This is a genomic window from Njordella aestuarii (assembly GCF_056494165.1).
This window is the reverse complement of sequence record NZ_CM151397.1, coordinates 2,364,525-2,479,867: the sequence shown is the minus strand read 5'-3', so window position 1 is coordinate 2,479,867 and position 115,343 is coordinate 2,364,525. Positions and strand designations below refer to the sequence as shown.

104 protein-coding genes, 1 tRNA gene and 1 riboswitch (2 of these 106 cut by a window edge) are annotated in these 115,343 nt (G+C 51.2%); of the genes, 56 read left to right on the top strand and 49 right to left on the bottom strand.

Annotation, left to right across the window (positions count from 1 at the left end; translation table 11 throughout):
- Window positions 1-239, bottom strand: the beginning of a protein-coding gene (locus SH451x_RS09660) for an esterase/lipase family protein (RefSeq protein WP_479362249.1). It extends 769 nt beyond the left edge of the window; 239 of the gene's 1,008 nt are visible here — the first part of the coding sequence; the start codon lies at window positions 237-239; its stop codon lies off the left edge, out of view.
- 671 nt (window positions 240-910) lie between these two features.
- Between SH451x_RS09660 and SH451x_RS09655 the strand changes: the two genes are divergently transcribed.
- The 3 genes from SH451x_RS09655 to SH451x_RS09645 all read left to right on the top strand — a co-directional run bounded on the left by SH451x_RS09655 (window position 911) and on the right by SH451x_RS09645 (window position 6,886).
- Window positions 911-1,957 carry a M28 family peptidase gene (locus SH451x_RS09655; protein ID WP_479362248.1) on the top strand — a complete coding sequence of 349 codons (1,047 nt, stop codon included), beginning with the start codon at window positions 911-913 and terminating at the stop codon, window positions 1,955-1,957.
- A gap of 93 nt (window positions 1,958-2,050) precedes the next feature.
- A complete protein-coding gene (locus SH451x_RS09650; protein WP_479362247.1) occupies window positions 2,051-3,553 on the top strand; it encodes a rhamnulokinase in 1,503 nt (500 codons plus the stop codon).
- 90 nt (window positions 3,554-3,643) lie between these two features.
- The gene (locus SH451x_RS09645; protein WP_479362246.1) at window positions 3,644-6,886 is read left to right on the top strand and encodes an error-prone DNA polymerase; all 3,243 of its coding nucleotides are present in this window, start codon (window positions 3,644-3,646) and stop codon (window positions 6,884-6,886) included.
- Between the two features lie 305 nt (window positions 6,887-7,191).
- On the opposite strand, the gene tkt is transcribed toward SH451x_RS09645, so the two are convergent.
- The gene (gene tkt / locus SH451x_RS09640) at window positions 7,192-9,240 is read right to left on the bottom strand and encodes a transketolase (RefSeq protein WP_479362245.1); all 2,049 of its coding nucleotides are present in this window, start codon (window positions 9,238-9,240) and stop codon (window positions 7,192-7,194) included.
- A 312-nt stretch (window positions 9,241-9,552) separates the two neighbouring features.
- Between tkt and SH451x_RS09635 the strand changes: the two genes are divergently transcribed.
- The 4 genes from SH451x_RS09635 (at window position 9,553) to SH451x_RS09620 (ending at window position 14,746) form a co-directional block, all read left to right on the top strand.
- Window positions 9,553-9,996 (top strand): GntR family transcriptional regulator, encoded by a 444-nt coding sequence (locus SH451x_RS09635; RefSeq protein ID WP_479362244.1) that lies wholly within the window; start codon window positions 9,553-9,555, stop codon window positions 9,994-9,996.
- 85 nt (window positions 9,997-10,081) lie between these two features.
- Entirely contained in the window at window positions 10,082-11,026 is a 945-nt protein-coding gene (locus SH451x_RS09630; protein ID WP_479362243.1) for an ABC transporter ATP-binding protein, read from the top strand.
- Window positions 11,027-11,108: 82 nt separating this feature from the next.
- Window positions 11,109-13,505: a hypothetical protein gene (locus SH451x_RS09625; RefSeq protein WP_479362242.1), complete on the top strand. Its 2,397-nt coding sequence runs from the start codon at window positions 11,109-11,111 to the stop codon at window positions 13,503-13,505.
- Window positions 13,502-14,746 carry a hypothetical protein gene (locus tag SH451x_RS09620; protein ID WP_479362241.1) on the top strand — a complete coding sequence of 415 codons (1,245 nt, stop codon included), beginning with the start codon at window positions 13,502-13,504 and terminating at the stop codon, window positions 14,744-14,746. The genes SH451x_RS09625 and SH451x_RS09620 overlap by 4 nt, the downstream gene beginning before the upstream one ends.
- Before the next feature lie 169 nt (window positions 14,747-14,915).
- Here the strand turns inward: SH451x_RS09620 and SH451x_RS09615 are convergent, their stop codons facing one another.
- On the bottom strand, window positions 14,916-16,574 hold the full coding sequence (locus SH451x_RS09615; protein ID WP_479362240.1) for a sigma-70 family RNA polymerase sigma factor: 1,659 nt from the start codon (window positions 16,572-16,574) through the stop codon (window positions 14,916-14,918).
- A gap of 228 nt (window positions 16,575-16,802) precedes the next feature.
- On the bottom strand, window positions 16,803-18,725 hold the full coding sequence (gene dnaG / locus SH451x_RS09610) for a DNA primase (RefSeq protein WP_479362239.1): 1,923 nt from the start codon (window positions 18,723-18,725) through the stop codon (window positions 16,803-16,805).
- Between the two features lie 629 nt (window positions 18,726-19,354).
- On the opposite strand from dnaG, the gene SH451x_RS09605 reads away from it, so the two are divergent.
- Both SH451x_RS09605 and SH451x_RS09600 read left to right on the top strand, forming a co-directional pair.
- Complete coding sequence (locus tag SH451x_RS09605; RefSeq protein WP_479362238.1) at window positions 19,355-21,913, top strand: DUF1592 domain-containing protein; 2,559 nt, start codon at window positions 19,355-19,357, stop codon at window positions 21,911-21,913.
- Window positions 21,914-21,939: 26 nt separating this feature from the next.
- Window positions 21,940-23,295 carry a DUF1552 domain-containing protein gene (locus tag SH451x_RS09600; RefSeq protein ID WP_479362237.1) on the top strand — a complete coding sequence of 452 codons (1,356 nt, stop codon included), beginning with the start codon at window positions 21,940-21,942 and terminating at the stop codon, window positions 23,293-23,295.
- Window positions 23,296-23,395: 100 nt separating this feature from the next.
- Here the strand turns inward: SH451x_RS09600 and SH451x_RS09595 are convergent, their stop codons facing one another.
- Window positions 23,396-24,844 (bottom strand): DUF6513 domain-containing protein, encoded by a 1,449-nt coding sequence (locus SH451x_RS09595; protein WP_479362236.1) that lies wholly within the window; start codon window positions 24,842-24,844, stop codon window positions 23,396-23,398.
- 396 nt (window positions 24,845-25,240) lie between these two features.
- Between SH451x_RS09595 and SH451x_RS09590 the strand changes: the two genes are divergently transcribed.
- From SH451x_RS09590 to SH451x_RS09580, 3 genes are all read left to right on the top strand, one after another.
- On the top strand, window positions 25,241-25,942 hold the full coding sequence (locus SH451x_RS09590; protein WP_479362235.1) for an RluA family pseudouridine synthase: 702 nt from the start codon (window positions 25,241-25,243) through the stop codon (window positions 25,940-25,942).
- Between the two features lie 10 nt (window positions 25,943-25,952).
- On the top strand, window positions 25,953-26,729 hold the full coding sequence (locus SH451x_RS09585; RefSeq protein ID WP_479362234.1) for an alpha/beta hydrolase: 777 nt from the start codon (window positions 25,953-25,955) through the stop codon (window positions 26,727-26,729).
- A gap of 145 nt (window positions 26,730-26,874) precedes the next feature.
- A tRNA-Met gene (locus SH451x_RS09580) sits at window positions 26,875-26,948 on the top strand.
- Between the two features lie 237 nt (window positions 26,949-27,185).
- On the opposite strand, the gene SH451x_RS09575 is transcribed toward SH451x_RS09580, so the two are convergent.
- The 5 genes from SH451x_RS09575 to nth form a co-directional block, all read right to left on the bottom strand.
- Entirely contained in the window at window positions 27,186-27,881 is a 696-nt protein-coding gene (locus SH451x_RS09575) for a hypothetical protein (protein ID WP_479362233.1), read from the bottom strand.
- A gap of 271 nt (window positions 27,882-28,152) precedes the next feature.
- Window positions 28,153-29,715, bottom strand: a complete 1,563-nt coding sequence (gene malQ, locus SH451x_RS09570) for a 4-alpha-glucanotransferase (protein WP_479362232.1) — start codon at window positions 29,713-29,715, stop codon at window positions 28,153-28,155.
- Window positions 29,716-29,901: 186 nt separating this feature from the next.
- Window positions 29,902-30,816, bottom strand: a complete 915-nt coding sequence (locus SH451x_RS09565; protein ID WP_479362231.1) for a hypothetical protein — start codon at window positions 30,814-30,816, stop codon at window positions 29,902-29,904.
- Window positions 30,813-31,331, bottom strand: a complete 519-nt coding sequence (locus SH451x_RS09560; protein WP_479362230.1) for a hypothetical protein — start codon at window positions 31,329-31,331, stop codon at window positions 30,813-30,815. Before SH451x_RS09560 ends, SH451x_RS09565 begins: the two co-directional genes overlap by 4 nt.
- 441 nt (window positions 31,332-31,772) lie before the next feature.
- On the bottom strand, window positions 31,773-32,414 hold the full coding sequence (gene nth / locus SH451x_RS09555; protein ID WP_479362229.1) for an endonuclease III: 642 nt from the start codon (window positions 32,412-32,414) through the stop codon (window positions 31,773-31,775).
- A 183-nt stretch (window positions 32,415-32,597) separates the two neighbouring features.
- Between nth and SH451x_RS09550 the strand changes: the two genes are divergently transcribed.
- The 5 genes from SH451x_RS09550 to SH451x_RS09530 all read left to right on the top strand — a co-directional run bounded on the left by SH451x_RS09550 (window position 32,598) and on the right by SH451x_RS09530 (window position 38,965).
- The gene (locus tag SH451x_RS09550) at window positions 32,598-34,268 is read left to right on the top strand and encodes a C25 family cysteine peptidase (protein WP_479362228.1); all 1,671 of its coding nucleotides are present in this window, start codon (window positions 32,598-32,600) and stop codon (window positions 34,266-34,268) included.
- A 553-nt stretch (window positions 34,269-34,821) separates the two neighbouring features.
- The gene (gene rph, locus SH451x_RS09545; RefSeq protein ID WP_479362227.1) at window positions 34,822-35,523 is read left to right on the top strand and encodes a ribonuclease PH; all 702 of its coding nucleotides are present in this window, start codon (window positions 34,822-34,824) and stop codon (window positions 35,521-35,523) included.
- 85 nt (window positions 35,524-35,608) lie between these two features.
- A complete protein-coding gene (locus SH451x_RS09540) occupies window positions 35,609-36,271 on the top strand; it encodes an RNA polymerase sigma factor (RefSeq protein WP_479362226.1) in 663 nt (220 codons plus the stop codon).
- Entirely contained in the window at window positions 36,268-37,863 is a 1,596-nt protein-coding gene (locus tag SH451x_RS09535) for a serine/threonine-protein kinase (RefSeq protein WP_479362225.1), read from the top strand. Before SH451x_RS09540 ends, SH451x_RS09535 begins: the two co-directional genes overlap by 4 nt.
- Window positions 37,856-38,965 (top strand): RING finger protein, encoded by a 1,110-nt coding sequence (locus SH451x_RS09530; protein WP_479362224.1) that lies wholly within the window; start codon window positions 37,856-37,858, stop codon window positions 38,963-38,965. The genes SH451x_RS09535 and SH451x_RS09530 overlap by 8 nt, the downstream gene beginning before the upstream one ends.
- 68 nt (window positions 38,966-39,033) lie before the next feature.
- Here the strand turns inward: SH451x_RS09530 and SH451x_RS09525 are convergent, their stop codons facing one another.
- A complete protein-coding gene (locus tag SH451x_RS09525) occupies window positions 39,034-39,258 on the bottom strand; it encodes a hypothetical protein (RefSeq protein WP_479362223.1) in 225 nt (74 codons plus the stop codon).
- A 432-nt stretch (window positions 39,259-39,690) separates the two neighbouring features.
- On the opposite strand from SH451x_RS09525, the gene SH451x_RS09520 reads away from it, so the two are divergent.
- A complete protein-coding gene (locus tag SH451x_RS09520) occupies window positions 39,691-40,797 on the top strand; it encodes an NADH:flavin oxidoreductase/NADH oxidase (RefSeq protein ID WP_479362222.1) in 1,107 nt (368 codons plus the stop codon).
- A gap of 112 nt (window positions 40,798-40,909) precedes the next feature.
- Here SH451x_RS09520 and SH451x_RS09515 read toward each other — a convergent pair whose 3' ends face one another.
- Window positions 40,910-41,584, bottom strand: a complete 675-nt coding sequence (locus SH451x_RS09515) for a DUF937 domain-containing protein (RefSeq protein ID WP_479362221.1) — start codon at window positions 41,582-41,584, stop codon at window positions 40,910-40,912.
- Window positions 41,585-41,759: 175 nt separating this feature from the next.
- Here SH451x_RS09515 and SH451x_RS09510 point away from each other — a divergent pair, with 175 nt between their 5' ends.
- Entirely contained in the window at window positions 41,760-42,206 is a 447-nt protein-coding gene (locus SH451x_RS09510) for a gamma-glutamylcyclotransferase family protein (protein ID WP_479362220.1), read from the top strand.
- 55 nt (window positions 42,207-42,261) lie between these two features.
- Here SH451x_RS09510 and SH451x_RS09505 read toward each other — a convergent pair whose 3' ends face one another.
- Window positions 42,262-46,752, bottom strand: a complete 4,491-nt coding sequence (locus SH451x_RS09505) for a PVC-type heme-binding CxxCH protein (protein WP_479362219.1) — start codon at window positions 46,750-46,752, stop codon at window positions 42,262-42,264.
- A 440-nt stretch (window positions 46,753-47,192) separates the two neighbouring features.
- On the opposite strand from SH451x_RS09505, the gene SH451x_RS09500 reads away from it, so the two are divergent.
- Window positions 47,193-47,678 (top strand): hypothetical protein, encoded by a 486-nt coding sequence (locus SH451x_RS09500; protein ID WP_479362218.1) that lies wholly within the window; start codon window positions 47,193-47,195, stop codon window positions 47,676-47,678.
- Between the two features lie 87 nt (window positions 47,679-47,765).
- A complete protein-coding gene (locus tag SH451x_RS09495; RefSeq protein WP_479362217.1) occupies window positions 47,766-48,206 on the top strand; it encodes a hypothetical protein in 441 nt (146 codons plus the stop codon).
- A 73-nt stretch (window positions 48,207-48,279) separates the two neighbouring features.
- On the opposite strand, the gene gcvP is transcribed toward SH451x_RS09495, so the two are convergent.
- Entirely contained in the window at window positions 48,280-51,126 is a 2,847-nt protein-coding gene (gene gcvP, locus SH451x_RS09490) for an aminomethyl-transferring glycine dehydrogenase (RefSeq protein ID WP_479362216.1), read from the bottom strand.
- A 91-nt stretch (window positions 51,127-51,217) separates the two neighbouring features.
- Window positions 51,218-51,318: riboswitch (glycine riboswitch) on the bottom strand.
- 270 nt (window positions 51,319-51,588) lie between these two features.
- On the opposite strand from gcvP, the gene SH451x_RS09485 reads away from it, so the two are divergent.
- The 9 genes from SH451x_RS09485 to SH451x_RS09445 all read left to right on the top strand — a co-directional run bounded on the left by SH451x_RS09485 (window position 51,589) and on the right by SH451x_RS09445 (window position 59,403).
- Window positions 51,589-53,259, top strand: coding sequence for a formylmethanofuran dehydrogenase subunit A (locus tag SH451x_RS09485; RefSeq protein ID WP_479362215.1), 1,671 nt, complete (start codon window positions 51,589-51,591; stop codon window positions 53,257-53,259).
- 30 nt (window positions 53,260-53,289) lie between these two features.
- Window positions 53,290-54,186, top strand: a complete 897-nt coding sequence (gene fhcD / locus SH451x_RS09480; RefSeq protein WP_479362214.1) for a formylmethanofuran--tetrahydromethanopterin N-formyltransferase — start codon at window positions 53,290-53,292, stop codon at window positions 54,184-54,186.
- 302 nt (window positions 54,187-54,488) lie between these two features.
- Window positions 54,489-55,112: a transposase gene (locus SH451x_RS09475; RefSeq protein WP_479362213.1), complete on the top strand. Its 624-nt coding sequence runs from the start codon at window positions 54,489-54,491 to the stop codon at window positions 55,110-55,112.
- 538 nt (window positions 55,113-55,650) lie between these two features.
- Complete coding sequence (locus tag SH451x_RS09470; RefSeq protein WP_479362212.1) at window positions 55,651-55,956, top strand: hypothetical protein; 306 nt, start codon at window positions 55,651-55,653, stop codon at window positions 55,954-55,956.
- 163 nt (window positions 55,957-56,119) lie between these two features.
- The gene (locus SH451x_RS09465) at window positions 56,120-56,506 is read left to right on the top strand and encodes a hypothetical protein (RefSeq protein WP_479362211.1); all 387 of its coding nucleotides are present in this window, start codon (window positions 56,120-56,122) and stop codon (window positions 56,504-56,506) included.
- Window positions 56,496-57,215 (top strand): SMI1/KNR4 family protein, encoded by a 720-nt coding sequence (locus SH451x_RS09460; RefSeq protein WP_479362210.1) that lies wholly within the window; start codon window positions 56,496-56,498, stop codon window positions 57,213-57,215. Before SH451x_RS09465 ends, SH451x_RS09460 begins: the two co-directional genes overlap by 11 nt.
- Window positions 57,216-57,322: 107 nt before the next feature.
- Window positions 57,323-57,811 (top strand): hypothetical protein, encoded by a 489-nt coding sequence (locus SH451x_RS09455; protein WP_479362209.1) that lies wholly within the window; start codon window positions 57,323-57,325, stop codon window positions 57,809-57,811.
- 657 nt (window positions 57,812-58,468) lie between these two features.
- Window positions 58,469-58,891 (top strand): DUF7919 family protein, encoded by a 423-nt coding sequence (locus SH451x_RS09450; RefSeq protein ID WP_479362208.1) that lies wholly within the window; start codon window positions 58,469-58,471, stop codon window positions 58,889-58,891.
- Window positions 58,892-59,016: 125 nt separating this feature from the next.
- Window positions 59,017-59,403, top strand: coding sequence for a hypothetical protein (locus SH451x_RS09445; RefSeq protein WP_479362207.1), 387 nt, complete (start codon window positions 59,017-59,019; stop codon window positions 59,401-59,403).
- A gap of 353 nt (window positions 59,404-59,756) precedes the next feature.
- Here SH451x_RS09445 and SH451x_RS09440 read toward each other — a convergent pair whose 3' ends face one another.
- Window positions 59,757-59,948, bottom strand: a complete 192-nt coding sequence (locus SH451x_RS09440) for a hypothetical protein (protein WP_479362206.1) — start codon at window positions 59,946-59,948, stop codon at window positions 59,757-59,759.
- Window positions 59,949-60,269: 321 nt separating this feature from the next.
- Between SH451x_RS09440 and SH451x_RS09435 the strand changes: the two genes are divergently transcribed.
- From SH451x_RS09435 to SH451x_RS09410, 6 genes are all read left to right on the top strand, one after another.
- Window positions 60,270-61,430 (top strand): IS256 family transposase, encoded by a 1,161-nt coding sequence (locus SH451x_RS09435; RefSeq protein WP_479357360.1) that lies wholly within the window; start codon window positions 60,270-60,272, stop codon window positions 61,428-61,430.
- Between the two features lie 1,418 nt (window positions 61,431-62,848).
- Window positions 62,849-63,562 (top strand): hypothetical protein, encoded by a 714-nt coding sequence (locus SH451x_RS09430; protein WP_479362205.1) that lies wholly within the window; start codon window positions 62,849-62,851, stop codon window positions 63,560-63,562.
- 189 nt (window positions 63,563-63,751) lie between these two features.
- A complete protein-coding gene (locus SH451x_RS09425) occupies window positions 63,752-64,270 on the top strand; it encodes a macro domain-containing protein (RefSeq protein WP_479362204.1) in 519 nt (172 codons plus the stop codon).
- A gap of 670 nt (window positions 64,271-64,940) precedes the next feature.
- Complete coding sequence (locus tag SH451x_RS09420; RefSeq protein WP_479362203.1) at window positions 64,941-65,663, top strand: hypothetical protein; 723 nt, start codon at window positions 64,941-64,943, stop codon at window positions 65,661-65,663.
- A gap of 94 nt (window positions 65,664-65,757) precedes the next feature.
- Complete coding sequence (locus tag SH451x_RS09415; protein WP_479362202.1) at window positions 65,758-66,255, top strand: GspE/PulE/PilB domain-containing protein; 498 nt, start codon at window positions 65,758-65,760, stop codon at window positions 66,253-66,255.
- Between the two features lie 521 nt (window positions 66,256-66,776).
- On the top strand, window positions 66,777-67,511 hold the full coding sequence (locus tag SH451x_RS09410; RefSeq protein ID WP_479362201.1) for a hypothetical protein: 735 nt from the start codon (window positions 66,777-66,779) through the stop codon (window positions 67,509-67,511).
- 410 nt (window positions 67,512-67,921) lie between these two features.
- On the opposite strand, the gene SH451x_RS09405 is transcribed toward SH451x_RS09410, so the two are convergent.
- Entirely contained in the window at window positions 67,922-69,151 is a 1,230-nt protein-coding gene (locus SH451x_RS09405; RefSeq protein ID WP_479362200.1) for an ISL3 family transposase, read from the bottom strand.
- Between the two features lie 48 nt (window positions 69,152-69,199).
- Between SH451x_RS09405 and SH451x_RS09400 the strand changes: the two genes are divergently transcribed.
- The 5 genes from SH451x_RS09400 to SH451x_RS09380 all read left to right on the top strand — a co-directional run bounded on the left by SH451x_RS09400 (window position 69,200) and on the right by SH451x_RS09380 (window position 73,696).
- A complete protein-coding gene (locus tag SH451x_RS09400) occupies window positions 69,200-69,574 on the top strand; it encodes a hypothetical protein (protein ID WP_479362199.1) in 375 nt (124 codons plus the stop codon).
- A 753-nt stretch (window positions 69,575-70,327) separates the two neighbouring features.
- Window positions 70,328-71,350 carry a signal peptidase I gene (gene lepB / locus SH451x_RS09395; RefSeq protein WP_479362198.1) on the top strand — a complete coding sequence of 341 codons (1,023 nt, stop codon included), beginning with the start codon at window positions 70,328-70,330 and terminating at the stop codon, window positions 71,348-71,350.
- A 422-nt stretch (window positions 71,351-71,772) separates the two neighbouring features.
- On the top strand, window positions 71,773-72,708 hold the full coding sequence (locus tag SH451x_RS09390; protein WP_479362197.1) for a hypothetical protein: 936 nt from the start codon (window positions 71,773-71,775) through the stop codon (window positions 72,706-72,708).
- Between the two features lie 98 nt (window positions 72,709-72,806).
- Window positions 72,807-73,004 carry a hypothetical protein gene (locus SH451x_RS09385; protein ID WP_479362196.1) on the top strand — a complete coding sequence of 66 codons (198 nt, stop codon included), beginning with the start codon at window positions 72,807-72,809 and terminating at the stop codon, window positions 73,002-73,004.
- Window positions 73,005-73,156: 152 nt separating this feature from the next.
- A complete protein-coding gene (locus tag SH451x_RS09380) occupies window positions 73,157-73,696 on the top strand; it encodes a DUF1697 domain-containing protein (RefSeq protein ID WP_479362195.1) in 540 nt (179 codons plus the stop codon).
- A gap of 174 nt (window positions 73,697-73,870) precedes the next feature.
- On the opposite strand, the gene SH451x_RS09375 is transcribed toward SH451x_RS09380, so the two are convergent.
- Together SH451x_RS09375 and SH451x_RS09370 are read right to left on the bottom strand one after the other, a co-directional pair.
- Window positions 73,871-75,058, bottom strand: a complete 1,188-nt coding sequence (locus SH451x_RS09375) for a phosphoglycerate kinase (protein ID WP_479362193.1) — start codon at window positions 75,056-75,058, stop codon at window positions 73,871-73,873.
- Window positions 75,059-75,336: 278 nt separating this feature from the next.
- Entirely contained in the window at window positions 75,337-77,298 is a 1,962-nt protein-coding gene (locus SH451x_RS09370; protein WP_479362192.1) for a polymorphic toxin-type HINT domain-containing protein, read from the bottom strand.
- A gap of 215 nt (window positions 77,299-77,513) precedes the next feature.
- Between SH451x_RS09370 and SH451x_RS09365 the strand changes: the two genes are divergently transcribed.
- The 5 genes from SH451x_RS09365 to SH451x_RS09345 all read left to right on the top strand — a co-directional run bounded on the left by SH451x_RS09365 (window position 77,514) and on the right by SH451x_RS09345 (window position 82,529).
- The gene (locus tag SH451x_RS09365) at window positions 77,514-78,791 is read left to right on the top strand and encodes a tetratricopeptide repeat protein (protein WP_479362191.1); all 1,278 of its coding nucleotides are present in this window, start codon (window positions 77,514-77,516) and stop codon (window positions 78,789-78,791) included.
- A gap of 202 nt (window positions 78,792-78,993) precedes the next feature.
- Window positions 78,994-79,839, top strand: a complete 846-nt coding sequence (gene panC / locus SH451x_RS09360) for a pantoate--beta-alanine ligase (RefSeq protein ID WP_479362190.1) — start codon at window positions 78,994-78,996, stop codon at window positions 79,837-79,839.
- Between the two features lie 57 nt (window positions 79,840-79,896).
- Window positions 79,897-80,499 (top strand): formaldehyde-activating enzyme, encoded by a 603-nt coding sequence (fae, locus tag SH451x_RS09355; RefSeq protein ID WP_479362189.1) that lies wholly within the window; start codon window positions 79,897-79,899, stop codon window positions 80,497-80,499.
- A 52-nt stretch (window positions 80,500-80,551) separates the two neighbouring features.
- Window positions 80,552-81,979: a RecQ family ATP-dependent DNA helicase gene (locus SH451x_RS09350; protein ID WP_479362188.1), complete on the top strand. Its 1,428-nt coding sequence runs from the start codon at window positions 80,552-80,554 to the stop codon at window positions 81,977-81,979.
- 400 nt (window positions 81,980-82,379) lie between these two features.
- Window positions 82,380-82,529, top strand: coding sequence for a hypothetical protein (locus SH451x_RS09345; RefSeq protein ID WP_479362187.1), 150 nt, complete (start codon window positions 82,380-82,382; stop codon window positions 82,527-82,529).
- 564 nt (window positions 82,530-83,093) lie between these two features.
- On the opposite strand, the gene SH451x_RS09340 is transcribed toward SH451x_RS09345, so the two are convergent.
- From SH451x_RS09340 to SH451x_RS09330, 3 genes are all read right to left on the bottom strand, one after another.
- Complete coding sequence (locus SH451x_RS09340) at window positions 83,094-83,309, bottom strand: hypothetical protein (protein ID WP_479362186.1); 216 nt, start codon at window positions 83,307-83,309, stop codon at window positions 83,094-83,096.
- On the bottom strand, window positions 83,299-83,784 hold the full coding sequence (locus tag SH451x_RS09335; protein WP_479362185.1) for a type II toxin-antitoxin system VapC family toxin: 486 nt from the start codon (window positions 83,782-83,784) through the stop codon (window positions 83,299-83,301). Before SH451x_RS09335 ends, SH451x_RS09340 begins: the two co-directional genes overlap by 11 nt.
- 300 nt (window positions 83,785-84,084) lie before the next feature.
- On the bottom strand, window positions 84,085-84,648 hold the full coding sequence (locus tag SH451x_RS09330; protein ID WP_479362184.1) for an SMI1/KNR4 family protein: 564 nt from the start codon (window positions 84,646-84,648) through the stop codon (window positions 84,085-84,087).
- A gap of 349 nt (window positions 84,649-84,997) precedes the next feature.
- Between SH451x_RS09330 and SH451x_RS09325 the strand changes: the two genes are divergently transcribed.
- A complete protein-coding gene (locus tag SH451x_RS09325; RefSeq protein WP_479362183.1) occupies window positions 84,998-85,147 on the top strand; it encodes a hypothetical protein in 150 nt (49 codons plus the stop codon).
- 250 nt (window positions 85,148-85,397) lie between these two features.
- Here the strand turns inward: SH451x_RS09325 and SH451x_RS09320 are convergent, their stop codons facing one another.
- Window positions 85,398-85,931 carry a hypothetical protein gene (locus tag SH451x_RS09320; protein WP_479362182.1) on the bottom strand — a complete coding sequence of 178 codons (534 nt, stop codon included), beginning with the start codon at window positions 85,929-85,931 and terminating at the stop codon, window positions 85,398-85,400.
- Window positions 85,932-86,067: 136 nt separating this feature from the next.
- Here SH451x_RS09320 and SH451x_RS09315 point away from each other — a divergent pair, with 136 nt between their 5' ends.
- Window positions 86,068-87,183 carry an IS110 family RNA-guided transposase gene (locus tag SH451x_RS09315; protein WP_479362181.1) on the top strand — a complete coding sequence of 372 codons (1,116 nt, stop codon included), beginning with the start codon at window positions 86,068-86,070 and terminating at the stop codon, window positions 87,181-87,183.
- A 432-nt stretch (window positions 87,184-87,615) separates the two neighbouring features.
- On the top strand, window positions 87,616-87,894 hold the full coding sequence (locus SH451x_RS09310; RefSeq protein WP_479362180.1) for a hypothetical protein: 279 nt from the start codon (window positions 87,616-87,618) through the stop codon (window positions 87,892-87,894).
- Window positions 87,895-88,154: 260 nt separating this feature from the next.
- On the opposite strand, the gene SH451x_RS09305 is transcribed toward SH451x_RS09310, so the two are convergent.
- The 6 genes from SH451x_RS09305 to SH451x_RS09280 all read right to left on the bottom strand — a co-directional run bounded on the left by SH451x_RS09305 (window position 88,155) and on the right by SH451x_RS09280 (window position 91,654).
- Window positions 88,155-88,454 (bottom strand): hypothetical protein, encoded by a 300-nt coding sequence (locus SH451x_RS09305; protein WP_479362179.1) that lies wholly within the window; start codon window positions 88,452-88,454, stop codon window positions 88,155-88,157.
- Window positions 88,455-88,648: 194 nt separating this feature from the next.
- Complete coding sequence (locus tag SH451x_RS09300; protein WP_479362178.1) at window positions 88,649-89,263, bottom strand: hypothetical protein; 615 nt, start codon at window positions 89,261-89,263, stop codon at window positions 88,649-88,651.
- A gap of 25 nt (window positions 89,264-89,288) precedes the next feature.
- A complete protein-coding gene (locus SH451x_RS09295; RefSeq protein ID WP_479362177.1) occupies window positions 89,289-89,843 on the bottom strand; it encodes a hypothetical protein in 555 nt (184 codons plus the stop codon).
- Window positions 89,825-90,301: a tetratricopeptide repeat protein gene (locus tag SH451x_RS09290; RefSeq protein WP_479362176.1), complete on the bottom strand. Its 477-nt coding sequence runs from the start codon at window positions 90,299-90,301 to the stop codon at window positions 89,825-89,827. Before SH451x_RS09290 ends, SH451x_RS09295 begins: the two co-directional genes overlap by 19 nt.
- Window positions 90,302-90,409: 108 nt before the next feature.
- On the bottom strand, window positions 90,410-91,045 hold the full coding sequence (locus tag SH451x_RS09285) for an ankyrin repeat domain-containing protein (RefSeq protein WP_479362175.1): 636 nt from the start codon (window positions 91,043-91,045) through the stop codon (window positions 90,410-90,412).
- Window positions 91,046-91,153: 108 nt separating this feature from the next.
- The gene (locus tag SH451x_RS09280; protein ID WP_479362174.1) at window positions 91,154-91,654 is read right to left on the bottom strand and encodes a hypothetical protein; all 501 of its coding nucleotides are present in this window, start codon (window positions 91,652-91,654) and stop codon (window positions 91,154-91,156) included.
- A gap of 64 nt (window positions 91,655-91,718) precedes the next feature.
- On the opposite strand from SH451x_RS09280, the gene SH451x_RS09275 reads away from it, so the two are divergent.
- Window positions 91,719-91,982, top strand: coding sequence for a hypothetical protein (locus SH451x_RS09275; protein WP_479362163.1), 264 nt, complete (start codon window positions 91,719-91,721; stop codon window positions 91,980-91,982).
- 105 nt (window positions 91,983-92,087) lie between these two features.
- Here SH451x_RS09275 and SH451x_RS09270 read toward each other — a convergent pair whose 3' ends face one another.
- From SH451x_RS09270 to SH451x_RS09245, 6 genes are all read right to left on the bottom strand, one after another.
- Entirely contained in the window at window positions 92,088-92,312 is a 225-nt protein-coding gene (locus tag SH451x_RS09270; RefSeq protein WP_479362173.1) for a hypothetical protein, read from the bottom strand.
- Between the two features lie 136 nt (window positions 92,313-92,448).
- On the bottom strand, window positions 92,449-92,955 hold the full coding sequence (locus SH451x_RS09265) for a hypothetical protein (RefSeq protein ID WP_479362172.1): 507 nt from the start codon (window positions 92,953-92,955) through the stop codon (window positions 92,449-92,451).
- Window positions 92,956-93,067: 112 nt separating this feature from the next.
- Window positions 93,068-93,607: a hypothetical protein gene (locus tag SH451x_RS09260; RefSeq protein WP_479362171.1), complete on the bottom strand. Its 540-nt coding sequence runs from the start codon at window positions 93,605-93,607 to the stop codon at window positions 93,068-93,070.
- 627 nt (window positions 93,608-94,234) lie between these two features.
- Window positions 94,235-94,810 (bottom strand): hypothetical protein, encoded by a 576-nt coding sequence (locus tag SH451x_RS09255; RefSeq protein WP_479362170.1) that lies wholly within the window; start codon window positions 94,808-94,810, stop codon window positions 94,235-94,237.
- 117 nt (window positions 94,811-94,927) lie between these two features.
- Window positions 94,928-95,731, bottom strand: a complete 804-nt coding sequence (locus tag SH451x_RS09250) for an ATP-grasp domain-containing protein (protein ID WP_479362169.1) — start codon at window positions 95,729-95,731, stop codon at window positions 94,928-94,930.
- A 131-nt stretch (window positions 95,732-95,862) separates the two neighbouring features.
- A complete protein-coding gene (locus SH451x_RS09245) occupies window positions 95,863-96,546 on the bottom strand; it encodes a hypothetical protein (RefSeq protein ID WP_479362168.1) in 684 nt (227 codons plus the stop codon).
- 142 nt (window positions 96,547-96,688) lie between these two features.
- On the opposite strand from SH451x_RS09245, the gene SH451x_RS09240 reads away from it, so the two are divergent.
- Complete coding sequence (locus SH451x_RS09240) at window positions 96,689-97,804, top strand: IS110 family RNA-guided transposase (protein ID WP_479362167.1); 1,116 nt, start codon at window positions 96,689-96,691, stop codon at window positions 97,802-97,804.
- Window positions 97,805-99,249: 1,445 nt separating this feature from the next.
- Here the strand turns inward: SH451x_RS09240 and SH451x_RS09235 are convergent.
- The 3 genes from SH451x_RS09235 to SH451x_RS09225 form a co-directional block, all read right to left on the bottom strand.
- Complete coding sequence (locus SH451x_RS09235; RefSeq protein ID WP_479362166.1) at window positions 99,250-99,936, bottom strand: hypothetical protein; 687 nt, start codon at window positions 99,934-99,936, stop codon at window positions 99,250-99,252.
- 107 nt (window positions 99,937-100,043) lie between these two features.
- Window positions 100,044-100,463 (bottom strand): hypothetical protein, encoded by a 420-nt coding sequence (locus SH451x_RS09230; RefSeq protein ID WP_479362165.1) that lies wholly within the window; start codon window positions 100,461-100,463, stop codon window positions 100,044-100,046.
- Between the two features lie 54 nt (window positions 100,464-100,517).
- Window positions 100,518-101,030: a hypothetical protein gene (locus SH451x_RS09225; protein WP_479362164.1), complete on the bottom strand. Its 513-nt coding sequence runs from the start codon at window positions 101,028-101,030 to the stop codon at window positions 100,518-100,520.
- Window positions 101,031-101,088: 58 nt separating this feature from the next.
- Here SH451x_RS09225 and SH451x_RS09220 point away from each other — a divergent pair, with 58 nt between their 5' ends.
- On the top strand, window positions 101,089-101,352 hold the full coding sequence (locus tag SH451x_RS09220; RefSeq protein ID WP_479362163.1) for a hypothetical protein: 264 nt from the start codon (window positions 101,089-101,091) through the stop codon (window positions 101,350-101,352).
- Window positions 101,353-101,482: 130 nt separating this feature from the next.
- On the opposite strand, the gene SH451x_RS09215 is transcribed toward SH451x_RS09220, so the two are convergent.
- The 5 genes from SH451x_RS09215 to SH451x_RS09195 all read right to left on the bottom strand — a co-directional run bounded on the left by SH451x_RS09215 (window position 101,483) and on the right by SH451x_RS09195 (window position 105,685).
- Entirely contained in the window at window positions 101,483-101,698 is a 216-nt protein-coding gene (locus tag SH451x_RS09215; RefSeq protein ID WP_479362162.1) for a DUF4177 domain-containing protein, read from the bottom strand.
- Between the two features lie 578 nt (window positions 101,699-102,276).
- Entirely contained in the window at window positions 102,277-102,642 is a 366-nt protein-coding gene (locus SH451x_RS09210; RefSeq protein ID WP_479362161.1) for a hypothetical protein, read from the bottom strand.
- Window positions 102,643-102,725: 83 nt separating this feature from the next.
- A complete protein-coding gene (locus tag SH451x_RS09205; protein WP_479362160.1) occupies window positions 102,726-103,160 on the bottom strand; it encodes a hypothetical protein in 435 nt (144 codons plus the stop codon).
- A 52-nt stretch (window positions 103,161-103,212) separates the two neighbouring features.
- On the bottom strand, window positions 103,213-104,130 hold the full coding sequence (locus SH451x_RS09200; protein WP_479362159.1) for a DUF1444 family protein: 918 nt from the start codon (window positions 104,128-104,130) through the stop codon (window positions 103,213-103,215).
- A 91-nt stretch (window positions 104,131-104,221) separates the two neighbouring features.
- The gene (locus tag SH451x_RS09195) at window positions 104,222-105,685 is read right to left on the bottom strand and encodes a nitrilase-related carbon-nitrogen hydrolase (RefSeq protein ID WP_479362158.1); all 1,464 of its coding nucleotides are present in this window, start codon (window positions 105,683-105,685) and stop codon (window positions 104,222-104,224) included.
- Window positions 105,686-106,052: 367 nt separating this feature from the next.
- On the opposite strand from SH451x_RS09195, the gene SH451x_RS09190 reads away from it, so the two are divergent.
- Window positions 106,053-106,202 carry a hypothetical protein gene (locus tag SH451x_RS09190; protein WP_479362157.1) on the top strand — a complete coding sequence of 50 codons (150 nt, stop codon included), beginning with the start codon at window positions 106,053-106,055 and terminating at the stop codon, window positions 106,200-106,202.
- Window positions 106,203-106,865: 663 nt separating this feature from the next.
- On the opposite strand, the gene SH451x_RS09185 is transcribed toward SH451x_RS09190, so the two are convergent.
- From SH451x_RS09185 to SH451x_RS09160, 6 genes are all read right to left on the bottom strand, one after another.
- Complete coding sequence (locus SH451x_RS09185) at window positions 106,866-107,249, bottom strand: hypothetical protein (RefSeq protein WP_479362156.1); 384 nt, start codon at window positions 107,247-107,249, stop codon at window positions 106,866-106,868.
- 47 nt (window positions 107,250-107,296) lie between these two features.
- Entirely contained in the window at window positions 107,297-107,707 is a 411-nt protein-coding gene (locus tag SH451x_RS09180) for a hypothetical protein (RefSeq protein WP_479362155.1), read from the bottom strand.
- Window positions 107,708-107,828: 121 nt separating this feature from the next.
- Complete coding sequence (locus SH451x_RS09175) at window positions 107,829-108,257, bottom strand: hypothetical protein (RefSeq protein ID WP_479362154.1); 429 nt, start codon at window positions 108,255-108,257, stop codon at window positions 107,829-107,831.
- Window positions 108,258-108,334: 77 nt separating this feature from the next.
- Window positions 108,335-108,880, bottom strand: coding sequence for a hypothetical protein (locus SH451x_RS09170; protein ID WP_479362153.1), 546 nt, complete (start codon window positions 108,878-108,880; stop codon window positions 108,335-108,337).
- Between the two features lie 228 nt (window positions 108,881-109,108).
- Window positions 109,109-109,357, bottom strand: coding sequence for a hypothetical protein (locus SH451x_RS09165; RefSeq protein ID WP_479362152.1), 249 nt, complete (start codon window positions 109,355-109,357; stop codon window positions 109,109-109,111).
- Between the two features lie 236 nt (window positions 109,358-109,593).
- On the bottom strand, window positions 109,594-110,397 hold the full coding sequence (locus SH451x_RS09160; protein WP_479362151.1) for a PEP-CTERM sorting domain-containing protein: 804 nt from the start codon (window positions 110,395-110,397) through the stop codon (window positions 109,594-109,596).
- A gap of 669 nt (window positions 110,398-111,066) precedes the next feature.
- Here SH451x_RS09160 and SH451x_RS09155 point away from each other — a divergent pair.
- The gene (locus SH451x_RS09155) at window positions 111,067-111,666 is read left to right on the top strand and encodes an REP-associated tyrosine transposase (protein WP_479362150.1); all 600 of its coding nucleotides are present in this window, start codon (window positions 111,067-111,069) and stop codon (window positions 111,664-111,666) included.
- A gap of 273 nt (window positions 111,667-111,939) precedes the next feature.
- On the opposite strand, the gene SH451x_RS09150 is transcribed toward SH451x_RS09155, so the two are convergent.
- Complete coding sequence (locus tag SH451x_RS09150) at window positions 111,940-112,641, bottom strand: hypothetical protein (RefSeq protein WP_479362149.1); 702 nt, start codon at window positions 112,639-112,641, stop codon at window positions 111,940-111,942.
- 312 nt (window positions 112,642-112,953) lie between these two features.
- Between SH451x_RS09150 and SH451x_RS09145 the strand changes: the two genes are divergently transcribed.
- Window positions 112,954-113,211: a hypothetical protein gene (locus SH451x_RS09145; protein ID WP_479362148.1), complete on the top strand. Its 258-nt coding sequence runs from the start codon at window positions 112,954-112,956 to the stop codon at window positions 113,209-113,211.
- A gap of 394 nt (window positions 113,212-113,605) precedes the next feature.
- Window positions 113,606-115,343: the 5' portion of an anti-phage protein gene (locus tag SH451x_RS09140; RefSeq protein WP_479362147.1), read on the top strand. The gene runs 1,445 nt beyond the window's last position; 1,738 of the gene's 3,183 nt are visible here — the first part of the coding sequence; the start codon lies at window positions 113,606-113,608; the stop codon falls past the right edge of the window.

The following is a 115,343-nucleotide window of genomic DNA, read 5'->3' as shown; positions in this document are numbered from 1 at the left end:
CGCCAGTGCCCGGTAACTTCGTTTTGTTGAATTCGCCAATCGTTCCGCCAAACATGATCGGTCCAGAATTGCTTGCCGCCAAACGTCGGAAACGGAACGTTGGGAAGAGATTTGCTAGAATCGAATGTAGTGGCAGACTTGCCGATATCGTTCAACTGAGCGAATAGGCGGCATGGTGACACGGCCGCAAAGCATATCTGGAATGCTGCGATTATTGCGAAGAGGTTGCGGTTTGGCATGGTATCCGGCTTGGTATTGAGAGGTTTAAGCTCATCCATGCATGCAGCATAGCTGATTCGCTGGATTGTAAACAATGCAAATACCGGCTTTCTAGTACGCCACCGGCTTCTGGGCGAAGCCAGCTACGATGCGTTTGGTCTGCGCGTTTGCCACATCTTCCCGTAGCTGCGTTCGCCTAGAACGCGGTCGCATCTGAGTGCGATTCCTGTAATAAGTGATATGAACTTGTCCTGAAAACGGGTGCCACTGCTGGCTCGTCCAGCAGTGCTCGTCGCGTAACAGCAAAACTTCCCAGTACGTCACCGGCTTCTAGGCGAACCCAGCTACGATGCGCTTGGTCTGCGCGTTTGCCACATCTTCCCGTAGCTGCGTTCGCCTAGAACGCGGTCGCATCTGAGTGCGATTCCTGAGATAAGTAACAAGTCCATTTCCTGAAAACGGGTGCCACTGCTGGCTCGTCCAGCAGTGCTCGTCGCGTAACAGCAAAACTTCCCAGTACGTCACCGGCTTCTGGCGAAGTCAGCTACGGATAGGCAGCTCAAACAGGAATCTCGGCCAAGTGTCATCGATAAACCGAGCCGTATCTTTTATGATGACGTAGACGAGTATCTTCGGAAAAAGCTCGTTGCGTTTCCTCGCTTGCCGTTCGACTGCCTTATCTTTGAAAAACATGGACGAAAATACTACTGAAGCGGGCGAGCCGATGTCTCAGCCTTACACGTTCCCGACTCGCAAACGTCGCGGTTGGCTCGCTCTGGCTGGCATTGCAACGGGGCTGCTGGTAGCCGCAGGTTTCCTGGTGCTTCGCATGTCGAGCAACGGGGCGGCCGCAGAATGGAAACCGCAGCAACCGTTGGATGCGAAACGGGCGATCGGAACGATCGAAAAATTATGTAGCTTGGGCCCACGTGTTAGTGGTACTCGCGGCATGGAAGCTCAACAAGACTGGTTGCGTCAAGAGTTCTCAAAGCTTGGCGGCAAGATTGAATTTCAAGAGTTTGCCAGACGACACCCGTTAGACGGCACTACGGTAAACATGAAAAACATGATCGTTCGTTTTGGCCCTGAGACAGGCGAACGCTTATTGATTTGCGCCCATTATGACACACGGCCCTTCCCTGACAATGATCGCATCAATCCGCGGGGCCGCTTCTTGGGTGCAAATGATGGTGCTAGCGGCCCATCTTTGATGATCGAACTGGCGAGTTCGTTCGCCGTTTCTCCGCCAAAGATCGGAGTCGATTTGGTGTTGTTTGATGCTGAAGAGTTAGTTTATGGCCCGCAAGACGAATATTTTATCGGCTCGTCCTATTTCGCTCGCGACTATCGTGCGAATACCGAAAAGGGCATCAAGTATCGCAAGGGCGTTCTCGCCGACATGATTGCCGACAAGCAACTCGAACTTTACTACGAAGTAAACTCGTTTCGATTTGCACGCGAGTTGACGGAACAGATCTGGCGCATCGCGGCCGAAGAAAAAATCCCCAACCTTATCGCGAAGCTTGGCCATGAAGTTCGAGACGACCACCTTCCGTTAAATGAAATCGCGAACATTCCAACGTGCGACATTATCGATTTCGACTATCCCGCTCGAGGCCGACGCGGCATCAACTATTGGCATACAACCGAGGACCTGCCAAACAAATGTAGTGGTGTGTCCGTTTGTAAGGTCGCCACAGTACTGTTAGCCTGGATTCGCGAAGAACAAGGCAACTGACCAACGCTGTCAAATCGTGCTAAGCTTCCTGCCCCCTTGCCCAGCGTCGATCAAACCATCTTTCCCACCTGATAAAGCTATTATAGAGTCTGAATGAGCACTTCCAACGAACCAGTTCACCTTGCCATTGACTTGGGAGCATCCAGCGGACGCGTTTTAGGAATCGCATGCAGTGGGGAAGAACTGGACATTCAAGTCTTGCACCGGTTCGACAATCGTCCGCTGCCGATCGGCAACAGTCTTTACTGGAATCATTTGTTGTTATGGGAAGAAATCCAGCAAGGCATGCGGGCCGCCGCGTCCCGTTTCAAGGAACTGATCAAGAGCGTCGGGGTCGATACCTGGGGCGTCGACTATGTGATGCTCGACCGGAAACAGATGCCTATTGGACCGGGTTATTGCTATCGCGACAATCGTAACTCGGGCATGATGGATCAAGCTTTTCAAAGACTTTCAAAGGCGGAGATCTTTGAGGAAACGGGCATCCAATTCATGCAAATCAATACGTTGTATCAACTGCTAGCCCAGAGGATTGAGCAGCCGCAACTGTTGGATTGTACGAAGTCATTTTTGATGGTGCCAGATTTTCTTCACTGGCTACTGAGCGGGCAGATTGTTAACGAAGCAACGAACGCTTCGACGACTCAGATTCTGCAGCCTGTTACGCAGCAATGGTCGACGAAGATCTGCGAAGCCATGCAGTTCGATTCGAATTGGTTCTGCCAGACAACTCAGCCTGGTACAAACCTTGGCACCCTTTCAGGAATCGTACGCGAACAGACGGACCTGCCAGACATCGATGTGATTTGTCCAGCGACGCACGATACGGCCTCGGCGGTGATTGCGATTCCCGTGGACCGGTTTAAAGAGTCTGCTCCTAATTGGGGATATATCAGCAGTGGAACATGGTCACTCATGGGCGTTGAAATCGATCGTCCGAATCTTAGCGACCGTTGCCTCGAATTGAATTTTACCAATGAAGCTGGCCCGGACGGATCGGTTCGCTTGCTCAAGAATATCGCTGGGTTATGGCCACTCCAGCAAGTTCGCGAGGACTTACTGCGAAAGGGGCACAATACGACTTGGCAAGCGATGATGGAGCAGGCGACGGATGCGGCTAGCTTGTCGCGATTCATCAATCTTGACGATCCGCGACTGATCAACCCAGGGAATATGACGAATGCGATCCTGGCAATCTTGACGGAAACGAGTCAGACTGCGCCGGATAGCGAGGGGGAACTTACGCGATTGATTCTCGAATCTTTAGCCATGCGCTATCGCGTTTGCCTTGGCTGGCTGGAACAATTGCTAGGCTACGAGCTCGAGACGCTTTACATCATCGGGGGCGGCGTACAAAACACGTTGCTGTGCCAAATGACGGCGGATGCCACCCGACGTAAAGTCATTACCGCTCATGCCGAATCGACCGCGGTAGGCAATGCAATCATGCAAGCGATCGGAACGGGCCAATATAGTTCGATCGTAGAAGCTAGAACTTGGTTGCGAAACGCCATCCCGCTATGCGAATACGAACCGAAGAACGCAGACCGCTGGGATGAAGCTTGGGGCTCGTTTGCAAAGTGCATCACCAAATAACAACATTCGACGCGCCGACCTGTGTGCAAAACGGGCCAGCAACGCTGTGCGCTCTAGGCAGCAGCAGATCGTGACGACTAAAATTTGGTTATGCAATATGTCGAACTCTACTGCAAAAGCAACTTCTCGTTTCTCGAGGGGGCGGCACATGCAGACGAATTAGTTGAACGAGCAGCGGAGCTTGGCTATGCAGGGCTCGCCGTTACAGACCGCAACTCGCTGGCTGGAATTGTTCGAGCTCATACGGCTGCGAAAGATGCCGGTCTACGATTTATCGTAGGTAGCGAAGTTCGTCCCGTCGACGGACCGCCGCTTGTCGTCTGGCCCGAAGATCGAGCCGCTTATGGGAGACTCTGCCGGCTCCTAACTCTGGGAAGGTCACGCGCCAAGAAAGGTGAGTGCTTGATCTACTGGAGTGACGTTGCATCGTACGCGCAAGGCATGCAAGCGGCTATGGTTCTCGAACAACCTCGCCGCGCTACGGCAACCCAAGCGACCGACCTTGCCCAAGGCCAATGGTACGGCGACGAACACTTCGAACTCAAACGTACATTGCCACCAGCACAGTTCTATCCACGCGACGATTCAATATGGCTGCAGTGGCTCAACGAATTTCAAAACATCTTCAACACAAACGGTTCAGTTGCCGCTTCCATGCATCAAGGCGCTGACGACCGCGAATACCTCGCACGCATTGCATGGCTATGTCAGCAGTCGAAACTGCCGATGCTCGCCGTCGGGAACGCTCAGTATCATATCGCCGAGCGGATGATTCTGCATGATGTTCTGTGCGCAATTCGACATCGCTGCACCGTCGCCGATGTTGCTACAAAGCGACCTTCTAATTCAACCTACCATCTTCGTCGGCTCGAAACGATCGCACGAATCTATCAGGACCATCCGGCGGCCATCAATCGAACGGTTGAAGTTGCCGATCGGTGCCGCTTCTCACTGGAAGACCTTCGATACGAATACCCGACTGAATGGGCTCCTGATGGTCAAAAACCAATTGATTACCTACGGAAGTTGACTTGGTCTGGTGCAAAGCAGCGGTACCCGCAAGGAGTGCCCGACCGCGTCATCGAAATGTTGCGGCATGAATTCGAATTGATTGAGGAACTACATTACGAAGCTTATTTCCTCACCGTCTGGGATTTGGTTCGATTTGCCAGGTCCAAAAACATTTTGTGCCAAGGCCGAGGTTCTGCCGCCAACAGCATTACATGCTACTGTCTCGGAGTGACAAGCGTTGACCCCAACGAGCTTGACTTGTTGTTCGAACGATTCATCAGTCGCGAACGCAACGAAGCTCCCGATATTGACATTGATTTCGAACACCAACGTCGCGAAGAAGTCTTGCAGTATATATACGAAAAGTATGGCCGGGACCGAGCTGGCATGACCGCAGCCATCGTCACTTACCGGACTCGATCTGCCGCTCGCGAGTGTGGCAAAGCGCTCGGCATATCGCTGGATCGGATCGACGCTCTTTCAAAAATCATCGATGGTCGTTCTTCGGAAGATTCGCTTGGCGATCGAATGAGGCAAGTCGGCATCGATCCCAACTCTGAAGTTGGAAAGCGATATATCTATACGATCGAAAATCTTATCGGCTTCCCGCGTCATCTGTCGCAGCATGTTGGCGGGATGGTGATGACTCAAGGTCCGTTGTGCGAGCTCTGCCCGATTGAGAACGCTTCAATGGATGGGAGGACGGTCATTCAGTGGGACAAGGACGATCTTGATACGCTCGGTATCCTCAAAGTCGACTGCCTTGCGTTGGGGATGTTGTCCGCAATTCATCGAAGCTTTGACCTGCTGCACGTTCATTACAAAAAGAATCTGTCGATGGCGACGATTCCGCAAGCTGATACCGAAGTCTACGACATGATCTGCAAAGCAGACACTGTCGGCGTCTTTCAGATCGAAAGCCGAGCTCAGATGAGCATGTTGCCCAGATTGAAGCCACGATGCTATTACGATTTGGTAGTGGAAGTCGCGATTGTGCGTCCTGGTCCAATTCAAGGTCAAATGGTGCATCCGTATCTGCTTGCACGCGAGTCGGGAATTCAGCCTGAATACCCAACGGAAGCCATACGACAGACTCTGGCCAAGACGCTAGGTGTGCCGATCTTCCAAGAACAGGCGATGAAACTGGCGGTCGTTGCGGCGGGATTTACACCCGGCGAAGCAGATCAACTGCGAAGAGCGATGGCGGCTTGGCGACGTCCGGGCATTATCGACCGCTTTCATCGCAAACTTATCGATGGTATGCTCGCCAACGGTCTTTCGCAAGAGTTCGCCGAACATGTGTTTACGCAGATTCGCGGCTTTGGCGAGTACGGATTCCCAGAATCGCATGCCGCTAGCTTCGCACTGCTCGTTTATGTGTCGTGTTGGATCAAGCATCATTATCCCGACATCTTTCTCGCAGCTCTCCTCAACAGTCAACCACTTGGCTTTTACGCTCCGGCGCAACTTGTCCAAGACGCTCAGCGGCACGGCGTCACAGTTCATCCCGTCGATGTTAACCATAGCGACTGGGAATGTTCACTGGAATCGATTCGTCATGGGTTTGCGCGTAAGCCAGGCGGACGACGAATGGCCGAGCAGTTTGCGGTCCGCATGGGAATGCGCATGGTACGTGGACTTGGCCAACAAGAAGCAATGCGGATCGTGCAAGAGCGAAATGCGCGAGGTCCTTACAGCGATCTAAACAACTTGGTTCAACGTTCGCAGTGCAATCAAGGCACCGTGACGCAACTGGCTGACGCTGGTGCACTCGACAACATTGTTGGCCACCGCCGCGCAGCGTACTGGCAATCTCTTGCACAGGAGCAACACGGAAGTACGCCGCCATTGTTGGCCGAGGTGGATAGTGAGGAGAATGTGCCGCCGGAGCTTCAGAAGATGCGACGAATCGAAGAAGTATACGCCGATTACAATTCCACGGGCGTGTCACTGAAGGGCCATCCGATCCAGTTTATTCGAGCGGAACTTGGCAAGTTACGGGTGACGGTCGCGGCCGAGCTGCCGCAGCTGCATCACGGCAAGTTTGTGCGAGTCGCAGGTCTGATACTGCTGCGGCAACGACCGGGTACAGCCAAGGGTATCACGTTCGTAACGATCGAAGACGAGACCGGAACCGTTAATCTGGTCTTCCATACGGAGACTTGGAAGAATCATTACAACGTGGCAAGAACGTCCAATGCGTGGATCGTTCATGGCGTCCTTGAGAATCGAAATGGAGTGATTCACGTAGTCGTCGGCCGCATTGAGGACATCACCGACAAGATCACCGGCCTGCTTACGCGCTCACGCGATTTCCAATAAATCTGGTTACTAGGCTCTGCCTGGTAACCCACTGCACTGCAGGCTCTGCCTGCGCATTTGATTAGTCAACCGCTGCGAGAGAAGAGAGGCGGAGCCTCTGGGGCAGCGCGTTCCCAGGCGGAGCCTGGGAACGAGAATGTGGCTGGGCTGGGAGCGAGAGAGTTACTGGTTACTAGGCTCTGCCTAGTAACCCACTGCGCTGCAGGCTCCGCCTGCGCTTTTGCTCAGTCAACCGTTGCGAGAGAAGAGAGGCGGAGCCTCAGAGGCAGCGCGTTCCCAGGCGGAGCCTGGGAACGAGAAGAAGCTTACTTCATTGCTGCTTTTGCTTGCGCAACGATCTCTTGCGGTGTAATCTTAAAGTGATCGTACAGTTTGTTGAAAGGTCCGGATGCTCCGAAGCCGGTCATACCAACAAACTTGCCATCGACGCCAATAAAGGTATCCCAGCCTTGGCGGATACCAGCTTCGCAAGCGACGCGGGCCGTGACGCTCGGTGGCAACACCTTGTCACGATAAGACTTGTCCTGATCGGCAAACAGTTCAAAGCATGGAATCGAAACGACCCGAACTTTTACACCCGAGTCCGATAGCAACTTGTGCGCATCGACGCAAATCGGCAACTCGCTACCAGTTCCCATCAGAATTACGTCCGGCGTACCGTCGCAGTCAATCAATACATAGCCGCCTTTTTCAGCACCCGACGCAGCGCCCATGTTCGTGCGATCGAAGGTCGGCAGGTTCTGACGCGACAAAACCATGACCGCTGGATGATCCGACATCTGCATGGCAGCACGATATGAGTAGAGCACTTCGTTCGCATCGCCGGGACGATAAACGTAGACTCCAGGAATCGCACGGCACGCAGCCAAGTGCTCGACAGGTTGATGCGTTGGACCGTCTTCACCCAAGCCGATGGAATCGTGCGTCATCACATAGATAACGCCTTGATGCATAATACTGCTCAACCGGATCGCTGGTCGGCAGTAGTCGGTAAAGACAAAGAAGGTCGCACCGTAGGCTCGCAGTCCGCACAACGACATACCGTTGAGTGCCGAGGCCATGCCATGTTCTCGAATACCGAAATGCATGTTGCGACCGGCATAGTTGCCTGGTCCAAAACTCGCCTCGGTGTTGATAGTCGTCATCGTCGAAGGAGCCAAGTCGGCAGAACCACCCATCAACGCTGGCACGTGAGCAGCCAGCATGTTCAGCACTTTGCCAGAGGATACTCGAGTGGCCAGCCCCTTTGGATCGGCAGGAAATTCGGCAAGCCCTGCGTCCCAGTCTTTTGGCAGTTTAGCGTCGATGATCGTCTCGACATCGGCAGCTTCTTCGGCAAACTTCTTCTTGTAGTCCGCCCAAACTTGGTCCCAAGCCTTCGACGCTTCCGCGCCACGCTTGCCCATCGTCGAGGCGAAATGCTCAGGCACTTCCTTTGGTACGAGGAACTTTTCATTCTCAGGCCAGCCATAAGCAGCTTTGGTTAACTTGATTTCGTCTTCACCAAGCGGAGCACCGTGAGCGCCGTGCGTATTCGCTTTGTTGGGTGAGCCGAACCCGATGATGCTCTTGAGCACGATCAACGTTGGCTTGTCATCGGTGGCCAAAAAGTTCTCGAATGCCGCTCGCATCGCTTCTAAATCGTTAGCGTCGGAGACAGAAACGACGTTCCAACCCAGGCCTTCAAATCGCAGTGGTACCTTCTCAGTAAATGCCAGTTCTGTGTGGCCTTCGATGGTGATACCGTTATCGTCATAAATCCAGCAGAGGTTGCTCAGCTTTAGATGCCCAGCGATCGATGCCGCTTCGCATGCGACGCCTTCCATCAAATCGCCGTCGCTGCATAGAGCGTAGACGTTATAATCAAACAGCGTGGAACTTGGCTTGTTATATTTGGCTGCCAAATGCTTGCTGGCGATCGCCATTCCGACAGAATTACCAACGCCCTGCCCTAATGGCCCAGTCGTTGTTTCGATTCCAGTCGCGTATTTGTATTCAGGGTGACCAGCACAGGGGCTGTCGATCTGGCGGAACTTCTTGAGGTTATCAAGTGTTAGGGATGGTTGACTGGTAACCTTGCCGTTCTTATCAACGGCCTTGATGCCGCTCAGGTGAATCAGCGAGTACAGCAGCATCGACGCGTGACCGCATGACAAAATGAACCGGTCACGGTTAGGCCACAACGGATTGTTTGGATCGTACCGCAGGAATTCACTCCAAATCTGGTAAGCGACCGGTGCCAGTGCCATTGGAGTTCCGGGATGACCGCTATTAGCGGCCTGAACCCCGTCCATGCTCAGGGTTCGGATCGTGTCGATGGCAAGCTGTTCAATGCTAGCAGTCTGAAGATTCATATGTTCTGCTTGTTAAAAAGTAGATGGCTGAAAAGTAGCGTTGTGACGATTTCTGCGGCAAAAATAGCCAAGCAACATTGGTTGGATTTTTGACGCAAAGGATACACGCCGAAGTCAAAATTGACAATCCGCCGCGGTCAATCGAAGGGTTTTCGCTGTAAATTGCCCGCAGATCGACGCGATTCTCGCAGTTGCAGAAAGCCGGAATCGCAACCTGGCAAAAGTTTTTATTCTACCTCTTGCCGCCGCCACGACAGCAGTGTACTATTCAACCAGCACACTAGCTCAGCTCGTTCGTTATGAGGAGACGCAATGTTCTTTTCGATTGAGCCCAATAACGGCGTGGCGATCTATGAACAGATCATCCGCCAAGTCAAATTTGCGATCGCCGAAGGCACTCTGCGGCCGGGTCAGCTTCTGCCCAGCGTCCGCGTGCTTAGCCAACAGTTGGCGATCAATCCGAACACCATCGCCCGCGCATTTCAGCAACTGCAAGCGGATGGAGCGGTTGAAACGCTTCGCGGTCGCGGACTCGCTGTCCGGTCCGATTCGCAGGACGACTGCATTGCGGCGCGGCGGTCCATGATCGCCGAGCGGCTTAAATCAGCACTCTCGGAAGCTCTGCACGCAGGCCTGAGTGAAAACGAGATCCGCGACATCGTCTCTTCTCAATTCCAGCTTCTGGCCGGAAACGTTCTGACGGTTTCTTCTAATCATTCAGTTCCGCTTGAAGAACCGCCGAAGCCGAATTCTTAGCTTAGCCGTCCCCATTAATTTAGAACCACAGCGTTACGCTTGAGTCAACCGAACACAAAAAACTCATCGACATAAGGCCGCCTCTATGACAAACGTGATCGAAGCAAAAGGGATTGAGGTTCATTTCCGAGGATGTGACGCTCTTCGAGGCGTTGATCTTGCGATTCCGCAAGGCACTGTCTTTGCGTTATTGGGTGAGAATGGAGCTGGCAAGACGACGCTGATACGCGTTCTGACTGGCTTTTTAAAACCAAGTGCAGGCAGTTGTTCGGTGCTGGGAATGGACCCGGCGCAAGACGCGCTTGAGATACGTCGACGTGTGGGCTATGTTTCTGACGCACCGGCCTTATATGATTGGATGCGCGTTGGCGAAATCGGTTGGTTCGCAGCTTCGTTTTACGGCGATGGCTTCCAAGACAGGTATCGCGACGCTATCGCGCACTACGAACTGCCTGCTAATCGCAAAATCAAACACCTGAGCAAAGGGCAACGTGCAAAAGTCGCCCTTGCGTTAGCTCTGGCCCACGATCCAGAATTGCTGATCATGGACGAACCTACCAGTGGGCTCGATCCTCTGGTTCGTCGGGAGTTTATGGAGAGCATGATCGACCGTGTAGCAACGGGGCGAACGGTGCTGCTGTCCAGCCATCAGATTTCTGAAGTAGAGCGCGTGGCCGACAGCGTTGCCATTCTACACGGTGGCAAATTTCGGCTCGTCGATTCTCTCGGCAATCTCCGCGACAATGTGATGGAGATACTGATTACCGTCGAAGATCCGCTCTTTGCACTACCGCAACTGGACGGTCCGGCGGATACGATCAGCGAAACAACGGACGGGCGGCAACGCAAAATAATTGTGCGAGGTGCAACGGAAGAACAAATTGCTGCACTCGAGCAATGGCCGGGTGTAAAATCGGTTCGAGTCCGGCCGGCAACATTGGACGAGATTTTCACCGCTTGCATTCGTGGTGGATCGCCGCGACCAGCTCTGCGAATCGGCGGCCATGCGAGTTCCTCTGAAGTCGCTTAGCTCAAAAGGCTGATCACGCTCGCTAGCCGTGAGAGCCACACAGTACCATCCAAAGTTCGATTGCTCCTGTCAAGTCAAAGCCATGAACCATTTCATTATGAATCGCCAGCTTTACTGGAAAGAGTTCCGTCAAGTCTTGCCGCTGGCACTTGTGATCTTGATCGGCGGAACGGTGATGCAGCTGATTGCACTCGGGTACAAGCAAACCAGCTACTCGATAAACTGGCACATTTATATATTCGCAGGCATGCCGCTTGTCTTCGCTATCGGCGTGGGAGCACTTCTGGTTGGTCAAGAGAAAGAACAGAAAACGCTTGACTGGTTGCGTTCAATGCCGATCCCGAATCGATCGCTGTTGACCGTGAAAATTCTGATAAGCTTGGTAAGCCTGCTTGCGATTTGGCTAATCAGTCTGTTGCTACTTCTCGTCACTCAGGCAATAAAAGACACTTCTATTCTCAAAGCTTGGTTATTCGATTCTTATGGTTTGCAGTACATCTGGCCGCTGCATTCCGTCTTTCTGGTCTTGGCTGGAATTGCGTTCGCATGGCTGTCGAAGTCTTCGTTGAGAAGCGTTCTGTATGTTGCCGTCGCGTCGACTTTACCTGCGGTACTAACTCCGCTCACGCAATCGATATTTGGAATGAGTCGGCTGGGATACCAAATCGGACCGACGTCTATCGACATGTTGTTCGTCGCATATCAAGTCTTATTCATTATTGTGTTTGGTGTCCTCGCGTGGCGTTCGGGGATGGCATCGTTACGTGCTGAAGTACCAAAGGAGCGGACGTTTTTGCCATGGGCAGCGCCAGAGATGGCAACTTCTCGCCACGAAAGAGACGCAAAGAATATTCAAAATGTTCCATCGGCGTTGATATGGCAGTTTGTCAAACAGAACCAAATCCTGCTAGTCGGCATTTTGGCATCGTACGCGCTCGTTTTATTACTATTGTTCCTCGCTCAAATCTTTGGAGATACAGAACTTGGTGCTTTGATTGTCCTGTTCCCGCCGTTCATCGTCGCAGGGACGATCTTGTGTTTAGGCGCATCCGTATTCTATGGTGATCGACAACGCGAACGAATTCGATTCTTGGCAGACCGTGGGCTGTCGCCGCTGGTGGTGTGGGTAACACGTCAAGTGGTGCCGCTGAGTCTCCTAGTGCTTTTCCTGTTGGTCGCTGTAACTATCGGCCTTCTATCGAACCACGGACTTGACCTGTTTGAGTACCTACTCTCTGTCTTGCCGCTCACATTTGTTGCGTTTGCAGTGTTTGCCTTCGCGCAATGGATCGGGCAAATTTTTCGCAGCCCGATTGTTACCGCATTTGCCGTCCTGACGTTCGCTCCGATCTTTATCAGCTATGGCGCATTTCATCGCGAGTACATTGGGACATCGGATTGGTTGCTTGGCGTCTGTATGGCGATACCCTTCATCGCAACGGCGCTAACTATGCGTTCTTGGATGGATGGTGATTTTAAGTTCAGTTATTGGGCTACTCACGCGTTATGCTTTGTTCTGATCTTCATCGTTCCGCTCGTGCCTTGGCTGTGGGGAACTATGACGTACCCCAAGATTTCAGCGCCCATTCTTGCTGAAATCAAAAAGTTGGAAACGACGCCTGTTCCGTATGTATCCTTGGTCCACTACTATCGAGTAGAACCAAATACGCACACGGAAGTCACTGAGGAAGAAGACATACCGCTGCAAGAAGCAATCGACCGTTCCATTGAAACCGTAAGAAACGAAACTTATCGGTTGCAAGGCCCTCTGTGGGTGAATTGGAGTGTTGTTCAGTTTATTCAGGGAACAGCGATGCGAGCACGCGAGAAGTACGCCATGGATAATGATCAAGATGAGCTAAATAGATATCGCAACCTAATAAAAATGCAGAGCGATTTGATTTTGCGGATGAGAGGCGTAGCCGATCTTGAGCAGCATGAGAATACTGACTATGCGGAAATCTGGCTGTTGCGTGAAATTGAGCTTCACGGAGCAGGCGAACTTCTCGAACCTCAAGTGTTCGAAACGATTGCCGAGCGTCTGGCCGCACGTGAGACAAGGCGGCAAGCCAGAAATGCGGCAATTGCCCATGCTTGGCATATTTACAGCGACGACAATCCCGCAAATGACCACTTGCTCCCTCTAATTTACCGAAAGACGGAACCGTTCCTCACGTGGATGCACCAGCGAGACAATCGCGCTAGCTTTATTTTATTGATCGAAGAACTCTGGAGGCTGAACAACTCAACGGACTCGTCAGGTGTACAAACTGAAACATTGCAGAACTTAGCCCGTTTGACTGGTGTCGATCCGCGTTTCTATGGTGTCGGAGAAGATGGTGACTATTTTCGGGCCGGTAGCACGCCAGTTTTCATTAAAGACTTTGATACGCAACGAGTCTATGCGGGTGGACGGCAATGGCAAGCCGGTTGGGAAGATCGTGCAGAGAATCTACTAAGCGGAGAACCTAACAAATGAATACCGTAAACGCAAAGAGTATGCGAAGTCGGCTATCAAAACTGATTGTATTAGTCGCGATTCCATTCCTGATTGCAATCATTTTCAGCCTAACGGTCGGAGGAGTTGTTCTATCGCGAATCCAGGCCCTGAACAATTCAATTGATCGTTTAAGAGCCCAAGGCGCTGTCATTGAATCAAGTGATATAAAAGAATGGTTTGAAGCAGAGACTCATAAGGAAGGGACGGAAAGTTGGGCGGAAGTTTTCGAGCTGTGCACTGTCGAATTGCCGCTTAACCAACGACGCTTGATACCATACTTTCTTACCGAAAGTATACCCTATGGTGACTCTCCAAAGCTTTCGCCCTTAGCCGTAGAAAAAGGGAGGGAGTTTATTAGAGAAATAACGCCACTGCTAAACCGCATCCATGATGCTGGAGAATTCCCGAAGCCAGTCTGGTTGCCGACAATCGGAGTAAATGATCACCGAAGTGACAGAGACGGCGCTCTTTCATTCATTACTCGATCTTTGTCTCTCGAATTCGACATAGCGATGCTCGACGGAGATAAAGACCGGGCGATTCGTGTTCTGAGCGATCTCCGAAATTGTGCTGCATCGTTCGACTGGCCAATTTCTAATCCCGCAACAATTCGCTATTATCGAATCCGAGGCGAGATTCATGACTTGATTGCGAAGTCAGTATCCGCAGGTCAATGGTCACCAGACGAACTCCCAGCACTACACACGTACGTAGATGAACCCATTAATTTCGAAAAGCGTTGGCAACAACTGATAGCCCACGAGTTGTCAAGACATCTTGAATCCGAAATTTCGGCAAATCTCTCCGAGAAACGAAAATTAGTCGACATCTATGAAAAACTGTATATTGCACACCCCCAATCCCTTCAATCTGCAAGCAGCGTTTTCTCGCCGCAGCCAGTCTCTTATGCAGGCATCCACGATTCTGGGTATTTGCATTTCGCGCTTTCCGGAAGTAGCCTCTTCGATGCCGTCCTTGCGGAAAACAAACGGAAGGTTGCGAGGCTCGCGATCGGCGTTCGATCTTACCACCAGCAATTTGGTCACTGGCCTGAACGTTTGTCGGAACTTGAACCGCAGGGTTACAAGCCTGAAGATCTGCACCTGCTAGCGCCGATGGAATTGAAGTATGACTTAAAAGGCTCCAGCGCTCAGATTACGATCAAATCGACTGATATCTATTCCAGGTCGATAACCTCGAGCACGTATACATTCAAGTAAAGGCTGTCGCGATTCCGCTCTCCACAACCATGAATAGTAGTATCATGAAATAACAATTCCTCGCAGCTTAAGCTTAACTCAAACTGCGAGGATGGTTCGATCGATTGCCGTTCTCTATTGTGGCTGCGGTCGCGTTGAACGCCGCCACTATAAAGTGACTGAACGGATCCTATGCGGCATTGTTCAAGAAAGGTTCCAATCGCGATGATCGAGTAGGGCTCTGCAGCTTGGCTACTGCTTTAGCTTCGATCTGACGGACGCGTTCGCGAGTTACCTTGAAGATACGACCGACTTCTTCCAACGTGTACGAATATCCGTCGGTTAATCCGTATCGCAATCGAATGATTTCTCGTTCGCGGAACGTCAGCGACTTCAGAAGTGATTCGATCCGCTCTCGCAAAATACCGTTGGCGGCATTGCGAGTCGGGCTATCGCTTTCCGATCCCTCAAGGAATTCGCCGAATGCATTGTCTTCGCCATCTCCCACAGGACGATCAAGCGAAATGGGGTGACGCCCAATGTCCATCACGCGTTGCACTTCTTCAATCGGCAAGTTCGCTTCGGCAGCGATCTCCTCGGTCGATGGCTCTCGCTTTAGCGTTTGATTCAAGTTCTTTTGAATGTTACGCAACTTGCTCAACACATCGATCATATGCACAGGTATGCGAATCGTACGAGCTTGGTCCGCAATTGCCCGAGTGATAGCTTGGCGAATCCACCACGTGGCGTATGTCGAAAACTTAAAGCCGCGACGATACTCATACTTATCGACGGCGCGCATCAATCCGGTGTTGCCTTCTTGGATCAGATCCAAGAAACTCATGCCACGATTTCGATACTTCTTGGCAATCGAAACAACCAAACGCAAGTTACCGCTTGAGAGTTCACGCTTAACGCCTTCGTACTGGCGGTATGCTTTTTGGAAGCGTTCGACTCGGCGCTTCAACGCGGTCGGACCTTCTTGAACCAAGAAAACCAACTGGCGATATTCGTCTTGGAGGCGTTTGATTTCCAGACGCGATCCCTCGGTTCGTTGAAGCAACGCGATGCGTCCCTTGAGCCAGTCCATGCGATTGGATTTTTCTTCCAAGAACTTCATCATTGGAATTACGCGTCGTGAGCGAAGTGAAAGCTCTTCGACTAGAGAAATGCACTTGAGTCGACGGCGTTGGTACTCAATAATCGCCCCCTTCTTTTCCTCGGCCGTGATCGACTTGGAGGTAATCTGGCAGAACAGTCGGCGATTCTTTTCCATCAGCCGATCGAGCGTCGCCAAGTTCTTTGGCATCCGGGCGGTGACGTTTTCTTTGGTCAACTGTTCCGTCAACGACACTTTGATTGTGCGGTCGAACGGCAAGACACCTTGATGGACCTTCTTCAAGATTTCAACAGTGTTGCGAAGCGCAAAGTCGTTACCGAGAACCGCGCGACGCCATTGGCGACGAGTGATTTCGATCTTCTTGGCAAACAGGATTTCTTGATGGCGAGTCAACAAAGGAATCTCGCACATCTGCGACAAGTACAGGCGAATTGGGTCGTTCGTCAGCCGAGCTTTCTCGCCGGTAATCGTTGGTTCGGCGTGGGCTGGGACTTCAACGGAACCAAATTTGATCGCTCCGGTTTGAGCGTTCTTGCCAAAGTGTTGGCGAATGTTCGTTTCGTCGATAATCGGAATTCGCAATCGCTCGGCGGCGATTACAAGATGATCTAAACGATCAGCATTATTGGCTTCGTCGGGCAGAAAACCATCGACTTGTTGAAAGGTCAGATAGCCTTGCTCTTTGGCAAGTGAGACGAGCTGGGTCAATCCAATGAGTTGTCGTTCCACGTACAAATTCCCTTTTATACGAAGGTTTATAAAATCATCTTGGCAATGTGCGGGCGACTTCGTCAATGAAGTCTACATCGCAAGCGATCGAAAAAATTATGGTTTTGTCTGGCTGCTTTGAAGTTACCTCAAAGCATATTTCTGCAACGCAAGTATAAACACCGGTCGCAGTTTGGAAACGCCATAAACGGCGCGGTTCAGATTTCGTCTCCTTACGATTGATTGAACTTAGAACTCAGGCATTTTCCACGATTTGTTTTCGCGTGCAGATTGCAATACATCCTGTAAAACTTGCAACTGCTCTGTTTCGTCCAGTGTGGATGATTCCAACATCTTCAAGCGACGGTGCTGCTGCGCAACCAAGTCCGCTTGACCTACAAGGTCACACAAAGCCAACAGTCGCTCACGAGCATCAATCTTCAGTCGAGCGTTCTTGGCCGCTGACAATTGTTCAATGCTAACGAGCAACGATTTGATCTGTGCATCTTCTACTACAGCCATGATCGAATCAAAATCCAAATCATGTCCAGCGAAGTCGCAATCAACATACACGCGCATCAAAGCTTTACCAGGGGCACTTTCCAAAATTCGCCCATCAAATTGCTCTAATGCTAGCGGAACGAGATCTTCGCGTTGCACAAGTATCTCGAACAACTCTCGTTCAACCGCTGTAAGTTCGCTGTAATTTAGCTTTGCAACTGCAGATTTTGGCTCTTGCGGCAAAGCGCTGTCGTACGACTCACGAATGAAAATTTCACTCCCAACATCGCTGTTTGGTCCATTCAGCACCTTCCGCGCTTGAGCCCTGCTCTCGTTGCGTTGGCGATGTTCAGCCAAGCGGCTACGTAACAAGTTTGCTTCAATGCCGAATCGCTTGGACAACCTCAATACGACTTGGTCTTGCCGCAATTTATAACCGTCTTTAGCTTGCCCCGAACGCGTATCGGTCTTGGCCAAAAGTGCAAGTACTTGCTCAAGTGCCGCGTTCGCTCGATGCGTATCTTTGTATGGATCAACATCACCCAGCACTTCAACGATTTTGAACTCCAGCGCATCGACTGCATTCGAGATCAGAGTCCGAAGTTCGTCGCCGCCACGCTTTATCAAAAAGTCGCACGGATCAAGTTCTTCAGGGAGAGTAACAATCCGTAAATCGATCGAATGGCCAAGGAAAAGCTCCAAAATCTCAGTCGCTCGCCGCCGTCCAGCAGCATCGCCATCCAACACCAACACGACTTGTTCACAGTATCGCTTGAGCAATCGTAAATGATTTTCGCCCAACGCAGTACCACAGACTGCCACCGTGTTGGGAATGCCGAACTGGTTGGCCATAATGACGTCAGTGTAGCCTTCCATCACAACCGCCGTACGGCTTTGTGCAATCGATGTCCGAGCAAGATCGAGCCCGTATAGCAATTGATTCTTTTGATACAGCCGCGTCTCACTGCAGTTCACATACTTGGCTTGGTTCTCAGGTTCGCCCGGCATTAAGCGACCGCCTAGTGACACGAACCTTCCCTGCGGATCGGAGATCGGAAAAATCACGCGACCTCGAAAGCGATCATAGACCGAACCTCGCTCCGACTTCGCCGCCACTCCGACGCTTTCCAACAACGCCGTCGACTTACCGGCCGCTTTGAACCGATCGGTCAACCAGTTCCAATCGCTCGGAGCAAATCCCAGCTGAAAACGGTCGCTGCTTTCTTCGTCGATGCCGCGGCTAGCGAGATACGCTCGAGCATCAGCCGCGCTGGTGTCTTCGATTAGATATTTGCGATACTGAGCGACGACCCACTTCATCGTTTCGAACAGCTCGCGCTTGTTGTCGGGGCTGATCGCTTTTGGTCCGCCGACCTTCGGTAGCTCGATCCCTGCACGTTCGGCAAGCATCGCTAGAGTTTCCGGAAAGCTCAGTTGCTCTTTCTGCATCAAGAAGCTAAATACATCACCGCCCAGGTCACAAACCCAGCATTTCCAAATTTGGCGGCTGACATTAATCTGCAGCGACGGACGACGATCATCATGGAATGGACAAAGCCCGACATAATTCGCACCTTGCCGCCGCAACTGCATGTAGCTGCCCAGCAAGTCAACGATATCGGTCGCTGATCGCACGCGATCTTTGATCTCGTTATCCACGGCGAAATTCACGGCATCTCCTGGAAGTACTCGCAATCGACTTTGTTAATCCGCTCGGCCAACGATGTGACCAAGCGAACCGAACAATGTACAATATTCGCAGTACTATGCCATCATTTTCTGGAGGGTCGTTCCAGTCCTTGCGGCTTTGCGAACGTTTGCGGGCATTCGCATAGCATCAAGGGAGCAGTCCATTACACGGCGGAAGACTCTCTCACATTGCACAACCCGACGTCAACATCGATTTTCGGAAATTTTTCCGATTAGACTAAAGTCGCTCGATTTTCGGCTGCCCGTTTTCGTAACAGGTCAAGCGCATCGTAGCTGGCTTCGCCTAGAAGCCGGTGAAGTGTTGGGAAGCTCACCTAGATTCGACCGCGTTCTAGGCGAACGCAACTACGGAAGAGGATTTCATGCGAATCGTTCAAACGCATCGTAGCTGGCTTCGCCTGGAAGCCGGGGAATTGTTGGGAAGATTTGCTGTTTCGCCACGAGCACTGCTGGACAAGCCAGCAGTGGCACCCTTTTTCCGGAGCAGTAGGCAATAGCAACCGCACTCAGCCTCGACCGCGTTCTAGGCGAACGCAGCTACGAAGAATTTTCTCGCAAGCGAAACGCACCTACCTTAAATCTATTCACCAATGCCCAAATCTGTTTCATCGCTGTTCTATTGCCTAGCGTTTGCCGTAACGTTCCTCGCGATCGATATCAAACGCGCCGACGCACAAAACGCCTTCGAAGCCGACACCACGGGCTTTGAGAAAATCGCAACCGGCTTCCTTCAAACACATTGTGTCAGTTGCCATGGTCCAGACGATGCACAAGCGGAACTGCGGATGGACCGCGACTTGAGCGGCGACTTTAGTGACCTAGCGATCAAAGCACGATGGTCCGAAATAGTCAATGTACTGAACAGCCATGAAATGCCGCCAGAAGACCAACCGCAGCCTTCTCCACAAGAAGTGGCCGCTGTGGTCGACTGGATCACAAACCAAATGATTGCTGTCGAGGATTCCCGGAAAGATGCGGCGATCGTCCTCAGGCGACTGAACCGAGCGGAATATCGAAATACGATCCGCGATTTGGTCGGTATCGATTACGAGGTCAAGCATTTTCCCCAAGACCCACCCGCTGGCGGATTCGACAACAATGGCAGTGCTCTAACACTCTCGCCAATTCAAATGGAAATCTACTACGATGCGGCGAGAGCAATTTTAGACAAAGCCCTTGTTAAGGGACCGCAACCCGAAAAAATCATATGGCGTGTCGAACCCGAAACAGGCGATGGCGATCACAATCGCGTAAAGTTTGGCAAGTATCGACCAATCGTCAACGGCGGACAAAATGCGGTAGCAGACGGTTGTAAGGTTCTGCATCACAACAACTGGGATCGTTCAATCAACGTTCGCGATTTCCACCTTCAATCCGAGGGGGAATATATTCTTCGGATCCATGCCGGAAGTAAGGTGCCAGATCGAGCCCAGGTCATTGAGTCGGCGAAAAAGTATCTCGCACAACGCCGCGATCGCGAACTCGCCGAAACGCCGGCTAACCGCAAAAAGTATGTTGAAGAGCAATACGAGCGCGATCTACGTCATTTTGAAACCGATCGGATGTACGACTATGGATCGCCTCGCATTAAGGTGACTCGCACTCTAGCTGGCCAGCCAGTGGTCATCGCCGAGCTTGACATTGATGCACCGCTCGACGCGAAACAGCCGTACGAAATCCGAACGAAATTTACGACAGAGGATGCCGGCTACACACTTGAGTATGCGTATGACATTCCAGCCGAACTCGAAAACTTTTGGATGCAGACGGCTGACGATTTTGCACGGCCCGAAGCGTGGATCGATTGGATTGAACTCGAAGGCCCGATCTACGAAGCTTGGCCGCCTGCGAGCCACTCTCGTATCCTAGTCGAATCACCTAACAAAAATGTGGATGAAACAAAATATGCTTTCGAAGTCGTTCAGCGATTCATGCAACGTGCGTATCGCCGACCGGTAACTACTGATGAGGTCGCTATCAAATTAGAACTGTACGCGGCGGCCCGTGAGCGCGGCGACGAATTCTTGGAAGCAATCATACTTCCGCTGACAGCGATTTTGATCTCGCCTCAATTTCTTTGCATTACCGAAACGACCGAGCCAGGCGAACTGCTTAATGGATTCGAATTGGCGAATCGTATGTCCTACTTTTTGTGGAGCAGTTGCCCTGATCGAGAGCTATTGAGTCTCGCTTTTGAAAAGAAGCTCCATGGTTCAGATACGCTCGACGCACAAATCGATCGGATGTTGGTAGATAGTCGATCGGAAGCGTTCGTAGAAAACTTTGCTGGCCAGTGGTTGGGACTGCGTGACGTCGGTGCGAATCCACCTGCTACAGATCTTTACCGACACTATGATCGGCATTTAGAAACGTCCATCGTCGGCGAATCGAAAGCATTCTTTCGCGAGATCTTGAAGAACGATCTCGCCGTTACCAACTTTATCGATTCCGATTTTGTCGTCATCAATGAACGCCTCGCGCGATTCTACGGCATCTCTGGCGTCAAAGGAGATGACTTTCGCAAGGTCGCCGTGCCCAGCGGGGTGAAACGCGGCGGCATTCTCACGCAAGCTTCAATCCTTTCGACGACCTCCAACGGCACACGCACTTCTCCTGTAAAACGCGGCGTTTGGATTATGAAGAATGTACTGGGTATCGATCCAGGCTTGCCCGTAGCCAATGCCGGCGAGATTGCTCCCAAGGTACCGGGAATCGATAAAGCCACGGTGCGGCAACGTCTGGAAATCCATCGTGAACTTCCACAATGTGCTCGCTGCCATAACAAGATCGATCCGCTGGGTTTTGCGCTCGAGAACTACGACGCGTCTGGATTCTGGCGAGACCGTGAAGGCTTTGGGTACAAAGGCCGCATCAACGACGACGATCCGCCGATCGATGCGTCTAGCCGCATGCTTGATGGAACAGAGATTATCGGCATCGAAGGTCTGCAAGCAGCTTTGATGGACCAGCAAGAACTCTTCCTGACCTGTCTGGTAGGCAAGCTGTATACTTACGCGTTAGGCCGTGAGCTTCGCATAGCCGATCGTCCGTACGTTGCTGCAACCGTCCAACATATGCAAGACACCGAACTTACTTTGAGAAATGCGATTAAGCACATCGCCCAGTCCAAAATTTTCCAGACACGATAATTTGTCGCTTGATGCCGGATTCGATTATGACTTCAAAACGCCAGCTTGATCGTCGCACCATACTCCGTGGATTAGGAGCCGCGATCAGCCTACCGCTGCTCGATGCTATGCTTCCCGGCATTACACACTCTCGCGCAAACGCTGCAACGTCGCAATTCAAACCGTCCGCAGCGTCGCTTGCCAAGCAACCTCGCTTGATATGCTGTTACGTACCCAATGGCGTCAACATCATGCAATGGGTTCCGCAACAAACCGGTGTTGGATACGAACTGTCGCCTACGTTACGAGCTCTTGAAGAGCATCGGCAAGAATTCTCCGTTATCTCGGGGCTCGGCCATCAACAATCCGAAGGCGGTCACAGTGGTGCAGATACTTGGTTGACAGGCGCAAATTTGAAGGCGGTTCCAGGCAGTGACTATAGCAATACGATATCGGCCGACCAGATCGTCGCGGCCAAGCATGGCGTGCAGACGCGTTTCAGTTCGCTGCAGCTTTCCGATCAAAGCGGTACTGGTTCGGCTGGGCATTCGCATACTCTGTCGTTTAACGCTTCGGGCACACCAATTCCATCCGAAGATTCTCCGAAACGGCTTTTCGAACGCTTGTTTGTGCCCGAGTCGTCGAAAGATCGAAGTGCGACGCTGCAACGCTACGCAGAGAAGAAATCGGTGCTCGACAGCGTGCTGGGAGAAGCCAACCGGCTTCGCGGCAAACTGCATGGAGCTGACCAGCAGAAGCTTGAGCAATATTTGAGCAGCGTTCGCGAGACAGAACAACGCGTTGAGCGGCTGGAGCAATGGATCGACGTCGCTAAACCACAAATTGACGCTAAAGATTTACAGCTGGCAAGCCAGCCTGGGAATGCGCATGATCGTCCGATGTGGATCGATGTCATGCTGGAGCTTTCCTATTTGGCATTTCAAACCGACACGACGCGCGTCATCACGTACGAGTGGTCGCGTGAAGCTGGCGGCTACGGTGGAGGAGGCGAGAATCATCATGAACTCTCACATCACGGCGGCGATGCTGGGATGCTTGAGAAACTGGCCCAAATAGATCGTTTTCACGTGGAGCGGCTAGCGCGTTTCATGTCGTTGCTTAAGGAAACGACGGATGGAGATTCGAACATGCTGGCTCAAACAATGATCGTCTTTGGTTCCGGTATGAATTCGGGCGAAGGCGGCGAGCACTCCCCCAAGAATCTTCCGCTCTTGGTAGCCGGTGGTTCATCCTTCGGGCTTAAACATGGTCAGCACCTAGCGTTTGACGAGAACAACCATCCTCCCCTGAGCAACGTACTGCTGACTTTGATTCAAAAGATGGGAATTGAGACGCACGAGTTCAGTGATGCAACAAGCACACTCACGGGCCTCGGTTCGTAGTACCGCCTTCAGGCGGCTCGGCGTTTGGGAAATTAGAAATAAAGCCGCCTAAAGGCGGTACTACGAACAAAGTCTTAACAAGTGAGAACTCATTCTGGGCTCACTTAGTCTCATCGGCTTGACGACGATACGTGCGTTTCAAGCGATGCGTTTTCGTGTCTTGCGTTAAATGCCCCCACTGCAGAGATTCGTCTTGTTCGTAACGCTTGCCAAGCTGCAGGGCGGTCGCAGCTTTGGATAGTTCGTAACCCAGATAGAATGCGTGAGAAGGATCGACATTCGCCGACTGCGGTAAAGCCATAAGTTCGTCCATCATCGCAAATGGATCTGTCCCGCTGATGTGAGTTTGCGAAGACACAAGATGGATTTGTGCGTTGTCGATTAAAATTCGATAGTTGTTGTCACGGATCGTCGCGGAAAGCTGCATGAGATATTCAGCGGGGTAGTTCGTAAGCTTTGGATCGCGCAACATCACTAACCGCGGATCGATTCGCTTTGGTGGCAAGTTGCGAGACTGTGCGAAATGAACTAGTCGACGCGCGATGTTGCATTCTGCAACACTCGATCGAGCCCAGTTGATAACTTGCGTTGTAAGAACCGAAGATATCCCCAGCTCTTGGCAGATCGCCAACAAGATTACGTTCACGCCGGCAGAATCGACATCTGTCAGCTCGGTAATGTTCCCGATCCCCATCAGTGTTCGCTGTTCGGGAAACTCTTTTCGAACTGCAGCATATCGATCAAGCGAGTTCACAAAACCACACCCGATTGGCTCCAGGATTGGATCGATTCGAAATGGTACGTTTTTATCAGTCAGAAAATTAACTGTTCTTGAAACTGATTGCATCCAATCGTCATCAGCGTCGGGCACAACAACCACTTCCGCATTCCAATCAACACAGGCGTTGCGGTTGGTAGCGTTTACAGAAAGCACTAGTTCTGCGCCGTGGGAAGTTGCTTCATTTGCCTCCCAAATGTCGAACGTATCGATAGAGCAACGGAAATTTTTTTCGCGCAAACAGCGGACAGCGATTCCCACATCTTTCCACTGTGAATTTGGATCGCAACCAAGGTCGATTATGTCCGCTCCGTCTTGGACTAACCTCGATGCTTCGCTGATCAGTTCATCGATCGTTAAGCGATGTGCATAGTTGATCTCGGCAATGATCTCGATGCTGTAGTCGCCATAGCCTTCGCGTTGCACCTTGCGGCCAAACATTTCAGGCAAGTCGCGAATATCGCGTGGTCCGACGATAAGTTTTGCAGCAAATTTTTTTTGCAAAAGTTCGACGTCATCCGTGAGGTAACCTGGTACAAAAACGAAGTCGACATCGTTTGGGATTTCCAGTTTTTTTGCAATCCATTTCGCTGTCATCAACGCTGCTACAGTGATAGGCATCACCGTAATCTCGTAAGCGAATGAAAACTCCTTCGACAACTTTTCAACAATAGTCTGGACGGCTGGGCTTGCGATTTTGCCTGTCACAAAAAGCAATCTTTTCCCACGGATTTGCGAAGTATCAAGCGATTGTTGGGGGATCGATTGCATGCTGATTTGCGTAAGCAACAATTAACTGCGAAGGTACTGTGATGAACATGGGACATTGTACTTGAGATTCGCAAAACGCGTTGCTGCGATTCGCGCGAAAACGTTTTCTTTGCGTTACGCGCAGACATAAATTCGACTGATCGGCATGTTCCGAGTGGATGATAACGGGTTGCCCGGCAGTCAAAATTCTTCGTTGCAAATCAAAATCCCTCTTGACCTGAATTGCTTCATGTATAGAACATTGCAAACGAGAAGTCTTTTTTCGAAGTGATTGACCTACTGCTTAATGTCGATTGCTTCACGTGGCCGAGACTTCTCGTTTTTTTATGCGCAGTTCCAAAGACAAACGTCATCACTAAATGCAGCGACTTCGAATAAGTTTGTCACGTTGATTTCATGTCACTTGCAATTAGTGTTATTCACGACGACCCATGGTTTATCGCACTCAACAAGCCAGTTGGGATTTTTACGCAAGCGCCGCACGGTGTCCCTTCATTGCAAGATGAATTGGTGGCGTATTTGGAGCTGCAAAAGGAAGGTGGTGCAAAACCTTTCGTTGGCATTGTGCATCGACTGGATCGTCCTACCAGCGGCATAGTGATCTTTGCAAGAAACGCTCGTGCGCTGGCACGTTTGAATGAACAATTCCGACTGCGGACGGTCAGCAAAGAATACTTAGCAGTTGTACACAACGAGCCGCCGTGCGAAGGTGTAGCGAACGATTGGATGCGTAAAATTGATGACGTTGCCAAAGGAGAAATTTGCGACGAGACGGTCGATGGCGCAAAGCTTGCAACGTTATCATGGAATGTTTTGGCATCGATGCATGGAAGATCGTTGGTACGAGTCTGCTTGATGACAGGTCGCATGCACCAAATTCGTTTGCAGTTTGCCTCTCGGGGTTGGCCGATTGTCGGCGATAAGATCTATGATGAAGAATTCGCGGCGCGAGAGGACCAGTTTGACTTGTTTGGTTTGCATTCTGCATCGCTCTCGTTCCGGCATCCCAAAACGGCCAAGCAGATGAAGCTAGCCGCGACGGTTCCCGACAGTTGGAAGTTAGCGTTTCCAGAGTTTGCAACTTATTTAGAATCGTAAGTTTGAACGCATGAGTATCGAAGAAAAGTATCTGCAAAAGCTGCGCGGGTATGCTCGCCAAGTCGAAATGGTGGGGCAGTTGGAAACGTGCATTGTTCAGCCGAGCGAGAGTGGTCGCTCTAGTAATGAAGGCGGGCCCGATAGCTTGGTGGTGTTGATGCATGGCTACGGAGCTCCGCGCGATGATCTGGTGGGACTGGCTGCACCGTTGTTGGTCGAGTGCTTTAAGTTGGGGCTGCAGCCGATTCTCGCTTTTCCAGGTGCGCCTCATATGCCACCAGAGTTGGGTGGTGGTTCTGCTTGGTGGCCGATTAACATGGCACGGCTCATGGAAGCTGCGGCGAAGCATTCTTTTGACCAGATGCGTAATGAAGTCCCGCCTGGGATAGACGAAGCGCGCGAAGCGGTGGCCGAGACGACCGAGTTGTTGATGGCGCGTTTTGGGATGGATTCGAGCCGACTAACATTGGGCGGTTTTTCGCAAGGAGCGATGTTGGCAGTCGACACAGCGGCCCGCGGTTTGAAGGAGGCACCTGCGAAGCTGATCGCATTCTCCGGCGCGTGTATTTGCGAGAAGCAATGGCGGGCGTCAGGCGACAGGCTCGGCAAGACGCTTGCCTTTCAAAGCCATGGGAGTGCCGACCAGATACTGCCGCTGGAGACGGGTGGATTTTTAAATGAAGTGCTGACCGACTTATGTGCGTCGGTCGAATATGAAAAATTCAGCGGTTACCATGAAATCCCAGAGGCGGCCATCGAAGCTGCCGCGAAATTGATTGCCCGCTAGTGCAGACAACATTTCACCAGCGAGCGAACTGGGGTTAAAGCCTGTCAAGAAACGGACAAAGTTCGGGAAGCGAAGAGCTGGTTTAAGCGAAATGTAGGGCTTGCTGAGATCGGAATGAAGTAGTATTTTATTGCAGATCGTATTTGGCGAAGTAGCTCAGTCGGTTAGAGCACTGGCTTCATAAGCCAGGTGTCGCCGGTTCAAGTCCGGCCTTCGCTATTTTGACTTTACCCGGGTATCTCGGGTCGGAAGTGAGGGTTTTTCCGGCCTGTTGCGGTCCTGATGAATTTTGCCTCGCTGTGGGAGTACCGAGAAGAGGGTACAACACTCGCCGCTATGCAAGATTTGCACGGCGTTCTACCGGCAGGCTTTTTAGTAGCCGTCGGTTCTTTGCTCAATCGAATGTCTCTTTTTTCGTTCGATGAATCTCAGGAATCTGGGCGCAACAAAAACAGACTACCAACCGTGGTCGCAGGCGATTTCTGCGTCACGGAAAAGGACGAAATACGCAATCGGTACTCTTCGACCGGCGACCGATATATTGGCGCGACCCAAGAGCAAGTCGGCGTCGATCAAGACTAGCTCGTCGACTAACAATCGCGAAGGATCGTACCAAGGATTGTCCGCAATCGTGTAGTCCAGCAGCAAAGGTGCAGCGGCGCTGTGCTGCGAAATCGCGACGAAATTGCCGATGGTCTTTTTCTCGCCCGATAATATCTCTCGCTTGGCAATCCATCCACGGCAATCAAGTCTGCAAATGGGCACTTGGTTCACCATGATGTTATGCCCGATCGTTTCACATCCATCGAAGCGAAAGGTCTTAACGTCTTGGGTCATCCCAATCAGCGCTGGACCTATTCCCTTGTTGATTCCGCGCCATTCTCCGGCTAGAGACTCTTTGTCAGGCGCAGGGCATTGGGCTAGCAGAAAGTCGAGCTCCCTTTTCGAAAGCTTCGCAAGACTCAGTGCTCGCGCTGTCGACTCGTTGACGCTTGGACTGGCGTCGCGATCAAGATTCCAGCGAATAAACGAAGCTCGTGAAAGCGAGTGGTCGATCCGGCGCTGCATAAAACCAGGAAGCGAAGAGCAGCCGGAAGAACTTGCTAACATGCAAGCTACAGCAATCAGTAGTATGCGGCTTCTTGCCAACATTCGTACGCCGCCTTAAAAGATTGACTCATGATTGCGTTCAGTCCGGTGGCACAAAACCGGAGGGCTTGCGCCCTACCGCTAAAACTGATTTGCGAAAGCTGTTTCTGGACAATCCTTAAAACTTTCGGCAACCGGACTGCACGAAATTAGAGTTTCGATCCGCTTCGCAGCAATACACCTGATTGTTCAGTCCCATGTTAGACTGCGCGGAGTTTGACGCGGGCGTCGCAAAGGCTAGCTTACGAGAAAACACTCTCCAAGCAGCCGCGTGTTATCGCCTCTGATAAAGGTCAACGAGCTTTGCAAGTCGCTCGGCCGTGCCAGTTGAAGCATAATCTGCGGGCAAGCGCCACGACCAGTTGCCGCTGGACGTCGAAGGTTGATTCATTCGTGATTCAGAACCCAGCTCAAGCACATCTTGCATCGGGAAGATCGCCGTACGTCCAACGGAGCTCATTGCCATGCGAATAAAATCCCAAGCAGGATTCTCGACTTCGCAGCCAAAATACTCTTTAATTCGTTCCTTCGTCTCGTCCGAACACTTGGTGAACCAGCCAACCGTTGTGTCGTTGTCGTGGGTACCTGTGTAGACGACGCTAGTCAATTCGTGGTTATGTGGCAGAAAATTGCGGCATCCATCGTCCAGCGAATCGAATGCGAACTGCAGCACTTTCATGCCCGGGAAATTATTGTCTTTGCGTAACTGTTCGACAGCAGGGGTGATCATGCCCAAGTCTTCGGCGATAATCGGCAGTTCACCTAGCTGTCGGCGTACTTCACGGAAAAGTTCTGCTCCCGGCGCTGGCACCCACGTGCCGTTAATCGCGGTCTCCTCTTCCGCAGGGATTGACCAACACGCTTCGAAACCACGGAAGTGGTCGACGCGAATTATGTCAACCAGCGTTCGAGTTCCTTCAAAACGACGGACCCACCATGCAAACTGGTCGAATCGCATCTGTTCCCAATTGTAGACCGGGTTACCCCATCGCTGTCCAGTTTCGCTAAAGTAATCTGGGGGAACTCCCGCAACAAGCGTGGCATTACAATCCTCGTCGACAACAAATTGTTTAGGCGCACTCCATGCATCGACACTATCCAAGGCGACAAAGATTGGAAGATCGCCAATGATGCGAACACCACGATCATTCGCATAGTGCTTGAGCTCTAACCACTGAACAAAGAAATGGAATTGAAAGACTTTACGGATTGCGATCTCACCTGCCAGCTTTGCACGCCAACGTTCAATGGCGGCGGGTTCACGCAGCTTGATGTCGCGATCCCAATAGTTGTTCCACATTGCTCCATGCCGCTGTTCCGCGACTGCTTTGGCATCAAAATGAGTCTTTAAAGCCATATACAATGCGTAGTCGTCGAGCCACTGAGCGTGTTGACGACAGAAGTTTTCGAAGGTCGTCTTGCGACTCAAGCTGGCCGAACGAAGAAAGTTTTCCGCCGCTTTACGGAGCAACGGATACTTCCATTCAATAAGCGGCCCGAACATAACCTGATCATCGCGGAAGCTTGAAGGCGGATTCAAGTCGGACCACTCGAGGTCACCTTCTTCGACCAAACGCTCCAAGCTGATGAGGATCGGGTTCCCCGCAAAACTTGAAAAGGATGCGTACGGGGAATCGCCGTAACCAGTCGGACCTAGCGGCAGGACTTGCCAACACGATTGGCCAGCTGCGACCAAGTAGTCGACAAACTGAAATGCGGAGGTACCGAGATCGCCGATGCCGTATGGTCCGGGCAAACATGTCGGGTGTAGCAGGATACCCGAAGTGCGTCGTTGCAACATGTTGTCATATATTTGTTGTGCGTTGATAACCGTCACGCGACTTCGCTGGCGGATGCTACGAGAATAACGCCAAAGTAGAATTCTTACGAGTCGCAATTGACGTACATTGAGCGACAATTCATTGCATAATTGCTCGCCGCACGCGGTTTAAATCGCCGATTTGGCAGAGTTTAACAAATGCGCAAAACCTGCCGACGCTAAACTCTGCAGCGTTTCGCCAGCTCACTGTCCGGCGGCTTTGCGTTGCAGGTGATCCATGATTTCAACATTGAGCTTGTTTGCGTCAGCATACGCCTTTTCGAAGTCAAGCTTCGATGTGCGAATCGTAGCACTCTGCGAAGACCAGGATTCAAGCTTGCGCACGAGGGCGTCTCGGTCTGCCTTGGGAAACTCGGGTGTGAGTCGCGCGGCCAGCGTCCGACAGCCTTGCTCTAGTTCGTCCAGCCTGGTGTTCAGCTCCGTTCGATCTGCAGGTACGTCGGCATACCACTGTTTTGCTAAGAGTGCGAGTTCGGCATAATATTCCTCTGGCTCTAAGTCGCTTGAGATCTGGTCGACGTTCTGCCAACCCCAACGATGCGGATCGACTGATGTCTGTGAGTCTGCGGTAAAGGTCCTCATTAACGTCGGTCCAACAAAGGCAAAGATCAATCCAATGCCGATCCCTGCGACTACCGCAATGGTTATCAATTTCTTGAACGAACTTCGCGCGGCGGCCTTACCATCGCGTGCTCCCAAAAGTTGAGCCGCTTCGGGGCCCAAGAACAGAGCCAGGTGCGTGCGATTTGACTGGGACATCTCCGACGAGTCTAACGTCAAGAATCGCTCTTGCCAAAACTTGCCACCACTTGAAAAGACATACGCTTGCAGTTCCAACAGCAACTCGGGACGTTGCAACAGACGGCGAATTTGGATTCGATCAAGTGCCGCACAGCCGGACTTCAGAAGTTCCGCGTTCCGATCTGCCAAAACGTCGTCCAAAGTCAGGATCGCAATCACTTCATTTGCTTCACGCAAGCGACCGATTCCCTGCAGCTCTACGACTAACTGTTGCAGCGCTTTGCCGCAAAGCATTCGATCCAGCCACAGTGCGAGCTGATCGTCCGGTCTCGGAATGTCGAAACTGACTAGCTTCATGATCTCTTCATCCCGAGGCAACGCTGCAGTTGCTCTTGAGCAGCCTTCAGCCATCTATCGGCGCGTTCGGAATCGATCGCTTGATCACGGCACAGTTCTTCCCAAGGCGTTGCTACGACGAAGGCTCGGGCAAGCGTGCGGTGCTGTGTCGTCAACGTTGCGAGGCAGGCTTCCAAGTCGGCCTTGAAGGCTTGTTGCGACGACGTACTGGCGACATTAGGATTTCGGGCAATTTCCGAATGGTGAACCGCGATCACTTCATCGGCGAGCGTCAGGAGCCACGCGACATATGATTGGGACGTCTGGAATTCGGCACTGCGCGACCAAGCTGCTTGCCATAATTTTAGATGCACTTCGGACAGCGACGCTTCTGCTGTGCGAGCGGCAATGTACGAGTCACTCATACCGCATAGCCGTTCGTACAGCACCAGGAATGGCGCATACGCTGACGACCGCGGCGCATTCTTTGCGACCCATTCGCCAATCGCTTCGTTTGCTGAGTGATGCCAAGCCATAGATGTCTGTTGTGATACTTTGTGTAGCTGTACGTTGCAAGCCGATCGGTCGTTTTTCGTAGCTGGCCTCGCCAAGAAGCCGGGGGATGTGTTGGGAAGCTCACCTGTTACGCCGCGAGCACTGCTGGACGAGCCAGCAGTGGCAACCGTTTTCAGGAAACGGTCCGAGATTCGTTTCGGGAAATGCACCGAGATTCGACCGCGTTCTTGGCGAACGCAGCTACGGAAAAGATTTCAAGCGCATCGTCCAAGCGCATCGTAGCTGGCTTCGCCTAGAAGCCGGGGGATGTGTTGGGAAGCTCACCTGTTACGCCACGAGCACTGCTGGACGAGCCAGCAGTGGCACCCGTTTTCAGGAAACGGCCTAAGTTTCATTTCAGGGAACGCACCCAGATTCAACCGCGTTCTAGGCGAACGCAGCTACGGGAAGAGATCCAATCGCTATTTCGCTGAGGGCTTTCGTTTAGGGTATAAGGTGCGACAGATTTCGCATACAGTGCCGTCACAGGCTCGAGCTGAACAATGTTCACGGCCATAGTAAATGATCTGCAGGTGAAGCTTGTTCCAGCTCTCTTCCGGGAATAACTTCTTGAGATCGCGTTCAGTCTGAACCACATTCTTGCCGCTCGAAAGACCCCAACGCGCCGCTAGCCGATGAATGTGCGTGTCGACGGGAAATGCCGGTACGCCAAACGCTTGACAAATCACGACACTGGCCGTCTTGTGCCCAACGCCTGGTAAGGTTTCCAGCTCTTCCAAAGTACGAGGAATTTGCCCCGAGTACTTTTCAATCAGGATCTTCGAAAGCCCAGCGATCGCTTTGGCCTTCTGAGGGCTAAGACCACACGGGCGGATTATCTCTCGAATTCGCTCTTCGCCCAACTCGACAAGTTCGGCGGGCGTTTTGGCCACAGCCCACAAGTTCGGCGTCACGCGGTTAACCATTTTGTCCGTGCACTGCGCGCTCAGCAAAACTGCAACTAACAACGAAAACTCGTCGTGATGATCCAGCGGAATTGGCGGATCGGGATAAAGTCGGCTCAGTTCTTGGGCAACATGAGCCGCTCGCTCGCTTTTTCGCATAGCAATATTCAGAGCAAAAACCTCGATTCTAAGTCACTTTAGGGAGTAAATCGAGCCCGATCCAATCGAATCGGAAAACCCTGCCTGAACGAAAAACTCTATCGATCCGTAAACGCTAATTCGTTACGATTATTGAAGTGGTATCGAAACCATGTTTACTCAGCATTGCAAAGCGAACGAAGTATGTATTCGGCACGACAGCTAAACAGCCAGCTAGCGATCATTGCGATGTGGGCTGTGTGCGTGGGCTTGCCGGATTCTCTGATGGCCGATCAGGTCAATTTTGAGCCAGCGAAACGACGAGCTGTAGTCGCCGTTGTGCCTCCCGGCTGGGAAGACTCGTTGGCGGATTGGTCAGCTTACCGTCGCTCGCAAGGCTACGAGGTTCTGCTGTCGAATCCTGGACACGATGCCGAGGAAACGAAGTCTGCGATTGCCAAGCTGGCTGAATTCGGCCAGTACGACCAACTGTTCATTTTACTGGCGGCAGACTCGACGCCAATCAATCAACGGCAGCTTTCCCAAGTCGACTCTGGGTTCGTCCCAACATTCTATGCGGTCTCTTCTGCGGTAGTGAATTTCGGCGGCGATACAATGATTGCGACCGATTACGTTTACGGCGACTTGAACCAAGACGGCATTGCAGAATGTCCCGTTGGTCGGATTCCGGCACAATCGCCGGAGCAACTGCGGTTCTTTGCACAACGAGCTATTGACTACGAGCGAGAAATTAAGCCCGGCGACTGGCAATACGAGATGAATATGACAGCCGGCATTGGCGGATTTTCGATGCTGACTGATCTGGCAATATCGGGATTCGCCAAGGCCCTGCTGACCGAAGCGTTACCGCCAGAGTTCGTATTGCAGCTAACCCATGCCAGCGAGAATAGCCCCTACTATCCTTCCGCGGCAAAATTTCGAGACGCTGTTGTCGATCGTATCAACCGCGGCAGTCTGCTCTGGGTTTACGTCGGACATGGAAACGTAATGCAGCTCGACCAAATCCGCGAGCAGGAACGGTTCTATCCGATTTTGAGCGTTGAGGACGCTGCTGAACTAAAAACGAACAACGCCGGAAGTATCGCCATTTTGCTTGCTTGTTACTCCGGCGCAACGGATGCAACGCAGGGTTGTTTGGCGGAGGAGATGGTGCGTCAGCCGCAAGGGCCGATCGCTGCAATAGCGGCTTCCCGCGTTTCAATGCCGTATGGGATGAGTGTTCTGGCGAAGGAAATGTTGCACCAAATGTTCGTCAATCGCTCCGAGACGCTGGGCGAAATCCTTTTTAACGCAAAAACCGCAGTAGCCCATCATGTCGATGCCGGTGAACAAGAATCGCCAGCGAATCTCGATCTACTGATGGATTCGATGGCCGCGGCGCTTAGTCCTGCGGGCCACGATCTAGCTCAAGAGCGTCGCGAACATCTTTGGTTGATGAACTTGATTGGCGATCCCACGTTGCGGATGCGATACAGCGAGCCACTTGAATTCGAATGCAGTCCGGAGCTAACCAAGACTCGTAAAGTGCAGATCCGAGGGCAAGCTGCATTTGCTGGCGAGCTAACGGCCAACTGCCAATATGAACGGGGCAGGATTCCACGGCCTGCGTTGCGCATGATGTCGGAAACGGCGAAAGCTAAACGAACGAATGGAGTTGTGAACGACGACGATCTGTTGGCTCTGTACAACGCAGCGAACGCGATCGTTGTCAGCGAATCGAACAAGGCGGTGGCGGCGGGCGATTTCGTTATCGAGCTTGAACTTCCCGAGGAGGCCACTGGCAGGCTTGTTGTTCGAACTGCGTTGTCCAATCGCGATCAGTCGGCTGTCGGCGTTCAAGTCATCGATCTCTAGGTAGATTTTGCTTGTCCATCCGTGCTTGTGGTGCGCCTTCTCTCAACGGGCAATTTCCTGAAAAATGGTGCCACTGCTGGCTTGTCCAGCAGTGCTCGTTGCGTAACGGCAAAGCTTTCCAGTACATCCCCGGCTTGTACTTCTTCCCGTAGCTGCGTTCGCCAAGAACGCGGTTGCAGTTGGGTGAGGTTTCTGAAACGGATCTAGAGCCGATTCCTGAAAACGGGTGCCACTGCTGGCTTGTCCAGCAGTGCTCGTTGCGTAACGGCAAAGCTTCCCAATGCTTAACCGGCTTGTACTTCTTCCGTAGCTGCGTTCGCCTAGAACGCGGGTGCAGTTGGGTGAGCTTTCCATTGTGCCCCCGGCTTCTAGGCGAAGCCAGCTACGATGCACTTGTACGATGCGATGTGTGATGGGTTTTCACGTTACTCTTCCACCATGGGCTTCTAGGCAAAGCTGGCTTCCTACGTCAAACTAGGTGATTCAACCGAATTTCCTTTCGAACCGGCAATAAAGAAGCAGCGGTTCGATTCCTTAACGATCAATGTAGGCTATGCAAACTCGACCGATTTCAATCCAACGTCACTTTACTAAACATTCGGCTGGATCTGTGCTCTACCGTTGTGGAGACACTGTCGTTTTGTGCACTGCGAGCGTTGCGGACCAAGTTCCACCGTGGATGGTTGGGAAAGGGCGTGGATGGATCACAGCCGAGTACAACATGCTCCCTCATAGCACAAACCCGCGTAAAGGACGCGAGCGTGCTGGCAAGACCGACGGCCGAACAGTTGAAATCCAACGTTTGATTGGACGATCGATGCGGGCGGTCGCTGATTTGGAACTGCTTGGCGAGCGAAGCATAACCGTCGATTGCGATGTGTTGCAAGCCGACGGTGGGACGCGAACGGCAAGCATCTGCGGCGGGCTGATCGCTATGGTCGACGCGTTAAAGCCATTCTTTGGTCAAGGAGCTCGTGAAGCATATCCGCTGCGAGACACCGTGGCTGCCATCAGCGTTGGCGTCGTAAATCAAGAAGTTCTGCTCGATCTCAATTACGACCAGGATTTCGCAGCCGATGTCGACATGAACGTTGTGATGACGGGCGGCGGTCGGTTTATCGAGATTCAAGGAACGGGAGAAGAAGCGACCTTCGACGATTCTCAACTCGCCCAACTTTTGTCCGCCGCAAAGCTAGGGATTCGCGAGATTATCGCTGCCCAGCGCGACGCCCTTGGCGACGATTGGCCGTTTTAGCTAATCATCAAACGACGGTCATCGCGGCGTTTGTGAAAAATCTGGCTTTTTCGTGTAAGATTCGACGTTGAGCTGTGTTCCTCCAATGTTCACAGACAGAATCTACTCCAGTTCCATGCACGAATCGGACGAGCGCTTGGCACTTCAACCGCACACTCGAGCAAGTTTATTGTTGCGATTAAAAGATCGTGATGATGAATCAGCGTGGGAAGAATTTGCCGCAATCTACCAGCCGATTTTGTACCGGATGGCTCGTTCTCGTGGACATCAGGATGCGGATGCACGCGAAATCGTTCAAGAAGTCATGGTTGCAATCACTCGCCATATCGAAAAATTTCAACCGCAAAAGGAACATGGCTCCTTTCGAGCTTGGTTGTCGACCATTGTACGCACGAAAGCGATCAATCATTTTGTGCGGCACTCCGACCAACGAAGCGTCGGCGGAACGGCTTTCGCACAGAGGTTAGAGCAGCATGTTGATCCACGTTGCAATGCAGAACAATCTTTTGAGCAGGAGTTCCGCAAGCAAATGTTTCTGTGGGCGGCCGACAAGGTGCGTGATACCGTAAGCGATTCGACTTGGCAAGCGTTTTGGCTGAGCTGTGTTCAAGATTTCTCGGTTAACGAAGTCGCAAGCCGTTTGAAGTTGTCGGTCGGCTCGGTTTATGTTGCGCGAACGCGTGTCATTGCCAAGATGCGTCGCACTATTGAAGCTTACCAAAGGCTCGACGAAGGAGCAGGCTCATGATTCGTCGCATCTGTGATTTCGATGACCTTGCATGGACAACACTGCTCGAAGACAGTGCGAGTGACCAACAAACACGTACGCTTTCCCAGCATCTTGAAATCTGTGACGAGTGCCGGCATCGATTCGAACAGCTCGCTGCTCCCGACGAGTGGTGGCGGGAGACGGCGAGCGTGCTGACGCGCGAGCCAACATTGTTCACGCTGGACGAGCCTGCGCAAGCCATAGAAGTCGACGAAGGTTTTCGCTGGCTTCACTATCTGCAACCAGATGAAAATGCCGAATCGCTCGGGTCGATCGACGTTTACTCGGTGCGTCGGCTATTGGGTGCTGGCGGGATGGGGGTCGTATTTGAAGCGTTTGATCCTTCGCTTCATCGAACCGTCGCGATCAAAGTCATGCATCCTCATTTCGCCATTTCGGGGGCAGCCAGGCAACGGTTTGCACGCGAGGCGAAAGCTGCCGCAGCGGTTGTGCATCCGAATGTAGTGCCGATTCATGCCGTTGTGGCTGATGCAACGTTACCTTATCTGGTGATGACTTACATTCCAGGCGAATCGTTGCAAGAGCGGCTTGATCGCGAAGGCAGCTTGGCATTTGACGATTGTTTAAGCATCGCGGCGCAGGTTGCAGATGGGCTTGCGGCCGCTCATGCGCAAGGACTTGTTCATCGAGATATCAAACCGGCGAACATTCTACTGGAGCGAGGAACGGCACGAGTTTGGCTAACCGATTTTGGTTTAGCCAGAACGCTAGACGATGCGACGGTCACGGCCAGCGGTGTCATTGCGGGCACGCCTCAATACATGTCACCGGAACAAGCCAGTGGCGAGCCCGTAGATTCTCGCAGCGATCTATTTTCGCTCGGAAGCGTACTGTATACGATGCTCGCAGGTCGCCCGCCGTTCCGAGCTGAAACGAGCTTGGCCGTTTTACGTCGCATCTCGGACCATGAGCCACGTGAGCTCAACGAAATCCGTTCCGAGATACCGCTCTGGTTAGAAGCGATCGTCGGTAAGCTTCAAAGTAAATCGATCCGCGACCGGTTCGATGACGCCAGCACCGTACGGGACCTGCTGCGACAATGCGCGGTGCACTTGAGTAACCCGCAACGAGTTTCCTTGCCCGAGACCGCCATCCAACTGCAAAAGAGTCTCAAGCATCAGCGAAAGCAAAGTTTAGCTAGTCGTCGTTCGCGTCTGAAGCATTGGACGGCTGAGAGCCGGAAAATCGCAATGGTGCTTGGGTGCCTCGCCGTGTTATTCTGTATAAGCGCCGGTGTTTATTTGCTCTCGCAGCCGTCTCAAAAACCAGAAACGAGTGCGCAGATTTCGGAAACTAAGGCCGGCGTAAACGTCAATTCAGCTCAGGTTGGATCGGTTTCAGAGCCTGCGCTGCCGGAACTTTCGAGAACACCAAAATCGCCACCAGTGCAACCATCGGCTGAGTTTCGTCCGACCTATACTGCCCGTGTGGACTCGGGCCTGGATGAAACTTTTTTTCGGTCGATCGATATGCGAATTTACGAGATACGTCAACGGATTGAACAGCTTCCTTATCCTATTTTTGATGGAGTTCGAGTGAGTCATGAATAAGCGAAAAATCACGAAGTGGGTTGCGGCATCGATAGCGACAACGACCCTCGTTGCCATCGTCTCGCAGTTCCTTCCGTCGCCTAGAAACGCAGCAGCGGATGAAACGGATCATGTGTTTACTACTCCTCCGGTCGGGCCAAGTGGGGCCGTCTACGAGACTTCTAAACCGCCTCAGCAAGTCAGTATTGAAGTGGCTCCAGGCGTGTACGCTCCGCCGAATCACCTTCCCCGCTTCAATGATGGCAGCGTGAGAACCCTAAGTTTTCCAGTCACGTCTACTGTTTTGGGGGCTGATGGGAGGCCTACTCAGGTAACAAAGCTAAGTACCATACACGCCACGTCCGATGGAAAAAGATTCGACGATATCGAAACTGCAAATATCCATGAAGAAACGCTGACGCTCACTGCCCGCTATCGACAAGAAAAAGATGCCGATGCTAAGGCTACCATTCGAGAATCGTTGTTCGAAGCGATTACGAAAGAATACGACGCACTGCGATCGGTGCGGTTGAAGGAAATCGACGAACTGGAGAAGAAATTGGCTGATGTTAAAGCCAACCTTGCCAAACGAGATGAAGTGAAGGACAAAATTATCGAAAGGCATGTCGAGCAGTTACTTGGAGTTGACCCATTATACCAATGGGATGCCACTCCTGTGCAAACGGAGTATGCCCAACCGGCAAATCAAGTCCAATTCAATGGTCAAACTGATTCAGCTCTACGTGAAGTTCCAAGTCAGCCCAATTCGTACGGATACAGGCCACTAGCGCATCAGGGGGTGCCGCCATGGAACGTTGCATATCCGTCCGGTGATGAACCACCGGCTTTACAACCTAGTCTGTCATCTCCCAATACTTGGTACGCGCCGAGCTCGAATCCTGCTCTGTCAAACCGATCGCCAGCATCTACGTTTGAACCCGAGGCGATGAAAATGCCTTCCTTTCGCGCTCCTGAGCAAAGATTAACGGTCGATCAATTAAATTCTCTCCAGCCTGTTCTCGAGTATCTAGAAAGTCAGCTTGAAAATTCAAAAGTTGAAAAAGAAAAGGAATTGCTCCGGAGCAAGATACAAACGCTAAGAAAACTTGTTCCAAAGGCGTAACCGGCGACTGAAACCTTTACCCAGGCTTAGTAAATACACCGGAGGGCTTGCGCCCTGCCGCTTGAGTTTTAGCTGGCTGGGTCGTCGTTACTCTTAGCTTGCTGGGCTTGCCAGTCTTCTACGAGCTTGCAGAGCATCTCTTGCTCGGCAAGCCTCGCCTTGATCGTGCACTTTTCTTGATAAGCCAACGAATCGGGCAGGCGAGCAAGCAGATCGTCTGCCCAAGCTCTCCGTTGCTCTTCGGAAATTCGCTTCTCCCGCTTACGATGCTCTTCGAAAAATTCATTTGTCATTCTGGTTGAGCAGCCTCGTTAGAAAATTTACACGATCGATCCGTCGCTGTTCCGGCGGAAGAACCATCATCAAGTCCATTTGAAATCCGATTCATCAACAAGCCTCCAAGCAGTCGTGCCGTTGGCCCACTTCTTTTTGCGGCTATTTTCCCAGCCCTACAGTCCGAGCTGGGTAAGTGGATTGATGACCCGACAGGTGCAATAGGATCATCGTTCGACTGGGGCGAGCCCAGTCGGGACGCAGGGGCAGCGAATACTACGCTGTTATTGATCCCATATCGACCGAGACAAGCTCAGTCGCGTTACATCTTGCATGTGTCATTGAAAGTCGTTTTAGCACGTGCTTTATAGCCGCCCCTTGAACGTAGTGCAAAATGTAAGGTTGCGATAAGATGGGAAAAGTTCATTTCGTTCCTTGGAGAAAAGAAGATCGTGCCGCATTTATTCAGTGAATTTCAGCTTAAGGATGTCCGCCTCAAGAATCGAATTGGCGTTTCCCCGATGTGCCAATATTCATCGATCGATGGCATGCCTAACGACTGGCACCGCGTCCATCTAGGAACGCTGGCCGTCGGTGGATCTGGTTTGGTCATCGTGGAAGCTTCCGCGGTTTCGCCCGAAGGCCGCATTTCGCCGCAAGATTCTGGCATTTGGAATGACGCACAAGCTGCCGCCTTTGAGCCTATCAATCGGTTTATCGAAAGCGTCGGAGCTGTGCCTGGCATTCAGATCGCGCACGCTGGCCGCAAAGCCAGCGCGTATCGGCCTTGGGATGGCGATCAACATATACCGGAGACTGAGCCTGAGGCGTGGGAGATTATTGGGCCATCGGCGAACGCCTTCGGTGGTATCCTCAACCGCGTTCCCAAAGAAATGTCGGTCGAGGACATCGCTCGCGTTACACAGGACTTCGTAGCGGCCGCCAAACGTGCGCTTGAGTCGGGGTTTAAGTGGCTAGAGCTCCATTTTGCGCATGGCTATCTGGCTCAAAGCTTCTTTTCACCGCTCGCAAACATGCGAACGGATCAATACGGCGGGAGCTTTGAAAACCGAGCACGATTCTTGCTAGAAACATTGACGGCCGTTCGCAAAGTCTGGCCTGAGCGTTTGCCGCTTACTGCGAGGCTGGGTGTGATCGATTTCGTCGACGGACAGCAACCGCTGGAAGAATCGATTGAACTCGTTCGCTTGATGAAGACAAATGGGCTTGATCTCATCGATGTGAGCATGGGATTCAATACTACCGATGTCTCGAATGTCCCCTGGGGCAAGCACGGTTTTATGGTGCCGATTGCGGAAAGAGTCCGACGCGAAGTCGCTATCCCGACGACGACCTCCTGGAATATCTCGGAACCAAAATTGGCGAATGAGTATATCGTCAACGAGCAAGTCGATCTGGTTTTCATCGGGCGTGCATTGCTTGACAACTCACATTGGCCGTATGTAGCGGCCCAAGAGTTGGGCATCGACAAGCCAGCGAGCGTTTTGCCAGCACCTTACGGAAGCTGGCTAGCGAAATGGCGTCCCGCTACAGAGTAGCGGCGAACAGATAGCGAAACTTTGAAGCCGCAAGTGCCAACAGCAAGCAATTCGACCGAGCTCGCCTCGGTCGAAACAGATCTAAACTAGCCTGAGGCGTCGATGCACTCGCTTACTTGCGACCGAACAATTTGCTCATGCCGAACTTCATAACGTCGGACATATCGAAGTCGCCATCGCCATCTTGATCGAACATTGAACCAAGAAACGACGATCCACCTTCGGACTTGCGAATGTTCTCTCGCTCTTCTTGCAGCACGTCGTGCGTCGTGGCTTCCTTGCTCGCACTCGCTTTACTAGCAACTGCGCCTAAGACCAAAGGGCCGAGCATTGCTATGAGCGGACCGATTTGATCGGAATTCAAACCGCTTGTCTTACCGATAGACTTTTCGACGCGTTCTTTCTTTTGGCCAAATAGCCCGCCCAATACATCCGATATCGATCCCGCACTCTCGCCGAATGGGTTGGCTGGGGCTTGCGCCTGGGCGGCATGCGACGGAGTTGGTTGCGATTGGGCAGGCCGCATGCCTGGCGGCAAAACATCACCAAACGAACTGGCAGCGGAACGTGCTGACGCTGAATTTGCCGCTCCCATACCTAACTTCTTGTAAAGATCTTCCACCGATGTCTTCTTGTCGGTCGACCTTCCCAGAGCTTCGATCATCGTTGGAAGTGCGGCCGAAATCGCGCTTTCCGTCTGCTTGCGATCCGCTCCGATCTTTTGGGCAATTTGATCAACGCCGCCCTGTCCCATCTGTCCAAGTATCAGATCCAGTACACTTGCCATCTTGAAAATGCCTTCCCAATGTCTCGATTAGCCGGTCCAATGCCATTGCTGAATGGTGCCGGTAGCTTAAAAATGCAACGCTCTCGCGGTCGCCCGCGATACTGCACAAAATTATACCGAGCTGACCACCGACGGGCAGCGGCGTGGGGAAAGAAAGTTGGGACTGGGAGCTAAGATGGCTGACGACAAGAAGATTTTTGTTTACGGAACATTGCTCGGCGGAATTGCAGCGTGCAAAGTTTGGCCGCATGCGTCATCGACTATCGAAAAAGGTTGCGTCCAAGCAGAAATGTATAGCTTGGGCCCTTACCCCGCGATCATTCCCGGCACTACTTGGATAATAGGCGAACTTCACACGCTCTCCGACGAAGTCTGGGACGAGACGCTCAAAACGCTCGACGCGTTCGAGGAATATGATCCGTATGATCTGGCCAAAAGCCTTTACCTTCGCAAATTGATCTCGGTCGAAACAGAGAACGGAAGGCACCAGGCTTGGGCCTACTTTCTCCATAGCCCAAAAATTTTGCAAGACCTCGATACTCGTTACCAGTCGATCTTACCAAGCGTACTATTTATGAATCGCCGCTGTGCGGCATGGCGGGCCGATTCGCATCAAACGTGAAGATGCGGATTCAAGCCTCGCCAAATGATTTACGTGATTCAAACCAGTACGTTGATTACTCAGCAAGCTTCTTCAAGGTCGTCATATATTCGACGACGTCGACCAACCCTTGCTGCTTAATCAAATCCTGTAAGTTGTTAGGCATCAACGATACTTCCAACTTCTTGAATTCTTCCACATCAGTCATCGGCATCTTACGTTCGATTCCGTCTTTGTCCCGCAAGATTATCTCACTATCGTTCTTGCTGACAAGCAATCCGGTAACTACGTTGCCGTCTTCGGTCAGCGCAGAATACGCTTCATAGTTATGCGAGATGCCCGCACTTGGATTCAGGATTGCGACATACATCGCTTCACGAGTCAGTTTATCGCCGATTTCCGAGAGATCAGGCCCGACGTTCTTGCCAACGCCTTTCACGATATGACACTGTGCACATGTTGCCACGGTTGTGAACACTCGCTGGCCTTCCTCTGCATTACCCTGCATTTTCGCAAGTTCGTCGATTCCAGGCAACGGCGTTCCAGAAACCGCGATCGGTGGAAACAACTTCGCAGCCTCTTCTGCGACACGTGGATTGCGAGCGTTGCGTAACGTCGAAGCAATCATCGTGGCCGCATCTGCTGGCAGCCGATTCTCTTGAGCAAGCGTTATTAGGTAGCGCTGACCATTCGGTTTACGCGACAAACCCGTAGCCGCAATCAGGCGAACACTGGAAGCAGAATCGATCGATTCGAGAAGGCCCTGCAGAATCTCAAACGCATCACCTCGATTGCTCAGCGAAAGTATCTGAGCAACGCGTTGCGCCTGAGCGATAGCTTGCGTATCGGTTGCATCTTCCTTAATCTTGACCATCGCTTCAATTGCCGATCGACCACCATTTTCAAGCGCTAGGTCAACAGCTTTAACGCCGTCTGAACTCGCCCCAAGAGCCATCGCAAGTTCAATAAGTCGATCGGATATGCCTTCGATCTTCAAGCGTTCAATGATCGCCAACTGGGTTGGGTCCGAACCAAGACTTGCCAGATAACGTTTAACCGCCGCTGCGATGTCTTCATTGCTCATCGCCTTCAGTTGATCATTCACGCGCATTGCGGCTTGCGTGACAAGCCGATCTCGCAGCCCTTGATCAATCTTCGAGTCTGACTTGGTCGCCAGTTCCATTAGTTCTTGCAACGCCTTTTGTTTCGCATCTTCTGGCTGAAAGTCCAGGCCACGCAGCAGACGCTCAATGTCGCTTTCGGGGGTCGCATCATTAACAAGCAGATTCACAATCCAGCTACTGGACTGCGTCGAACGGCTTCGCCAAATGATGTCGCGAACAGCCGCGTTACCAAGATCGTCTTGATGTTCGGCCATATACAGTTTCATGCATTCATCCCAACGGTCCATAGCAGCGATGCCAAGTGCTTCGAGCATCCAGCGATCCTTACCGTCGTATTGATTCGCAAGTTTCAACCAACGCTGCGGCATTTCCGCCGATTTGTCTTCGCGAAGAGCAAGTGCTACTTCACGACGCACTTGAGCTTCATTGTCATCCAGCAGTGGGTCGACAATTTTATCTAAAGACAATCCGGCCAATCGGCCAGCGCGAATCGCTGCAATCCTAAGGTCAGGATTTTTGTGCGATAAAGTCCGAGTGACATATTTCTCTGCTATAGCGGCATTGCTCGCAAGCATCCACAGCGCTCGAGCCGCTTGGCGAGGATCGTCTGAAGTGAGCACGGTCGCGAGTTGCGATTCGGCTTGAGCACCAAATTTGATAAGTGCCTGCATCGCCAAATAACGAGCAGAATTGGACGGACTACTTAGCGCTACTACTGCGCCTTCGATCGATTCAAAATCGTATTTGGGGATATTGTAAGGAGTGTTCTCAGGAGCAATACGGAACAAACGACCTCGTTCGGTGTCCTGCATCAAGTGTCCACCAACTCCCGGATCGTACCAATCACTCACGAACAAGCTTCCATCGGGAGCCACACAAATGTCCGCAGGCCGAAACCACTTATCTCGAGTGCCTTCGATCAAGTTCAAAATCGTCGCATTGTAGCCAGCCCCGTAATTGGATACTGGATATGCACGTACTACGTTCGGTCCAGCGTCGCAATGAATAACTTGGTTCTGGAATTCCTTTGGCAGCAAGTCCCCTTCGTAAACGGTGATTCCGGTCGGCGAACCGGCTCCGGTGATCAACATTGTTGGAACAACGCCCGGGTCATTCAAGTGCCAATGTCGCTCAGGGATTTCCATTTCCATATTGGTTCGCGGTTTCTGCCACGAATCACCGGTCACTTCATCGGTGTAGCCAAACTGTCCATACTCCATCACATAATTGATGCGGGTCGCACGGTTGCCGTCGTCGTCATTATCCGACTGCCAGACCGTGCCGAATGAGTCTACAGCCAGTTCATAGTTGTTACGGAAATTGTGGCCCAAGACTTCCATGTTGCTGAAATCCAAGTCACAGCGAAACGCCATCCCCTGACGATAAGGTGCGCCCGAATCGTTGATAGGACGCCCCCACTTGTCCTTGATAGGATTTCCATCCTTGTCACACAGTCGATGACCGGTGTTACCAAAATTAAAGTACAACTTGTTGTCCGGCCCAATCACAAAACTGTGAACCGAGTGATCGTGTTGTGGTTCGCCGGTATTTGTGAAGACATATTCTTTGGAATCGGGCACGTCGTCACCGTCCTTATCGATGAACTCGATAACATAAGGAGCAGCGCTGACGAGGACGCGATTGCCTAACACACAAATGCCCAATGCCGAATCGATGTCACGACCTTGATAGAAGACCTTCGAGGTATCCATGACTCCATCTTGGTTCGTATCTTCCAAAATCAGAATGCGGTCACCTTCAGGTCGGTCATTGCGATGTTGGCGGTAGTTGACGACTTCGCAAGCCCAGACGCGACCGCGATGATCGATGTCAATATTCGTCAAGCTCAACAGTTCAGGCTCCGACGCAGCCAGTTCAGCGGTCAAGCTAGGATGGACATCTAGCCCCGCGACTGCGTTTTCGGGCTCGCGCTGTTCGGAATTGCCGCGCGCTGGCGAACCAATATTCGCGGGAGCCTCATCCAGGAATACCAGGAATTGTACCGAAGTAACACTACCACCATTCTGACTGGTGCCACCATTGTCCAAGCCTGCGATCGCTTCGAACGTTTTCGCGTTTGGCGGTAGATCGTATTCGATGATACTGTCGGTGTGAGTGCCAATGCCTTTGTCGTAGCGCGTCGATTGAATCATTAGCGGACCACCCGACACGTTGCGATTCTTTCGCACTTCACCGAATCCAGCTTTGGCCTTTACCCATTGCAGGTCAGTTAAACTGGTGCGTTTGCCATCTGCATCGATCAGCGTCGGATTGATCCAATCGGCCCAGTCGCAGCTAATTCCATCTCCAGCGTTGTCAGCAACCAAGAACAGTTTCTTTGCGCCTTCCACGTTGACCGACACGTTCACTTGATGCCCCGGAGTAGCGCTGGTGACAATGGGAGAACGAAATGCCGGTTCGATCTTCTTGCCCAATTGAGCAGCAACTAAGCGAGCTTTCGTCGGTGCTGTGCCCAGTTGCGCTGTCGTAAGCGGAACATCGAACGACTCTTGAATCGATTTCGGATCAAACGTATTCGGCTTGTCTTCGTCCTGTCCTTCGCTCAAAACTTCCACAGAGCGAGGCTTCGATGTGAGCTGCGCCTGAGCTGGATCAATGCCTGCCGTCCAAGCAATCGCATTGGAGATGAGTTGCGTATACTCAGGGCGTCCCCAATTCCAATGGTAGTGGCCACCCGTGAAGCCGAATGAACGACCTCCCTCGGGCCGCTCGAATGCCCACGCCATATGTTGTGGTATGCCGTTAGCCACGGCCGTGCGAACGAACTGGTTCCCTTCGTGCGGACCGTCTGGACGACGCATCGTCGACTCCGGCGCAACCGCAGTCAAAATTGGAGTCAGCCGCGATGCATCTTCATTGAAACGCATGTGGAAGTACCATTCATCATTGGATGAAAAAGGCTTGACCCCTGCCGTGACTGGATGACTGGGCAGCTCTTTGTAATTGGCGATCCAATGCGGATTAACCGACCAATTGGTTTCGAAGTATCCCCCCAACCAAGCTTTGAACTCGGGGCCGCCCTTATCTTTAGGCACTTCGACCGCGTAGTGTAGGCAGACGAGCCCCACACCGCGATCCATCAACTTCTTCATCTCAGCAAGATGCGGAAGTGCAGGGTGACCGCCACCGCCATCGCTGTAGATGACGATTGAGTCAGCTTTATCAAGCACGCTAGAGTCTTTCGGCCAACCGTTTTGAACAACCTCGGTCGTAATGTCGAAACCACGCTGGGTCAATGTTTCGGCAAGGATGCGGCAGCCGGCATAGTGCTCATGTGAGCCATATCCGTGGCTGGGATTGCCAGCCACAAACAGAATGTGTTTACTTCCCGAAGCTTCGGCTGCTTGATCTTGAGCCCATGTAGAACGGGCGGCAGCGCTGATACCAAGAACGGCAATCGCGATCAGTATTTGATGTTTCATTAGTAGTCAATCGAAGTAAAAAGTCGAGTTGTTGTCACGGAACGTTTGACTGTGCGCATTTCAGCGAGGATTGGTCCGGTGAGTGCTCATGCGGCGAGTGGTCAAGCGAAGTGATAGAGTGGCGGCTAGAATTGCCTTGGTGGGGAATAACGTCTCGGTAGATTGTGCTCGAAACAACGCAGAATCGCAAGTATTGAATCGCAATACACCACTTCAATTGAGCCCAGCGTACAGGTCGGAGCATTGGCACAAGCGTATTGATCCGAAAACTTTCCCAGTTTAGAACACTTTTCTCACTCCGCACGCGCCACAGAGAACTATGTTGAATTGTGGTCGAGCTAGCATTTTTCAAGCGGAATCGGTCCTTTGACGGTCGATGTCGAATCATGGCGTAATAAGCCTGACAATTTGCAGCATATTTTCTCAAAGGGGGTCCGCCGATGAAGCGGGACAAACTAATCCTGAAATCTTTCGCGTGCCTCGCGGTTGGTATTGCTGCGAGCGTCGCAAGCTCCAACGCACACGCTCAATGTGCCGACGGTTCATGCGGTGGCGTATCCTACGCTGACGGTGAAGGCGGCTATGTTTCCGGCGGCTTCGGCGGCCAATCTGCTGCTAGCGGAAGCCAGTGGGGCTACCGACACGCTCAGCCATTGTTCGATAACTACCTGACTCAAGGATACGCAAACCAAGCAACCGCTGGAATGTATATCTCTCCGGTGGGAGTTCCTGGTTGGGTTGGGCACACCTACATAACGAACCAAACGTTATACCCACATCAGTTTCTGTACGCTCACCACGATCGTTATCATTCGTATTACGATAATGGCCAAGGCTTGAATCGAACGAGCGCACATTACTATTCGCCTCCCGCACGGACCGGGTTGAAGTATATGTATCGCCAAATTAGCTTGCCACGCTACTAACCAAAGTATCGCAGCAGCAGACGAGCCAAGGCATGGATGGATTGGCAAGTTGATTGTTTTTAACTACGACTTGAAAGGGAACTATCCATGCAGAAAATCACGAAGCTATTCCTAATGCTGGGCGTAATAGCCACAGCATTCATCGCAACTGAACAGCAGTCTCAGGCTCAACTTCGCGGCCGAAACTTTGTCAGTGGAAACACCTACGGTGCAGGTGAAGCAGCCTTCTGGGCTTCGCGCAGCACTTGGGGAGACTACTGGGCTCGCAACCAAGCGAACTCAACTCCATGGCACGGCGATTACTACTACTTGAAAACTGGACAGCCGACTGCGTTGGTTGTTCCGCCTACCGTCCGGATGCAGCAAAACTACTCGTGGGGCGTATCTCAAAACACGATTAGTCCAGTGTACCATCAATTTGGCCCAGGCCCAGCAGCTTCCGGCGGCGGCGGTATGTTCCACGCAACTCCTTACTGGCCAAGTCACACTAACCAGTTTGGTGTCTATCCAGTTCGAGGCCCTTGGTAATCGAGAATACCAAACCTGAAATTGAAACGTTAAACGGCCTGCACACCTGCAGGCCGTTTTTCTTTTACCGCCGCTATTCCGGCAGCGCATAACTCTCGAGCGGCGGGCACGCACAAACCAGATTGCGATCCCCATAGACATTGTCGACGCGACCAACCGGCGGCCAATATTTCACGCCATAGTCCATTTCCGTGTCAGGGCAAACTGCCTCACGTCGCGAATATGGCGATTGATCATCGCCTAGTATTGCATCGAGCGTATGAGGTGCATTGTGCAATGGATTGTTATCTGCTGGCCAAACGCCATCACGAACTTTTTCATACTCGACGTAGATCAAGTTCATCGCCCGACAAAACCGATCAAGCTCCTGCAGCGACTCGCTTTCGGTCGGCTCAATCATCAACGTCCCTGCGACAGGAAATGACATGGTCGGAGCGTGAAAACCATAGTCGATTAACCGTTTCGCAATGTCTTCTACACTTACGTGATGCTCCCCCATCGGTCGAGTGTCGATGATGCACTCGTGCGCGACCAGATCTCGATGCCCTGTATAAAGTATCGGGAAGTCATCCTTCAAGCGATGTGCAACGTAGTTCGCGTTCAGGATCGCAACTTGTGTCGCCCGCCGCAGCCCCTCGGCCCCCATCATGCGAATATACATCCAAGATATCGGCAGGATGCTGCCACTGCCAAATGGAGCTGAACTAACAAGCGGACCAGAGCGATCGGCATTGACGTTATCTTTGGGCAAGTACGGAGCAAGATGGCTTCGCACGGCAACTGGACCGACGCCAGGACCTCCGCCGCCATGAGGAATACAAAACGTCTTGTGAAGATTTAAATGCGAAACGTCGCCGCCAAACTTTCCAGGCTTTGCGACGCCGACCAAAGCATTCAAGTTTGCACCATCAATGTAAATTTGACCTCCGGCGTCATGAACCTTCGCGCATACTTCCGTGACAACTTCCTCGAACACGCCGTGCGTAGATGGATAAGTGATCATGATCGCCGCAATCCGATTCGGATAAGCAGCAATTTTCGCTTCCAAGTCACTTACATCAACGTTCCCATACTGATCGCACTTCGTAACGACAACCTGCATGTTTGCCATTTGAGCACTGGCCGGGTTTGTTCCATGCGCACTACTCGGGATCAAACAGATGTCGCGGGCGTGATCGCCACGGGACTCATGGAATTGTTTAATCGCCAGAAGTCCGGCATATTCACCCTGAGAACCCGCGTTCGGTTGCAACGACACCGCATCATAACCAGTTATTTCGCACAACATCGCCTCCAGTGAAGCGATCATTTCGTGGTAGCCTTTGCATTGATCGGCAGGCGCAAATGGATGGATGTTGCTGAACTCTGGCCAAGTAACCGGCGTCATCTCCGTCGCCGCATTCAACTTCATAGTGCACGATCCCAACGGAATCATCGCTCGATCCAACGCGATGTCCATTTCAGAAAGCCGTCGCAAGTACCGCATCATCTCCGTCTCGCTGCGGTATCGATGGAACACACTCTGGCTCATGTAAGCGTCCGTGCGGAAGCTAGCTTGTGCCAGCGAAGTCTTTTCCGATTCAGTTTGTGCGTCGATCAGCGAAGCGCCGAAAAGTGTCGCAATAGCCTGCAGGTCTTCAACGGACGTTGTCTCGTCGAGCGCTACGCTCAGATGTTCGCTATCGTAGACGCGAAGATTGTAGCCCGCCTCAGCCGCCGACTTGAGAATCGTCGCCGTCTGTGCGCCAGTCTTGATTGTGAGCGTATCGAAAACTTTCTCCGACACTAGCTCAGCACCTGCAGCTTGCAACGATCGTGCGAGACGCATTGTCAAGCCGTGCGTGCGACTTGCAATCGCTTGCAACCCCTGGGGACCATGGTAGCAAGCGTACAAAGTCGACATGATCGCCAGTAGAGCTTGAGCGGTGCAGATATTCGAAGTCGCTTTCTCGCGGCGTATGTGTTGCTCTCGAGTTTGAAGTGCGAGCCGGAATGCGGGCTTGCCATGCGAGTCGATCGATTGGCCGACCAACCGACCGGGCATCGTGCGCTTAAACGCGTCTTTTGTTGCAAGAAAGGCCGCATGCGGACCGCCGAATCCCAAAGGAACACCAAATCGCTGTGCATTACCAACAACGACGTCCGCTCCAAATTCGCTGGGCGGCTTGAGAAGCGTCAAAGCGAGCAAGTCGCTGGCGACAACCACGTGACACTGCTTCTCCTTTGCTGCGGCCGCAAACAGCGCTAGGTCTTCGACTGTACCATCGGTGGCTGGGTACTGCAGCAGCACTCCAAAGGCGTCTTGGAAATTGGCGTTCGTTGCGCTTTGATCGATTACTTGAACTTCAATACCAAGTGGTCTCGCTCGAGTTTTAATCAATTCGATCGTTTGGGGATGGCATTGCTTTGCGACCAGAAACACAGTCGACTTTTTCTTGGTTGATCGCAAGCACAGCGTCATCGCTTCCGCCGCCGCAGTGCCTTCGTCTAAGAGCGATGCACCGCAGATTTCCATCCCTGTCAATTCGCAAACCATCGTTTGGAAATAAAAGAGGACTTCGAGTCGCCCTTGCGAAATCTCTGGTTGGTATGGAGTATAAGCGGTGTACCACGCCGGGTTCTCGAGCACGTTTCGCAGCAATACCTTCGGCGTAAATGTGCCGTAGTAACCTTGACCGATCATACTCTTGAGAACTTTGTTCTTGCTGGCAATCGCACACAGTTCGGCCAATGCCGCCTCTTCGCTAACGCCAGTGGCAAGCTCGAGACGTTCGCGCAGGGCGATTGAATTCGGAATGACCGCATCTGTTAGATGGTCTAACGAGTCATAACCCAACAACGAAAGCATCTCGCGAATTTCGTGATCGCGCGGGCCAATATGACGAGCAACAAAAGGCGATAGCGGCGCAGCTTTGGACATGCAATACCTCAGGTCAATTTGAGAAAGAACAATAGGGACTGCGATCTCTAAAATTACTTCGGGTTCAACCGCTAGTAATTGGAAAATCACATTTAGCCCCTCTGTCCATTTACCTGAGAGATCTCGGCTGACGTACATCAACCTTTCCCCTTCGGTGGATCCGTTGTCGGATCGCTCTCCAGAGATGAATGTAGGATCGTACAGTTCTTGTTACCTGAGCGGTTCCGGGCTTTCACTTGCGCCTTCGGTGGCCGTTAAAGCGATTCGCTTGACGACTCTCTCCCGCACAATCCGATTCATACCTAAATTGTAGTTACCCGCCAAGCAACCAGCAATCGCAAAGTTCAATTGTGTCTTTCGCTTCGCAGCCGCAATTCAACCGTCTTCTTGCTTCGCAGTCGGCGAGTTAAGATACTCTGCGTAGACCTGACCTTTTCCAGCGATTTAACCTGCCGAACACCGTTGCGAATTATCATCCACAATGCGAAGAAGATTTATCAGCCCACTACGGCGATTTCTTCCACCACGCCTGATGACCCAGCGATCTACATTGACGGCGACCGCATCAGCTCTCCATTTGACAAATCGCTAGCCGACCGAGTGATCGACGCGAGCGGTTGCATCGCGATGACGGGTGGAGTTGATCTGCATACCCACATCGGCGGTGGCAAAGCGAATCTGGCGAGGCTTTTGCTATACGAACGCGAGCGGCCGATTCGACCGAAGTTCGCATCGGACGCCATCCCATCGCTCAGCAGTCCCGTTCCCAGCACAGTGGAAGCAGGCTTGCGATACCTGCAATTGGGCTATTCGACGTGCATTGAACCCGCCGTTGTGGCCAGTGGAGCCCGACAGGCGCATTGCGAGATGGTGGATACGCCTTTTGTTAACACAGGAGGCTATCTTGTGTTAGGCAACGAAGAGCTCTTGCTGCATCGGCTTTCGGAAAATCTAAACGACTCGGAACTTGAGCACTACATCGCGTGGATGTTACGGGCTACGCAATGCATGGCAGTTAAGGTCGTCAATGCGGGCGGTATCAGTGCATTCAAATACAATCAACGCGCCATGGACGTCGACACACCCCATGCACATTGGCATATCACGCCGCGACTGATTCTTCGACGATTGGCCGAGGCAATCGACAACCTTCGACTGCCACATCCGCTACATGTGCATTGCAGCAACCTGGGCACACGGGGAAATATCACTACGACGCTAGCGACCATCGACGCCGTTGAAGGCCATCGACTGCATATCACCCATGCCCAGTTTCATGCTTACGGCAGCGAAGGCCCTTTCCGCTATTCTTCTGCAGCGCGGCAACTAGCAGACCGAGTCAATCGCCAACCGGAGCTGTCGATCGATGTTGGCCAAGTGCTTTTCGGACAAACCGTCACGCTCTCGGCCGATACGATGCATCAGTTCGAGAATCGCAAACATGCGAGACCGCGCAAGACGGTCTTTCAGGATGCCGAGTGCCAAGCTGGTTGTGGCGTGCTGCCCTTCAAGTATCGCGAAAGCCAGTACGTCAACGCGTTGCAATGGGCAATTGGGCTCGAACTTTTTTTGCTCGTGCGTAATCCTTGGCAAGTCTTCTTGACGACCGATCATCCTAATGGAGCGCCTTTTACGGCGTACCCACATTTGATCAAACTGCTGATGAACTATGACTTTCGGATGGAGATTTTTGACAAGCTGCATCCGGAGGTTCGCAAGTGGAGTTGCTTGGCGGAACTGAAACGCGAATATACCATGGAGGAAATCGCGGTTATCACGCGGGCTGGCCCCGCAAAATCGCTCGGCTTGCTTGACCGTGTCGACTTGAATCAAGGTAGCCGTGCTGACGTGGTTTTGTTTCGGGAAAGCGCAAACATAGAACGCATGTTCTCGCACGCTGAATTGGTTTTGCGGAACGGAGAGATTGCTTGGGAGGCTGGTAACGTCAAAGAAGTGCGTGCGATGAAGTCCATCTTGCGCAGCGACGTGCAGTGCGAGCGGGAATTGCCAAGTTCCTTTTTAAATCTATGGAATCGCTATAGTAGCGTACCTACAGCATCTTTTTCGATCAGCGATGACGAACTGCAATCGCAAAACGTTGCGCTCGAGGTTACAGCAACGCGTCAAGTGTAAATGTACAAGCAAACTTAGTTAGAGACTATTGTGCAAATCCATGGTATAGAAATCGTCGATACGTTTGCGGAAGCTTTCGATATGAAAGCGACCAAGATCATTATCACCGCTGCCGAACCCACCTGGGCGCGACGCGCAGCCGACTCGTTGATTGGATTCGCGACCAGCGTGATCGGTTGTGGAGTTGAAGCCGGAATTGAGAAGATGCTGATCGGATCGGAGACGCCGGACGGTCGCCCTGGTGTTGCAGTGCTGCTGTTTGCAGTGAGCGGCAGCGAATTAGAAAAGCAGTTGGTACGTCGCGTCGGTCAATGCGTATTGACTTGTCCGAGCACTTCTGTGTTTGGGGCAATTGATAGCGACAAAACGATTGCGATGGGTTCGCATGTCCGCTACTTTGGCGACGGTCATCAGATTTCTAAAAAGTTTGGTGACAAGCGTTACTGGCGAATTCCGGTCATGGATGGTGAGTTTGTATGTGAAGACCGCGTCGGGCGTGTCGACGCAGTTGGCGGCGGCAATTTCCTAGTCCTTGCCGACTCGATCCATGGTGCGTTACATGCCTGCGACGCTGCCGTACGAGCAATGAAGAAGGTACCCGACGTCATCACTCCGTTTCCTGGCGGAGTAGCTCGCAGCGGCTCTAAAGTCGGTTCGAAGTACAAAGCCTTGCGGGCGTCGACTAACGAAGCATTTTGTCCAACGCTGCGTTATATCCCACGATCGCTAATCGGCGAGCAGCCGAGCGCCGCGTTGGAGCTAGTCATCGACGGCTTAACGCCAGAGGGAGTTCGAGAAGCGATGCGGGCGGGAATTATAGCAGCTTGTGAAGTTGGCCCTGCATTCGGCGTCCGCCAAATCACCGGCGGCAACTACGGCGGCAAACTAGGCCGTCACCACTTTCATCTACACGAACTGCTTGAGTAGAGAAGTCTAATTCGTTTAACTGTTATCAAAATTCGTTTAACAGTCAGCCGAAGGCGTACTCGAACTTACAGAGTGAGAATGTCGGTACGCTCCATCTAACAACTCGTTTAACAACAATCCAAACTCGTTTAACAGTCAGCCGAAGGCGTACTCGCGTGGACGAATCGAAATTCCAGGCACCTTGGGCTAACATATTCCCAAGAAAGTCAACCGTAGACGCTGAGGAACTCGCGACGCGAAAGTACGACTACGCATACGGCTAACTGGTAAACGAGCGAGCTATTTGATCGAGGGAGACAGCGATGATTCACGGGTATCACGTCATCCTGCCGCACTACGGATTCTGGTTGCCTAACGATCCACTTGGCTCATGGTCTGAGTTTGTTGGGAGCTGGGAGCTAGCTCGATTCGGCAGCACCACACGCTTTTTGGAGCAACGAACACTGGCCCAACTCACCGCTCAAGAACATGCTCAACTTAGCGCCATGCTTGCTGCACTGCGATACCCTCCGGTGGCATTAACAGGACTGCAGGCATTGTGCGTCGGACGCGGTTTTAAGAAACAATCGAACAAATCAGGCTATGAAATCTGGGCCTGTGCAATATTGCCGGAGCATACGCATCTAGTGCTCGCGAGACATTGCTACAAAGTCGAACGGATCGCGAACCTACTCAAGGGCGCAGCCACAAGTGAATTGATGGTAGAGAAGCTACATCCTCAAGCCGAACATGCGAAAAGAAACGGGCGTCCACCCGGAATTTGGGCAAGGGGGTTGTGGAAGGTCTTCTTGGACAGCGACGAACAGATCGAAAACGCGATTAGCTATGTTAGAGAAAATCCTTTGAAAGAAGAAAAGCCCGAGCAGAATTGGAAATGGATCACGCCGTATCGCGGTTTGCCCCCTGGCTGGGTAACCTATCTGTAAAAAACGACCATTTAGTTACGAGCTTGCCGTAAGTGTACAAACGAGTGTATCGGAGGAGCACAAACCCGTCCTTTACCAACAGAATCGTTTAACAGTCTTGATGTGGAATTCAGACCAGAAACTGATACTGGATTTTGAATGGACCGATAATGTGCCCTAGGATTATTCTCGAGACAGCGGCCACGGAGTGGTCGAACTTCCGATGGATTGACCCAGCGTTAGATCCACGTCGCTGGATACCCAACTGCTGCACACTTTGTCTCGGATCGCGAGACTTCTCGAATTTCGCCGCGTCTCTGTAAACACGGCCAACAGTAGAGTTTCGGAGTCAAAAATGCAGCACGATATTTTGAACTTACCGAGGTCGAGAGCGAACGCTTCGTCGTGTATAATTCTATGCTTTGGGTTGTGAGAATGTATGCGAGCATGTTTTTGCGCCACTCGCCATCACGGGCAGGAGTCGCCAATTTTCTAAATCCAATGACTCCTACTCTGAACCCAGGGCTTAGATCGATTCTATCTTCAAAGGAGTGTATCAATGCAAAGACCAATACAAGCGATTACTGGTGTAGTGCTCGCTTCGATGTTAGCGATCTGTGTCTTTTCTCTTGGAGCAAGACACGTTGACGAATCCGGAACTTGCAAATGGGAATACAAATTGTTGTCTCTAGTTCAAATTGGCACTGCCGTAGAGCGTGCCAACCGAGACACAAATAATCCGATCGACTTTGCCAGTTCCGTGAATGAACGCATGGAAGCAGAATTCAATAGCTTTGGTACAGAGGGCTGGGAACTCATCGCTATAGAGAACAGCACTGCATTTTTCAAACGGCCTAACAGGTAAGTGGAACTGTTCGGACTTTAACATCATACTGGTCTAGACAACTCAATAATTGAAGAACAAAAGGTTACAGCAAAGAGCGCGCTCGGGCGTTCTGACTTGCCGAGTGGTTACTGCTTACACTGGCTTTACCTAAACGTTCTTCGATTCAAGGAGCCGCCTCTCAGTGGAAGACTCGTTTCGTGAACTACTATTTTCCGCGTGCCAGCGGCCTGCCATGTACGTGGGTCGAAACTCACTGTGGGATCTTTCGAATTACTTTGCAGGCTACTGCCACGGAGCAAAGGATGCGGGAAAAGGACTCGGCTTTGAGTGCCGATTTTATCTTTGGGTCGGAAGCAAATTCGGAATCTTCAGTGCCGGATGGAACTGGGTTCGGATTCTCCAGCATGAATATGGTGAGGATCAGGCGGCGATCCACGCACTCCCAGGTCTCTACGATGATTTCTTAACCGAGACTGCAGGGATGTCTGACTCGCAATTGTGGGATATGATGGAACAGCGATTGATTGAGAAACGGGGGACCAGGAACTGGGCGCCCGATGACGCCTAGACGTGGACAAAGCCGCATTCAATATCGTGAACACAATGGCAGGACACTCGATGAACCAGGCGATCAACTGAAGTCGCGGAACCATCGTTTCGGCGATGCAAAATCGAACGCTGTGACTCGGTTATCGCGGCCCGTACGTCTTCGCATCCCAAGTAAACTTGAAGTTGATACTCGCATGAAACCGTTTCACGAATTTGACCTTTCCGATTTCTGGATGCCGGGGGACTACGCCAATGAGCAATACGTTGGGGAGCCGTTTACCGAAGCGGTTGTTGATAGCGTCGAAGCTGAACTCGGGTTCAAAATACCCACATCTTATCTTGCATTAATGCGCACTCAGAATGGTGGGATTTCACGACACTCGTGTTATCGCACGTCTGAACCAACGTCAGGGGCAAAAGACCACATAGCGATTGAAGGGATTCATGGAGTCGGACGTGAAAAAGACTGCTCGCTGTGCGGTGTGACAGGAAGCAAATTCTGGACGGAAGAATGGGGCTATCCGGAAATCGGTATATACTTCGGTGATTGTCCTTCTGCGGGCCACGACATGATTTGTCTGGATTACCGAGAATGCGGACCGGAGGGTGAACCGACAGTCGTTCATGTGGACCAGGAATCAGACTACAAGATCACTTTCGTCGCGAAGGACTTTGAAACTTTCATCCGTGGTCTTGAACCAGAAGATGCATTCGACGACGAGACTTAACATTGCGCTGCACAGGGGCCTCCGATGGCACGGTTTTTGAAACCAAAGTCTTTTGGCGGAGGCACCGTCACCGCTGCCGTTACCCCCAGGGAACGACCCGATCTCGAATGACACCGTTTCAAGAATATGCACACTTACGTTGGATCGCCGACTTCCCACAATGGGCGCATCTTAGAGAAGACATCAATGGTGAAGGACATCCGTTCGATGCCCACAAACCAATGCCGCTCGAAATTCGGTATCAAATACCTTCGCCAGCAAATCCCCGCAGCATGATGTGGGTTGTCTTCACGCCCCACGATATCATGGTCAAATTTGCCGTCCAAGGGTCGCACGAACACTACGCCCCAGATGATGACAGCGGTCCGGATTTCGACGGCGACATATCGGATTTCTGGCCGCAGGCGTACGAAAATGCGATCAGCGAATATGTTCGGCCAGTGATCGAGGACCGAATGTATGCTTTGCATTACGATAATAATTCGGTTCTTGTTGACAACGTCGAGGAATTCCTAAGGGTGAATCAGATAGCCTGCTGTCATTATGAATCGTGGTCTTTCCCCCCCAAAGAATTCAAGGTCGCGTACCTGGATTAGCAAAATCATGCGGTTGCGTTTGCATCTGTCGCGTCATCACTAAACATGTCGACCGCGCAACCGGCTGATCACGGTCGACTATGAAGTCCTGGGTTTGCAAGTGGCGGACGTAATCGTAATTTTGACTTTTATGGTTTACACAATACTGCATCCCGGTAGGTTCCGACGCCTGCGTCGTCAGCGTCAGTTTCTCACACTTGATGGCAACCGACGTGCGACGCAGAGGAATGGCGCCTGTGCCTTTGTTGGCGAGCTTTTAAGGTGCAGGCCCAACGCAAGGGTTAACGGTTTATATCAAGGATGTTTGATAGATCGCTAATTTACCCGGAATGTCCACGAGCTTCCACGAAAACGAGGTCGACTTTGTGTTTTTTCAAGAGAGTGAAATTGGAAGTTCACTCGGTGGCCGCGCCTGAGAAACTGGTGTTTCCAAGTTTCGGAGTCAAAGAAGCAGCGCGATATTTTGAACTTACCGAGGTCGAGAGCGAACGCTTCGTCGTGTATAATTCTATGCTTTGGATTGTGAGAATGTATGCGAGAATGTTTTTGCGCGACTCGCCATCACGGGCAGGAGTCGCCAGATTTTAAATCCAATGACTCCTACTCTGAACACAGGACTTATATCGATTCTTTGTTACCCCCTTCAAATAAATTGCCGTGGCGCACTTTGTAGACCTTAACGAATGCGACTACTTTGGCGAGGAACGCGCCGCAGCTCTCACTGCAGTCGGATGGCTTGATGCCGAAAACGAGTTCCGAACCGGCCCGACGGATGCACTGCTTTACGCCAAACTGAAAACACTTTTGAATGAGCCTTGGCAACCTCTGGTCTTCGGCGGCTGCCACAAATGCGAACTATGTCAATTTGACCCGCCACTCGGGAATGCAAATCTTTTTGTCCCCAATGGATCTACCATTTTCGTCTGTCCCGAACTAATCACGCACTACATCGCCGCACATTTTTATCAACCGCCAGGTGCATTTTGGACTGCGGTGACGAATTGTCCCGACACTCGCACAATCCAATACAAGAAGCTGCTACTCGATAGTGGCGGGCGATTGTTGACCTCAAAAACCTGATGACCATCGAGTGCACCTGAGTCGCAGGTCGGCCATTTTTGCAAAACTGCATCGCTTGGAGCGACCACGCTGATGCGTGGCGTTCGTCGTACCCGGACCGCAAACCTCAATATCGCAGATCACTCATGCAACTAAGATACTGGATACTTAGAAGAACGTTCTCTATTCACGGCGTTCTCTTCCTGATCACGTTCGTGGCTGTAGCACTGACGATCATTCCGTATGCATATAAATCGCTGAAATGGCATGATACGCGAGCACGACTAATCGAGTGGTCGCTCACGGTAAAGCGATCTCCACATGAATGCGAGTCCTTCACAACTCAAGCCGCAAATGGACAATGGCTAACAGTTTCTACCGCAGTTTTAAAAGTTGAAAAGAACTTCGCGAATCGTATATACGATGGTGCTTTGCCAGATCCAAGTCGATTCTTTGTCGTGCCACCGGGAAAATGGGTTGATACAATTGATCAAGTTCTTGAAACATGGGAAGATTACGACGGAGATTTTTAAATCGTTGCAATGGTCAAACAACATAGGCGCGGCGAACATTTTCATGGCCTTTAGAGTTTAGTCGTTCGTGCCGGTTGCCGAGGACATACGTTATACTGAACTTGTCGAGGTCAATTGCGGGCACTTCATAGCGTAAAATCCGTGAGCTTGGAGTTAGGAAGTGCGTGAGCGAGAATTTCTCAAGCAATTCCACACAAGGGGCCGGGTTGTCAGACTTAGTCAAATGCCTCGCTCAAAATTCAGGACTTTTGTAGATTCTTTCGGCGTAGCGATTCTCGTTCGTCCTCACGCAGGTCGCTTAAAAATCAATGACACCTCTTGCCAACTCAAACGTTACTCCAACTTCTGATCCACTAATTAAGGATACTTGTCGATTTGGTTGGCGGACTTCGATGTGCGTCGCCCTTTTGCTGGCGTCTCTCGCGAACCTTGCTCGCATCGGCCAATTTCCCGACGGTTACAGGATTTTCGTGCGACATGAGGCACCACCATTTCCTTACCCATGGAAAGCTGTGCTTATTCTCGGTTGTTTTATGATCGTTCATTCTGTGACTTTTTATGCGATCATTCGCCCAGAAAGCTATTCGAACAATTGGTGTCGGGCAATCATTGCATTTTGCCTTCAAATTCCCCTTGTCCTCTTTTTAACATTTGGGTCCATGCACCAGCCACCATTCTATTATTGGTTTTGGCTCTGGATGGTTAGTGTAACTTTGTTTCTGTAAATTCAAGTTATCAGCTATGGCTCGTTTGAGTTCGTGAGCGCAGCGAACGAATGAAAACGAGCCATAGCTGGGTGGCCCTCTTGTAAGAGTGGGCCAGGATTGGTTTCTTTTTAGTTACCAGACTGAAAGGATCCCAACACCATGACCCACGCGTTCCAATCTAACAATACTCACGAAGCTGTCCAGTTGCTCGCCGAGCACGGCTTCGATTCCATGGCACAAGCGATCCAAATCCTCATGAATGAAGCGATGAAGATCGAAAGGACCGAATACCTCAACGCGGCCCCCTACGAGCGTACCGACCAGCGTAGAACCTACGCGAACGGGTTTAAGCCAAAGACCGTCGATAGCCGACTCGGGAAGCTCCAGCTCCAAGTCCCCCAATCCCGCGACTCCCAGTTCTACCCGTCGGCTCTCGAACGTGGTGAACGAAGCGAAAGGGCTCTCAAACTGGCAATCGCTGAAATGTACGTCCAAGGTGTCTCCACTCGCAAAGTCGCTGCTATCACGGAACAACTTTGTGGACTTGAGGTGACTAGCACTCAAGTCAGCCGCGCTGCTGCCTTGCTCGACGAAGAGCTCGAGGCCTGGCGGAACAGGCCCATCGGGCAAGTCGAATACTTGATCGTCGATGCTAGATATGAAAAGGTACGCGTTGATGGAACTGTCAGAGACTGCGCTATTCTGGTCGCTATCGCCATCTTGCCTGATGGTCATCGAAGCGTCGTCGGAGTTAGTTGTTCGCTCAGCGAAGCCGAAGTGCACTGGAGAGAGTTCTTCGAGAACCTCTTGGCTCGCGGAATGACCGGAGTAAAACTCATTGTTAGCGATGATCATTCCGGATTGAAAGCGGCGCGCAAAGCGGTCATGCCCTCGGTGCCGTGGCAGCGATGTCAGTTCCATCTCATGCAAAACGCTATGCATCATGTCCCCAAAGTCTCGATGCGCAAAGAAGTTGCTGATGACCTGCGGGCCGTGTTCGGTGCCAAAGATGCTGTTGCCGCTAGCCAAGAACTAAAGCGAATGGTCACAAAATATCAAACCGATGCGCCCAAGCTGGCTACATGGGCCGATAACAATGTCCCCGAAGCGTTCGCCATCTTTCAACTGCCAAATGAACATCAAAAGCGAATGAGAACCACCAACATGCTTGAACGTCAGAACAAAGAACTCAAGCGTCGAACTCGCGTTGCTACGCTCTTTCCCAATGAAGCCTCCGTCCTCCGACTCGTTACTGCCGTCCTCGTCGAACTATCCGACGAGTGGGAAACCGGAATGAAATACCTTACCTTTAACCCCTGAAATCAATCCGACTTTTACAGAAAACATGTTGCTTTATCTCTGGATGCTAATGTTGGGCATAGGCTTTTTGGTACTAGGCATAGTCTCAATAATGTTTCACGATCGTCAACACATACCGTGTCGTGCGGCAGTTGGTGCCACACCTGCAAATGTCGACGGCACACCTGCGCCGACTGATGCAAACGCCAAGAATTTGCGTAATGCGTACTGCTCTACATGCAAGGCACAAATTACAATTGACGAAGACGAGCGATGCCAGATATGTGGCTGGCCGATCTGAAACAACCATGAATGTGTTCCGTAATGGTTTCTTGTATGGCCTGATTCTAATATTGATGGTTGACTCGCACTTTGACCTCCGTATCAATACGCGTCACAGGCGCATCCCTTCTTAGAGACATCCCAAGAGAGCCAGCTTGATCACGCCACGAGGAATACAACACAATGTAGCGCTTGAACTTGTGCGTAATAACAATCTGGCGACTTCCCGATCTCCGTTGTTTTCCCATATGACACGAATGCGTTTCCGTCTTTCAGTCCTGTTTTTCGTCGTCTTAGTATCCGCTGCTCTTGCCGCGTACTATGCGGAACTGAATCGCGGAATTGCGGTTGAGTATCAGGTGGCACGAAATAAATTACCCCGAAGTATTGCTCACTTGGCATCTTCGATTGAGTCGTTGCCTAAACCCATCAATTGATGAATTCGGAGTTCAGATCAATAAGCATGGACTGAACGCAAACCCTGACCATTGGAAAGCTTTCAATTTCTTTTGGCGAATTCCCGGGTCGGTTGAAATTGGAAAGGAATTTGTTTTGACCGCAGACTTTAGACCTCTCAAAGGGCACGACGGAGCTCTATTTCTTGAATCTGCAGCTATCAGGATCAAGGCACAGGGAGCGATACTATCCTGGCCAAAGGTCTTTCAGATCACTCACTCAAACTGATTGGCCAGGATTTCCACGTGGATCGGCATAGGGACTTGAGTTGCTCCGGCTGCCCTGCCACACCACCTAGCATTCGTGGACGCACTAGGAGTTTCGTCGCAAGGATGCAAGCTGACACCAACGCTGATCTATAATAGCCAAACACTTGGCGGTAACTAATTCAATCGATCGAGCCCTCTGGACTCGGTACGACCTGAAGAGAAGCTAAGCAGCTCACCTAATTTGACAGAGCCATACCAAAGACGTTGGCTATCCATCAGCCGTTGCTTTCGCCACGTACTCTTCCTTCTCTAGTGATTCATTTGGTAGACTCAGTCCTTAAAAGTCACCAAAACTATGCACAGGGGACTAGCTCGACGCAAGATCACGTCCACCGTTGCGCATATTACTGCACCCGAGTTGCCGATCGGGCGTTTCCTCGAATTAAAGTCTCTTGGCGGCGACCGGGGGATTTTAGGCCGTCTGCTAATGATATGAGATTTGTCCTCCACCCAGCACACTTCCTGCTGGCAGCCAGTGTCATTACGACTGCGCTGTTTCTAGCATCCCAATTCAATTCTATTTCGATTAAACCCAATCGAATACACCAGAAAACAGAAACTGGCAACAAGGCGTTTTTAACGGGATCGGGAGGTGGGTGGGAATATGCAACCGCTAACTCGGCCAACGCATTTTACGCTCCGGATGGTCCGACGATAATTCTTGGCCGTGCACAATCAAAAGCGATTGCTGAACTCGATGGCGAGCACCTGCCCTTTGTTATCGTCATCAAACACTCTCGAAATTGCGACTTTACCTTTGAATCCAAGTTAAGGATCGACGAAAAGAATTCTGACTTATTTGTCGAGACAATGGCAAAGGTCGACGGCAATAATGCACAGATCGTTTACTCGCTTTACTCCGAAACGTACCGAGAGATCAAGGAAAGACTGGAGATAAATGCAGTAGGCTTTGATCTAAAAGCTGGGAGAGTATTCCTTGTTGACATGTCAACAAGAAGTGCTCAACCTGAGTGTGAACAATTACCCATTTTATCCGTTCCCGATACGATTTTGCCAGCTCGGTTCAGCAAAGCTAGTGAGCTGGTTCTTCCTGTTCAATTGTGGTGGAGGAGAACGCTCGACGAGCACCTCAGTCAACACCGCGGAACAAATAAAAGCTTAGATGTTGGTTTGCCAAACAATTGAGGATTGAAGTGAGGTAAGATTGGCTAAGAGAGTGGGGCGTGACACGCGAGTGTTAGCCAAAATTTATGCTCCTACACTTGAAGTGCCGCAAGCAACGCGCTATCACAGGCTTGAGGCGTAAGATTTTAATCAGATGGCTCAAATTCCAAACCCAGGACCTAAACAGATTCTTCCATCAGCAAACCATATATGACGCGATGGCTTGTTCAGAATGTTGACATCCTTGATGCCACGGGTGATGGCGTGATCTGCTCCGCAAATCCAAGCCTCAACCTTTCTGGCGGCGTCGGTGGTGCATTCTTGCTTCGATATGGCAGTGAAATGCAGGAACGATTGCACCGGCACCTAAACACGCTGGGTCGAAAATTTGTTGAGCCGGGAACTGTGGTAATTACACCTTCGTGCGGTTCGCGTTTTACAGCTATCGCCCATGCTGTAGCGATCGACGGGTTCTATGATACGAACGCCGAATTGATTGCGCGAACTTATCGATCCGCAATCGAAAAACTCGCTGAACACAATTGCCGAAACTTGATTGCTGCTTGCTTGGGATGCGGATATGGACGATGCTCTACAGATGAATTCATGAAATCAATCTTCGCACTTATTACGGAACCGTTTGATTTGATCGATACCTTTACGTTTGTAACAACAAACATTGATCTCGCAACGACTATCGCGACGGGACTCGGCAACGCAAAACTCTGACGAACCAAGCGATGCACCTAAGTCGCTAAATCAGCAGTTGTTACGATGGAAAATATTCGGCAACAACTAGGTGATAGCGAACGTTATCGCAGTGGGTAGTGATGCGACGGAACAATGCCGTGATACCGACCAAAACGAAAGATAAACTGCCTACGTCTGCCGCTCACCCGGTTGGCACAAAACTAGTTACCGATGAGCTGACTTCCGCAGATTGCCGACTTGGCGTTGTGGTTTACGGCTAATCGATACGGCAAGTCAGAGGAGGATGGAATTCGCCTTGTTTTTGCCGCTCGCTACCTAAAGTACAATCTCGGAATATCTGCCTACAATTCGATACAACGATCTGGTTTCTACGGTCCGAATTGGGATGTATTGGTCTACGTCGTGCCGAGACCAATCAATTCTCAAATTCGCTTTTCCCTATTGGAAAAGGGATTTAAAATTATCCGCGACTGGTTTTCTTGTCCACGAACAGACCTCTGGCTCAGCTCTTCGCATGAGTGTAAACTGTGGTATCGGTCCGACGTCAAGCGTTTGGTCGCGATTACAGACGAATGAAAAAGCGATAACAATGTGTGGTAGAAGTAGCCCTTTATCATGCGTTTTGACTTGTAATGTGTCAACTGCTCGGGCTCGCTGAACTTTGCCGGAATCCCCCTAAAGCGAATCCATGGATCCAATCACTTGGTTCGAACGCGGCCAGTTTTTTGCGATCGTCGAATCACGTCCTCGACCCGTGCGTGAATGGCCGCACTTCGCGTTTAACATTGACCAAATCTCCATCTACTCAGACATTCCGGCACCGTATATAGAGAACCCCGATGACGAATCGTTCCCGTCGTCGGTGCGGCGTTGGTATGGGCAGATCGACGATCGGCTTTTCGTAGTTGATGTCTTTTACGACCTCTACCCGAACGAATGCCACCTTCAAATTCCGTACTCGGATTCACATGAATTCGCCTGGCAGACGCTTCTCGATCTACAATCGCTCCCCCCCTCTATTCAAACGAACCAGACGGTTGGGATATCGAATGATGCTGACTCACGAATACGCACTGTTTTGCGTTATGATATTCGAGGTTATTACTACCCGATTTACGATGGAAAATCCAATGAAGACTCCGAGTCGTTGATTGCCTTTCTTCGGTCACTTGATCCATCAATTGATTATTCGGTCGGTGAACCTGAGCCTGATATCGACTGGGTCGCAACCGAGTTGGTTGGTAATTCTCGCGTCCATCGTGCTCGCTATAATTGCCGTACTTCCGCACTCCGCTTCGTGTGTGGAATGTCGCGGCATTCCAACAACGAGTTCATCGTATACTCTGAATCACCTAACATTGATACGCGACGCTATTCGATAAGGAACGGCATCGTCAAAACCGGACTTTAACAACGTAGTGTCCCGGAGCCTCCGGCCGCGATGGCTTTGAAATCATCCTTTTTGGCGGCGGACCTATTGCCGCAGCCGTTATCGGGGAAGAGCAATGAACGAATCTGACCTGCCGAAGATTGAAGAATCGTCGCTTGCATTGGTCCCCGAAAAGGTTGTTCGCACATTTTGCGTTCTTCCACAATCAGTCCATGGAAATTCCATCACGCTTTACTGTCCAGATGACGCTCAGTTTCGGATAGAGCATGAGGAAACACTAAGATTCGCGTTGAATCGAACAATCGATTGGATTCCTGTTCCTCGCGACGTGCTTGAACTTGAGATCGAGAGATACTTCCCCGGATCAAAAGCCGAGATTTGGAATTGCAGTATTCGCTTCCGATTCAATTGTCCGCAAAAATGGGCTTCGCTGACTCCGACTCGTGTTCCGAATCAACGAAGCTGCTCCGAATGTGATAGAATCGTGTACCGATGTAACAACGAGCATGAAGCAAAATGGCTTGGAAAGCAGGGCAAGTGCGTAGCCTTAATCACTTCAGACGACTCAGAGTTCCTTGGCGAGGTTGATGATACTGACTGGAGAAATCGATAACAAAACCATGCACCTTTTGCGGCCACTCCGTGCTGGTTGCCGTTCGTGCATTGGGCAAAACACATTAGTGAAATGTTCGAAAACCGACACACGAAATCGACGCGTCAATTTTCGCTTAGCGATCTACTTTTTTTCACTGCAACTTTTGCTTGCACGGTTTCTGCACTATCTGGACGCCCTATCGGTCTTGGTCTTTCATTTGCGTTTTTTCTGTATTGGACGCCTCGTCCGTTCCGAGCAATGGCTTTGGCGCGAATTTCGTTTGGAGCATTGGCTGGATATTGTATAGCCCATACATTTTTTTCCGGTTCCTTTCCATTCGGACCGAGTCCTTCCACGCAGAATCTTTGTATCATGATTGGGGCGGTAGCAACGTTTAAAGTAACAATGTATTGGGTGTCAATCACTTGAACCGAATCTCGCGAGTCGGGTGGGCTTGAATTTTAGAATCATTTGCGAGTATCCGGGGACGCGCACGGTTTTTCCTCACCGAGACTCCCAATCGCTACGGAAAGTCGTTCATGCGTACACTCGTTGTAACAATCTGCGTTATCACTGCTTCAGCAATACTATTTTTGTTGGCGCATACAGCTTCAAAACATGATGATGGGATAGGTCATTCGCTTGGTATAACTCTCTACCGAGATGACATTCGAACCCACTCGGGCAGAGAACTCGCGGATGTGCTTTACTTGCGTTTTGCGACTCCAGTAATGAACGAATACTTCGAACAACACTTGAGCGATATAGAACCAACGGAGCAGGAGCTTGACATGTTCGTTGCAAGACTTGCGACAACGTACCGAGATCAGCTTGGTGATAGAGAGGAAGAAATAAGGCGAAAACTACAATCCGTACAAGAACAGTTGCGAAATGAAGATCTTTCCGAAGATAAATTGACACAACTTAGAATCGAGGAAATTGAATATCGCAGTGAACTTGATCCACCGGGCCGCCAAATTGCAAAGGTATTTTTGAAGAACTGGAAAATTCAGAAGCATTTGTACGAGAACTATGGCGGAGGGAGAATCCTATTTCAGCAGGCTGGACATGAGGCCTTTGATGCAAAGCTAAAGTGGTTAAAGGCTCAAGAGCGAGAAGGAAAATTCGCCATTTTCGACAAGATGCTTCGACGTGAATTCTACAAGTACTGGACTGAAATGGACCACGGGTCTTTTTTAGAATCCGATGAGGACGCAATTCGTGATCAATTCTTAGAACCCGTATGGCTCCGCCAACCTGCCGTATTACACTAGGATCAGGACGAAAGCGTTGGAAGAATGTAAGCGAGCTTGTTTTACTCAACTCGCCATTACAGGCCCGAGTCGCCAGATTTTGAATCGAATGACTCCCGCCCCGAACCCAGGACTTACGTAGATACTTTCGCCCTCTCCAATGAATATTAATAGCGTCGATGAGCTTGTTCGGAGCACACAGCGAAAGTCACGCTGGTTTAGAGTACTTGTAGCGCTTTGTTGCCTGTTTTCAATCAGCACCTTTGTGTTGGCTTATCTGCAGTACCTTTCGTTTGATTCTCGACGACAGACTTTATTGCTGCAAAACGAACTTGATATTCCAGTAGACGAGATCTTCACGGCACTTGTATCCTCCGACTTTGCGAAAGATGTAGAGATTATCTACAGTAATAAAACTGGTCCATCCGGGATTATCGTGGGTAGAGATCTAATCCGCCGCAGTGGAAGTAGACTGCAGTCTTGAAGTTCTCTACGTTGCGATAGCCGCCTACTCGCCGTTTGATCGACATGATCTTACTGTTCATCCCTTCGGCCACGGCGTTCGTGATCCGATGCGTACAGTAACTAACTACGTTGCCTAGTCGCTCTTTGATCGTCCGGGCTACGGACTTCATCGGCTCAAGCTTCGTATGGATCACACTGCGATACCACTTGTTAAAATACTGCGTCGCTGTGCTCGCATCGCACTGGTCCCAAAGTCCTCGAAGAATTTCTTTGGAGCACCAAGCTTTCGCTGTTTGCATCGTGCCATGATAAATCGAGGCGAACGTTTCGCTTTGTGCTTCGCTCAAACTCTCTTCGCCTTTGAGCCATAAGTATTTTGTCTTGCTAAGCCGATCATCTCCCAACGACAGCAACGAGCGATGCTCTTGCCGACGCACTTTATCAACCGCCTTGTTCGCTAACTGCATCACATGAAATCGATCATGCACGATCTTCTCTTCAGCAAGGGGAATTGTTTCTTTGGTGGCTCGCACAAAGCTCGGGCTCATATCCATAGCGATCGCTTGTACTGAAGCGATTTGATCCTCAGAAAGCTGAGAAAAACAGGCTTTTGCACTCTCGACATCATGCCCTTCACTTATAGCTTCGACTGTACTGTTTTGCAGATCGTAGAGCCTTGTCACATAGCTATGACCTTTGCGAAAAGCTTTTTCATCGATACCAAGGTGCGGGATTGGTTTGGCTTGCTTGCGAGCTTGGCCACGCTCGACAGCACGCTGCAGGATGTTGCAGGCTTGGTCCCATTTAATGTCTAAGATGTTCATGGCTCCTTTGACCGTTTGCGTTGCTCGCAGTACGTCGATCGCCAAACGTTCGAAGAGCAAGGTGAACCGGCTATGCTTTTCTGCCCAAGGCACCGCGACATTCTTGATACCATGCGTGGGACATTGGACGCGCGGAACACGTGCCACAAGGATTGTTTTAAATTGACACGAATCCAAATGCCGCCAGCGTCGCTCTTCGGCATGATCATAGCATGCGCCAGTGTGATCACACTGCGAGCACGAGAATGCTGCTTGATCTGGGTGGTGTACTCGAACGACAATCTCTTTGGCTACTTGATCCAGAACGACTTCTTGAACAGACCACGGATTGTTGAGTCCAAGGATGTGTTGGTACAATTCTTTGTCTTGCATGGCTGATTTCCTCCAGCCCAGATTCTACCAACTTCACGAAATTACCGGATGGACCATAAAACTTACTCTCACCAATCTGCGGTGTTTGCGTTTTCCGCACCACACACTTGGCATAAATATGAATATGACCAATCACGGTTGTTAAAACGCTGGGCGGAAGCCAAAGGTTGGACGCTATCTTTTGAAGAGGGATCATCTGCAGGGACCAAAAGGCTGAAGCTAAGCAAACGAAGTGCAAACGTAGCATGCTTAGTGACGATCTATCAAGATATCTCTTGGCCTGCAAACCCTTATAAGCTTGACCCAGATTACATGGCATACGTGAACAGCCAGGATTCCCAGCAGGTCCTTGGACCTGAACTTGGCGATCGAGTATCGTTTCGCTTGTGTATTCATTTGTTGGGAAGAACAACCACAGATTAACGCGAACTCTACCTGGTCTTTGAAGTCAAGTCGTACGGACCGGTAGCCGCGGTAAAAGTAGACCAGCTTTGTAGCTCGGTCTCTTGAGTTCCAGTTTGTCGTCCTCCGAGGCTAACACCATAACTCTACTCTTGCACTACTATTGGTACGGATTTTCCTCTGCAGCGATGACTCATTAACGATTCGGAATTTCAGTTGACTTACGCGTTTCCTTGAACTGCTCCTGGCCACGCTCTCGCGAGACGCAGACCACGTGCTCACCCAGGATAGCGATCGCGGCCCGTTGGGCACGCGGTTAAACGACCGATACAACTCGTTTAACCGCGTGGGCAACGCCCCGCGCTGAGATACTATGAGCTACGACTTGTTCCGCGCAATCGTACTGTCGGGCATCGACGACACATAGATTAAGGCTCAAACCTCCGTCAGCGACTGGCTGACGCACAAGGAAAGACGAGCCACGTCTAGGTCGGCTCTGCCTACGAAGCTGGTGCCAAGTTGCATGAGGAGAGAATTATTGCAGATCTTTCGAACGAATCGAACAACTCGACTGCCAACTCCCCTTAGTCTACTGCGACACTGTTGCTAGTAACGAACCTGGCCCCCGAACCGCTCACAGCTTGCTGTGTTACAATTGAGCAGACAGAACCATGCGATGTCCGATAGTTGGAGAGTCGGCATTTCTTCAATGGAATATCAATCACCGCCACCCGGTTGTCGCAGTCGTTATTTCGCAAGGCCAGCTCATTCCAAATGTTGTCGACTATCGTCTTTGCCGCGATCCTCGTTGGCCTGCTGCTCGCATCGATCGTGATTTGGGGTTTGTTCCTTCGACTCGGGTTGCACTGGGCAAAAGTGCCGGACGTGACCTCACTGCGTGTCATCTACGCAACTGCGATCGTGATCATCGTGCAGTTCGCGCTTAACATTCTGTTTCTCCTTATTTCATCTTTCTATGATGCTCAAGCAATCGTTATCGTGCCTGTGGAACTCACAGTGGACGTCATCGTTCCATGCGCGGTGATTAGCACTTTGTTCAAGGCTCGATTTCTTCGGGCATTTCAGGCGTGGCTTCCAACTTTAGTGGCAACAATCACTTCGATTTCCTTTTCTTTCCTGGTGCTGCGCCCTTTTCTCTACGAGTCTTTCGTGGTCCCAACGAACGCAATGGCTCCGACGTTGGTTGGAAAACACTGGAAAGGCATCTGTTCAGAATGCGGCAAGCCAAGTTACTGCACACCCGGAGACAAGCAGTATGGGTTAGCAGAACCACCACTTATGATCTGTGACAATTTCCACGTTACCAGAGCATCGGACACCGCTTACAAGGTCTACACTGGCGACCGCTTCGTCGTCGCAAAGTTCCTTGAGCCGCGAAGGTGGGAATTGGTTGTCTTTCAGTATCCGGAAGACCCTGAAACACTTTACGTCAAGCGTCTGGTTGGATTGCCCGGCGAAAAGATCCACATAGCAGATGGATCCGTGTGGGTCGATGGCCTACGTCAAACGCCTCCCGATTCAATAAGAGGCATTGAGTACTTGTCGGAACTTCGTGGTTGGTTTGGCCCAGACTTGTGGGGCTCGGAAACTCGTCCCGCCTTACTTGGCAACGATGAATACTTTGTGCTTGGCGATTTCTCCGCGCAATCAAAGGACTCACGATTATGGGAACAGGGAGCGCCCGGCCACAATCCCTTCGCTGTTCCTGAATCGTACATAAAAGGAGTCGTTATTCACACTTACTGGCCGCTGCATCGCTGGCGCGTCCATCGTTAAAGGTCGGAGTTTTATTGACCAATGAACTACAATTACTCTTAACCCTGGTCAAAATTGTCAAGTAACCTAGCTAGCGAACGAATAGTAAGCGAGAAACTTGGATACACGACGAAGCCACACTTTATCTTGAAGGCATCAGAATGGGCGACGCAGATCAAATGAAAAGCAAAAAACCGAAAAGTAGTTCATCCGGAAGTGGAATAGGAGTTGGGATCGCGATCGGCGCCGCCATTGGTGCGGCATACGGAGCGTCATCAGGAAACATGGCCCAGAGCTTGGCAATGGGCGTAGCTCTCGGAACGGCAATCGGGGCCATCTTGACTTTTAAACAACATGGAAGATCGAAGGCCAGTAATTCTTGAAATCCTCGGTGGACAGTGACACTCGTGCGTTCGCCTGACTTCAATATTCATCACAATCAAATGCAATTCCATTCGCGCACTCTCCGTCAGCTTCATTGGTATGCATTCGAGGGGCAACTGTTGAGACTACTCATTTGTATCGGAATGTACTGGACAATAGCGTCCGTCCTGGTTGCGGAAGAATCGCCGCCGTCTCAAGAGGCAGAGGATTGGGTGTTCCTTCAGAACGCAGACTTGCGCGTTGGACTATTACGCTCGCACGGCGGGGCGATAGCTCATCTTTCGTCTCGGACGTCAGACTTCAATACACTCAACCACTACGATCACGGTCGGCTAGTTCAGCAGTCTTACTATGGTGACGAAGACGGATCGCAATGGGTCGACAAACCTTGGCGATATAATCCTGTTCAGGGTGGTGATTACAAGGGTCACGCCGCAAAAGTCGTTGAGTTCAAATCTACGGAAACATCCGCCTATGTGAAAACGATTCCGCGACAATGGGCTTCTGGACAACTTGCAGAGGAATGCGCGATGGAGCAATGGGTGGAGTTGGACGGGCCTGTTGTCCGAGTTCGCTACAAATTTACCTATAACGGCGACAGATCTCATGAAGCGCGTCACCAGGAAACTCCAGCCGTATTCGTTAATCCTACTTTATCAACCCTCGTCACATACTCCGGTGAGGAACCTTGGACAGCAGCGCCTCTGACGCGAAGACAACCGGAGTGGCCGAACGAGTCGGTAACTCTTGCCGAAGGATGGGCAGCGTACGTTGACAAAGAGGGGAATGGAGTTGGGGTTTACGTTCCGGGCGCAACTGAAGCGACATGTTATCGGTTCAGAGGCGGCGCTGGATCGGACTGCTCTTACATTGCTCCATTGAAAACTTTCGCATTAAGTCCGGGATTATCCTTCTCGTATTCTGCGTTCTTTGCGCTCGGCGATGTGGAAACGATTCGAGGAAGTTTTGAAAAGCTGCACAGAAGTGACAAATAATCCTTAACTACATTTTGCCTTAGAGCGGGCGGTTTAGCGGCCTGGCAGTAGACACCGTTTTCTCGCATACCCGGTGAACGACGTTGAGCTACAATTGAATGCCCACAACAAGTTTCGATGACGCAAAAGCTCAGGAGACGATCGTAAATGAACAGTTTGCGCTGGACATTTGCACTCTTTTATGTCGCATGCTATACATCAAGATCGCTTTGCCAGCTTACGCCTTACTCGGAATTGCTTTTTTGAAGATTCGTGCCTCAGCGAAATCGCCGCAAATCGAGTCGGCGACTCTGTAATTTCAAATGTTCTGCCGTTGATCGCGAGTGCTTCGCTATCATGGCTTTCATCGCTGGTCGTCTTGCACGGAAAGCACAAATGCCGATACTCTATTCGCATGCTTTGACTACCAGGTAAGAACTCTTCCGACGTTCGGTGCGGCAGCTAAAACATGAAATATGCAGCGTTTTTGAGCGCAATCAATGTCGGCAAAAGACGTGTTAAAATGCCGGTCCTTGCGGAAGTCTTTGAGAAGTTGGGGCACCAGAACGTCGCTACCTTTATCGCAAGCGGTAATGTTGTCTTCGAATGCACGAAGCGAAAACAATCCCTGATGGAAAACACTGCAAGCATTGCTCTGCAGCAGACGCTCGGGTACGAAGTTGAAGTTTTCGTGCGAAACGCCGATGAGCTCAGTTCTATCGCAAACGCAAAAACGTTCGACGATCACGAAACGCGTGGCGCCGCGCTCAACGTCGCCTTTATGCCGGACGAATTGGATGCCAAGACGGCTGGCATGCTGGAAGCCGTTCGAACTGAACACGATACATTTCGTGTCATTGGTCGAGAATTCTACTGGATCTGTACGACGCGGATTTCGGAATCGAAAGTTTGGCAACTTCCAGAGACCAAGAAAATTAAGCTCCCGCGCTGTACCCTAAGGAACATCTCGACAATCCGGCGGCTTTACTCAAAATACTTTGTTGACTGAGTTCGAAACCTAGCACATTTGTCGAACACTCGGATGCACAGGACTCGCCAAGTTGGGTAAGAAAGTATCTCAACTTTAGCTTAAGGCAATCCTCGTTTGGGATGCCAAAATGGAGAATCCAGTGCCGCATCCGGCACCTTTGCGATACCGGATGCGGGAAGCCAAAGCAAATGATTAGGCTTCGTCAAGCAAATCAACGGCTTCGAAGCGTTGGCCTTCGAGCATCGAGAGCGACGCTCCACCACCAGTCGAAACGTGTGTTACTTGGTCAGCAAACCCCAACTGCTCAATGGCCGCCGCACTATCGCCGCCACCAATGATACTCGTGCAATCAGCGTCAGCGATCGCTTGTGCAACCGCGCGGGTACCGGAATCGAACGGAGGCATTTCGAATACACCCATAGGACCGTTCCAAATCACAGTCTTGGCGCTGTGGATCAAATCTGAATAAATCTTTTCAGTCTCAGGCCCGATATCAAGCCCCTCGAAACCATCGGCAATCTCACCAGCTTTGACAACTTGCTTGTTACAATCGCTGGAAAACCCATCGCCGCAATGTGTATCCACGGGAAGCTTGATCTTGCCACCGGCCTTTTCTAGCAAACTCTTTGCTAAGTCAACCTTGTCAGGCTCGACCAGCGATCCGCCGACTTTACCACCTTGTGCCAACGAGAAAGTGTAAGCCATAGCGCCGCCAATCAAGACGTGGTCGCATATGCCGAGCAGGTTGTCGATGACATTGATCTTGTCACTGACCTTTGCACCACCCAAAATTGCAACAAACGGTCGCGCAGGATTGGCAAGGGTATCGCTCAAGTACTGAATCTCTTTTCCGACCAGCAGGCCGACTACCTTCGGCTTGCTTCCCATCGCCTTTGGCACGGCGACCATGGAGGCGTCGGTGCGGTGGCAAGTTCCGAACGCATCGTTGCAATAGATATCTGCCCAACCGGCCAGCTTGCCTGCGAACGCAGGATCGCCAGTCTTCTCACCCGGATTGAATCGCACGTTTTCTAATACAACGACATCGCCAGACTTCATCGCTTTGATCTTGGCTTCGGCATCTGGTCCGTCGGTGTCGGACGCAAAGACGACCGCTTTGCCCAACAATTCGCCTAAACGTTTGGCCGCTGGCTCAAGCGTAAACTCAGGTTCAGGACCTTTACCTTTGGGTCGGCCAAGATGACTCATTAAAACGCATTTTCCGCCGCCATCGAGGATGGTCTGGATGGTTGGCAAAGCCATGCGGATCCGTCGATCGTCGGTGATCGCGCCGTTATCGTCTTGCGGTACGTTAAAATCGACGCGAGTCAGGACTACTTTTCCGCTACAGTCGACGTTCTTGATGCTTTTCTTTGCCATTGCTTTTGCTGTGCCTTGATAAAACGGCCTCGAAACCAGGCTCGTTCCTTAGATCGAGCCCTCCAACGCCGATATCCTGACGATTTTGCAGATTTCTTCAACCGCAAACCGTCCACCGCCATTACCTAAGGCCGGGCAAAGAAGCTGCTGACAACAGAAAACCCTCATGGTTGTCCCAATCCCACATAATCAAGCCTCTCCGAATCAAGTCTCTCTGACGACTGATTCAGCGTCTCACCGAGACGCTGCAATGTGTGAAATTGGTTGCAAGATGGTGTCTACTTCGTCGCGACCTTGAAGCCAGGGACGGTGTTCAAAGTCGGCGTAGGCATCGTATTGTCGTAGCTGAGAATCTGATCTTCACCGACAAAATAGGTGTGGAAGTCTTCCACAACTAAGTTATACGTCGGCTGCGGATTTTCATCGGCAACGATTTCGCGGATGGTTGCGGTACCGGTTGTCGTATGCAGGTTCATGCCAGGCTCAAGCTCCTTGGTCATCAACCAGCCTTTGCCGGAAACCCACCAACGATGGCCAGCCGTCGACTGGTACATTTCCTTGTCGGTATGCACTTTAATCGTCGCTTTAGGAGGACGAATCGTAGTCAGCAGCACCGGCTTCAGTGCCAGCTCGCCGGTTTCAGCATCCTTGGCCAGTACCAAGTCACCAACTTGAATCTTCTCGATCGCCGTCAGGCCATTCGACGTCGAGACGAGCGAACCTTTCACCAAGCAGCTAAAGTTCAGCCGAGGTTGCACTGGAGCCGACGAAGTTCCGTGCACGTACGCGTTTGGACCTTGCTCTTTACTATAGGTGGTATAGTAGGGCTTCGACGAATTGTCGGAGTATCGTTCGTTATGGTCTTGCCACCAATCCCACCATGCTCTGGCATCTGGTCCGTTGGAAACACCCGTAGCCTGTTCAAGCAATGTGTAGACCTTAGCGTCCAAAATTTTCTGCTGCTCGTTGGCAAGTTCAAGCTGCTGCTTAAAGGCCGCTTCGGTGGCGATCATTTCACGCCGCATAGCTACCTGGGCCTGATGTACTTTGAGCTGGTTGAGTTGCTGTGCGTGTGCGTTTCTTTCGGCTTCGCTTTTGATTTTTTGGAAGCTCAATGTGTGCATGTCTTGCGATAGTTGGTTCACATCGATGCTCTCCCACCTACCATCACGCCAGAAATCGTTTCCCTGAACGTCGGAACCTTTAACGTCAACAAAACCGCGGTAGAAAAAGAAGTGCGGAGCTTCAATATCCGACGTCTGCTCGATGGAAGAACTACCCACAGCAACGCCGGACGCAGTTTGGTGCTTGTGATAGCGGACAGCTTGCATCTCCTCCTGCGCAAGATATCTGTTGATCACCAGTTGCCCCTGTGGAGACAAAACGGCCTCAGAAGAATACTCGACAGGAGTTTTAAGCAGATTGATGACGTCAGGAACAAATGCTTCAAGTGGAAACTTCCGCAGTTGGGTGATAGCAAGTTCCTGCACCTTTAAGGAATTGGACGACATGGCTATGCGGGCGAGCGATATAGCAGCGATCGGATGTTTCTGCTTACCGATTGCGGACACGAAAGGCAGGCTGTTGTTTTCGTCCAAGTAATGAGCGGCCGCTTCCAACGCTAACACGGCAGCGGGATCTTCTATTTGTTGAAGAGTTTCAAATGCCGCCTTTTTGTTTTCATCGTCGCCTTGCGTCATGTTAAAGGCGATCGATTTGACTTTTGGTCCCCATTTTTCATACGATTCTTTAACGAGTAATTTCTGATCGTGCGCGTGTTTGAGGTCAGCTGGCGTAAACCACCGGCCATCGACGAACACATGCCCCAACGCGTTACGCGCACCCAAGTGATTGGGATCACACTTTAACGCCGCATACATCTGTGCGGAGTATTGACTGGCGAGTTTGTTCTTCTGGCACCAAACACCTAGCAGGTATTGAGCGTCTGCCGTTTGCGGGGCCTTCGCACGTCGAGCGATGTATTCGTCATATTTCTTAGAAGACTCACTAAGCGAGTCACTTGCTTGCCACTTGCGGTTTAAGTTTACGAAGCCTGATTGCCATTTACTCGCTTCATTCGCTTCGTCTAAACCTTGCAAACTGTCGCGCCGATTTACCGGCAGGCCTTCAGACTCCTTTTGCAGGATCGCCTCAAGACTGACTAGACTTTCCGGTTCGGCAGCGGTTGCCGACGAGACGCACACAAGCAATGATAACACGGAGAGGGACGAGACTCGCATTGCGCTGATCCTTACAAAGACTTGAGAGTGATTCTTTATCGAACCGAACTTCAGTTATTGGATCAGATTCGACCCGTCAAGTCAAATTTTTTGACATTTTTTGCAGAGAATGCGATACTCTTAGATAGAAGACTTTTAGGCGGCGAGTTTTGACGATTTTCGAGCACGGCTGGCAGCATGTGGTCAGCCGAGCTGTTCAGCGGAGCGGCGTACGAATGGCTAAGATATTCAAATTGGGCAAGCTGTTCCTTGCTGGTCTGCTGGCGAGTCCGATTGCTGGTTCTGTCTTAGACGTTTGTTATGCCCAAGAAGCTGATTACAAACGAATGACCTATTACGGCAACGCGATCGGCCAGCTTAGAAAGCAAATTGACAGCTACGACGCTTTGACGGTCCAGGTGAACGCAGGTACTGCGAAAGCAAACGCGGAACTGGTTGCCTGCAATCAGGCAATGGTGAACCTGCAGGCGATGGGTATGCAAACCCAGTACGCCACCGACACGCAAAGCCAGAACGTTCAAAAGAGCATCGAAGAGTTGCTTGCCAAGTATCCGGTGCCCGAAGATCGAAACCAGTTTGATCCTAGTAAAAGAAACGAACTGATGAAAGATCTCACAGCGTTGCAGACTGTAATAGATCGAACATCAATGGATCTTCAAACGCTCGGCGCCGAGAGGTCGTTGCAGAGGAATGAATACGCGAGCTTAGAGCGAATGATGCGGCGAGCTCTTGCTCAACTGCAAATCTTGCAAAAGCAACAGCAGGGGCTCGAACAAAAATGGAATGAGATCAACGCCGAAATTCTGAAGCATGCTGATTTCACTCGAGTTCGCAGCGACACGGAGTTAAAGGATGCCGAGTCTCAGATACTGACCTTAGTTAAAAAGTTCCCGACTGCTCGCATCTTGTTGGTTGTTACACAATTGCGTCTGGGAGACTACCAAAATGCGGAAATTCTTGCTGATCAATTAGTTGCCGAAAAGAGCTATCTGGCTCCGCTGGCTCTTGCGATTCGGGGCGAGATCTACGCTCGGACAGGGTTGCCTTCCAAGCTAGCGGCCGAACAGTTCACGCTTGCAATGCAACTGGATCCAAAGAATCCGTACATCTTTTTGTTGCGAGCGCAGACGAACGCGTTTCTAAAGCAACCGGAACAAGCGGTGAAGGACTGGCGACTCTTGACCAGCTCACCTAACTTTGAAGTGGACTCGCGCAGATCAATCGCGCTAGCGGTCAGCATGCATCAGAGCAGTTTCAAGCAAGGAGCCGAACTTGCGCTCGACGAAGCGGAGCGAGCAAATAACAAAACAGGAGACGCAGACTGGTCCGCGCAGCTTGCGCTTGCGTTTGCCCTGGCCTCTTCTGGCGACAAAGAAGCCGCCATTCAGAAAGCGATCGACGCGAGTAAGAACGCCGTCGCAGAAAATAAACGGCTCTGCTTGAAAGTAGCCAAAGCCGTTGAACTGGATCTAACCCCACACTGGGATTTTTAGCACAGCGTGAAACGGTTAAGGGATACTGCTGCTAAATCTCTTAGAAAATCGGGCCGGGAATGATCGCCCCGAGCTTACTCTTCTCGCAAAGCTTCCCTAGTGCGTTTGGCTTATCAAGCTAAAATAGTCGCGTTGTCTTATTCACAAAACGCACTAAAAGCACTCGGTTCGGCCATCAATGCCCGTCGGAATCCAAAATCAAATGAAGCTTTTGCACTCGATCGAGGAGACTCGGCGGATCGTTGACGCTGCAAAAAGCCAGGGCAAAGCGGTCGGGATCGTCCCCACGATGGGTGCTCTTCACGATGGCCATCTGTCCCTGGTCGAACGGGCAATTCAAGAGTGCGAATTCGTAATCGCGACGATCTTCGTCAACCCCACGCAGTTTGCCCCGCAAGAAGATTTTGCGAAATACCCACGGACTCTCGAAACAGACTTGGCAAGGCTGGAAGAGATCGGCTGCAACGCGGTCTTTGTACCCACCGAATCGATAATGTACCCAGAAGGCTGTTCGGCTGCCGTGGTCCCGCCACGCGTTGCACTCGAGTTAGAAGGTCATTTTCGGCCGACCCATTTCGCCGGCGTGTGCACTGTCGTTTTGAAACTGTTCAATATCGTCCAACCGACCGACGCCTACTTTGGCCTCAAGGACTACCAGCAATTCGCGGTCTTGCGACAAATGAGCTGTGACTTCAATCTACCGATTACCGTGCACGGTTGCACGACAATCCGTGAGTCTGACGGATTGGCCATGAGCAGTCGCAATCGCTACCTTTCTGCAGCAGAACGCCAGACGGCTACCACGCTTAACCGTGCACTGCGCAAGTGCTATGACGCTTACTTAGACGGTATCATTGACCGAGTTGCACTGGAGGAGATCATGCTAAACGAACTCACGGGTGCCGGTATCACTGATATTCAATATGCGGTAGTGCGCGATTCAACGACGCTCTTGCCAAGCGACCAGGCTTGCGAAGATTCCATCGCGCTGATCGCCGCTCGTGTCGGCACGACTCGGTTGATCGATAACCTGTTATTTAAACATTAAACTTCAAACACAATCGCGTTCAGCGTACGCCCTTCCTCCAGAGAGTAACACTTCATTATGGCAAAGAAGAAACCCAACAACGTCAAGGCTAAGAGTTCTGCAACGGCGAAGCGTAAGCTGCAGCCCGTCATTCTAAAAACAGGCGAGGCTTTGGTAGAGGCCGATGCGCCGTGGTCTGCGGCCGAACCCGAGGTCGTGATCGGCCAGCTCAGCGGGCCAGTCGGCTACTCGATTGCAAACATGATCGGAAACCAAGTCAAAGGGCACAGTAAAGTGTTCGCGATCTTGAACTGCGACGTGCAGATTCGGCCAGTGACGGTGATGGTCAGCAAGGTTACCGTCAACAATGAAAAGTACACGAACATCCTCATGGGCACCGTCCAAGCTGCGATTGCACACGGCGTTTTGGATGCCGTCCGCGCTGGTCATATTCCGAAAGAACTGGCCAATGAGCTGGGGATTATCGTTTCCGTGTGGCTGGATCCTTCTATCGTGAAAGAAGAGTATGATCCGGAGGTTCTGTTCGCCACCAATCGCGAAGCCACAACAAAGGCTATCGCGAAAGCAATGAATGACGAGCCGTCCATTGACTGGCTGCTGGAAAACCAAGATAAAGTGCCTCACTTTTTCCATCAAATGGCGATCGACGGTAAGTTATAGTAGCCCGCCGCGGCGGTTCACCTTGTCTTTGCAATCTTGAAAGTCGTTCGGTTTGAGTCTACAGAGCATCGAGTTGCTGCGCGAAGTTTTCGGTCACGAATCTTTCCGCCCGCATCAAGAGGCGATCGTCAGCCACATTCTTTCCGGCCAGCATTCCCTGACGCTCATGCCAACCGGCGGAGGCAAGTCGCTGTGCTACCAGTTACCAGCACTTGCATTGACGGACGCTTCGGAAAAGTCATCGCTGGCACTCGTCCTGTCGCCGCTGATTGCATTGATGAAGGACCAAGTCGATGCACTCGTGCGTAAGGGCGTCGATGCAACTTTTATCAACTCGTCGTTAAGCGGCGAAGAGCGCCGATCGCGCTACAAGCAGATTGGCGAGGGTGGTTTTAGGCTCGTCTACTTGACTCCAGAGCGTTTCCGCAAGTCTGAGTTCATAGAAGTCATTCAGAAACGCAATGTAGTATTGTTGGTTGTTGACGAAGCGCACTGTATCAGCCAGTGGGGACATGACTTTCGGCCTGACTACTCGCGACTGGTTGAGATTCGCGCGTCGATTGGTAACCCACTGACCGCTGCTTTCACTGCGACCGCGACGCCTGAAGTGCAAACGGACATTATCGCGCAGTTGGGCCTTACTCCCGATCAGGTTCGTGTTTTCAATTCGGGGATACAGCGTGACAATCTTGACTTGCGAGTTTCTGAGGTTTGGTCGGACGACGATAAACTGGAAACGTTGATGCGAACTCAGCAAGAGTGCCGCGGTTCGGGGATCTTTTACTTCACCTTGATTCGAACGCTCGAGCGCTTTAGCGACCATTTGCAGACTCTGCGTATTCCCCATTTGAATTATCACGGCGATTTGCCGCGTAATGTGCGAAGGCGTGTGCAAGAGCAGTTCATTGACGACGATAGTTCGCTGGTACTCGCAACGCCGGCGTTTGGGATGGGTATTGATAAACCTAACATTCGCTTTGTCACGCACGCCGAAGTCCCGAATTCGGTCGAAGCTTACTACCAGGAGATCGGGCGGGCGGGTCGTGATGGTTTGCCATCGATATGCGAATTGTTATACGACCAAAATGATTTGGCGACTCACATGGAGTTTCTTCATTGGAGCAATCCAGATGTAGATTTTTACGCTCGACTGCACGATCTGCTCGAGCATGACCGCGACGCGGTGAATGCGTTCGGGTTAGAGTGGCTTCGTGAGAAGCTGCATGCAAAGCAGAAGCATGATCGTCGGTTGGAGACCGCTCTGGGGATGTTTGTAAGATACGACGTCATCGACGGAACGCTTGAGCCTTTGGTAGTCGATCGAGTTGGACCGCTGCCACGCGAGTTAATGGATGCCAAGACGTTGTCGGCGAAGAGAACGTCCGACCAGCAAAAGTTGTTAGCGATGGTAAACTACGTCCGCTGCGAAGGCGACCGCCACCAATTCTTCCGCGAATACTTCGGTGCAACCAGTTCGTAGCACTGTTAGTTCATAACACCGCCAGATGCCCAGCGAAGCACATCGGGAGTTTCGCTCCCTCGTGAAATATCGCACGACCCTCGACTCCCGTGTCAACAAAATGAAGTGCACCATTCGCTCCTGGTTCGTCAACCACGGAATCTCCATCGACTCCGGTGAAAAAGCTTGGAACACAGGTCGGCAACGGATCGACTCCTTTCGAAAACCACTTCAGGAATGCAACGACAAGGAGCTTTGGAAAGCAGAACTCGATCTATAATACGACAGCGTCGTTTTTGAGTTATTTGATCTGGGCCCTAATCACCAAACAAGTCGCGCACTTCAGCTAATGGGGATCGATTAAGTGCAACTTCGAATACTTTGAAGTCACCACCAAGCTCGTCTTGGTGGATTTATGATCATGACCAGTCAAAGCGTTGCTCAGCACCAACCGATCTGGTTTGTTTCACCACCAAGCTTGACTTGGTGGATTGATGATCCAACCGCAGTGATTAGATCATCGTTCAACCGGGGCAAGCCCAGTCGTGACGTAAGTGCAGTGATGCGTTAGGCTGGTTATGATCCCGTTTCGACCGAGGCGAGCTCGGTCGGGTTGCGTGATGCGCAAGTCGATACGCGGATTGTTGCTATGGTTCTTCAGGCCCATCCGCTCATCTAACAATACAGTGCACATTTAACACGCAAGTGTCGACCTGGCACGATCTAGAACTTACGCAACTCGATGCCGTCACCAAGCAAGTTGACATCGACGAACGAATCGGCCTTGCTCGCCCTTTACACCACTTTACTAACCACTTGACCGGAGCCCGTTTAGCCGAGCACAACGATCGAAACCAAGGACAAGACCAATCCAATCGACTCAGCACCGTTAAAAGTTGACTGAGGGAACGCGACCTGGAACGCACAGGCACATCAGAGTGAAAAGTGTTCGCACCTCGAATAGTCGCCTAATCAACCATCCTTGCTATAGATCGTTAGAGCTTGCGTTAAGTCTGTACCTTTGAAGCTCGCCAAAAAAGGCACCTTCCGGGAAGCACTATTATGTAAAACACAAACCTTCAAAAAACAGTTGCCCCCGCCACTTGCAAACCCAGGACTTCATAGTTGGCGGCATTCAACGACTCGCCGTTGATGAGCTACCATCAGAAGGCGGTTGGTCGGCGACTTCGATGCAATGCTTTCTTCGTTGCTTAGCTTGGTAGATGGGACGTCCTGATTCAAGAGCACGTTGCCGCGCCGCCTCAACGTAGGCATGAAGGTCTCCACCGTGCTCGGCCAAGAGTTTCTCGCGTGTGGCATGAATCTCGTCCAGAATTGGATTAGATGTCATTCTCAGGGTCTCCCAAAAATTGAATTGGTGTGCAGACCAAAATCCGCGGCAGTTGCAGATCTTCCAGTAAACGATAGAGTCGCGGAAGTTCGGTTGCGTTCGCGATGTGACGACAATTTTGTGTCAACAAGTAGTCTACCCCAGCTAGCACGGCGGAGGCAACATGCAAAGCGTCTAATCTCGCTTTGCGCGGCATCATGCAACCGGTGACGATTTTGTCGGCGAGCGATTCCACGTCCGGGTCAGGCAATAGAAGTCCAACATTCTCAAGGGCGGCCAACCTCCGTTTGGCCGCATCTGGATCACCACGAGACGCTTCGTCAATGACGAATTGAGAAGTTACCAGTTGAAACTTCGGAGCCTCCGTTTCTAGCCATTGCTTTGCTTGAGCCTGCAGGACCGCGATTGCGGGATTTTTGCTTGGCCATGCAGTCGCGTGGCTGACAACTGATGTTTCGATGTATACGGTATCCATGTCAGCATTCTACCGCAACGAACGTTTGAAATCACCGAGTTGCGGTTGTTGATCTTTTAGCAAGTTGGAACGAAGCCGCAACTCCGGTGCAGTACTCCCAACGATGGGCGTGATCATGTGGGGTGTAAGTCCCCTGTACTTAGTTTCGGCATCTTTTCAGGAGTCAATATACCAAATGAATCACTAGCGAATGAAGAGCTTGCATCCTGGGGACGAAACGGCACAAGTAGCGGTCCCGCATACCAGGTGTTGAGGGAGGGCCCCTCGGAGCAATCCGAGGCCCTATCCCGATTGCGATGGTTACCCGTCTCTTCCAGCGGGCTTGCATTTCGCGATGAATTCGTCAAAGTCATTTGCAACATGATACAGGGAATCATACGAGTCATGCTTTTCCGGCAAGCTCCCCTTCCGACGAAGCTCTAGATATGCCTCAATTTCATCGGCGATCGCATTATAGCGTTGATAGAATCTTTCGTCCGACCAACGTGAGCGAAATTCTGAGTCAAACGCGTAAACGGCACCGTAATCGATTCCCGCGACAGATAGAAGCGTATATTGTCCGAGATGGCCAACGGCAATCGTAATGGTATTCCGAGGCGCAATGTTGGAGTCGAGAAGTGCGAAAACTTCATCAGCTTCATGGAAACCGGCAACTATGTGCGAACCAAATGGAGTAGGCACTGTACAGTCGCAAACAAGATCACCCCACCATCCGCCACATTGCTTGAGGAACCGCTTGTACGTCTTTGGAAGTTGAACCGAAGCCCGTGTTTCGATTTGTGTGATGTCGCAAAGCACATCGTCGTCCGGTGGCTCAACGCCAAGTGCAGCCAAACGTTTTGCGTAAGACGAGGAGAACATCATTTTTCTATAGGTTAAAGAATCCATGTAAGCCCTGGGTTTGGGGTCGGAGTCATTTGATTAAAATCTGGCGACTCGGGCCCGTGATGGCGAGTTGCTTGAAAAATCCTCGCTGACATTCTTCTATGGCCAAACCCTAGGAACATGAACTATAGAGATTCTCGCTCTTGACCTCGGTAAGTTCAACACCATGTGCTGCTTTTTTGACTCTGAAACTCGCAAACATCAGTTACTCAATGCTGCCACCGAGCGAACCTGCCCTACCACGCTCTTCAAAAAGCACAAAGTCGACTAAGTGCAACTTCGAATACTTTGAAGTCGCCACCAAGCTCGTCTTGGTGGATTTATGATCATGACCAGTCAAAGCATCGCTCAACACCAACCGATCTGGTTTGTTTCACCACCAAGCTTGACTTGGTGGATTGATGATCCAACCGCAGTGATTAGATCATCGTTCGACCGGGGAAAGCCCAGCCGTGACGCAAGTGCAGTGATGCGTTAAGCTGGTTTCGATCCCGCTTCGACTGAGGCGAGCTCGGTCGGGTTGGGTGGTGCGCAAGTCCGATACCGTTTTTCCTCGCTACCTGTCTTGACTACACATCAACCAGCGACTTCGGCAAGGCGCCTTATACGCTGGTTGCAAGCCTAGATACTGAGCCTCTGGCTAGCAGCTACTCAGGTGAGATTCACACTCACTCGTCTTCAACTATTTCCAGTTCGATTCGTGCATCGCTTGGTTCGCCGCTCCTGTGTCAGGTTACAACGTTCGGTGGATGATGCGGATTCTCGGAAAATTCAGCTTCGATTTCGGTAGGTGTAGGTTGATCGTTGGGGTCGGTCATCGTGTCTTTGCTTCGGGATCTGAGCAGGGCACGCAGTACCGACAAGACGACCGCAATACCCACGAAGACCAGAAACGTTTGGAAGCCATAGATCAACGGTCCGAGGGTCAAGTTAGCGCCATCAACAGTAAGTGCTTGCAAGCCGTCTTCTGTCATCTGGGCAGGATGTAGATCAGCCCATTCACGTCGTAGCCGCCATTTTTCGTGGATTTCTTGTGCGGAAAACTCGGTTGCAAGTATCGCAAAGCCAAAGATCGCAGCGAGTTTGCCAATGCGACGCAACCAGCGATTCTTGATGACGGTGAGCGCGACCAGGATTCCAGCACCGCACCAAACCGCAGCAGGATACATCGATGACAGCGAGTTGGTCCGTGAAGACTCCCAGATTTGGTCAAAGGTATCCATTTGAGTCTGCGATGCAATTCTGTCGGCGGACGGTGGCATTCACCACGCCCGCGCGATCGGTTATCCATACAGCAAATCACCGTCGCGGGCTGTGGTGGAATGCTTTGATACTCATCATGGCCTCCTTGGGTGAGGCAGTTTTTCCATTACAGTCGGAGCTGTAAAACATTCGTCAATGGAGCTTACACTCCAAAGCGAAATCTATCGCTGGCTAAAACTGTTTCACCCTCAACCCAAGAAGACACGCACGATGAAATTCTATCAAAATCAGCATCAATTCTACTGCGGAATCGACCTACACGCCAACAGTATGTACGCCTGCGTCGTCGATTCCCAAGGAGAAAAACGACTCCACGCGAACTTCCATACCCGCGATACCGCCACCTTCCTCGAAAAACTACTGCCCTTTCGCTCCAACCTCGTCATCGGATGCGAATCGACCTTCAACTGGTACTGGCTCTGCGACCTGTGCGAAGCTCAACGCATCCATTTTGTACTGGGCCACGCCCTCTATCTACGCGCTATCCATGCCGGCAAAGTCAAAAACGATGCGATCGATTCCGAAAAACTCGCCTACCTGCTTCGCGGTGGAAACTTTGCCGTCGCCTACGCTTATCCCGCCGCCTGGCGCAGCACTCGTGATCTGCTGCGGCGACGCATGCATCTGGTACGCCGCCGAGGCGAAACGCTCACGCAATTAACCCACCTGCATCATCAAGCCAACTTGCCACCGACCAAAAAGCTCCAGTATGCAAGTAACCGCGCCGGAGTCGCCGATGCCTTCACCGATCCCTCACTGCACTTCTCCGTCGAAACCGACCTAGGACTGCTTCACGACTACGATCAACACATCAAACGCCTGGAAGTCTTCCTCGAGCGGTCTGCCAAAGTTCACGACCCTAACAACTTCTTCTTGCTACAAACAATCCCCGGCGTTGGACGCATTATCGCGATGACGATCCTCTACGAGATCCACAACATCCGACGCTTTGGTGAAGTCGGGAAGTTCCTCTCCTATGCTCGGCTGGTTCGCGGTCAGCATACTTCAGCAGGCAAGAACTACGGTTCGCCCGGTCGCAAGATTGGCAACGCGTATCGCAAGTGGGCGTTCAGCGAAATCGTACCGCTGATCAAACGCCAGTCGCCAGAAGTGAAAGCCTTCTGCCAGCGAATCGAACGCAAGCACGGAGTGGCTCGAGCCAACTCGATCTTGGCCGTCAAGCTTGGTCGGGCCGTCTACTTTATGCTTAGACGTCGTCAAGTCTTCGACCTCAACCGCTTACTCAGCTAAAAATCAACGAAGCAGCTTTGTTTTACACACCACCTTAATGATAGGAACCTAACACACAAGAGAACTCGCTTCGCCAAGCTAGCCAGGCCGGCGAACTAAGCCACTAGGAAACAGAGCCGTTTTAAGAGAGCTGCGAAAGAACCCGTCGTTGTAGGCAGAGGCTCCCTGAGGAGCCGCCTGACCTGAAAGGCTTTCCTCGGACGCATGTTTCGAGCTTACGCGCATTGATTGGAGGCTTGGCGAAGCGTTTTACTTACAGAAGAGAACCAACCAGTAGAACTATCCAGAAGACTAGGAGTACTCCACCGAACTGAGGCAAACGTTGCACCTGAGCGACTAGCTGAACCCGAACTGGAACCGCGTCTGCGTGACTCGTAAAGAGCGTGCGTGGCCGGAAAGCCAACCCTATTGAATAGCAGCGAGCAGGTCAGAATGAGTTTCTATGCGGTCGGTCAATTGAAATGTGGTAAGCTCCTCGGAGCAGCCGCAGACCGACACCGAGCAATGCTTCACGGCGTTGTTTGGCAGAGCACCGGTAGATGTTTGAACGCAACCGCCTTGCTGGGAAGCACGTGTTCCGACTCGCTGCGGCGAGCGGGGCAGTTCAGCGACAAGGAAACGCGCAAGACAACCGCTAGCATCAGCTCGGCCCGCGAGTGGACTCCCCCCAGGAAAAGCCAAGCCAGTACCGTAGCCAAAGGGGTCGGGTGACAGAGTGCAAGCTCCGAGCTCGACAAAAGGGAACAAGAACAACCGTTTCGATCTGAGTGATAGAAAATTCGGAACTGATTCGAGTTGGTCCGTTCCCTTTCGCCTTCGCCCTTCACCAACGCAACTGTGAGTGAAGGGCGAAGGCGAAAGGGAACTCACGAAACCAAGCTACAAAAAAATGGCAACTTTTACCGTGTCTACCCGTACGTACTACTTGACTTCAAAGGCCATGTAGATGTTCGTCAATATGATCCTGTCGATCACGTGTCAGAATTCCCTGTTGCCTGTTTTGAGTCGTTTGAACGAAATACAGTCCGAAACATAATCAATCGTACGATGTAGACAACAAACAGAAGCCCCACTTCGCCAAATATCAAAAGCAGGTCAATGCGGATGTTCATGCTTGACGGCATCAACGACTCATACCAAGCCCACATCGGAATGAGTGCCCAAGGCAAATGGACTAGCCATCTGGCTTTTGGCCATGATGGGTGCCACGGATACAACAATGAAACCACCCACGTTGCAAGCATCATCCAAAACACGGCTTCGTACGACATTCATCGAGTCTCCCGGGAGCCACGGGCACTATAAGCACGTGTTGTTGCGTTCGATTGTACGCGACACCGGTTGCCCATGTTGCTTTGTTGACGAACGACCCGCATCACGGGGCGGCGGGAGTTTACGTTGATTTCAAAACCGGCTGGCCACCGCCGCTCCCGTGCATGCGATGGTTCGCCAACATCGCGGGCGGCTACGGTTGCCGATTGCGTTCAAGCATTCGTTGGAAGCGGGCACGTGCCAGATCCGGGAGATGCTCGTCCGTCATTTCCGTGAATATGTTCGGAAGTAAAGCCAGCTTAATGAAGTTTGCATTGACGGATTCAGGTAGTTCGGAATCCAGTAATTGCCAATCAGCAGCGGGCAACACAGCGAATCCGGCCGTATCGCTGCCATGAGTACACACCAACAGGCGGATTTCGTGGTTTGGCTGAAGTACGTCATTCAACGTGCGAATTGTGACATCTCGGTCGCCTTGATCATTCGTCAGTGGAACCGTCGTCTCCTTGTCGTCGCGGATGATCACAAGCGTATCGTCCTGCCATTCGGCGCGGATCGAGTCATCACCGAGGCAGTCAGCGCAGTATTGCGCGATCTCAGCATCATCTTCGCCCCAATCGACGGCAAAGAAGTGCGGGCAACTGTTGTCGAAGAATGCATCGTCGATGGCAGCTTCATCTCGGTCAATCAGCCATTGGCGAAGCGATTGTTCCATCGCAATCTCTTTGTTGGCGAACGGTGGCGATAAGCGAGTCGCCGGGTTTGGTATTGATGTAAAATTAGTCTGAGCTCGGCGACTTCGTTTCATCGCTTGGTTCTGCTCGCCTTCCATTCTAATAGATGTTACCGCCCCACGTCTCTAGATAGTCGAAGGAAAATGTAAACGATTGCGTTACCGCGACGGCTGCAATCGTGAACCCACCAGCGCGCCACCAATTGCCTCGATACCAGTTTTTTCCCGCGATTAATAGCAAGACACCAGCAAAGAAGAAAACAACCGGCGCACAGAGGAAAAAGACATCGAGGAGCAAGTAAGGAGTTGGGGCCTTAAAATCGATCGCAATAGAGTCTGAATCGAAGTTCGCGTAGATGCCAATTGGGATCGCCACCAAGATCAGCCCGCCGATCAAATAGCACAACGTCGCCGGTATCAGGCGGTAACGAAAACCTGTCCGTTTCGTTGCGAGCGTGCCCGATTTATCCGCGGCATCCGTCGTTTTGTTCGCGTCTTCCAATATCGGATTTGTCGATTCGTATGGATTCATATCGAGCAGAACGTTACGCATCAGCGGGCCGGCGCAAGATGCGTTGATTTCAAAACCGACCCGACCGCCGGCTCCGTTGCATGCGCTTGTTATGTGCCGTGATTTCACCACGGCTTCCACCATGGCTTCTTCTTTTCGTCTGCCCAACCGCCTGGTGGGGGCTCGAGTTTGGTCTTCAGAAACGAGAGGTACTTTGGATCCTGATCTTCGAAAATAACGTGGCCTTCCGCCATATAGGCCCGCGCTAACTCATCGGCCGCGCGCTCTTCGTTTCCGAGTTCGAGTTGGCATTGTCCAAGTCGGAGATGAAGGAATGGGTTGCCGATTGCGTCGGGGCAGTGCATGGCGAGGGACAAGTTATCGCGACAAGCGTTGTAGTCGCCGCCGAGAAAGTTGGCGTCGCCAATTGCAGCGAGCAGCCACGTTGCCGCGTCCCAATCGGTTTGAGGTTCGGGCAGCAGATCCCACGCGGCCCAGTATTTCGTGAGCGCGTCTGCATACCGCTCCGCCTCGGCAAGTGCATCACCGTCGGCGCTGAGTTTCTTGATTCGTTCGTGCGTTTCGTGGGGAAGTTCGGTCATGGTCTAGGGCACATAACGACCATGTTGACCGAGCCCCCGCCAACAAGGCTTCCATTTTGAAACGGACCGTCGGGGGCTTCGGTCCAACATTTTGTTCTGCCTTAACCGTCATCGCACTCGGTAGTCTCCGTAGCAAAGCAATCGCAAGATTGAACGAGGACGCAAATGCCAACTCGCCCATGTTAGTGGCGAATCACCATTCATGTCCTTTGCATCTTTGTGAGCACCAGCATCAAGTAGCATTTGAATCGTTTCTTCGGTTCCAAATGCGGCGGCTCGATGAAGCGGTGTTTCAGCCCGCGTCCTAATGTCACGCATGAAAGCTTCTGTGGCTACTGACGCTTCTGTGGCACAGTTCGGATTCGCGCCGTTTGCGAGCAGAATCTTGACGACAGGGTCATGGTTTCTTCGATCGGAAGTGCAAAGAGCCGAATGAAGCGGAGTCTCACCTGTTTCGACCATAGCTCTATTCACGTCCGCTCCTTGTTCAATGAGAAATTGACAAAGACGTGGGTGTCCATGGAACACAGCCCCATTCAAATCAAGATTATCGCCAAGGGTAGAAACAGTTTCGCCGTTGCGAATAAGAAATTTGATTGCCGTAACGTCACCGTAGTAGGCACACAATTGAATCAGAGCCACGCCTTCATCATTTAGTGTTTTGGCTGAGTTGCCAAGACTAACAAAGTCTACGACCAAATCGGTTTGCCCGTCCGAGATGTTTTCCAGCATGTTCTTCGCCATGGCTGTGTGTACTTTGTTAAAAGGCAGAACGTTAGCGTTGACCGAGCGGCGGCCAACTTGTTTTTTATTAATTCACGCGTTCTCCCGCCGCTTCGGTCGAACGCAAAGTTATCCACCGTGTTGAGAATCAGCAAACGTGAACCGGTTGCACTGCGAGTTCCCACGTCGGAATTGAATTGAGTCAATTGTAGCAGAACCTTTAATTCTATTGTCGATAGTTATGTCGCCGTGGAAATAGTATGTACCGGTCGTTTTGATCTCGTTCGCGTGTACATCGATAGATTTTCCCGAGTCAAGTTTGATGTTCATCCATTCCGGCGGATGAAGAGTGTTCGAGATAAGCTCAACATGGATTGAATTGTTCGACAATTTTGCGTCAACAATTATGAATCCGTCATCATCCCAAACAGATAGCTGCGTCACGGTGTCAAGCAATTGCTTTTTCAATTTCCCCGACGTTGCCGATTGAATGTATTCGATGGTTTGGTCACGGTCGTAGGAAAAGTTGACATTTTCGTAAAGAAGGAATTGAAGTGATGGGTAGCCGATCCCAATCGCAAGAGAGATCGCCAAAATTGCGATCATCAGTTGAGAAATCGAGAATCGCATTGCGGTGTGACCATAGGTGGATAACGGTAGCGATGACCGAGCCCCAATAAGAAAGGTTTGAATTATGAGTGATTCCAAGGAAGTGCCAAGCGACGTTGATGGGGCTTCGTGTCCATCGCGTTGTTATGCGGCTTACGTTGCAGGTTTGCAGCGAGCCGCACAAATTGCGAGATACTACGTAAAGCATCAGAATCTACCATGTGAATGGGAGCGAATGGACGATTTTCAAAAGTCGTTGCAGGTCACAGCGAAGAACATCGAAGACGAGATAAACGCAGAGGCAGAGCTTCCGCAATCTGAATCAAGTTTTAGAGAATCGTCCGCATAACGTCCGCGATGACCGAGGCCGCGTAAATTGACTCAACGCAAGTCATTAACGGCCGCTCGCGGCCTTCGCGTCGATCGCTTTGTTCGTCGATTGTACAAGTTCAGGTCAAACGCTTGTTGCTTCAGGTTGCTTTTTCTTTGGACTGTATCCAAAAATCGCTGCCCCTAATCCAGCCAAAATCCACCCACCGATTGTAATGCCGTATCCAACGAGGACAGGACGGTCAGAGATATTGCCAGAAGCCAATGATATCAGAATTAGATAAAGACCGCTCAGAAAAAGTAGCGTTCCTAACAGCTTCGTGATTGCAAGTATTGCTAGACGTAGCATTTGTTAGTTGCGATGGCTTGGAGGTTGAATGGGCGCAGCTATTCGAAAGCTGTTGATCGTAAGTGGGGCCAATGGAGGTTTTCGCTTCATGTTCTTCCCGACGAACGCTAGGGTTCAGCGAGCCCGAGCAGTTGACTCAACGCAAGTCAAAACGGCTGATCGAGGGCTTCGTCTGCAACCCTTTGTTCTGTGTTGCGGGCACGGTCGAGTTTGGTCGCATTGTGGGCTGTCCAGGAACAACCATCATGGATATTACAAAAAGCGAGAGTAAACCAACGATAAGTCCAGAAGAACCTAGAAGGTACCGATTCAACTTCAGGCAGTGAATCGATGCGCCAAACACAGATCCAAACAGTCCAAGTAAAACTGTCGCCTTCAGAAAGCGAGGATCCGTTCGATCAAATTGGACAATTAGAGTTGCTGCAAGGAAAGCGAGTACGACAGCGCCAATGCAAGCTCCCATCACCGTACGTCCGCGAGTCGAGGCCAAAACTACCGCGGACAGGAATGCCGGAATTGTTGCCAAGAAACCATAGTCATTTCCAAGCCAAAGTGAACCCGCACAAATAACAGCCACAAGCGTGGTCAGTGCAAGCAAGTGAGCGATCGTCCATTTGGCGGCTGATGGTTTTTCGTTACGCAAGAAGTGTCCTCTTCCTTCACACAGAACATCCACGATCACCCAGCGGGCCAAGGGAGATGTGATTCTAAAAAGTGCACCACATGCCCGCTTGGGTGCATCGATTGGTTCGTGTCTACTGTGATGCGGATTGCAGTCTGACGGTGGGGCTGTCAACATGATAACACGAAGGTGAAGACGCATTAAATGGGCTTTCTGAACTAAAGCCTGCATAATAGCTCAGTGTACCAGTCAAAGATATTCGGTCACGATAAACTACTTTTTCTGGGAAAGTGCCACCGTCTTCAAGTAAATTGACGTAAACCGATTGTGCGTCATTGGTGTAGATGTAGTTAGCTGCTTTTCCTGGGCCCATGTAAACACCAGCTAGAGTAATTTCTTTTCCAACGTACGCCTTCAGGTCGGTCTTCATCCCCGCCCAAACAGTTTCATCCTCGGCGATCGAGACCGTGAAAATTCGACCATCATCGAGTTTATAGTCGAAGGCCGTACCATTCCATTTATGAACAGCGTCTGGTTTGCCAAGTCTGCTAACCAATTGATCAGCTAATTTAGGATTGAGTTGTGAAAGAGCTTCTTGGCCACTCGAATGCGACGCCGATAAGAAGTATGAGCTAAACGTAATAATCGTCAAAAGTAAAATCTGTCGCAACATTTAGCCAGCGCCTTCGACACGAACGACTAGGTTAACCGGGTTGCCGCCAGTCAACTTGCCATGTGTGAAACCGTGCACGGCAACTCCGGTTCAACCTTTTGTTAGCACGCCTTTGCCGAGTACTGCTTCAAGCGCAACTGCGATTGACGTCAGCTTTCGAAAGTGTGATCAAGCGTCAGAGTACCGTACGGGCGAACAATTCTCAACCGCATGTTCCACGGTTTGCCGACCAAATACGATTGGGCTCAACAATTTCAGGGTTCGCCCTGGAGTCCAGTGTCAGGCGGCAAAGAACGCTTGCGATTGCTCTCGACTCCTCAGAACGCAGGACTTGTTCTGTGGTTCAGCCAGATACGACTTCAAATCCCGCTTGCGAAATCACTCACAGCGGCCACACCTTTCCAGAGCCGCCCCGTCACGCGCAACTGTTCCGTGTGGATCCGTGTCTTCCGTGGTTTCAAAGTGCGATTCATACCCGTCGGTTCACAACGACCGCCAGCCAAGAAGCAAATGCATCAACCACGAACGCGTTCTGTCTTCAAGTGCTAACGACACGCATCAGCGGGCCGGCGCGAAACGCGTTGATTTCAAAACCGGCCCGACCGCCGGCTCCGTTGCATGCGATTGTTATTTGCGGTTTTGCGGACGAAAAAGGTAGCGGAACCGTTGTTTTAAGGGAGGATCGTAACTCGCCAATTCAACGAATTGCGATGCCGCGGCAATTACTCCCGCTTCATCCTCTGGTTTCGGGTCAAGGTTTCCAGGCACGACAATCAGACCCGTGTATTGTAGCTCGGTGGATGCGACCACACGCAGTGCAGGGTTTGCATCGCCGCCAGCGTATCCGTGGAAGTCAACAATCATTTCAAGATCAACGTGGAAACGATCGTCGCCGAGGTAGTTCAGCGTCAGTGAAGTCGACGATGCGTTGTCATGTTCGGTGATATAAAATGACGCTTCAGCCTGGGAACCGTCAGGTAACACGATTCTGTATTCGGCAAGTGCGCGAAAGTCGCGTTTGGTCAATTGAAGCCACTCGACCATCGCATTGCAGCGAAATTTATCTTTGCCGTAGACGATCGGCGCGAAGTCAACGGTGATTGACCAGTAAGCGTCACGCGCAACGCCAGTATGCTGGTTCTCGAAAATGTGGCAGTAAATCTCGCCGCCATTCGGCTTCAATAGATGTGCGGGAAAGACCACGTGAGAATCCTGTCTGGTGCAAATAACGACCGCGTTGACCGGGCCGCGGCGGGTAAAGTATCCATTGCAAAGCCGCCCGATCCGCGGCTCCGTGTCCAACGCTTTGTTCTGCCATTTTTACGCTGTGGCGGCGATTGCCGATACGGCGTCGATTATCGCAATTGCATCGCAAGCATAAAGATCAGCACCGCCAAACGGATTCAATTCCAATAGGCGAAGTTGATCATTGCATTCGCAAACATCGAGAACATAGACAATTTCCGGGGCTGGAATCGCAGATGCGACCGTTGACGCAAATACCGCCGCCGCCGAATCCAATGGAGCAGCAAGTGGTTTGCGAGTTTGTGGATCATAAGCAGAGCCAGCGACGACCGAACGGTTCACGATTACGAAGCGCCATTCGTGGCCGATTTTCTGGATGGGGGCAGCAATCACAGGTATCGAATCATCATCGTAATAGAAGCCATGATCGAGTTTGGCCAGGGTCAGCGAACCGACATCGACAACCCGACCACTGAAAGGTTTAAGCGGGCTGTCAGGGCGCACGAAAATGCGATCAGTCGCGCCAAGTTGAGCTGCGATCGCTGAGGCGTCAGCGACCAGTTCATTGGCGGCGCAGATGTGCCAATCCCTGTGGACGAGCCATTGTCGGGCAGATTCATACCATGATGAGCAACGAAATCCGTCAACAGGGCAAAATGATCCCGGAGTCCATTTAAGCTCGTTGGTGATTCGAGAAGCATTGCCGAGCGAGCCATGAAACACGACCGATGAATTCGGTACTCGCGATGGCACGCCGTCCGACCACCAAGCGTCTGACCAATCAACGAGACGATGCCCGCGATCACGAATTGCGTTTCGGATCGGAACATGTGTTTCAGGAAAGATGTCGGGCTCAAGGACCCACGTAACGTCAGACATGTATTCTTGTGGCAGAACGCCAAAGGTAACCCGGCGGCGGCCGAGTGATTTTGATTTTAGAATCCGCCCGAACCGCCGCTCGGGTTGACCGCCTTGTTATGCGTCTCGTGGTTTTTTGACGCAACGATGCCTTATTTGTAGTAATAGTACCAATTGCCTTGGTAATTCTTATCGAAGTTTTGCTTCGAATCAAAACGGACTGTGAACTCGCGCTCGACCAAATAGCCAAAGTCATCGTTTGGTTTGAGAATATCAAAGTACATCCGGGCGTAGGCCTCCTTTTTGCCCATCGCCTCGTGTGATTTTGCCTGCTCGTCGGTGTAGAACATGAATGTGACATGACCAAAGCACCGAGAAATCACCCATAGATCAGGATTTGCAATTCGATTCTTCAATGACTCGATGTCATGTTCGGATAACTTGCCGTCAGCTTCTTCCTTTGCGATTGGCGCGAAGGCTGAGAAAACTACGAAAATGCGGGCGACATCGAATCCATGCGATGGTTGCCGGTTAATGATCTCCAAAAACTTTGCAGCAATTGCGGACTGTTTCCGTTGGTCGAAATTGTATCCGTCACGAAACGACTGGGCGTCTTGATGATGCTCGAGAATCACTTGCAGTCGAGGTGCGTGAAGGTCGTTTGCACCGTCGTAAATCACGTTCAAAACGGTGACATGCCAAGTCGTTGAAATCCAAGCCGCGAGCTCATCGAACGGTGGTGCGAGTTGAGCCTTGCCCTGCTTGATGCGCTTTGTAGCTCGGTATTCTGGGTCGTCTGAGGTGATCAGCGATGCTCTCCTGACGCATAACGCCACCGATAACCCAGCGGCGGCCAAAAAAATGTTGATTTCAGGAAACGCCCGATCCGCCGCTTGGGTTCATCGGATTGATACTCATCATGGCCTCCTTGGGTGAGGCAGTTTTTCCATTACAGTCGGAGCTGTAAAACATTCGTCAATGGAGCTTACACTCCAATGCGAAATCTATCGCTGGCTAAAACTGTTTCACCCTCAACCCAAGAAGACACGCACGATGAAATTCTATCAAAATCAGCATCAATTCTACTGCGGAATCGACCTACACGCCAACAGTATGTACGCCTGCGTCGTCGATTCCCAAGGAGAAAAACGACTCCACGCGAACTTCCATACCCGCGATACCGCCACCTTCCTCGAAAAACTACTGCCCTTTCGCTCCAACCTCGTCATCGGATGCGAATCGACCTTCAACTGGTACTGGCTCTGCGACCTGTGCGAAGCTCAACGCATCCATTTTGTACTGGGCCACGCCCTCTATCTACGCGCTATCCATGCCGGCAAAGTCAAAAACGATGCGATCGATTCCGAAAAACTCGCCTACCTGCTTCGCGGTGGAAACTTTGCCGTCGCCTACGCTTATCCCGCCGCCTGGCGCAGCACTCGTGATCTGCTGCGGCGACGCATGCATCTGGTACGCCGCCGAGGCGAAACGCTCACGCACTTAACCCACCTGCATCATCAAGCCAACTTGCCACCGACCAAAAAGCTCCAGTATGCAAGTAACCGCGCCGGAGTCGCCGATGCCTTCACCGATCCCTCACTGCACTTCTCCGTCGAAACCGACCTAGGACTGCTTCACGACTACGATCAACACATCAAACGCCTGGAAGTCTTCCTCGAGCGGTCTGCCAAAGTTCACGACCCTAACAACTTCTTCTTGCTACAGACGATCCCCGGCGTTGGACGCATTATCGCGATGACGATCCTCTACGAGATCCACAACATCCGACGCTTTGGTGAAGTCGGTCAATTCCTCTCCTATGCTCGGCTGGTTCGCGGTCAGCATACGTCGGCAGGCAAGAACTACGGTTCGCCCGGTCGCAAGATTGGCAACGCATATCTCAAATGGGCGTTCAGCGAAATCGTACCACTGATCAAACGCCAGTCGCCAGAAGTGAAAGCCTTCTGCCAGCGAATCGAACGCAAGCACGGAGTGGCTCGAGCCAACTCGATCTTGGCCGTCAAGCTTGGTCGGGCCGTCTACTTTATGCTTAGACGTCGTCAAGTCTTCGACCTCAACCGCTTACTCAGCTAAAAATCGACGAAGCAGCTTTGTTTTACACACCACCTTAATTATAGGAACCTAACACACAAGAGAACTCGCTTCGCCAAGCTAGCCAGGCCGGCGAACTAAGCCACTAGGAAACAGAGCCGTTTTAAGAGAGCTGCGAAAGAACCCGTCGTTGTAGGCAGAGGCTCCCTGAGGAGCCGCCTGACCTGAAAGGCTTTCCTCGGACGCATGTTTCGAGCTTACGCGCATTGATTGGAGGCTTGGCGAAGCGTTTTGCTTACAGAAGAGAACCAACCAGTAGAACCATCCAGAAGACCAGGAGTACTCCACCGAACTGAGGCAAATGTTGCACCTGAGCGACTAGCTGAACCCGAACTGGAACCGCGTCTGCGTGACTCATAAAGAGCGCGCGTGGCCGGAAAGCCAACCCTATTGAATAGCAGCGAGCAGGTCAGAATGAGTTTCTATGCGGTCGGTCAATTGAAATGTGGTAAGCTCCTCGGAGCAGCCGCAGACCGACACCGAGCAATGCTTCACAGCGTTGTTTGGCAGAGCACCGGTAGATGTTTGAACGCAACCGCCTTGCTGGGAAGCACGTGGTCCGACTCGCTCCGGCGAGCGGGCAGTTCAGCGACAAGGAAACGCGCAAGACAACCGCTAGCATCAGCTCGGCCCGCGAGTGGCCTCCCCCCAGGAAAAGCCAAGCCAGTACCGTAGCCAAAGGGGTCGGGTGACAGAGTGCAAGCTCCGAGCTCGACAAAAGGGAACAAGAACAACCGTTTCGATCTGAGTGATAGAAAATTCGGAATTGATTCGAGTTGGTCCGTTCCCTTTCGCCTTCGCCCTTCACCAACGCAACTGTGAGTGAAGGGCGAAGGCGAAAGGGAACTCACGAAACCAAGCTACAAAAAAATGGCAAACTTTTACCGTGTCTACCCGTACGTACTACTTGACTCCAAAGGCCATGTAGATGTTCGTCGCGTTTTCCGGGAATGCAAGCAGCCATTATACTGCGTTGCCACAACCCTTGCAGCGTTGTCCACTGGGTCCCGACCAGACGCGATATGTTCCGCAGGAAGTACAGCGAACTTCTGGTTTGAGTTGGGATCTGCAAGTTTCGCAACGATGTTCGTATCGCGTTTTCTTGGAGTTCTTGGCGAGTCGCGCCAAGCAGATCGGACAAACCCCAGATTTCTTTCGATTCGCGTGTTTCTTCGGACGATGTGGCAACAAGTCTTTGTCATCAAGTGCGTCATCAAGTGAGTTTCTTCGCAATCGCCGAGATGACTGCCGCTTCGTGAAAACGGTGGGCCGCTCCCCCTGCTCTTGTCGCTTGTGCCGGTTGGTGATGAGATTGGCCATGCTCTATTGTGAATGTCAGAGCGACGAACGACAGCGGTAACGGGGCCGCCGCCAAAGAACTATGATTTCAAAACCCGCGTCATCGGCGGCTCCCGTTCACCGCATGGTTATTTGGAATCTTCAATTCGAGTCAGCCACTGCGAGGCTACCGCCTCCACCCAATCGCGAAATACGGCGATGCCATCGATCGTGTACAGGGTGTATTCGGGGCAGCCGTCAAATGGTGTGACGAAGTCAAATGAATGATCTGGCGCAAACAGAATTACATTTCCAGTGGTTCGGTGACAAAAAGTCGTATTGCCATTTGCCTCGCGGGCAATCGAATGAAACTCGGTCGGTCGAATTGGCAAACTGACCCCCGCGTCCTCGAACGCCCACATATAGTCATCGAGAATGGACGCGTCACACACCGCCTCGCGTTCAGTCAGGACGTCATTGTGGTTGAGAAGCCAAGTATCTTCCGGTTCGTTGAATCGTTCCACAATGCCACCGAAGCATTTCAGTAGCTCATTGTGATCTTCATGGATATCGTTCACACCGTTTGGTGTTGGGGGAAAGCACAGCCAGCCGATTCGATAGCCGTCGGTACCATTCCACGCAAGCAAGTAGTGTGCAGCGTCATTGATGGAGACAGGCGTTACATCCGCACTCGCCAGCAATCGCGAGAGGGCGGGAAATCGTGAATTCAGTGTGTGAGAAAGTCGCAGACCGCGATATTGGTCCGAAACGCTGACGTTCGAGCCAGCATCAACGAACCAGGGGACAGCCTCAGCAAACGCCTCCCAGTCTGTCATGCGACTTCTTCCAAATAACGCCACACGTCACCGAGTCGCGGCAAGGTGAAGTTCCATTCCAAAAAAGCACCATCCGCGACTTCGGTGCACGTGATTGTTATCCGCTACTATATGCACCAAAGGCCGTAGGCGCGATCGACCGCATGTCGTCCAGCGTCGATTTGGGAAAGGCACTGTCGGCAGTATACCATATCCGCATACCCTGGAAGTTCTCCTATTATGGAACTGCAAACAGTACATGTCTTTCCCTGCCAGTCATGCAGAAAGTCGTTGTTCGAGATTTGCGCAGCGAGACCTCGAAGATCATTTTCGAGTTGATCTACGGCAGCAAGCATCGTCGAATTGCCTTTCCAGAATTCGTTGGTGATTGACCGAATCTTGTTTAAGTGGTCGATCGCATTGAGTAATAGGCCCGCACGTGCTTCGGTAGCTACAAGTGTCATTCGCTTAGCGATTGATAGCACGGCATCATCGGCAGCAGAAACCGCAAATGTTGGCGCCGTACCTGGGTGGTTCAAATCAAGCATGGTTTTTAGCGGATAACGACCAAAATCACGCGGTTGCGGCCGAGTGACTTACCATCAGGAAACGCGTGACCCGCAACTCGCGTGCATTTTTTTGTTATCCGCGATTCTTCGACCGTCCTGAGAAAAGTATTTTGGCATGTTGCACGGTGGACCTCCGCCCAGGAATCCGTCTCCAGTTAGGATTATCATACCGATTCCGCCCGGATGAGAAATCTCAACGCCGTACGGAATGGGAATTGTAGCAGTCAGAGATTCGCAAGAAAGGCACCGTGGGCGGGCAGTACGATTTCGGAGCCATTCGACGGCAGCGTCGCGTCTATCATTTTCAACGCCATGATCTTCAACCGAAGTTACACCAAGCAAAAGAAGATTCGACGTGTTGGCGATAATGTCCGTTTCGGCCCAAAGCTTTTCGATCTCTACAAAAGAATCACAACGCCCGCACCAAGCATATTCGATGCCCATTCGCATCTGGTGATTTGCAGGCAATTGGTATCGATAGTCGATCCATGGATCAAAGGTCGCGAGAACATGATTGTTTCCAGGACGTTTAACTTTGAGCATCATGGTACTTGACGCGGATAACGGTAGCGATGACCGAGCCCCAATAAGAAAGGTTTGAATTATGAGTGATTCCAAGGAAGTGCCAAGCGACGTTGATGGGGCTTCGTGTCCATCGCGTTGTTATGCGGCTTACGTTGCAGGTTTGCAGCGAGCCGCACAAATTGCGAGATACTACGTAAAGCATCAGAATCTACCATGTGAATGGGAGCGAATGGACGATTTTCAAAAGTCGTTGCAGGTCACAGCGAAGAACATCGAAGACGAGATAAACGCAGAGGCAGAGCTTCCGCAATCTGAATCAAGTTTTAGAGAATCGTCCGCATAACGCCTAAAATCACCCGGTTGCCGCCAAGAGATTTTGATTTCAGAAAACGCCCGATCGGCAACTCGGGTGCATTTTTTGGTTCGTCCGTTGTTTTTCAGCCAGACGATTTGAAGCGAAACGAGATTGGTGCCTACGTAGCCCGTAGGCGTTTGAATATGGCTATCACGTGCTTTGAACCGCCTTTGACCTTCGAGATGTCAAAGACACTAACGAGCTCCCAGCCGTCACGACCAAGAGCATTGAGAATTTCGTTCATTTCGTTAGTGTCAAAAGTAGTCCCCGAAAAGAAGCCGAAGTCGGTGTCGAACCGTTCAGTGCGATACTCCCATTGGATTGTATTCAACATATTCCCGTGTCATTTGGTAGTTCAGTGAGCGCAGGCTAGATTTCCGGAAAGGACGAACAAGTAGTATAAAGTCTCCTGCATATAATTTCGCAGGAGTCTGTATATCGTGCACGCATCGGCTCGCAAAGTCAACTAGTCGCTGCATTTCTGTAACTTGATGAGGGAATTTCCCAGAATATGCAGCCCCCTTGAAAAGTGATATGCTGCCACGATATGCAGGGCACTGTGTTTTCCAGAATATGCAGGGCACTGCCTTTGCCGGAATATACAGAATGATGAGCCCGCCAAAGCACTCTAATTGTCCAATTTGTTATGACTACAAACAACCGCTCTCCGCTTCCTCTTACGCCCCATGATGAGTCTCCGTAGAACTGCCAGTCGCCATCGTAGTCGTGGTAAACCCGAAGGATCGGCGATCCATTGAGCACATGCTGGGTCGTGAAACATGCAATGCTAGGTTCGTCGTAGAAGCGCCAATGCATTTTTATTCGAGCGAATAGCGTTGCCAATCACGTCGCGGCGGGCGATTGGCCGCGGTTCAAACCGCACGTTTTCCGCCGCTGACGTGCATTGGATTGTTATCTGGCCGTTTTCATTTCAGCGAATACACGTTTTGCTTCGACTTGATCGAGACGAATCAATCCGAATTCCTCAATGATCGGTTCTGGCACATCGTACATCGCTTTGCTTCCAATTTGCATGCAAGTTCGAAAAAGATCTGCCAAATCTGAATTCTCTGGAATCAAATATCCAATCGAGTTCCAAGTGAAGAGGTGCCATTCCCCGGTCGCGAACGTTATCCAGAATGAATTGCCAGCGTCAGGCCTCATGGCTCCATCCTGTGTGGAGACTGTGATCTGATGACGACCGTTCACTCCACATTTAATACCGTCGGGCATCAATGCATTGCGAATGTCAACGTATGGGGTGATGTCGAAATCCATATCCAGATAACGTCAGACATCACGGGGCACGGAAAGTTGATTTTCCATTGCGAGAAACGCTGCAGGCCGTGCTCCCACGCATGTCATTGTTCTGCTTTCATTGTGGGCGAGTCGAGGCTAGGAGCCGGAGTGTGGAAATAGCGGTTTGCAATCCGACCGATTCCAAACGATGAAAGTCCTACCAGCGGAGCAGTAACTATCGTGAATACGATTGGGATAAGCAAGTATGCTTCTGTTGCATGTGGGTCTGCGTTTGGCCGAGCGATACTGTACATGAAATACATCATGAATAGTAAGTCCGTAATGATGGCGGTTGCGATGACCGCGAGTGCGAGAGTCGATACAAATCGTGCGATGACGAACGAAACGACACCGACAACAAGAGCGATAAGCAGCATCCAAAGTAGCACGTAGATCGGATTTTGACCGCCGCCATCCGACGAGACGAAAAACGTGGTCGCGAGAACTCCAGCACCGGCGATCATCAGGTCTCGTTTTGTTGCAGCTTGCAGTTTCAATTCCAGATCAATTCCGTGGCAGAACGACCACCATCACCGAGCCCGAACCAAGTTACTGTCCATCAGGAAAACCATGCAAGTCGGGCTTCGGTGCATGGTTTTGTTCTGCATGGTCTTTGAACTCCGTAAAGTTTCCGTCCCGATAGACAAAAAGCTTATTCGTTAACGTATACGAACCGTTCTTCAACGTTTCGTCAACCATTTTTTGCATTTTGTTTATGCCAGTTGCGTTCCGAGTTCCCGTAACAAGCAGCAAGTCACGGCTCGGAATCGCAACCACGATCTCTCCGTCGACGTCAATCTGACGATCGTTCCAAATTGAGTCAAGTAGCAACAAGCTGGCTTCATAGTCCCCGCCCGCAGTAATCATGTAAAGCTCATTTGTTCCATGACGCTCAATGTTCGGTAGAATCCGCTTTAGATTTTCGCATGCAAGGTCCCGTAATTCTCTACGATCGATTTTCGCCGTTTCTAAATCTTGTGGTGTCAAATAGCGAATACTCGCAGGAGAATCTTGGGCGTAAACGATTACCAAATCTTCAGAAAAAGTCTCGTAGACCTTCTCTGCTGGCGTTTGCGATCCTCGCGTGGCCAAAGATTCTCGAACCTCGTTAAGCCAAGGCCGATCTTTTATTACCGGGACGATTCTTTCTCGATCTACGACATCGTATTTGTTTGTCGCAGTTTCGATAAACGATTCAAGAAAGCGTTCAACAATTTCATCTCTCCCGGCTGGGTTCTGACGATAGGTATTGTACGCATTGTCAAGAAACGATGTGAATGACCATCCTTCATTCCCAACGACTCGGATCTGTAACTCCTCGACTATTGTTGCGTTCAGTCCAGGTTTGAATTCTTTCAATGCTTCCGCATAGAAGTGCGTGAATTCCGCCGGGGTCATAGTGTTCGGCTTTGAGCATCCAGAATGAATTCCGAGCGCCGTGAGCAGCAGTGAGAATAAACGCTTCATAATTCTGCAGAACGCTACGGTTAACCGGGCCGCGGCCAACCAACGTTGATTCCAGAAACCGCGCGGCCCGCGGCTCCGGTTGAACCGATTATTATTCAGCGATGCTGCTTTTTGGCCCCGCGTCCTTATCACTTCGGGTCGCACCTCCTTTGAGGTAAGCAAGGCCAATCAAACCCACAAACAGGACGCTGCAGATGATGCTAAATAGATCACCACACATCGCGTACACCGTTCTCACCCCGTGCGACGGGACACCAACAAACGAAAGTCTCGGCGTGTTTGAATAGTAATCGTGGTACGCTAACATTCGGCCATAGGGGTCGGTTGCGATTGACAGGCCCTGCATAGTCGGCCGCACCAAGGAGCAGCCATTTTCAACGGCCCGAAATCTCGCCGAAGCCGCATGAAAAAACCTGATCCCCCGCCAATCAGAAGAGGGAACGAATAGGATGTCCACACCACGCCTTCCTGCTTGCTGTATGAACGACGAGAAATCCCCGTCATAACAAATGACGTGGCCAGTCCGAATGCCGTTTATGTCTGCGGTTGCGAGCTCTCCATCCCCCTGCTTTGTGCCTGCCTCAAGGAAGGCGACTGTATTCGATTTCAAATAGTCAACAATGATTTCTCCGCTCGGCTCGATGCCGATGGTTTTGTTTTCGTTCAGACTCAGGGTCGAGCAGGAGAGAAATGACATGAAAAGAAAGACCTGATTTTCCTTAGCGAATGCTTTCCCGAGTTTGATCAGTTCATCCTCATAAGAAAGTGGTATAGCGGCATTCGCTTCCGCCCATGCGATTACCTTGGCATCCGCCGCCACGGCCTTCTTGCTCGCAGCGAAAAGCTCCCTGACGATTTCGGGATCAAAGTTGTCCAGACTATCCAGGCGATTCCTCTGAAGATTGATCATGGCCACTTGCACGGTCTCCGGCTGGCTCTTCGCAAACGCTAAGCGCGTGTCGCCATAGACTACGGTAAGTATGAGCGCCGAGAGAAAGATACCGCCTTCTCTTTTGGCCAACGTCCACTCGAATCCTGATTCCCAGATTCGGTTAAGTGTTCCTGCAAACCAGTAAATGAGGAAGACAAGACCGCCCATCCCAGTGATGGAGACGATTTGAATCAGTGACAAATTGTCGATCTGAGAATGGGCAAGGCTCGGAAGGTATGCGGCCAGGAAGAAATGGATCGTTACCATCAACAGCGGCCAGAGAAACGTGGACGTATAACCGTCGAGCCTCCAGTAGAGGAGCCTGTCAACAACGAACGGGAGAACCCAGATTCCGCCAACAAATAAACAAGCAACGTAAAACAATAGCCCGCTGACAGCTAACAATCCGTCATACATGAAGACATGGCAGGCTGACATCCCAACCCAGAGCGTCACGATTGCGAGCGACGGACGAGAGTTGGTCCTGTGGAAGCGAATCAAAAACACGAATGCAAACCACGAGAACATTGGAATGGTCACACTACCGTGTGAGAACAGGAATAGGACCAATCCGAGGATGAGCCATAGATGTGAGCGGCTAAACAAGGCTCTGATTCGGTTCATGTGGATTGTGTCTATGGTCAAGTGCTGGGTAAAGAATCTATGTAAGTCCTGGGTTTGGGGTGGGAGTCATTTGATTAAAATCTGGCGACTCGGGCCCGTGATGGCGAGTTGCTCGAAACATCCTCGCTCACATTCTTCCAACCCCAAACCCTAGGAACATTCACCATGAAAATTCTCGCTCTAGACCTCGGTAAGTTCAACACCATGTGCTGCTTTTTTGACTCCGAAACTCGGAAACATCAGTTTCTCAACGCTGCCACCGAGCGAACTTACCTTACCACGCTATTCAAAAAGCACAAAGTCGAATTAAGTGCAACTTCGAATGCTTTGAAGTCACCACCAAGCTCGTCTTGGTGGATTTATGATCATGACCAGTCAAAGCTTTGCTCAGCACCAACCGATCCGGTTTGTTTCACCACCAAGCTTGACTTGGTGGATTGATGATCCAACCGAAGTGATTGGATCATCGTTCGACCGGGGCAAGCTCAGTCGTGCCGCAAGTGCAGTGATGCGTTAAGCTGGTTACGATCAACTTTCGACCGAGGCGAGCTCAGTCGGGTTGGTGACGCGCAAGTCGATACGCTGTTTGTTGCTATGGTTCTTCAGGCCAATCCGCTCATCTCACAATACAGTGCATATTTAACACGCAAGTGTCGACCTGGCACGATCTAGAACTTACGCAACTCGATGCCGTCACCAAGCAAGTTGACATCGACGAACGAATTAACCTTGCCTGCCCTTTAAACCATTAGCCTTTTTAAGTGACCAAGTTACTAACCACTTCACCGGAGCCCGTTTAGCCGAGCACAACGATCGAAACCAAGGACAAGACCAATCCAATCGACTCAGCACCGTTAAAAGTTGACTGAGGGAAAGCGACCTGGAACGCCCAGGTACACCAGAGTGAGGAGTGTTCGCACCTCGAATAGTCGCCTAATCAGCCATCCTTGCTAAAGATCGTTAGAGCTTACGTTAAGCCTGCACTTTCGAATCTCGCCAACAAAGGCATCTACCGGGAAGCACTATTATGTAAAACACGAAACGTCAAAAAACAGTGGCGCCCGCCACTTGCAAACCCAGGACTTCATAGTCGACCGCCGTCACCGGGCGGCGAGAGTAAAACTAACCATCAGGAAACGCCCTGACGCCGCTCCGGTGCACGGCATAGTTATCACGTGATTCATTTTCCGTTGACGTTGCGATGTATTCTTCGATTGTACATCCATCGGAAGAAGTGGGTCAAACAAAATGTCTCCACAATGGGCACAGCGATGAATCCAATTAAGTCGTCATATTGTCCGAGCAATGGAATCTTGTCGATTACCTCGCGACAGAAAAAGTAGGGTGCGAGCAGAACAGTCGCAACGCGTCCAGCAAACCGCCAGAACGGTGATGGTTGCGTTCCCTCCCAGCCTGCATTTGCGAAGCCGAAAATAAACAAGACTACGTTTACGAAAGCAAGCAGTCCAAGAAGAATAAAGAACGTTTTTAGAAACGGAAATTGTGAGGCAACAGATTCGCTTTCCGAGATGGCAGGTTTCCGGAATGGATTTGGTTTTGTCATACAGCAAGCGTGATAACGACGGCGATCACCCAGTCGCCGCCAAAAAACTATGTTTCAAAATCGCGGCCGACCGGCGACTTGGGTGCATCGCTTTGTTCTGCGGCATTCGAAGGTTCGATCGCGTTGTCCGGTTGTGGCCAGTATCGTTTGCGAAGCGACTCATGAACCCTGCACAAACTCCACGGCCGTACTTCATGGGAGCTGCTCGCCCGGCCACCGCGCTGAAGGGCAACGGTCATGTCACCGACAAAAAATGAATCATCATTGAATGTAAGGGGCGGAAGAATACTGACAAGCCGTTCTGCATCATTGTCGCGATTGTTTTCCGTAGTCCAAGCGAAGTGAGCTGCGACTTTATCCCGAAATGCAACAACCTCTGGGATAATGCTATTTGCGTAATCCTTCGGTAGTGGTCGATTTGCATCGAGCTTGCGGGCGATGGCACCAACGGTTTTCACATATTGGCATGCTGATATGGCGTACCAATGAAATCCGCAGGTAAGTAGTGTTTTTGGGATCTGATTGAAAGCTGGGAAGTTCCCACTGCCGAAGAATCGAACATTGCCATTTGGGTTCACTTTAACGCAGGTACAGTGTGAACAGATCCCCAAACTCTTCGACAAACGGTTGATTCTGTTCTCGGAGAAGGGTACGCGCGCCACGAAACTCGATTACCTTTGCGACTGTCAATTCAACCATACCCTCGTTAATCGGCGGCGAAAAAACTACGCTGTCCTCTTTGATTTGCCATTTACCTTGGTGGCGAGAAACTGGGCCCGCGCAACCATGGTGTGTCGCAATGAAGTCTCCGCTTTCGTCCAAATACAAATCTAAGTTGTCCCCCATCCCATCACCTTCATAGTAATGCTTAGCCAAGTCTCGCATCGAATACCGGCTATGTTCTTTTTCCTCACTCGCGTTTATTTGTGCGGCAACATTATTTGTCTTGGCGGAAGGGCTGCATCCCATGGCAAATGCAATGCACAGGCAAAAAATTGACTTTCGCATCGTCACGATCCTTCTTTCGACGAACGGCCGCGTTAACCGAGCCGCGGCAGGCGATTATCAGTTTCGAAACCGCCCGGCTACCGCGGCTTCGTGTTCAACGCATTGTTATCTGCCGACATGTTTGACCGCTTCGGATCTAGTAGTGATTGACTATTCCAGCGTTGCCAAAGCAAATAATGTACTCCAAACGTCAGAGGCAAGCCCAGGATATTTGCCGAGATCGAAAATCCGTCTTCACCACCCATTACCAGCCAGCCAAAGATTCCGAATGAAAAATCGTGATGGAACCCCCAAATCGGTTGAACCCAAAGGAGATGAGAGGCGATTGTCATACGCCAAACAATCTGAGGTTTGCATACCAACAGAATGACTGTCGAGGAAATTATCGCTGACGACATTGCCGCCATTTGACGAAACCAAAATCCGAAACGAACAAACTTGTCATACGAGCTGCCTGAAGATTCAGGAAAGAATGGAAAACCCGTGCCGATCATGGCCGCAAGTACAGCCGCAGTTAGCGGAAAAACGACAGTTCGCCACTTTGATGGCATACGCGGATTCTGTTTAGGCAGATAACGGTGGCGATCAGCGGGCGGAAATGGCGAGAGTGATCTTGATTTCATAAACTAATCGGAACGTCATTTCCGCTCCGTTGCATCGATTGGTTACCCCATTTCTACCGCTGCCAATCAGTTCGTTAAAGGTTCGGTATCTAGTAGTTTGTACAATGGAGTTTGCATCTTGTTCAATAATCTGACGTGACCTGTGGTTTGGTATAGCCAACGGTCACTTTCTTCGCCTGTTTCGAAATCAAGCTTGAAATGTTCGCCGCTCGCTGTTGACATCGCGGGTCAGCTGGCTTTTTCTTCTCGTTCAGCTTTGATCTGGCTGCGTTGGCCGACGGCGTAGGCGTGAGACGCAGCAGCAATCGGCGCGAGAATCAAGAAACCGGCGATCATGGGAAGCCATCGTTCCGGTGTCTCCGTATTATGTAAAGTGTAGTCTAGCACAGCATAAAGAATCCCGGCAATGATGCCGTAAACGATGCCAAGCCGTAAGCCTGGGTTCCAATATCTTCCATAGATATCTTGTGTCAGCATGTTCTTACAATTGTTTTTTCAGTGTAGAGGAATTCCCAAAGTACGCTGCGACTTAACATGACTACCTGCCGTTGTCATAGCAGTTAAACCCAATAGGCGAACGCTACGCATCAGTGGGGACGGGCGAAAGACTTGCAAGCAGACGAGAAAGCGAGCCACCCGCCTCCGTTGCATGCGATGGTTATCCGCCGTCTGAATAAGCGTCTAGCGAAGGTGCAGAAATGCGAGGTTTTTGTTTACATCTTGGTTAGTTGATTCGATTTTCGCCTTGTTCGCTTCGAAAGCAAGAAGCTAGATGCCGCAATACCCAACATGATTAATGACGAGGGTTCGGGAACCGCTGTGGCGGTAGCCACATTGGCGAAAAACACATGATTGTCATTGAGTGATGGAAACTCGATGTTGCTAATCATATTCGTGTCGGCTAGCAAAACAATTTCCCCACCATTAATTGATTCCACTCGGCCCCACGCCGCACCCGCGAGTTGCTCTGCTGTAAACAAGACACTTCCAGAAGTCCCGACTATCGCATTGACGTTTCCGTAGTTGATAGGCTGAACAATTCCATTGTTCAAAGGATGAGCAGAGATTTGGGCGGAGGTTGTATTCCGCAGTCCTGGGGTGTCTAACGACACTGAACCTAGCGAAAGCCCACTCCCAAGTTGGGAAAGCGCAAAATTGATACGGGCGTTTTCCGCCGGTGCAAAACTGTTCGCCTCACCCATGAACATAATTCGCCCGCCGGTCGATAGGAAGTTGTTCATTGCGGTGATTTCGCTGGTCGCAAAGTCGTCGTCGGGCAGCATTGCGACGAAAAGGCTCGCGCCCGCAAGCGAAGTATCGGTGACCGTGCCGTTGAACAATGACGAGGTAAACCCTGCGCTAAGGTAGAAGGAGTTCAGGTCGTTGTCGGCGCCGTTGGTCAGTCCTATTCCGGCGGCTTTTGTTGAACTAAGTATTTTGACCAAATCGGCATTGGCCGAACTTGCGAGCCCTGCCAAGCCGAGAATAACGGTGGCAAGATGAAGAAAATGGTGCATAAAGATCTCGCGTGTTAGAGTTGGACTTGAAACGGACGAACTACACTTTGCACGCAGCTTTCGCGTCATATCAGGCTATACAACTGCGCTTTCCTCAACTACAGCGTAAGCGTCTAGTATTACGCAGTCAACGCGCTGTTATCGTATTTTCCGCAGCTAGCGCGGATAATCTCATATCAACACGCTGGAAGGATCATTCGCGGGGTTCAGCTTGCCATCTATTGTGCTGAAATCGCCGCGCTGCGCTCGAGCCAACCGAGCAGTCATATTTCACTGCCATTTCATCCGCTGCTCACGCAGGGATTCGGATAATATGACAGGCAATTTGGGATATTCGCTTTTGATACGTCACTTGAGGCCAACAGAAAGGGCCGATGCGAGTTGCGTCGGTCGTTCGACCGACTCTTTGCTCGGTTGATATGTCGATGTGCAGTTTCAGGCGGAACCAAGCGCAACGTTCGTAGTACCGCCTTCAGGCGGAACCAAGCGCAACAAAATAAGACCGGCTGAAGCCGGAACTACAAGCAGTTCGAAGTACCGCCTTCAGGCGGAACCAAGCGCAACAAAATAAGACCGGCTGAAGCCGGGACTACAAGCAGTTCGTAGTACCGCCTTCAGGCGGAACCAAGCGCAACATCAACAACAGGCCGGCTTCAGCCGAATCCAACCATGATGTACGACTATCGTAAATGGAACCGAGAAAAACAAGCGGCCGCTATCAACGAGCGAATTGCGCATGGTTTCCCTTTACACAGCCCGCCTCATATTCCCGTGCCAGACGCCTATCGAATCGTCACAGGAGCATGCTTCGAGCACAAGTCGATCTTGAACTCGCCCAACCGTTTGCAATGGTTCGAGGTCCAACTGCTAAGCCATCTCAGGCAGCAGTCGCTTGACATCGCCGCATGGGTCGTGCTACCAAATCACTATCATGTTCTCGTCAAAATCCCTGACATTAAGTCATTCGCTAGAGCTCAAGGGCAACTCCACGGACGCACATCATTTGAGCTCAACAAGGAAGACAACGAGGAGGGACGCCAAGTTTGGTACCGATGTTCTGACCGGGTCATGCGAAGCGAGCGGCATTACTTTACGACGTTGAATTATATCCACAACAACCCGGTAAAGCACGGTTACGTAGACCGATGGGGCGATTGGGCCTATACCAGTTACCACTGGTATTTAGAGAACAAAGGTCGCGATTGGCTTGTCGAACTGTGGCGTGAGTATCCAGTCCTCAACTACGGCGACAGCTGGGACGTGTATTGATACACAAATTAGTAGTCTCACCTGTTCGTAGTACCACCTGTTCGTAGTACCACCTGTTCGTAGTACCGCCGTTCGTAGTACCGCCTTCAGGCGGAATCAAGCGCATCCCAAAAAGACCGGCTGAAGCCGGGACTACAAGCGGTTCGTAGTACCGCCTTCAGGCGGAACCACGCGCAACCCAAAAGACCGGCTGAAGCCGGGACTACAAACAAACAAGGGCCATTGCAAATTGCAACGGCCCTTCAAAGATCCCCATACTCGATCGTCCTAACATTATGCAGCAAGCTTGATTAGCTTCACCTGAGGCATCACGATGCTCGCAGGCAAATTGATACTCACCGGCGAGCATCCCACGCCAGCTTCGCCACGTTCATTGAACCAGTTCACCGTCACCCAAGCCGTATTAGCTACGCTCGCATCTCCAAAATTTACCTCGAACTTCGTCTTCGTCACCAACCCCTCAAACTTCCACAACGTCGAATCGACCGGAGCTTGTTCGCCGATAAACGTAAAGACGCTCGCCCCCTTCACCCCCGCAGGCTTCCCGCGCTTCGAAGCTTCCGTCGCATGCAAGCCCAAAGTCACCACACGGCCATTCACGCTCATCACATCCACAATGGGAGCGGTAGTTGGAGCGGGAATTGGCGACGCTTTCTTGCGAATCGGAATCCCCAGTTGATCCCGTTGAGCGTCCGTGGTCGCTGGATTGCTGTTAATGCTATTGACCAGATACTTAGCCATAGCCAATAGGTTCTCGCGAGCCGCCTTCTTATTTGCCGACGTCACCGGAGTGCGCGTCGCGTTGTTACGCCAAGTGTTCACGGCGGTATCGAAAGCGGTGCTCAGCGTCGCGTAGTCGGCCGCTTGTGCAGCGGTGATACCGAATTCGGTCGGAGTCGCCGATAGAGCTTGAGAAAAGTTATGCGACCAGATCGTCAATTCTGGATCGCTCATTCGCCAGTAGGGAGCAGCCATTGTAAACCTTTTTTCGTTGAGTTAGATGAATCGCCGACACCCAGCAATGGTTGGCCCACATGGCTTAACCCACGGTTAAATGCGAGGATTCCTGGCGATATTTTTTGAATCGGTAACCCGTATTCCGCTCGCCACAAACATTTTGTAAGGAATTAAACTTTAGGCCAAGGCGGCCAATACTTTACAAAAAACTGCAAACCTTTCGCTAGCCGCTTCGATCGTCAGAACCCGCACCGATTCGCCAGCCCTCAAGCTCAACGGTGTCGTCCCGACGTCGTCTTGCCGACCAGCAAAGGCGAATAGAGAGTTCGCATGGGCCAGTTGCTACTTCGCATGGACCTTTTGCCAATTGGCAAGGGATTTTTGCTTGTTCGCAAATCCCTTTTGCTACATAGCCTGAGCCGTTTGCGAGTCAGCAACACCAGTTTGCTAGCGAGCAAGCCGAGCTTGCTAATTGTCCGATTCGATTTGTTAGGTCACCCGCGAGGGATGCAAGTTGTCAAAGCCTTCCTGGTGACAATCAAAACAGCTTCGCTAATCGGAAAACTCGATCGTTTCATTGCGACTTGAAATGATGGACAAGCAGAACGCGATGCGGTTCCTCTTAATTTGAAACGTTTGCAAGTGGAATCGCCATTCTCGTTGTCGGAGTCCGTCGCGGCGAGTGAAGAGTCAGTGCAATCTTTGGTATCGCTATGCCATTCAACAGAAACCGATGAATAGCCAGTGCTCAATCAGAATCGGCTGCGTTCAACGAGATTTTCAAGCATCGGATAGACTAGCTAATTCACGGGCGCAATTGCGCAGAGAGCTCTGCAAAAATCGTAATTGAAACGGCGAGCTCCGTCATTCACGCAATATTTGTATTCATCTACTGTATGTGTTAAAACCATTGCACATTCCCGCGACGTCACCAATTTGTGATTGTTTGCTCGATCCATAACGTGAAACAGGAACCGACTTGATGAAGCTCATGATTTTGCAGTTGAGTGATATCCACCTCTCGACAGAAAAATGGCCTATAAACCCGATTATGGAACGGCTTTCGGAGATCGAGGGTGCGGTTAGATCTCTTTTTCTTGAAGGCGTGACCGATTGTTTGCTACTTGTAAACGGCGACATTGCCTACTCGGGCCTATCGTCGGAATATGAATTGGGGATGACGCTTATCTCGCGAATAAGAGATTTTCTTCACAGTCAATTCACGGAGGATCGATGCCACGTCGTCCTGCTTCCGGGTAACCACGACTGCGATTTTAAGAAAGACAACGCGGCACGCAAAAGCCTAATAGACGATGTTCATCCTGACGCATTTGACGACGGGTCAATTCTTGACATATGCACCGCCCCGCAAAATGAGTTTTTTTCTTTCTGCTCCAAGTTCCACGGTCAGCTCGAGTCTACCGCTGGAATTCAGCGAATATTCGATGTACACAAGTTCTCTTCGGGAACCGACACAGTTACCATACGTGTTTTAAATACCGCATGGGGATCGAAGGTCAATGAAGGTATCGGCACGCTACTTATGCCGATAAAGCCTTTGAAACCACTACTCGTAGGCGACTCGGACGGAACAGTTGTTATTACAGCGTTTCATCATCCCTATTCTTGGATGCACAAGGATATATCCAGGGAGCTTCGAATCGTCATCGAGGAGACGAGCGATCTCGTGTTCACTGGACACGAACACGAGCGGCAGAGTTTTTCAAAGACAAAATTTTCAGGGGAACACAACGAGTTCATCGAAGCCGGGCCATTGCAGGAGAATAACGCTCCTGAAAAGAGCGAGTTCAATATTGTTCTAGTCGATACCGATGAGAAACAGTACACCGTCTATCACTATGCCTGGATTGATGAAATGTACGAGTTGGTGAATGAGACAATTTCTCGACCGTTCATTCGAAATAACACACGGCTGCGTAAGGAGTATGCACTTAATACTCTCTTTGAAGAGACGCTCAATGACACCGACATCGAATATCATCACCCGTTTAAAGATGTTGTGACGCTCGAAGACATTTACATCTATCCCGATTTACGTGAATTTTCGATGGAGTCGGATACAAGAAAGTCAGCGGAACGACGTACGAAGGGGCCGGACTCATCGACAAAGCGTGATCGGGGTAGATCGTCAAGAAAAGACAATACGGAGCTTTTTTTCAGGTCGACTATCCGTAGCCGTGAAGTAGTGGATTACGTACTAAAGAAGAAAAAAATAGTAATTTCATCACCCGAACGAGCGGGCAAGACCGCATTCTGCCGTGTTCTATTCCGGGATCTCTGGCGAAACGGTAAGATTCCAATCTTGCTATCATGTGATGGGCTAGATTCGCGAACAATCGCTAATCCAGCAAAACTCTTAGAGCAATCGTATGGTCGTCAATATCGTTCACCAAACGTTTCACGATATTGGCGCATCGACGTCGAGCAGCGAGCCATCATAATCGATGACTTTCATAAACTACCAAATGTTAGGTCTGCCCGAAAGGCTTTTCTGTCAGAAATCCAAAAGCGATTTTCTATTGTTGTTATACTTGGAGGATCATCGCTCCGGTTCCAAGAGCTGATTGGCTCTGGACAAGAAGCGGAGATACTTTCCGATTTCGTCCACACAGAATTCCTGTCGTTCGGCAACAAGCTACGCAGCCAGTTGATTCGTCGCTGGTTCGAACTTGGACGACACGAAACCTTGCCCGACAATT

Excerpts from the sequence above, each read along its gene's own strand:
- SH451x_RS09655 (WP_479362248.1), top strand. The coding sequence starts at position 911 with ATGGACGAAAATACTACTGAAGCGGGCGAGCCGATGTCTCAGCCTTAC.
- SH451x_RS09650 (WP_479362247.1), top strand. The coding sequence starts at position 2,051 with ATGAGCACTTCCAACGAACCAGTTCACCTTGCCATTGACTTGGGAGCA.
- SH451x_RS09645 (WP_479362246.1), top strand. The coding sequence starts at position 3,644 with ATGCAATATGTCGAACTCTACTGCAAAAGCAACTTCTCGTTTCTCGAG.
- tkt (WP_479362245.1), bottom strand. The coding sequence starts at position 9,240 with ATGAATCTTCAGACTGCTAGCATTGAACAGCTTGCCATCGACACGATC.
- SH451x_RS09635 (WP_479362244.1), top strand. The coding sequence starts at position 9,553 with ATGTTCTTTTCGATTGAGCCCAATAACGGCGTGGCGATCTATGAACAG.
- SH451x_RS09630 (WP_479362243.1), top strand. The coding sequence starts at position 10,082 with ATGACAAACGTGATCGAAGCAAAAGGGATTGAGGTTCATTTCCGAGGA.
- SH451x_RS09625 (WP_479362242.1), top strand. The coding sequence starts at position 11,109 with ATGAACCATTTCATTATGAATCGCCAGCTTTACTGGAAAGAGTTCCGT.
- SH451x_RS09620 (WP_479362241.1), top strand. The coding sequence starts at position 13,502 with ATGAATACCGTAAACGCAAAGAGTATGCGAAGTCGGCTATCAAAACTG.
- SH451x_RS09605 (WP_479362238.1), top strand. The coding sequence starts at position 19,355 with ATGCCCAAATCTGTTTCATCGCTGTTCTATTGCCTAGCGTTTGCCGTA.
- SH451x_RS09600 (WP_479362237.1), top strand. The coding sequence starts at position 21,940 with ATGACTTCAAAACGCCAGCTTGATCGTCGCACCATACTCCGTGGATTA.
- SH451x_RS09595 (WP_479362236.1), bottom strand. The coding sequence starts at position 24,844 with ATGCAATCGATCCCCCAACAATCGCTTGATACTTCGCAAATCCGTGGG.
- SH451x_RS09590 (WP_479362235.1), top strand. The coding sequence starts at position 25,241 with ATGTCACTTGCAATTAGTGTTATTCACGACGACCCATGGTTTATCGCA.
- SH451x_RS09585 (WP_479362234.1), top strand. The coding sequence starts at position 25,953 with ATGAGTATCGAAGAAAAGTATCTGCAAAAGCTGCGCGGGTATGCTCGC.
- SH451x_RS09575 (WP_479362233.1), bottom strand. The coding sequence starts at position 27,881 with ATGTTGGCAAGAAGCCGCATACTACTGATTGCTGTAGCTTGCATGTTA.
- SH451x_RS09565 (WP_479362231.1), bottom strand. The coding sequence starts at position 30,816 with ATGAAGCTAGTCAGTTTCGACATTCCGAGACCGGACGATCAGCTCGCA.
- SH451x_RS09560 (WP_479362230.1), bottom strand. The coding sequence starts at position 31,331 with ATGGCTTGGCATCACTCAGCAAACGAAGCGATTGGCGAATGGGTCGCA.
- nth (WP_479362229.1), bottom strand. The coding sequence starts at position 32,414 with ATGCGAAAAAGCGAGCGAGCGGCTCATGTTGCCCAAGAACTGAGCCGA.
- SH451x_RS09550 (WP_479362228.1), top strand. The coding sequence starts at position 32,598 with ATGTATTCGGCACGACAGCTAAACAGCCAGCTAGCGATCATTGCGATG.
- rph (WP_479362227.1), top strand. The coding sequence starts at position 34,822 with ATGCAAACTCGACCGATTTCAATCCAACGTCACTTTACTAAACATTCG.
- SH451x_RS09540 (WP_479362226.1), top strand. The coding sequence starts at position 35,609 with ATGTTCACAGACAGAATCTACTCCAGTTCCATGCACGAATCGGACGAG.
- SH451x_RS09535 (WP_479362225.1), top strand. The coding sequence starts at position 36,268 with ATGATTCGTCGCATCTGTGATTTCGATGACCTTGCATGGACAACACTG.
- SH451x_RS09530 (WP_479362224.1), top strand. The coding sequence starts at position 37,856 with ATGAATAAGCGAAAAATCACGAAGTGGGTTGCGGCATCGATAGCGACA.
- SH451x_RS09525 (WP_479362223.1), bottom strand. The coding sequence starts at position 39,258 with ATGACAAATGAATTTTTCGAAGAGCATCGTAAGCGGGAGAAGCGAATT.
- SH451x_RS09515 (WP_479362221.1), bottom strand. The coding sequence starts at position 41,584 with ATGGCAAGTGTACTGGATCTGATACTTGGACAGATGGGACAGGGCGGC.
- SH451x_RS09510 (WP_479362220.1), top strand. The coding sequence starts at position 41,760 with ATGGCTGACGACAAGAAGATTTTTGTTTACGGAACATTGCTCGGCGGA.
- SH451x_RS09505 (WP_479362219.1), bottom strand. The coding sequence starts at position 46,752 with ATGAAACATCAAATACTGATCGCGATTGCCGTTCTTGGTATCAGCGCT.
- SH451x_RS09500 (WP_479362218.1), top strand. The coding sequence starts at position 47,193 with ATGAAGCGGGACAAACTAATCCTGAAATCTTTCGCGTGCCTCGCGGTT.
- SH451x_RS09495 (WP_479362217.1), top strand. The coding sequence starts at position 47,766 with ATGCAGAAAATCACGAAGCTATTCCTAATGCTGGGCGTAATAGCCACA.
- gcvP (WP_479362216.1), bottom strand. The coding sequence starts at position 51,126 with ATGTCCAAAGCTGCGCCGCTATCGCCTTTTGTTGCTCGTCATATTGGC.
- SH451x_RS09475 (WP_479362213.1), top strand. The coding sequence starts at position 54,489 with ATGATTCACGGGTATCACGTCATCCTGCCGCACTACGGATTCTGGTTG.
- SH451x_RS09470 (WP_479362212.1), top strand. The coding sequence starts at position 55,651 with ATGCAAAGACCAATACAAGCGATTACTGGTGTAGTGCTCGCTTCGATG.
- SH451x_RS09460 (WP_479362210.1), top strand. The coding sequence starts at position 56,496 with ATGACGCCTAGACGTGGACAAAGCCGCATTCAATATCGTGAACACAAT.
- SH451x_RS09455 (WP_479362209.1), top strand. The coding sequence starts at position 57,323 with ATGACACCGTTTCAAGAATATGCACACTTACGTTGGATCGCCGACTTC.
- SH451x_RS09445 (WP_479362207.1), top strand. The coding sequence starts at position 59,017 with ATGCAACTAAGATACTGGATACTTAGAAGAACGTTCTCTATTCACGGC.
- SH451x_RS09440 (WP_479362206.1), bottom strand. The coding sequence starts at position 59,948 with ATGAACGATCATAAAACAACCGAGAATAAGCACAGCTTTCCATGGGTA.
- SH451x_RS09435 (WP_479357360.1), top strand. The coding sequence starts at position 60,270 with ATGACCCACGCGTTCCAATCTAACAATACTCACGAAGCTGTCCAGTTG.
- SH451x_RS09430 (WP_479362205.1), top strand. The coding sequence starts at position 62,849 with ATGAGATTTGTCCTCCACCCAGCACACTTCCTGCTGGCAGCCAGTGTC.
- SH451x_RS09425 (WP_479362204.1), top strand. The coding sequence starts at position 63,752 with ATGACGCGATGGCTTGTTCAGAATGTTGACATCCTTGATGCCACGGGT.
- SH451x_RS09420 (WP_479362203.1), top strand. The coding sequence starts at position 64,941 with ATGGATCCAATCACTTGGTTCGAACGCGGCCAGTTTTTTGCGATCGTC.
- SH451x_RS09415 (WP_479362202.1), top strand. The coding sequence starts at position 65,758 with ATGAACGAATCTGACCTGCCGAAGATTGAAGAATCGTCGCTTGCATTG.
- SH451x_RS09410 (WP_479362201.1), top strand. The coding sequence starts at position 66,777 with ATGCGTACACTCGTTGTAACAATCTGCGTTATCACTGCTTCAGCAATA.
- SH451x_RS09405 (WP_479362200.1), bottom strand. The coding sequence starts at position 69,151 with ATGCAAGACAAAGAATTGTACCAACACATCCTTGGACTCAACAATCCG.
- SH451x_RS09400 (WP_479362199.1), top strand. The coding sequence starts at position 69,200 with ATGGACCATAAAACTTACTCTCACCAATCTGCGGTGTTTGCGTTTTCC.
- lepB (WP_479362198.1), top strand. The coding sequence starts at position 70,328 with ATGTTGTCGACTATCGTCTTTGCCGCGATCCTCGTTGGCCTGCTGCTC.
- SH451x_RS09390 (WP_479362197.1), top strand. The coding sequence starts at position 71,773 with ATGCAATTCCATTCGCGCACTCTCCGTCAGCTTCATTGGTATGCATTC.
- SH451x_RS09385 (WP_479362196.1), top strand. The coding sequence starts at position 72,807 with ATGCCCACAACAAGTTTCGATGACGCAAAAGCTCAGGAGACGATCGTA.
- SH451x_RS09380 (WP_479362195.1), top strand. The coding sequence starts at position 73,157 with ATGAAATATGCAGCGTTTTTGAGCGCAATCAATGTCGGCAAAAGACGT.
- SH451x_RS09375 (WP_479362193.1), bottom strand. The coding sequence starts at position 75,058 with ATGGCAAAGAAAAGCATCAAGAACGTCGACTGTAGCGGAAAAGTAGTC.
- SH451x_RS09370 (WP_479362192.1), bottom strand. The coding sequence starts at position 77,298 with ATGCGAGTCTCGTCCCTCTCCGTGTTATCATTGCTTGTGTGCGTCTCG.
- SH451x_RS09365 (WP_479362191.1), top strand. The coding sequence starts at position 77,514 with ATGGCTAAGATATTCAAATTGGGCAAGCTGTTCCTTGCTGGTCTGCTG.
- panC (WP_479362190.1), top strand. The coding sequence starts at position 78,994 with ATGAAGCTTTTGCACTCGATCGAGGAGACTCGGCGGATCGTTGACGCT.
- fae (WP_479362189.1), top strand. The coding sequence starts at position 79,897 with ATGGCAAAGAAGAAACCCAACAACGTCAAGGCTAAGAGTTCTGCAACG.
- SH451x_RS09345 (WP_479362187.1), top strand. The coding sequence starts at position 82,380 with ATGACCAGTCAAAGCGTTGCTCAGCACCAACCGATCTGGTTTGTTTCA.
- SH451x_RS09340 (WP_479362186.1), bottom strand. The coding sequence starts at position 83,309 with ATGACATCTAATCCAATTCTGGACGAGATTCATGCCACACGCGAGAAA.
- SH451x_RS09335 (WP_479362185.1), bottom strand. The coding sequence starts at position 83,784 with ATGGATACCGTATACATCGAAACATCAGTTGTCAGCCACGCGACTGCA.
- SH451x_RS09330 (WP_479362184.1), bottom strand. The coding sequence starts at position 84,648 with ATGATGTTCTCCTCGTCTTACGCAAAACGTTTGGCTGCACTTGGCGTT.
- SH451x_RS09325 (WP_479362183.1), top strand. The coding sequence starts at position 84,998 with ATGACCAGTCAAAGCATCGCTCAACACCAACCGATCTGGTTTGTTTCA.
- SH451x_RS09320 (WP_479362182.1), bottom strand. The coding sequence starts at position 85,931 with ATGCCACCGTCCGCCGACAGAATTGCATCGCAGACTCAAATGGATACC.
- SH451x_RS09315 (WP_479362181.1), top strand. The coding sequence starts at position 86,068 with ATGGAGCTTACACTCCAAAGCGAAATCTATCGCTGGCTAAAACTGTTT.
- SH451x_RS09310 (WP_479362180.1), top strand. The coding sequence starts at position 87,616 with ATGAGTTTCTATGCGGTCGGTCAATTGAAATGTGGTAAGCTCCTCGGA.
- SH451x_RS09305 (WP_479362179.1), bottom strand. The coding sequence starts at position 88,454 with ATGTCGTACGAAGCCGTGTTTTGGATGATGCTTGCAACGTGGGTGGTT.
- SH451x_RS09300 (WP_479362178.1), bottom strand. The coding sequence starts at position 89,263 with ATGAAACGAAGTCGCCGAGCTCAGACTAATTTTACATCAATACCAAAC.
- SH451x_RS09295 (WP_479362177.1), bottom strand. The coding sequence starts at position 89,843 with ATGGTGGAAGCCGTGGTGAAATCACGGCACATAACAAGCGCATGCAAC.
- SH451x_RS09290 (WP_479362176.1), bottom strand. The coding sequence starts at position 90,301 with ATGACCGAACTTCCCCACGAAACGCACGAACGAATCAAGAAACTCAGC.
- SH451x_RS09285 (WP_479362175.1), bottom strand. The coding sequence starts at position 91,045 with ATGGCGAAGAACATGCTGGAAAACATCTCGGACGGGCAAACCGATTTG.
- SH451x_RS09280 (WP_479362174.1), bottom strand. The coding sequence starts at position 91,654 with ATGCGATTCTCGATTTCTCAACTGATGATCGCAATTTTGGCGATCTCT.
- SH451x_RS09275 (WP_479362163.1), top strand. The coding sequence starts at position 91,719 with ATGAGTGATTCCAAGGAAGTGCCAAGCGACGTTGATGGGGCTTCGTGT.
- SH451x_RS09270 (WP_479362173.1), bottom strand. The coding sequence starts at position 92,312 with ATGCTACGTCTAGCAATACTTGCAATCACGAAGCTGTTAGGAACGCTA.
- SH451x_RS09260 (WP_479362171.1), bottom strand. The coding sequence starts at position 93,607 with ATGTTGCGACAGATTTTACTTTTGACGATTATTACGTTTAGCTCATAC.
- SH451x_RS09250 (WP_479362169.1), bottom strand. The coding sequence starts at position 95,731 with ATGTCTGACGTTACGTGGGTCCTTGAGCCCGACATCTTTCCTGAAACA.
- SH451x_RS09240 (WP_479362167.1), top strand. The coding sequence starts at position 96,689 with ATGGAGCTTACACTCCAATGCGAAATCTATCGCTGGCTAAAACTGTTT.
- SH451x_RS09235 (WP_479362166.1), bottom strand. The coding sequence starts at position 99,936 with ATGACAGACTGGGAGGCGTTTGCTGAGGCTGTCCCCTGGTTCGTTGAT.
- SH451x_RS09230 (WP_479362165.1), bottom strand. The coding sequence starts at position 100,463 with ATGCTTGATTTGAACCACCCAGGTACGGCGCCAACATTTGCGGTTTCT.
- SH451x_RS09225 (WP_479362164.1), bottom strand. The coding sequence starts at position 101,030 with ATGATGCTCAAAGTTAAACGTCCTGGAAACAATCATGTTCTCGCGACC.
- SH451x_RS09220 (WP_479362163.1), top strand. The coding sequence starts at position 101,089 with ATGAGTGATTCCAAGGAAGTGCCAAGCGACGTTGATGGGGCTTCGTGT.
- SH451x_RS09215 (WP_479362162.1), bottom strand. The coding sequence starts at position 101,698 with ATGTTGAATACAATCCAATGGGAGTATCGCACTGAACGGTTCGACACC.
- SH451x_RS09210 (WP_479362161.1), bottom strand. The coding sequence starts at position 102,642 with ATGGATTTCGACATCACCCCATACGTTGACATTCGCAATGCATTGATG.
- SH451x_RS09200 (WP_479362159.1), bottom strand. The coding sequence starts at position 104,130 with ATGAAGCGTTTATTCTCACTGCTGCTCACGGCGCTCGGAATTCATTCT.
- SH451x_RS09195 (WP_479362158.1), bottom strand. The coding sequence starts at position 105,685 with ATGAACCGAATCAGAGCCTTGTTTAGCCGCTCACATCTATGGCTCATC.
- SH451x_RS09190 (WP_479362157.1), top strand. The coding sequence starts at position 106,053 with ATGACCAGTCAAAGCTTTGCTCAGCACCAACCGATCCGGTTTGTTTCA.
- SH451x_RS09185 (WP_479362156.1), bottom strand. The coding sequence starts at position 107,249 with ATGACAAAACCAAATCCATTCCGGAAACCTGCCATCTCGGAAAGCGAA.
- SH451x_RS09175 (WP_479362154.1), bottom strand. The coding sequence starts at position 108,257 with ATGCGAAAGTCAATTTTTTGCCTGTGCATTGCATTTGCCATGGGATGC.
- SH451x_RS09170 (WP_479362153.1), bottom strand. The coding sequence starts at position 108,880 with ATGAAATCAAGATCACTCTCGCCATTTCCGCCCGCTGATCGCCACCGT.
- SH451x_RS09165 (WP_479362152.1), bottom strand. The coding sequence starts at position 109,357 with ATGCTGACACAAGATATCTATGGAAGATATTGGAACCCAGGCTTACGG.
- SH451x_RS09160 (WP_479362151.1), bottom strand. The coding sequence starts at position 110,397 with ATGCACCATTTTCTTCATCTTGCCACCGTTATTCTCGGCTTGGCAGGG.
- SH451x_RS09155 (WP_479362150.1), top strand. The coding sequence starts at position 111,067 with ATGATGTACGACTATCGTAAATGGAACCGAGAAAAACAAGCGGCCGCT.
- SH451x_RS09150 (WP_479362149.1), bottom strand. The coding sequence starts at position 112,641 with ATGGCTGCTCCCTACTGGCGAATGAGCGATCCAGAATTGACGATCTGG.
- SH451x_RS09145 (WP_479362148.1), top strand. The coding sequence starts at position 112,954 with ATGGGCCAGTTGCTACTTCGCATGGACCTTTTGCCAATTGGCAAGGGA.